The following is a 110,245-nucleotide window of genomic DNA, read 5'->3' on the forward strand; positions in this document are numbered from 1 at the left end:
CGGCCCCGATCAGCGCCCAGGGCCAGCGCGCTGCGCTCGCTGGGGCTGCGCAACAGCCACATCCAGGACGCGGTCGCCGCGGCCGTCGCGGGCGCGCCCGTGGTGGCCCGCCTGGAGGAGCTCGACCTCTCCATGGGCGTGCTCGGCGACCAGGGCGCCGAGGCGCTGCTGGCCGGACAGCCGCTGACGCACCTGCGCCGCCTGGGCCTCTCCCACCACTACATCTCGCCGGAGGTGGCCGAGCGGCTGACCGCCGCGCTGGCGCCGCACGGAGTGGTGGTGGACCTCGACGACGCGCAGACGCCGGAGGACGACGGCGACGGCGAGCTCTACCGGTACGTGGCGGTCGCCGAATGAGCCCGGCCCCGCCCCTGGTCGTCGTGGGCAACCCGGAGGGGCGCCGGGTGCGGCTCTTCCGGGACGCGGCGCTCGCCGCCGGGCTGCCCCGGCCGCGCGTGGTGCCGTGGCTCGACGTGCTGCGGGGCGGGGCCCGGCTGTACGCGGGGGAGCTGGTGCGGCTCGACTCCCCCGGCGAGGAGCCGGAGGTGGACCGGCTGCTGCGGGACGCGCCGGAGCCGACCCGCGTCGAGGGCACGGGCCGGTGGTACGCCCGCTTCACCGCGGCGGTGCGGGGGCTCGCCGTCGAGGCGCGGGCGGCCGGCGCGGTGCTCCTCGGCGACCCGGAGGAGCTCGCGGTCCTCTTCGACAAGCGGCTCGGGCACGCCCGGCTGCGCGCCGCCGGGGTCCCGGTGCCGCCCGCGCCGACCTCCGGGGCGGCGGCCCCGCCGGTCACCGGCTGGGCGGACGTGCGGGCGCTGACGGAGGGCCCGGGGATGCGCCGGGTCTTCGTGAAGCTCGCGCACGGCTCCTCGGCCTCCGGGGTGCTGGCCCTGGAGACCACGGCCGCCGGCCGGGTGCGGGCCACCACCTCGGTGGAGCTGCGCGCGGACGGGCGGCTGCACAACTCGCTGCGGGTCCGCCGCTACACGACCGAGCGGGAGGTCGCGGCCGTCGTGGACGCCCTCGCCCCGGACGGGCTGCACGTGGAGCGCTGGCTGCCGAAGGCCACGCTCGGCGGGCGCGCCGCCGACCTGCGGGTGGTGGTCGTCGACGGCCGGGCCACCCACGCCGTCGTGCGCACCAGCCGCTCCCCCATGACCAACCTGCATCTGGGCGGCGCCCGGGGCGACCTGGGCGCGGCGCGGGCCGCGATCCGGGCGGCGGGGGGCCGTTTCGAGGAGGCGCTGGAGATCTGCGAGCGGGCCGCCGCGGCCTTCCCCGGGACCCGCTGCGTGGGGGTGGACCTGCTGCCCGGGAGCGGCTGGCGCCGGTTCGCGGTGGGCGAGGTGAACGCCTTCGGCGATCTGCTGCCCGGCCTCGGGGGCCTGCCGGGCAGCGGCGCGGAGGGCCTGGACACGTACGGCGCCCAGATCGCCGCGCTCCTGCGCACCTTGGGCCTTTTCGGCACCCCGGGGCCCACCCCTAGCGACACCGCCCCCGCCTCCCCCGCCCTCCCCACAGGAACGAGCACGCCGTGACCCCGCCCCCGCCGGACATGAACGGGATCGTCGGCAGCCACGACCTGCTGCTCGTGACCCTCGACACGCTGCGGTACGACGTGGCGGCCGAGCTCGCCGCCGCGGGCCGGATCCCGAACCTGGCCCGCCATCTGCCCGGCGGCGCCTGGGAGCTCCGGCACGCGCCGGGCAGCTTCACCTACGCCTCCCACCAGGCGATCTTCGCGGGCTTCCTGCCCACCCCGGCGGCGCCGGGCCCGCACCCGAGGCTCTTCGCGGCCTCGTTCGCGGGCAGCGAGACCACCGCCGACGGGACGTACGTCTTCCAGGAGACGCCCGACCTGGTGTCGGCGCTGGCCCACGAGGGCTACCGGACCGTGTGCGTGGGCGGCGTCGGCTTCTTCAACGGGCGCCCGCCGCTCGGCTCGGTGCTGCCCGGGCTGTTCCAGGAGAGCCACTGGGAGCCCTCGTTCGGGGTCGCCTCGCCGACCTCGTTCGCCTCCCAGGTGGAGCGCGCCGAGGAGGTCGTCGCCGCGCTCCCGCGCGAGCGGCGCCTCTTCCTGTTCGTGAACGTGTCGGCCCTGCACCAGCCCAACTGGTTCCACACGCCGGGCGCGACCCGGGAGGCGGGCGACTCCCGGGAGACCCACGCCGCCGCCCTGGAGTACGTGGACCGGCACATCGGGCGCCTGTTCGCGGCGATGAGCAGCCGCCGCGACTGCTTCGCGATCGTCTGCTCGGACCACGGGACCGCGTACGGAGACGACGGGTTCACGGGGCACCGCCTCGGCCATGAGAGCGTATGGAATGTGCCGTATGCACATTTCATCCTGCCTGGCCCGGACAGCATGGAGACCACCGCATGACCCGCACGACCCCGACCGCCACCGCGACGCCGACCCAGGCCCCGGCCCCGGCCCCGGCCCCGGCCCCGGCCCCGGCCCCTAGCGTCGCCCCGACGCCCCGCCCGTACCGCAGCTACGTCTACGCGTACCCACACAAGACCGCGTACCGCCCGCTGCCCGAGCGGCCCCCGCTCGCCGCGCTCTGGGCGGACGAGCCGAAGGACGCGCTCTCCCTCTACGCGCACATACCGTTCTGCGAGGTCCGCTGCGGCTTCTGCAACCTCTTCACCCGGATCGGCGCCCCGGACGAGCTGACCACCCGCTATCTCGACGCGCTGGAGCGGCAGGCGGTGGCGGTGCGCGAGGCGCTGGGGGACGCGGCGCCGGTGCGGTTCGCCACCGCCGCGTTCGGCGGGGGCACGCCGACCTATCTGACCGCCGCCGAGCTGGCGCGGCTGTGCGACATCGCCGAGCTGCGGATGGGGGCGGACCTGCGGGCCGTGCCCCTGTCGGTGGAGACCTCCCCGGGCACGGCGACCGCCGACCGGCTCGCGGTCCTCGCCGAGCGGGGCGCCACCCGCCTGAGCATCGGCGTGCAGAGCTTCGTCGAGCGGGAGGCGCGGGCGGCGGTGCGCCCGCAGCGCCGCTCCGACGTCGAGGCGGCCCTCGGGCGCATCCGGGACACCGGCGTCCCGATCCTCAACATCGACCTGATCTACGGCATCGACGGCCAGACCGAGGAGACCTGGCGCCAGTCCCTCGACGCGGCGCTCGCCTGGCGGCCCGAGGAGCTCTACCTCTACCCGCTGTACGTCCGCCCGCTCACCGGTCTGGGCCGGCTGGGCCCGGGTCAGGACGCGGACCTGGAGTGGGACGCGCAGCGGCTGCGGCTCTACCGGTACGGCCGGGATCATCTGCTGGCGCAGGGCTACGAGCAGGTGTCGATGCGCATGTTCCGGCGCGCGGACGCGCCCGCCCTCGGCCCCGAGGACCACGCCTGCCAGACGGACGGCATGATCGGCCTGGGCTGCGGCGCCCGCTCGTACACCTCGCGGCTGCACTACTCCTTCGACTACGCGGTGGGCACCCGCGAGATCCGCTCGATCATCGACGCGTACACGGAGGCGCCGGACTTCTCGCGCGCCGAGGTGGGCCGCCGCACCGACCCGGACGAGGCCCGCCGCCGCCATCTGCTCCAGTCGCTGCTCCAGGCCCGGGGCATGGAGACCGCCGACTACGCGGCCCGCTTCGGCGGCGCGCCCGAGGCCGACTTCCCGGCCGAGCTGGCCCGCTTCGAGGCCCGGGGCTGGCTGGACGCGGACGCCCCGGCCGGGCTGCTCCGGCTCTCCCCCGAGGGCCTGGCGTACTCGGACGGGCTGGGCCCCGAGCTGTTCTCCCCGGCGGTGCGGGCGGCGATGGCCGCGTACGAGGCGAAGTAGCGGAGCCCGGAATGGATCTGACCCTGCTCTACCGGGGCCCGCTGGCCTCCTGCGACTACGACTGCCCGTACTGCCCCTTCGCCAAGCGCCGGGACAGCCGCGAGGCGCTGACGGCGGACCGGGCGGCGCTGGAGCGCTTCACCGGCTGGGCGGCGGAGCGGACGGAGGACCGGCTGCGGATCCTGTTCACGCCCTGGGGCGAGGGCCTGACGCGGTCGTGGTACCGGCGGGCGCTGGTCGGGCTGTCCCGGCTGCCGCACGTGGAGCGGGTCGCGATCCAGACCAATCTGAGCTGCCGCACGGAGTGGCTGGCCGAGGCCGACCCGGACACGGTGGCCCTGTGGTGCACCTACCACCCGGGCCAGACCCCGTACGAGCGGTTCCTCGGCAAGTGCCGGGCGCTCGCCGAGCGGGGGATCCGGTTCAGCGTCGGGATCGTCGGCCTGCCGGAGCACCTGGGCGCCGCGCGGCGGCTGCGGGCCGAGCTGCCGCCCGAGGTCTATCTGTGGGTGAACGCGGCGGACGGCCACACCTACACCGACGAGGAGGCCGGGGACTGGACGGTCCTCGACCCCCTCTTCCCTTACAGCAGGCGGCCGCACCGGTCGGCCGGGCTGCCCTGCCGCACCGGCGAGTCGGTCGTCTCGGTCGACGGCGACGGGACGGTGCGGCGCTGCCACTTCGTCAAGGCCGAGCTGGGCAACCTGTACGACGGCTCGTACCGGGCCGCGCTGCGCCCCCGCCCCTGCCCGCTCGGCGTCTGCGACTGCCACATCGGCTACGTCCACCTGGAGACGCTGCCGCTGTACGACGTGTTCGCCGGCGGGGTCCTGGAGCGGATCCCGGCCGGCCCGCCCTGGGCGCGGATCCCGGCCGGCCCGCCGGGGGTGCCTACAGGGGCATGAGGTCGGGGCGCTTGGCCTCGACGTGGTCGCCGGAGCTCTCGCCGCGCAGCCTGCGCCCGATCCACGGGACCAGGTACTCCTTGGCCCAGTGGATGTCGTCCTTGCGGACCTCCAGGGTGCCGCGCGGCGGCTGCGGCGGCCACGCCTGGTCCGGGTCGGCCGGCACCGGCAGGCCGAGGACCTGGGCGGCGCGCAGCGCGACCCGGGTGTGCCCCTCCGCCGACAGGTGGAGCCGGTCGTCGTCCCAGGCGCGCCGGTCCTGGACCGACCGCAGCGACCACAGGTCGAGCACCGGGCAGTCGTAGCGGTCCGCGATGGCCCGCACGTGCGCGGTGTAGGTGGCGATCTTCCCGCGCAGGTGCTTGAGGACCGGCACGTCGCGGGTGTCGAAGCCGGTCGTCACCATCACGGTGCCGACGGCGGAGGTCAGGTCCGCGACGGCGCGCTCGAAGCGCTCGGCGACGTCGTCGGGGTCGGTGCCGGGGCGGATGATGTCGTTGCCGCCGGCGCAGAAGGTCACCAGGTCGGGGGCGAGTTCCTTCGCCCTCGGGACCTGCTCCGCGACGATCTGGTCCAGAAGGCGCCCCCGCACCGCCAGGTTGGCGTAGCGGAAGGCGTCGTTCTCCGGCAGCTGGTCCGCGAGCAGGACCGCGAACCGGTCCGCCCAGCCGACGTACGTCCCGTCGGGGCCGGGGTCGCCGACGCCCTCCGTGAAGCTGTCACCGATCGCCGCGTACGACCCGAATGCGTTCTTGTCTGGTGTTCTCGAATCGTCTGCCACGGGAGCACATCTTTCCTTCACCGATGTGACCTACGCGACCGTAAGGAGGGGTTGACGGCGGGTGACATATGCCACCGATAAAGATTCTCCCAAGTCGGAATAGCCCGGAGGCCCGGCACGTGGGTGCCGGGCCTCCGGGTGGAATCCGTGGTGCGGGGCGGGTCAGACGCCGACGCCGTGCCGGCGCAGGACGGCCAGCGGGTCGATGTCGGAGCCGTACTCCGGCCCGGTGCGGATCTCGAAGTGCAGGTGCGGGCCGGTGACGTTGCCGGTCGCGCCGGAGAGGCCGATCTGCTGGCCGCCGCTGACGGTCTGGCCGGCGGAGACGGACAGCGAGGAGAGGTGGCCGTACTGGGAGAAGGTGCCGTCGGCGTGCTGGATGACGACCTGGTTGCCGTAGGCGCCGCCCCAGCCGGCGGAGTAGACGGTGCCGGGGCCGACCGCGCGGACGGTGGTGCCGGTGGAGGCGATGAAGTCGACACCGGTGTGGTAGCCGGAGGACCACATGGAGCCGGAGGCGCGGTACGGGGTGGAGACGCCGCCGCCCGCGATGGGGGTGACCCAGCCGGAGGAGGAGGTCTGGCCCGTCCCGGACGACGAAGAGGAAGACGACGAGGACGAGGACGACGACGAGGCGGCCGACGTGGCGGGGCGCTCGGTGCCGCGCGTGGCGCGGGTGTCCTCGCCGCCGCTCTTCGTGGTGCGCTCGGGGGCCGCCTTCGGCGCGGGCGCCGCCTTGGCGGTGGTCTTCGCGGGGTTCTTGGCGCCGAGGGTGAGCTTCATGCCGGGGAGGATCAGCGAGGGGTCCTCGCCGACGACCTGGCTGTTGTCGCGGTAGAGCTTCTGCCAGCCGCCGGCCAGCCGGTGCTCGGCGGCGATCTTCGACAGGTAGTCGCCGCGGACGACGGTGTACGCCTTCGGCGCGGCCGCGGCGGGCGCGGCGGCCGGGGCCTGGGCGGGGGTCTTGGCGGCGACGGCGACGGCGACGGCCTGCGGGGCCTTCGCGGCCGGGGCGGCCTGCTCGGCGGCGTGGGCGCCGGTCGCTCCGATCAGCGGCAGGGCGACGACGGCGCCGCCGGTGCCGGCGGCGACGAACCCGCGGGTGATCGGATTGGCCTTGGGACGGCGGTGCTTACCCTTCGCGGGCATGGCGGATTCCTCTCCGTCGCCTGCGAGGTGAGCTGTCGGGTTCGGACTGGAGCTGTCCGGCCGCGCTGTCGCGTGGCTTCACCCCGAGCCGTCCTTGAGGGGCCGGCGTACTACCTGGGTCCCCCGCTCCTGCCTGGTACGGGTGATGGGGATTCCGGTCGGCGGCAGGATTGGGCGGTCCGTCCGGATTGAGCGCGACGCTAGACGAGGCGGCGGGGCCCTAACAAGCCGCGCTTTTCAGGAATGTGCGTACGGACAGCTTTTACGGCCGGAATCGCGGTCACCCTCCGTGGATGACGGTCCCTCGATTTCCCTTTCCACAAGGGAATTCGGAAAGGTTGCCCCGCCACGGTCCGTCACGTGTATGACGCTGCTCACGCACCGGAGACCATCTCCCCCGCTATCAGGGCGCGTTATGCCTTAAGTCCTAATTCGGACAGATCGCGCATTCCCGTCAGAGGGGGTGCGGTCCGGGTCTCTCACCTGGATGATTGCCTCAGGAACCGATCTCACGACCAGGAGCTTCCGTGACCCACGCGACGACCGAGCCCGAGCTGACCGGCGTACGTAACTTCCGCGACCTCGGCGGGCTGCCGACGGTGGACGGCCGGAGCGTGCGCGCCGGGCGCCTCTTCCGCAGCGGTCACCTGGCGCACGCCACGGCGGAGGACGCGGAGTTCCTCGCCGCCCTCGGGCTGCACACCGTCTTCGACTTCCGCAACGAGGCCGACCGGCGGATGGAGGGCGCGGACGTCGAGCTGCCGGGCGTGCGGAACGTGAACATACCGCTCAACGACCCGGCCGACGGCAAGGAGTTCTGGAAGCTGGTGCAGACCGGCGACCTGACGCAGCTCGCCGGGATCCTGGGCGACGGCAAGGCGGCGGCCCGGATGTCCGAGTCGTACCAGAAGATGATCGTGGAGCGGACGGCGGAGCACAGCCGGATCCTGCACGACATGGCCGAGGAGAGCGTCCCGGCCCTGATGCACTGTGCCGCCGGCAAGGACCGGGCCGGGCTGTCGATCGCGATCACGCTGCTCGCCCTGGGCGTGGAGCGCGAGGCGATCGAGGCGGACTACGTGAAGTCGAACGAGCCGCACCGCCGCTACAAGGTGCGGCGCGAGTCCGAGGCCGCGGACGCGATGTCCCCGGAGGTGATGGAGCTGCTGAGCCCCCTCTTCGACGCGCGCGTCGAGTACCTGCGGGCCGCCTTCGCGACCATCGAGGAGACCTGGGGCTCGGTGGAGAACTACCTGTCCGAGGGGCTGCGGCTGGCCCCGGAGACCCGGGACCGGCTGCGCGAGCGGCTGCTCGCCGAGGCGTAGCCCCCGCTCGCCCGCCCCTCGCCTACTGCTTGCCGCCCATCGCGAACAGCAGGTAGAGGAAGCCGGCGAAGAGGTGACCGGCGATGAGGTAGGCGAACAGGCGGAGCACCAGCCCCTTGGGGAACTTGCCGTTGCCCCGCTCCTCGCCGGTGTCCGGTACGGAGTGCGCAGGAAGCTCGGACATGTCGGTCCTTTCCACGGTCGGGTACACGCTCGGATACGGGGGGGTCAGCGGCGGTGCGGGGTGCCGTCGCCGAGGCACAGCTCGGCGACGGGACTCTGCATCAGGGTGTGGACGAAGAGCAGCTCGGCCCCGGCGCGGGTGGCGGCGCCGATCCGGTGCGGGACGAGCGAGTCGAAGTGCGCGCTGTCCCCGGGATCGAGGACGTGCACGGCGTCGCCGAGCGCGAGGCGCACCCGGCCCTCCAGGACGTGGATCCACTCCTCGCCGGGGTGGACCCGCACGATGTCGGCCCGGGTGGCGTAGGGCACGTGGACCCGCAGGCACTGGAGGGCGCGCCCGGCGCCGCCGGCCTGGCGGTAGACCCAGCCGTCGGCCTCGACCGGGTCGGAGCGTCCGGCGCGGACGACGGGGTCGTGTCCGGGCGGGGTCTCCCCCAGCAGCTCCGAGACCGTCGTACCGTAGATACGGGACAGGGCGAGCAGCATCGGCAGCGAGGGCTGCCGGTTCCCCGTCTCCAGGCGGGACAGGTGGGCGGGCGAGAGCCCGGCCCGCTGGGCCGCGGCCTCCAGGGTGAGCCCCCGGCGGCGGCGCAGGGCCCGCAGCTGCGGGGCGACGTCCGGCAGGAGGTCGGGGGCGGCGAGGTCCGGGGAGGCTTCCCCGGGGACGTGGTCCATGCGTCCATTGCGCCAGCTTCGTGCCTCTGAGGCAAGTTTCTTGCCCCAGAGGCAAAAACCGTCCGGGCCCTCCCCGGCCCCGTTCCGGTCAGCGCTGGGCGACCGCCTGCTTGACCAGCGTCTTCCCGAAGTCCCACAGCAGCCCGCCGCCGCCGTGGGCGTCGTCCATGACCGCCGTGAAGGCGGTCACGAACCGGTCCACGTCGGCCTCGTCGATCACCAGCGGCGGAATCAGCTTGATCACCTCCAGGTGGTCCCCGGAGACCTGGGTGAGGATCCGGTGGCGCTGGAGCAGCGGGACCACGACCATCTGGGCGAAGAGTCCCTTGCGGGCCGCCTGGAGCATGGTCCAGCGGCTGCGCAGGCCCAGCGAGGAGGGCCGGCCGAACTCGATGCCGATCATCAGCCCGCGGCCCCGGATCTCCTTCAGCAGCTCGTAGCGCGGGACCAGCTCGCGCAGCCGGGAGGCGAGCAGGTCGCCGGTCCGCCGCACGTGGGCGACGGTGCCCTCGCTCTCCATGACCGAGAGGACGGCGAGCCCGGCGGCCATGGCCTGCGCGTTGGAGCCGAAGCTGGCCGAGTGGACCAGCACCCGGTCCATGGACGAGTAGACCTTCTTGAAGATCCAGTCCTTGCCGAGGGTGGCGCCGACCGGCACGTAGCCGCCGGAGAGCGCCTTGGCGACGCAGACCAGGTCCGGCTCGACACCCTCCTCGTGCTGGTAGGCGTAGAAGTCGCCGGTCCGGCCGAGGCCGGTCTGCACCTCGTCGGCGATCAGCAGCGCGCCGTGCCGGTGCAGCAGCTCCTGGGCGGCCCGCAGGAAGCCCGGCGGGGCCTCGTGCACGCCCTTGCCCTGAATCGGCTCCACCACGAAGGCGGCCACGTCGCCCTTGCGGAGCTCGCGCTCCAGGGCGTCGAGGTCGCCGAGCGCGATCGGCGTGTCGGGCAGCAGCGGGGCGAAGCCGTCCCGGAAGCCGTCCTCGCCGTTGACCGAGAGCGAGCCGGTGGTCAGCCCGTGGAAGGCGTGGGCGCAGTAGACGACCCTGGGCCGCCCGGTGGCGAAGCGGGCGAACTTGAGCGCGGTCTCCACCGCCTCGGTGCCGCTGTTGCCGAAGAAGACCCGGTCCAGATGCGGGCTGTGGGCCAGCAGCCGCTCGGCGAGCAGCCCGGGCAGCGGCGGGCAGTCGAAGCGGGTGAGGTCGGCGAGCCCGGCGTCGAGGACGTCGTGCAGCGCCCGGCGGACGACCGGGTGGTGCCGGCCCAGGCCCATGACGCCGAAGCCGGCGAGCATGTCCAGGTGGTCGGCACCGTCCGCGTCCCAGAAGTGCGCCCCCTCGGCCCGCTCGTACACCTTGTCGAAGCCGATGGTGTGGAGCATCCGCGGGAGCTGGTGGTTGAGGTGGCGGGCGTGCAGCTCGTACCGCTCGCCGCCGCGCTCGGCGAGCAGCGCCCGCAGATCGAAGCCGCCCGCACCGCCGGTCCCGCCCGCACCACCGGCCCCACCGGCCCCGCCCGGGCCTGCCGCCTCTGCCGTCACGACCGGCTCACCCGTTCCCGTTGACGGTCTCGCGGACCGCGCGCAGGGACTCCTTGAGCGAGCCCATGGTGGCGAGGACGGCGGTGGGTTCGTAGCCGCAGTGCGCCATGCAGTTGGCGCAGCGGGGGTCCTTTCCGCGCCCGTACGCATCCCAGTCGGTCTCTTCGATGAGCTGCCGGTACGTGGGGACGTAGCCGTCGCTCATCAGATAGCAGGGGCGCTGCCACCCGAAGAGGGAGTAGTTCGGGATCGCCCAGGCCGTGCAGGGGAAATCGGCCTTGCCCTCCAGGAAATCCAGGAAGAGCGGCGAGTGGTTGAGCCGCCAGCGGCGCCGGTTTCCGCCTGCGAACGCCTTCTTGAAGAGCTCCCTGGTCTGCTCGACCCCGAGGAAATGCTCCTGGTCGGGCGCCTTCTCGTAGGCGTACGCGGGCGAGATCATCATTTCGTCGACCTGGAGGTCGTCGTTGAGGAAGTTCAGCACCTCGATGATCGTCTGGGGGGTGTCGGTGTTGAAGAAGGTCGAATTGGTGGTGACCCGGAAGCCGCGCCGCTTGGCCTCCTTGATCGCCGCCACCGCCTCGTCGAACACGCCCTCCTTGGCGACGGACTCGTCGTGCCGCTCGCGCAGCCCGTCGATGTGGACCGCGAAGGCGAAGTACGGGGAGGGGGTGAAGTTCTCCAGCTTCTTCCGCAGCAGCATCGCGTTGGTGCAGAGGAAGACGTACTTGCGCTTGGCCACCAACTGGCGCACGATCTCGTGGATCTGAGGGTGCATCAGCGGTTCGCCGCCGGCGATGGAGACCATCGGCGCCCCGGACTCCAGGACGGCGCCGACCGCCTGGGCGACGGGCATGCGCTGCTTGAGCACCCCGGCCGGGTGCTGGATCTTGCCGCAGCCCTCGCACTTGAGGTTGCAGGCGAACAACGGCTCCAGCTCGACGATCAGCGGGAACTTCTCCCGCTTGCGGAGCTTCTGTTCGAAGAGGTAGGTCCCGACCCGGATGGACTGACGGAGCGGCATGGCCATAACTCGTTCACCTCCTGGGGAGCAGCAAAGAACGGTGCCATTCGAAGAATGCGGGAAGGACGGCACGAAGAACACGGAAAGCCGATATTCCACCGCGTACCGTGCCGATCCGGACCAGTTCATGTTCTGGAGCGTCCACGACCACCCGTACGGCCGCAACCGGGCGGGGACCGGCCGTCACCGCCGTCCGCAGGGTGGCGGCGGACTCCATGTCCACGGCGAGCGCCCCGCAGGCCCGCAGCGCCGCCCGCTCGGGGCCCCGCACCACGTGGTCGGAGCCGGTCAGCGGGCCGGTGTGCACGGTGCGCCCCGGCACCGCGCGGGCGAGCGCCTTCACCAGCAGCTCGGTGCCCACGCAGGGGGTGACCCCGTCGGGCCCGCGCGTCTCGTCGGCGACGATCAGGTCGCCGGGGTGCATCCCGGGCTCAAGCCCCGCGCAGAAGCCGGAGGCGATGACGGCCGCGTCCCGCCACTCCGCCCGCTCCAGCGTCCGGGAGACGGTCCGGCGCGCGTGCGCCGGGCCCATCCCGGTGCGCACCACGGTCACCGGGGCGGGCGCCCCGGCCCGCCCGGCGCCCCGGACGCCGCTGCGCAGCGCGAGCTGCTCGATGCCGAGCGCGCAGGCGATCAGCAGCGGCGGCACCGGCTCCCGGCCCATCAGGCGCTCCCGGGGCCGTACAGCACCGGCTCCCCGTGCACGTAGCGGCCGAGCGCGGTGAGCGGGAAGACCTGCCGGTACAGGTGGTAGTTGATCGAGAAGTCCCAGGGGAAGCCGGTGCCGGTGAAGTACGGCTCGTCCCAGGAGCCGTCCTCCCGCTGGGTGCCGACCAGCCAGGCGACGCCCCGCCGGACGGCCTCCGACTCCCGCTCGCCCGCCGCGAGCAGCGCGATCAGCGCCCAGGCGGTCTGCGAGGCGGTGGAGGTGCCGTGCCCGACCCACTGCCGCTCGGTGTAGGAGCGCAGGTCCTCGCCCCAGCCGCCGTCCTCGTTCTGCACCGACTCCAGCCAGCCCACCGCCCGCCGGATCGCCGGGTGGCCGCCCGGCAGCCCGGCGGCGGTGAGGGCGGGCACCACCGAGCCCGTCCCGTAGACGTAGTTGACGCCCCAGCGGCCGAACCAGGCTCCGCCCGGCTCCTGTTCGGCCAGCAGCCACTCGATGCCGCGGCGGGCGCGCGGGTGCCCGGCCTTCCCCTCGTACGCCATCATCTCCACCACGTGGGCGGTGACGTCGGCCGACGGCGGGTCGATGACCTCGCCGAAGTCGCAGAACGGCAGCCGGTTGGGGAAGGGGCTGGTGTTGTCGGCGTCGAAGGCGCCCCAGGCCCCGTTGCGCGACTGCATGCCGACCGTCCAGCGGCCGGCCCGCGCCACCGCCGCGTCCACCCGCCCGGGGTCGGGGTGCTTGACCCGGCGCAGCGCCAGGATCACCTCGGCGGTGTCGTCGATGTCCGGGTAGTTGTCGTTGTGGAACTCGAACGCCCAGCCGCCGGGCGGCAGTCCGGGCCGCCGCACCGCCCAGTCGCCGGTGCGCACGATCTCCTCGCCGAGCATCCAGTCGGCCGCGCTGACCAGCGCCGGGTGGTCCGGGGCCAGCCCGGCGTCGGCGAGGGCGATGGTGGCGAGGCAGGTGTCCCAGACCGGCGACTGGCAGGCTTCGATCATCCGGGCGCCGTCCTCGCGCCAGACGGCGAAGCGGTCCAGCGACTCCAGGCCCGCCCTCATCACCGGGTGGTCCAGGTCGTAGCCGAGCAGGTGCAGGGCGATCACCGAGTAGACGGCGGGCGGCTGGATGCCGCCCCAGCAGCCGTCGTCCTCCTGGCGTTCCAGGATCCAGCGGGCGGCGGCGGCCATGGCGTTCCGCCGCAGCCACCGCGGCGCGACCTTGCGGTAGTGGTGCAGCCCCATGTCCAGGCGCTGGAAGAAGCCGTCCCAACTGGCCAGCGGGGACAGGGGGCTCGGCGGGCGGGGCCGGTCCGGGTCGGCGTGCAGCTCGTCGAGCGGGAAGGGCGCGGGCCGCACCGGGCGCTTGGCGGAGACCACGGTCAGCGGGACGATCGTCTGCCGGGCCCAGCAGCCGAAGTCGTAGATGTTGAGCGGGAACCAGGAGGGCAGGAAGATCAGTTCGGGCGGCAGCTCGGGCAGGTCGTCCCAGCGCCACCAGCCGAACAGCGCCAGCCAGATCCGGGTGAAGACCCGGGCCTCGGCGATGCCGCCGCGCTCGCGGACCCAGGCGGCGGCGCGCGCCATGTGCGGGGCCTCGGGCAGGTCCCCGGCCAGGCGCAGGGCGACGTACGCCTCGATGGTGACGGAGAGCTCGCCGGGCCCCCCGTAGAAGGTGCTCCAGGTGCCGTCCTCGCGCTGCTCGCCCCGGATGAAGAGGGCCGCGGCGCGGGTGGTCTCCGGGTCGAGGATGCCGAGGAAGCGGCGGAGCAGGAGGTCCTCGGCGTCCATGGAGACGTTGGTCTCCAGGTCGCCCTTCCACCAGCCTTCGGGGTCCTGGCGGCCGAGGAGGTGGCGTACGGAGCGTTCCGCGGCCTCGGCGGCGGAGGCTTCGAGGGCCTCGGCCCCGGCGCGGTCGGCCGGTGCTGTGGTGTCGCTGGCCGCGGCTGCCCGGGGTCCCACGGCCCCGGCGCTTCCGTCGGTCGTCGCTGTCATGGCTTCCCCTTCGTGCAGTCGGTGTACTTCGGCGTACTTCCGCGTTGATCTGCTTCTTCGGGTCTGCCGTCGGCCGGTGCCGGGAGGCACCGGCCGGCGACTGCGCACTCATATCAGGGTGATGGTGATCATCTCTTCCGCACGACGACGAAATCGGCCAGCGCCGTGAGCTGGGCGACGACATGGGCCGGCAGGTCCACCTCGTGCAGGGCCGCGATGGCGACCGCGTGCTGGCGGCGGGCCTCCTGGGCGGTCCACTCGCGGCCGCCGGCCTCCTCGATGAGGGCGGCGCGGGTGGCGAACTCCTCCTCGGAGAAGCTGTCGAAGTCGCTGCTCTTGGCGTCGGCGGCGAGCAGTTCGCCGAGCCGCTCGGAGGCCGGGCCGCCGGCCGCGAGGGCGGCGACGACCGGCAGGGACTTCTTGCGCTGGCGCAGGTCGGACCAGGTCTGCTTGCCGGTGGACTCCGGGTCGCCCCAGATGCCGAGCAGGTCGTCGACGGCCTGGAAGGCGAGGCCGAGGTGGTAGCCGTACTCCTCCAGCTTGTCGGCGGTCCGGTCGTCGGCGCCGCCGAGCACGGCGCCGATGGAGACGGCGCAGGCGAGCAGGGCGCCGGTCTTGTTGCCCTCCATCTCCAGGCACTCCTCGACGGTGACCCGCTCGCGGTGCTCGTAGGAGATGTCCTGGGCCTGCCCGTCGATGAGCTTGCGGGTGGCCGTGGTCAGCCGCCGGGTGGCCCGGCCGGCCTCGACGGTGCCGAGTTCGAGGAGCAGTTCGTTGGCGAGGGCGAAGAGGGCGTCGCCGACCAGGATCGCCTGGGCGGGGCCGTGCACCTTCCACACCGTGTCGCGGTGCCTGCGCTGCTCGTCGCCGTCCATGAGGTCGTCGTGGAGGAGCGAGAAGTTGTGTACGAGCTCCACGGCGACCGCGCCGGGGATGCCGACCTCGGGGGCGGCGCCCGCGGCTTCGGCGGAGATCAGGGCCAGGGCGGGCCGGACGGCCTTGCCGCTGTCGCCGTCGGCGGGGTTGCCGTGGGCGTCGATCCAGCCGAAGTGGTAGGCGGCCACGGTGTCCATGGGCGGCGCGAGGCGGTCGACGGCCGCCCGCATGACGGGCGTGGACAGGGCGCGGCCACGCTCCAGCAGCGCGGCGACGTCCGCGGTGTCGACCGCCGGATTCCCCGGGGGCACAGTCGGCACGGTTTCTCCTCTAGTTCCGGTACTCACACTCATGCCGCCTCCTGCAGCGGATGGTCGTAGCGGCGGCCGAGGGCGGAGAGCGCGGCGCCCGCGGCGCTGAAGCCGCTGCGGACCGCACCCTCCATGGTCGCGGGCCAGCCGGTGGCGGTCCAGGCGCCGGCCAGGTACAGGCCCGGGGCGTGGGTGCGGGCGCCGGGGCGCAGCCGCCCGACGCCGGGAGTCGGGGCGAAGGTCGCCGTCCGCTCCCGGGTGACGAAGAAGTCGCGGATCCCGGCGCCGCGGGCGGCGGGCAGCAGCCGCTCCAGCTCCGGCAGGTAGCGCTCGCGCAGCACGGCGACGGGCTCGTCGATGTCGTCCTGGGCGGCGGACTGGGAGACGGCGAGGTACTGGCCGCCGCCGGTCAGCCCGGAGGATCCGGTGCGGTCGAAGACCCACTGGACCGGGGAGCCGAGCGCGGCGAAGAAGGGCCGACGCAGCACCTTGCGGTCGTAGACGACGTGCAGGTTGAGGATGGGCGCGGTGCCGATGTCGAGCAGCCGGTCGGGGTCGTCCAGGGCCCCGTCGGGCAGCAGTTCGCGGGTCTCGCGCTGGGGTACGGCGAGGACGACGGCGTCGGCCTCCAGGAGCTCCCCGGCGGTGTGGACCCGCCAGCGGCCGTCCTCGGCGCGCTCGATCCGCTCGGCCTTGGCGCGCGTCTCGGTGCGCACCCCGGCGGCGTCGAGGGCCTTGCGGGCGAGGGTGTCGTGGAGTTCGCCGAGCGGGACGTGCGCCCAGCCGATGTCGGCGGCGCCGGGCTCGGAGAGCAGTCCGGTCTTGAAGACCATCGCGGCGAGCCCCATGGAGGCGTGCGGGGCGGTGGCGTTGAGGGTGGCGACGCCGACGAGGTCCCACAGCGCCTCGACGGTGCGCGGGGACTGCCCGTGGCGGCCGAGCCAGGTGGCGAAGTCGATGCCGTCGAGGGCGGGGTCGGCGGGGTCGAGCTTCTTCAGGGCGAGCGCGGCGCGCCCGACGCTCGCGCGCTCGGCGAGCGAGAGGTGCGGGTAGGTGGCGAGGCTGGCGGCGAGGTGCAGGGGCACCGGCAGGTTGGCGCGCCGCAGCCGTCCGAGGCGGGGTCCCGAGGGGTGCCCGACGTCGAGCACGGGGACGTCGAGCCGGGGCTGTACGGGCGCGAGGCGGGCGCCCTCGACCCGGTCGAGGAACCACCGGTAGGCGGTGCAGCAGCGCAGGTAGACGTGCTGCCCGTTGTCGACGGTGAGCTCGCCGCGCCGGAAGGAGAAGGCGAGCCCGCCGAGCCGGGGGCGGCCTTCGAGGAGGGTGACCCGGACGCCGGAGTCGGCGAGCTGGAGGGCGGTGGTGACACCGGCCAGCCCGCCGCCGACCACGACGGCGTGCGGCCGGGAGCCGCCGCCGAGGGCGGTGCCCCCGGCCGTGGCGCGGTGTTCGTCGGCGGTCATGCGGCGGCCTCCCCTGCGGACGTCATGGTCAGGGACGCGGTCCGGGCGGCGCCGGTTGTCCGGACGGCCGGTGCGGCGGGCCTCACGCGGGCCGCCGGACGCCGGTGCGGCGCGAGATGTGCCGGGTGTCGAGTCCGGAGAGGCCGCGCACGGCGACGTACGCCTTCTCCCGGCCGGGCAGCGAGACCCGGCCGCGCAGCACCGCCGAGGGGTCGCGCTCGATGCGGTCGAGCAGCCTGCGGTAGATGCCGGCCATCGCGGCGACGCAGGCGCCGCTGCGCCGGTCCAGCATGGGCAGCAGCCGGTAGCCCTCGGCGAACAGCGCGCGGGCGCGCCGCACTTCGTAGTGGACGAGGCCGTCGAAGTCGGCGCCGGCGGGCGGGGTGTCGGTGCCGAAGCCCTCGGAGCAGCCGAACTTGGCGAGGTCGTCGGCGGGCAGGTAGGTGCGCCCGTTGCCGGCGTCCTCGCGGACGTCCCGGAGGATGTTGGTGAGCTGGAGGGCGAGGCCGAGGGTGTCGGCGTACTCGCCGGCCCGGTCGGCGCCGTACGCGCCGGGCTGGGTGCCGAAGACGCCGAGCGAGAGGCGTCCGATGGCCCCGGCGACGCAGCGGCAGTAGACCTTGAGGTCGTCCCAGGTCTCATAGGTCTCGCCGCGCACGTCCATGAGGACGCCGTCGATGAGCTCGTCGAGCCCGCCGAGCGGGATGGGGAAGCGGCGGGCGGCGTCGGCGAGGGCGACGGCCACCGGGTCGGTGTCGTCGTCCTCGACCTCGCCGGCCCGGACCCGGTCGAGCAGCGCCCGGGTGGCCTCCAGACGGCGGTCCTTCTCCTCGGGCGCGAGCGGCCCGTCGCCGATGTCGTCGACGCGGCGCGAGAAGGCGTAGAGCGCCGACATGGCCTGCCGCTTGTCCAGCGGCAGGAGTCGGATCCCGTACGCGAAGTTGCGGGCCTGCTGCCCGGTCACGGCCTCGCAGTAGCTGTACGCGGCCTGTACCGGTGCGGTCGGCTGCGGCTGTGCCTCCACGGTCCGGCTCACCCCTCTCTCCGCGCCGTGAGCAGGAGGGCGCCCGCCCGGCGCATCAGACTCGGTCTGGCGGCCTTGGGCGGCCCGGGCAGGACGTCGAAGCCGGCGGCGGCGATGGCGTCGAGCGCCGCGTACCCCCCGGCCGTGAAGCCGGCGAGGAGGACCCGCAGCCGTCCCCGGACGCTGCCGACGAGCGGGGCGCCCGCGTCGAGGAGAGCGCGGGCCCGGTCGGCCTCGAAGGCGATGAGGGCGCGGACGGAGGCGCCGGCGGTGGGCCGGGCCAGGTCGTCCTCGGTGACGTGGAAGCGCTTCATGTCCTCGGCGGGCAGGTAGATCCGGTCGCGCGCCAGGTCCTCGGCGACGTCCTGGAGGTGTTCGACGATCTGCAGCGCGGTGCAGATCTCGTCGGAGCGGCGCAGTCGTTCGGGGGTCGCGGTGCCGGTGAGGGCGAGCACGAGCCGGCCGACGGGGTTGGCGGAGAGCTCGCAGTAGGCGAGAAGCTCGTCGTAGGTCTCGTAGCGACGGACCACCTGGTCCTGCCGGTTGGCGGCGACCAGGCCGAGGAACGGCTCGGGGGGCAGGCCGCGGCGTTCGACGGCGGGCACGAGGGCTCGCAGCAGCGGGTGGTGCGGCCCGCCGTCGGCGGGGTCGAACACGCGCAGCAGGTCGGTCTCGAAGGCGTCGAGCATCGCGAGCCGGTCGTCGGCCCGGCCGGGGTCCACGCCGAGGTGCCGGGCGTCGGCGCCGCCGGGGGCGAGGTCGCCGTCGCCGATGTCGTCGACGAGCCGGGCGAAGCCGTAGACGCGCATGAGGTCGTCGCGCCAGTCCCGGGGCAGGAAGAAGGGGGCCACGGGGAAGTTCTCGTCCGCGGCCTTGCCGAGCGTCGTGCGCGAGGCGGTGTCGGGGTGCACCTGCCGGGTTCCCGTCACCGGCCGCTGCCCGACGCGGGGACGGCGACACCCTCGTGGAGCTGGAGATTCTGCGTCATGGCCGTCATATCTCCCGTTCTACACTGCGGATCCAATCCATCCTATTTCGGACACGCCGCCGACCTCTGCCCGTGGCTCACCGCCCGGCGGTCGGGGCGCCGAGGGGGATCACCCCACTTGCCGCGAAACAGACCACCACAGCTTACGTCGTAAGGGACTCCGGACCGCGCGCGGGGGCCGCGCGCCCCGCCACAACACGGCGCGCTCCGCCAACCTTCCCGTACGGGGCGGTAGTTGACGGATTCTTGACCGTCACGGGGCGCGCGTCCCGGAGACCACCATGGCGAGGGTGGACTCGACGACGTCGGCCCGGCGCTGGGCCGGCAGCCGGCGCAGCGGGCCGTCGAGCAGCAGGAGTGACAGTCCGTGCACGGCGGACCACGCGGCGGCCTCGGCGGCCGGGCGGGGGCGCCGGGGCGGCCGGGCGGTCGCCGCGAGGGCGTCGAGGGCGTCGGCGAGCAGGGTGAAGGCCCGCACCTGGGGAGCGTCGCCCCCGGCCTCGGGCCCGTCGTGTCCGGGGCCCGCGACGGAGGCGGTACGGGGGGTGCTGAAGGCCGACCGGTAGAGGCCGGGCTGGTCGACGGCGAAGGCCACGTAGCCGCGGCAGAGGGCGGCGAGCCGGGATTCGGCGGCGAGCCCCGGATCGTCGGCCCCGGGGGCCCGGGCGGCGGTCCGCTCCATGGAGTCGGCGAGGACGCGGCGGGCGTGGTCGCGGACCGCCGCGAGGAGCTCGCCGCGCCCGTCGAAGTGCCGGTAGGCGGCGGTGGGCGAGACGCCGACCCGGCGGGCCGCCTCGCGCAGCACGACCGCCTCGGGGCCTCCTTCGGTGGCGAGGTCGACGGCGGCGCAGATCAGGGCGTTGCGCAGGTCGCCGTGGTGGTAGGTCTTGCCTCCCGAGATCGCTGGCATGTGCCCATCCTGCCCGATGTTGACCGCATGAACATTCCGGGCGGTCCCGCCACGCGCAAAAAGCGTCAGCCGCCGCGTACCGGTCATACCGGTACACGGCGGCCGTGAGGTGCCGTGGAGGGGGTGCCGGCTACTTGCCGGTCTCCTTCTCGTAGGCGGCGATGACCTCGTCGGTCGGGCCGTCCATGAGCAGCTCGCCCTTCTCCAGCCAGAGCACGCGGTCGCAGGTGTCCCTGATCGACTTGTTGCTGTGGCTGACCAGGAAGACCGTGCCGGCCTCCTTGCGCAGCTCACGGATGCGCGCCTCGGAGCGGATCTGGAACTTGCGGTCGCCGGTGGCCAGCGCCTCGTCGATCATGAGGACGTCGTGCTTCTTGGCGGCTGCGATGGCGAAGCGGAGCCGGGCGCCCATGCCGGAGGAGTAGGTCCGCATCGGGAGCGAGATGAAGTCGCCCTTCTCGTTGATCCCCGAGAAGTCGACGATGTCCTGATATCGGCTCTTCACCTCCTCGCGGCTCATGCCCATGGCGAGGCCGCCGAGGATCACGTTGCGCTCCCCGGTCAGGTCGCTCATCAGCGCCGCGTTCACACCGAGCAGCGAGGGCTGGCCATCGGTGTAGACCTTGCCGCTCTCGGTGGGCAGCAGGCCCGCGATGGCCCGCAGCAGCGTGGACTTGCCGGAGCCGTTGGTGCCGATGAGGCCGATGGCCTCGCCCCGGTACGCGGTGAAGGAGACGCCCCGCACCGCGTGCACCTTGCGCACTCCGCGCTCGGCGTCGCCCTTCTTGCGCTTGATGATGCGGCTGAGCGCCGCGGTGGCGCTGCCCTTGCCGCCGCCCCCGCCGTTGACGCGGTAGACGATGTGGACGTCGTCGGCGATGACGGTGGGCACCCGGCCCTCGGTGTCGTGGTCAGCCACGGCCGTACCTCTCCTCGGCCTTCCAGAAGTAGACGAAGCCCCCGATGCCGATCACCAGGGACCAGGCGAGGGTCACGAACCAGACGTGCGGCGGAAGGTTGGATCCACCGTAGCCGTCGATGAGCGCGAACCGGACCAGGTCCATGTGGAGGGCGGCCGGGTTGTACTGGAGCAGGTCGGCCAGCCACGCCGGCTTGGACTCCAGCATCACGGGGATCGAGAACATCACGCCGGACGCGTACATCCAGGTCCGCATGATGAACGGCATGAGCTGCGCCAGGTCCGGGGTCTTCGCGCCCATCCGCGCCACGATCATGGCGAGACCGGCGTTGAAGACGAACTGGAGCACCAGCGCGGGGACCAGCAGCAGCCAGGACGCCGACGGGTAGCTGCCGAAGGCGATCGCGATGACGACCAGCACGACCATCGAGAACAGCAGCTGCTGGAGCTGCTGGAGACAGAAGGAGATCGGCAGCGAGGCCCGCGGGAAGTGCAGCGCCCGCACCAGGCCGAGGTTGCCGGAGATCGCGCGGACGCCGGCCATCACGGAGCTCTGGGTGAAGGTGAACACGAACACGCCCGTCACCAGGAACGGGATGTACACGGACCGGGTCATGCCGCGGTCCGCGTTCAGGATCAGGCCGAAGATCAGGAAGTAGACCATGGCGTTGAGCAGGGGCGTGACCACCTGCCACAGCTGGCCCAGCTTCGCCTGGCTGTACTGCGCGGTGAGCTTCGCCTGGGAGAAGGCCAGGATGAAGTGGCGGCGTCCCCAGAGCTGGCGGACGTAGGCCGCGAGACCCGGCCGGGCGCCGCTGACCGTGAGGCCGTGCTTGGCGGCCAGCGCGGCCGGGCTCAGGCCGTCGTCTGCGGACGGCCGGGCGCTCGTCACGACCCCACCGTCCCGGGATGTGTCACTCACAAGTCGACTTTCGTGTTCAGGATGCGCGGCACGTCGGGTACCACGATGTCAGACCACGGGCGGGCGACCCAGTCGGGTCAGCCGCCACACCGTACGCCACCGCATGGGGTGCCGGGGGCCGCAGGAAGCGGTCCAGCCCTCCCGGAACCCGCCGAGCCAGGCTTTGAGGGCGGGCAGGGAGGGTCGCCGTGCCAGGGTGAGGAGCAGCCAGACGCCGAGATACACCGGCACCAGAGGTGCGGGCAGATTGCGACGTGCCAGCCACACTCGGTTGCGGGCCACGTTGAAGTGGTACGTCGCGTGCCGGGACGGCGGGGTGGTGGGGTGCAGCAGCACCATGTCGGAACGGTAGTCGATCATCCAGTCGGCGTCGAGCGCCCGCCAGGCCAGATCCGTCTCCTCGTGCGCGTAGAAGAACGCGTCCGGGAGACCGCCCACCTCCGCGAAGACCTTGGTCCGCACCGCGTTGGCGCCGCCGAGGAAGGTGGTGACCCGCGAGGAGCGCATCGGGTCCGAGGCGCGCAGCCGCGGCACGTGCCGGCGCTGGGTGAGCCCGGTGTCGGGATCGGCGATCCGGAAGCTGATGATGCCCAGCTTCGGGTCGGCCGTGAACGCCTGCCGGACCAGCTCCGCGGTGTCGGTTTCGGCGAGCAGGCCGTCGTCGTCGAGGAAGAGCAGCGCGTCGACGTCGGTGCCGCCGGGGCCGAACGCCTCGATGCCGACGTTGCGCCCGGCCGGGATGCCGACGTTCTCCGGCAGCGTGACCGTGCGGACGCCCTCGGGTACGTCGGTGATCTCGACGCCCTGGCCGACGACCACGACCTCGACCGGCGGGCCGTCCTGCCGGGCGACCGAGTCGAGCAGGGCGCGCAGGTCGTCCGGCCGGTTGCCCATCGTGATGACGACGGCGCCCAGCCGCATCGGCCCGGTCACGGTCGCGGCCCTCACTTCAGCCTGCTGGAGGCCAGGATCGACACCAGGTGCAGCAGGGTCTGGAGCAGCGCGATGCCGGCCAGGACGGCGACGCCGAGCCGCGAGAAGAACAGGTCGCCGCGGAGCTGGTCGACGACCGCGAGGACCAGGATCAGCAGCGACGCCTCGATGCCGAGGATCAGGCGGTGGAACTTGAGCGCCCCGGCGGCCCGGCGGGCCAGCGCCATGCCGGAGGAGCGCGGCTCGGAGGCCGCCTCCTTGACCGGCGGGAGTCCGCCCTGGTGCCGGGCGACGCCGACCAGGTCGGTCTCGGCCTTGATCAGGATGGCGCCGAGCGCGGCGAGGGTGCCGAGGAAGGCCCACAGCCAGTCGATCCGGCCGCTGCCCCACAGGTCGGCGGCGCGCAGGCCGAAGCCGACCAGGACGGCCGCGTCGCACAGGTAGGCGCCGACCCGGTCCAGGTAGACGCCGGCCAGCGAGTACTGCTTCTTCCAGCGGGCCAGCTCGCCGTCGACGCAGTCGAGCAGCAGGTAGAGCTGGACCATGAGCACGCCGAGCAGCGCCCCGGGGATGCCGGGGATCAGCAGGGCGGGGGCGGCCAGCACGCCGGCCAGGGTCATCAGGTACGTCAGCTGGTTCGGCGTGACGCGGGTGTTCGCCAGCTGGCGGGTGATCCGCAGCGAGATCTCCCGCATGTAGAGGCGGCCGCCCCAGTGTTCGCCGCTCCGCCGGTCCTTGACGCCCGGGGGGTGGACGACCGGGCGGAGCTCAGCTACCGATGGCTTTTGCATAGTCGGCGTACGCGTCCCTGATCTGGTCTGTGGACAGGTCGAGGTGTTCGAGGATGGTGAACCGGCCGGGCCGGGTCTGCGGGGCGAACTCCACGGCGCGGACGAACTCGTCCACGCTGAAGCCCATCTCCTCCGGGAGCACGGGCAGGCCGTGCCGCCGCAGGGTGGCGACCATCTGCGCGGACTCCTCGGCGGCGCCGCGCAGGTGCATCGCGAAGGCCGCGCCGAGGCCGCACTGCTCGCCGTGGCTCGCGGCGCGGGCCGGGTAGAGCAGGTCGAAGGCGTGGCTGATCTCGTGGCAGGCGCCCGAGGAGGGGCGGCTGTCCCCGCTGATCGACATGGCGATGCCGGACATCACCAGGCCCTCGGAGAGGGTGACCAGGAAGTCGTCGTCGCCGACGCCGCCGGGGTGCCGGAGGACCGCCTCGCCGGCGCTGCGGGCCATGGCGGCGGCCAGGCCGTCCACCTTCTCGCCGGTCTCGCGGTGGGAGAGCTCCCAGTCGGCGATGGCGGAGAGGTTGGAGATCGCGTCGCCGATGCCGGAGCGCACGAAGCGGGCCGGGGCGTCCCGGATCACGTCGAGGTCGATGACCAGCGCGATCGGGGTCGGCACGCCGTAGGAGCCCCGGCCGTTGTCGTTGTCCAGGGTCGAGATCGGCGAGCAGATCCCGTCGTGCGAGAGGTTGGTGGCGATCGCGACGAGCGGCAGGCCCACCCGGGCCGCCGCGTACTTCGTCACGTCGATGATCTTGCCGCCACCGAGGGCCACGACCGCGTCGTACCGCTTGCCGCGCATGGCGTCGGCGAGCTTGACGGCCTCGTCGATGGTGCCGCCCGCGACCGGGTACCAGTCGGCGTCCGGGAGCTCGGGGGCGAAGCGGTCACGCAGCTTCAGGCCGGAGCCGCCGCTGATGGCGACGGCGATCCGGCCGTTGCTGGAGATCCGCTGGTCCGCGAGGAGCGCGGACAGGTCGTCCAGCGCTCCGCCGCGGATGTCGACGACGACCGGCGACGGGATGAGCCGGGTCAGTACTGGCACGCGATGTCACGGCCCTTCGCCAGGTCGTCGTGGTTGTCGATCTCCACCCACTTCACGTCGCCGATCGGCGCCACGTCGACGGTGAAGCCGCGGTTCACGAGCTCCTGGTAGCCGTCCTCGTAGTAGAGGTCGGGGTCGCGCTCGAAGGTGGTCTTCAGCGCGTCGGCGAGCTCCTCGGCGGCCTCGGCCTCGATGAGGGTCACGCCGATGTACTCGCCGGTCGCGTCGGCCGGGTCCATCAGCTTCGTGATCTTCCGGACGCCCTGGCCCTCGGCGGTGACGACCTTCATCTCCTCGTCGGCGAGGTTCTTCACCGTGTCGAGGGCGAGGATGATCTTCTGGCCCTGGCCGCGGGCGGCGAGCAGCGTCTTCTCGACCGAGACCGGGTGCACGGTGTCGCCGTTGGCGAGGATGACGCCCTGCTTCAGGACGTCACGGGCGCACCACAGGGAGTAGGCGTTGTTCCACTCCTCGGCCTTGTCGTTGTCGATCAGCGTGATCGAGACGCCGTACTTCGCCTCCAGGGCCTCCTTGCGCGCGTACACGGCCTCCTTGCGGTAGCCGACGACGATCGCGACCTCGGTGAGGCCGACCTCGGCGAAGTTCTTCAGCGTGAGGTCGAGGACGGTCAGCGAACCGTCGCCCTCGCGGTCCACGGGCACGAGGGCCTTCGGAAGGGTGTCGGTGTAGGGGCGCAGACGCCGTCCGGCACCGGCTGCCAGTACGAGGCCAATCATGCTGTCTCTCCTTCGTCGTGTACGGCGGGTGCTCCGGAGGAGACCCAGAAGCGGACGGACTCCACGAGGACCACGAGGCCGACGGCGACCGCGAGTGCGGTGAGCGCCGAGGTGAAGTCGTTGCCGCGGCTCGCCAGCAGGGCGGCGAGCACGGTCACCACGAGCGTGCGTCCCTCGTGGCCGCCGACGGTGCGCACCAGCCACTCGGGCGGCGCGCCGGTGCCGCCGCGGATGCGGTACACCGTGTCGTAGTGATGGTAGGCGACCGCCGCGACCAGCCCGAATGCGGCGGGAAGCGCCTGGGCGGAGTCGGCCTTGGCGGCCAGCACGAGGACGGTGGTGTACTCGGCGGCGCGGAAGAGCGGGGGGACGAGCCAGTCGAGGGGGCCCTTGAGGGGACGGGCGACGGCCGCGCCGGCGAACACGGCGTACAGCACGGCGGCGACGACGGTGCCCCGGTCGCCGAAGGGGCGGCCGAGGACCGCGGCGAGCAGCACGCCGGTGCCGACGAACGCGAGGACGAGCGCGGGCATCGCCGTCAGCCCGGTGCGGCGGGCGAGCCCGGCCGCGATCCGGGCCAGCGGGCCGGAGTCCGCGAGGTCCGCCAGCGCCCGGGCGGCGCTGTCGGAGCGGGGCGCCTTGCGGCTCAGCGAGCGCAGCAGCCGGCCGGCGGTGGTGTAGCAGGCGCCGAAGGCGCAGCCGACGATCAGGGCCCAGAAGACGATCCGGGGGGTGGTGACGGCGGTGAGGACCGCGATCATCGCCCAGCGCTCGCCGATCGGCAGGATGATCATGCGCCGGGCCCAGACCGTCCAGCCGACGCCGTCCAGCTTGCTGGAGAGGGCGAGGCTGGTCTTGGCCGCGGCGCCGGCGCTCTCGGCGTTGGCCTCGTTGAAGGAGAAGTCCACGACGTGCCGGCAGGTCATCAGGACCATCGCGCCGAGCGCGAGCGCCCAGACGTCGTCGCCGTTACGGGCCGCGCCGAGGGCGAGGCCCGCGTAGAAGGCGTACTCCTTGGCACGGTCGAAGGTCGCGTCGAGCCAGGCGCCCATCGTCGAGTACTTCAGCGCGTAGCGGGCGAGCTGCCCGTCGGTGCAGTCCAGGACGAAGGAGACGAGCAGCAGCACCCCGGCCGCGACGTAGCCGCCGCGCTCGCCGGTGGCGGCGCAGCCGGCCGCGATCAGCGCGGTGAGCAGCGAGGCGGTGGTGACCTGGTTGGGGGTCAGGCCGCGGCGCGCGCACCAGCGGGCGATGTAGCGGGAGTAGGGGCTGATGAAGAAGGTGGTGAAGAAGCCGTCGTGGGCCTTCACGGCGTTGCGCAGCCGGACGGCCTCCTCGTCGACGGCCTCGACGGCGGCGCGCGCCTCGTGGCGGGCGCCGGGGTCGGCGGGCACGGCGGCCACGAGGGTGCCGAGCTGCGGCCGGTGCACGGCGACGCCGTCGGCGTCGAGCGCGGCGGCGAGGGTGTCGGGGAGGTTGTCGACGACCGCGCGCGCGGTGCCGCCGGCCGGTTCGGCCGGGGCCGGGACCGGGGCGCCGCTGTCGGCGGCGGTCAGCGCGCGGGCGAGCGCCGGGCGGGCCTCGGGCCGCGCGGTGAGCGCGCCGGGCGCGGCGGCGGCCGGGAAGCGGGGGTCGGTGAGGGCGAGCCGGAGGGCGTGCCGGTGGCCGACGAAGCGGGGGTCCACGAGGGCGACGCGCTGTCCGGCGGGTACGGCGGCCAGCAGGCCGCTCGCCTCGTGCGGACCGGAGGCGACCTCGACGTGGAAGCCGAGGGACCGCAGATCGGCGTCGAGCGACGATCCGGGTACCGGCGGTCCGGTGAGGATGGCGGTCGACAGGACGGACTCACTCCTTGGAGCTGACGGACGGGCCGGCGGGGCCCAGGGCACGGCCTCGGGCGCGGCGGCGCGGCCCGGCACCCGGGCGCGGCACGTCGGCTGAGGCTATCGGATGAACGGAAGCGCGAGTTCACCGAGGTTTCGCGGTGCGGACTCCCCCGGGCCCACCCGCGTCACCGCGGGTGCGCCGCGTCCTGCGGAGATCATCATGGGCGATCCGCCGCCCGGCCCACAAACCGCGTCCGGACGGGGGTCTCCGCGCGTTTCGCGACGCCTGCCGACCGATCCGTATAACCGCAGGTCAGAGCATATGACAACGGTGTTCAGTACCGTGTTGCACATACCCCCCACCCGTAGTTCACTTGCGAAACGGAGCACCTGACCGACGCTGTTGCACGACAGACCAGGAGGGCCTTGTCATGGGGGCTGGACACGACCACGGCCACAGCCACGGGGGACCGGCGCCCACGGGCACCGCGGCCTCGGCCTACAGGAACCGGCTGCGGATCGCGCTCGGCATCACGCTCTCCGTGATGGTGGTCGAGATCATCGGCGGCATCCTGTCGGACTCGCTGGCCCTGATCGCCGACGCGGCCCACATGGCCACGGACGCGCTCGGCCTCGGGATGGCGCTGCTCGCGATCCACTTCGCCAACCGGCCGCCGTCGGTCAACCGCACCTACGGCTTCGCCCGCGCCGAGATCCTGGCCGCGCTCGCCAACTGTCTGCTGCTGCTCGGCGTCGGCGGCTACGTGCTGTACGAGGCGATCCAGCGCTTCATGGAGCCGGCCGCGACCAAGGGCGGGCTGACCATCGTCTTCGCGCTGATCGGCCTGGTCGCCAACATCATCTCGCTGTCGCTGCTGATGCGCGGCCAGAAGGACAGCCTGAACGTCCGGGGCGCCTATCTGGAGGTGCTGGCCGACGCGCTCGGCTCGGTGACGGTGCTGGTCGCGGCGGGCATCATCCTGGCCACCGGCTGGTCCTACGCGGACCCGATCGCCTCGATCGTGATCGGCCTGATGATCGTGCCGCGCACCGTCAAGCTGCTGCGGGAGACGCTCGACGTGCTCCTGGAGGCCGCCCCCAAGGGCGTGGACATGGCGGAGGTGCGGGCGCACATCCTGGCCCTGCCCGGTGTCGAGGACGTGCACGACCTGCACGCCTGGACGATCACCTCGGGGATGCCGGTGCTCTCGGCGCACGTGGTGGTGAGCCAGGACACGCTGGACGCGATCGGCCACGAGAAGATGCTGCACGACCTCCAGGGCTGCCTGGGCTCCCACTTCGACGTGGAGCACTGCACCTTCCAGCTGGAGCCGGCCGGGCACGCCGAGCACGAGGCCAAGCTCTGCCTGTGAGGGGCCCGCGGGGCTGTTAGCCTGGAACGGTACGAACGTGAGTGTGGAAGGAGCTGAGGTTGATGACCGTCGCGATGGAGGCTGCCCGCAGCGGCAGCGCCCGGTCGTCCCTCAGCCTCCGGGTCTCCGGCTGACCTGACCTCACCGTCGGCCGGAACCCACTCACACAAGGGTTTCCCACGTTGTCCGACAACGACATCACCACCACCACCGAGAACTCCGCGACCGCCGAGCACGGCGAGAACGCCGAGCTCACCGCCGCCTTCTTCGCCCTGCACCACGGGCTGGAGCGGCAGGGTCCGGGTTCCGACACCACCACCCGTCGGCTGCTCTCCCTGGCCGGTCCTCTCCCCGAGCGTCCGCGCGTGCTCGACCTGGGCTGCGGCCCCGGCCGCGCCGCGCTGCTGCTCACCGAGGAGGCGGGTGCCGAGGTGACCGCCGTCGACCTGCACGAGCCGTTCCTTGCCGAGCTGCGCGAGACGGCCGCCGCCCGCGGTCTCGACTCCCGTATCCACACCCTGCGCGCCGACATGGGCGCGCTCCAGGAGCTGCCCGACGGCTCCTTCGACCTCGTCTGGGCCGAGAGCTCGGCCTGGGTGCTCGGCTTCGACCGGGCGCTCGCCGAGTGGCGCCGGCTCCTCGCGCCCGGCGGCACCCTGGTGCTGACCGAGTGCGTCTGGACCACCGACGAGCCGGGCGAGGCCGCCCGCGCCTTCTGGGACGGGAGCTACCCGCTCCGCACCGTCACCGCGAACGCGGCGGCGGCCGTCGGGGCCGGCTACCACGTCCTGGCCACCTTCCTCCAGCCGGAGGAGGACTGGGACGCGTACTACGGTCCGCTGGCCGCGCGCGCCGAGGCGGCCGACCTCTCGGTGCCCGGCATGGCCGAGGCGGTGGCCGGGGCACGCGCCGAGATCGCGCTGCGCCGCGAGCACGGCGCGGGGTACGGCTACGCCGGCTTCGTGCTGCGGCCCGCGGACCCGCGCTGGCGGACCCGGCCGGAGACCGCGGCCGACATCCCCCTCGTACGGGAGATCAACGCGGCGGCCTTCGACACCCCCGACGAGGCCGCCCTGGTCGACGCGCTGCGCGAGGACCCGGCGGCGTGGCTGCCGGGCCTGAGCGTGGTGGCCGAGGCGCCGGACGGCACCGTGGCCGCGTACGCGCTGATCACCCGCTGCCATGTGGACGGCGCTCCGGCGGCGGCCCTGGCGCCGGTCTCGGTGGCACCCGCCTACCAGCGCACGGGCGCCGGGCAGGCCGTCACCCGGGCCGTGCTCGACGCGGCGCGGCTGAGCGGGGAGCGGCTCGTGCTGGTGCTGGGCCATCCGGAGTACTACCCGCGGTTCGGGTTCGCACGTGCGTCCGAATACGGAATTCGGCCGACCTTCGAGGTTCCCGACGAGGCCATGATGGCGCTGGATCTGGACGGTTCCGGGGCTCTGACCAGGGGCATGATCACCTATCCGGCGGCTTTCGGCGTCTGACCCATCGGCCACTCCCGCCCCACCGGAGCGCGTCCGGTGGGGTGGGGGCGGTCATGTCAGGCCGTCGAAGTACGGACAAGCCGCTTTTGTACGGCAGACTGAGGGCGCCCCCGCGAGGGCGAGGACCGAAGCGAAGGATGGGTATGCCGACCACATCAGCCACCGTGGACCACAGCGCCTCGAACGGCGTCCAGCCGCCCGCGGCCGACGCGGCGATCATGCTCGAACTGGTCGACGAGGACGGCGTCACGATCGGTACGGCGGAGAAGCTCGCCGCCCACCAGGCCCCCGGGCAGCTGCACCGGGCGTTCTCGGTGTTCCTCTTCGACGAGTCGGGCCGGCTGCTGCTCCAGCAGCGCGCGCTGGGCAAGTACCACTCCCCCGGCGTCTGGTCGAACACCTGCTGCGGGCACCCCTACCCGGGCGAGGCGCCGTTCGCGGCGGCGGCCCGCCGCACCTTCGAGGAGCTCGGCGTCTCGCCCTCGCTGCTCGCGGAGGCGGGCACCGTCCGCTACAACCACCCGGACCCGGCCTCGGGCCTGGTGGAGCAGGAGTTCAACCACCTCTTCGTCGGGCTGGTGCAGTCCGGGCCGACGCCGGATCCGGAGGAGGTCGGCGAGACCGCCTTCGTGACCGCGGCCGAGCTGGCCGAGCGCCACGCGTCCGCGCCGTTCTCCGCCTGGTTCATGACGGTGCTCGACGCGGCGCGTCCGGCGATCAGGGAGCTGACGGGTCCGGCCGGGGGCTGGTGAGTCCCGGGAGGGCGCCCGGGACCCCCTGAGCGGGTCCCGGCGCCCCGCCGGGCACGAGCGGGCCGAGCGGCAGCGCGGCCCAGATGATCTTGCCGCCGCTCGCGGTGTGCTCCACGTCGCAGGCGCCGCCCGACTCCAGGGCGATCTCGCGCACCAGCAGCAGCCCGCGCCCGCCGGTCTGGCCCCAGTCGGCCTCCAGCGCCTTGGGGCGGTAGGGGTGGTTGTCCTCGACGGACACCCGGACCCACTCCGCCCCGATCGCCACCTCCACCGCTATCTCCGGGGAGAGCAGCGCCGCGTGCTTGACCGCGTTGGTGACCAGCTCGGAAACGATGAGGAGCAGCCCCTGGAGGGTGTCCTCGTGGACCGGTACGGCCTGACGGGCCAGCAGATCGCGGACCGCGTGCCGGGCCTGCGGTACGGACACGTCGACCGCGGGAGCGGTGAAGCGCCAGACCCCTTCGCAGGACGGTGGCCGGGCGGGGACGCTCCCGCGGCTCTCCATCATCCGGCTCCCGCCCTCGTGCTCGATTGTCGCCACGGGGTCGAGTCTTGATAATCCGTAGGGGCCCACCGGCCTACTGACCAGAAGTCGACACTTATCGACCAGCTTCTGATCGGGTGAGTATGCCAACGTCAGTTGTTGGACCGCTCTTGACGCGCCACTGACACCTTCGGAGGGCGCGCCGGTGTGACGATACTCCCGCCCGGATAGCATCCGGCGCATGGAGCCCCAGCTGACCGTCACCGTCGCCGAGCAGGTCGCCACCGTCGTCATCGCGAACCCGGCCAAGCGCAACGCCATGACCGCCGCGATGTGGCGGGCCCTGCCGGGGCTGCTCGCCCCGCTCGCCGCCGACCCGGGTGTCCGCGCGCTGGTGCTGACCGGCGCGGGCGACACCTTCTGCGCCGGGGCCGACATCGCCGCGCTCGGCGCGCCGGGCGACGCCCAGCAGGACCTCGCGGTGCGGGCCGAGGAGGCGCTCGCCGCCTTCCCCAAGCCGACCCTGGCCGCGGTCCGCGGCTTCTGCGTGGGCGGCGGCAGCCAGCTCGCCGCCGCCTGCGACCTGCGCTTCGCCGAGGAGGGCGCCCGCTTCGGGGTGACCCCGGCGAAGCTCGGCATCGTCTACCCGGCCTCCTCCACCCGGCGGCTCGCCTCCCTCGTCGGGCCCTCGGCCGCCAAGCACCTGCTCTTCTCCGGCGAGTTCATCGACACCGAGCGGGCGCTGCGGACCGGGCTCGTCGACGAGGTCCACCCGGCGGGCGGACTGGACAAGCGGGTGGCCGAGTTCACCCGAACGCTCGTCTCGCGCTCGCTGCTCACCCAGGCGGCGGCGAAGGAGTTCGCGGACGGCCGGACCGGCCGGGACGCCCACTGGGCGGAGCAGGCGCGCGGCAGCGGCGACACCGCCGAGGGCGTCGCCGCCTTCCTGGAGCGCCGCGCGCCCCGCTTCACGTACGGGCTCTGACCGGCCCCGGGCCTCAGACCTCGCCGCGCCAGCGGGCCACGAGCGCGGCCGGGGCCTTCTCCGGGGAGCCCGCGTCGTACGGCGGCTGCGGGTCGTACTCGGTGAGGAGCTGGATGGACTGGGCGGTCTCGTCGCCGGCGATCCGGCCGAGCAGGTGCAGCGCCATGTCGATGCCGGAGGACACCCCGGCGGCGGTGACGTACTTGCCGTCGAAGACCACCCGCTCGCCGGTGGGCTCGGCGCCGAGCGGCGGCAGGTCGTCGAGGGCGAGCCAGTGGCTGGTGGCCCGGCGGCCTTCGAGCAGCCCGGCCCCGGCGAGCACCAGGGAGCCGGTGCACACCGAGGTGGTCCACGTGCTGGTCTCGTCGGCGGCCCGCAGCCAGGCCAGGATCTCCGGGTCGGTCATGGCCTCCCGGGAGCCGGGCCCGCCCGGCACCAGGACGATGTCGGGGCGCGGCACCTCTGCGAGCGCCTTGTCGGCGACGAGCGCGAGATTGCCCTGGTCGTTCCGGACCGGCCCGGCCTCCTTGGCCACGAAGACGGTCTCGGCTCCGGGCAGGCGTCCGAGCAGTTCGTAGGGTCCGATGGCGTCGAGGGTCGTGAAGCGGTCGTAGAGGACGACGGCGATCTGCATGCGATGTCCTTTCGGGGACGCGGATTCGCTACGGATACGGAGAGGAGTACGGGTACGGGGACGGGTGCCGGTGCCGGTGGCCGTGCGGGTCAGCCGACCGGGGCGTGGAAGCGGCGGCGGTACTCCGCCGGGGCGGTGCCCAGGGCCTTCAGGAACGCGCGGCGCATGGCCTCGGGCGTGCCGTAGCCGGCCGAGCGGGAGACCTCCTCGACGCCGCCGTCGGTGTCCTCCAGGAGCCGCCGGGCGTGTTCGAGGCGGACCCGGTCCACGTACCGCCCGGGGGTCGTGCCGGTCTCGGCCCGGAAGGCGCGGGCGAAGTGACGGGGCGACAGCCGGGCGCGGGCGGCGAGCGCCTCGACCGACAGGTCGGTGTCCGGGTGCTCGCTGATCCAGTGCTGGAGCTCGCGCAGCGGCTCCCGGCGGGCGGTCTGGGCGGCGAGCTGGGCGCTGAACTGGGCCTGGTTGCCGGGCCTGCGCAGGAAGACGACCAGATGGCGGGCGACGGTCAGGGCGGTGTCGCGGCCCAGGTCCTCCTCGACGAGGGCGAGCGCGAGGTCGATGCCCGCCGTCACCCCGGCCGAGGTGGCGATCCGGCCGTCCCGTACGAAGATCGGGTCCGGGTCCACCTCGACGGCGGGGAAGCTGCGGGCGAGCTGCGCGCAGGCCATCCAGTGGGTGGTGACCCGGTGTCCGTCGAGCAGCCCCGCCTCGGCCAGCGGCAGCGCGCCGGTGCAGACGGAGACCAGCCGCTCGGTCCGCCCGCCGTGCGCGCGGAGCCAGTCGACCAGGGCGGGTTCGGTCCGCCGGGTGCCCGCGCCGCCCGGGACGAGCAGGGTGTGCGGGAGCCCGTCGGCGACCGCCCCGGCGAGCGTCGTGTCGGGGAGCAGCCGAAGCCCGCTGTCGGTGCGGACCGGGCGCCCGTCGAGGGAGGCGGTGCGGACGGTGTAGGCGGGCGGGGTGCCCGTGGCGCGGCCCGCCCCGGAGAACACCTCCACCGGGCCGGTGACGTCGAGGCTCTGCACGCCGTCGAAGAGCACGACGAGCACGGATCGCTGCGGCATGGCCCCATCCTTCGCGGGGCCGGGGGCGTCCGCAATGACGGATACCCCACCTTTCCTGCCACGGTCCGCCGTTCCCTCCGTACCGACTGGTAGGTAAGGTGCGCGGCATGACGAACCTGCCGCCCCGCGCGGGCCGACGTTGCGCCCACTCGATGAACCTGCTGCACGCGACGCTGTTCTTCTCCCCCGACCTGGACACCGAGTTCGAGGGACTCGGCATCGAGGACCCGAACGCGATGCGGCTGGCCGCGCGCAGCGCCCCGCTGGGCGCGGTAGGGGCCGGGACCGTCGCCGCGGCCTTCTACAACTACCGCCACGAGCTGCTCGCCCGGCACCTGCCCGCCGTGTGGGAGACCGCCTCCCCCGCCGCCGTGCTCGAAGCCCGGCTGCGGGTCGTCGACACCACCCTGAACCGGCTGCTCGGCGCCGAGGCGCTCGCCTCCCCCGAGCTGGCCGAGGCGGCCGGCCTCGCGCTGCGCGCCGCCGAGGGCTGCGCCCGGCACGCCCGCCCGCTCTACTCCGGCAACGCCGACCTGCCGGTCCCCGAGGCCCCGCACCTGCGCCTGTGGCACGCGGCGACGCTGCTGCGCGAGCACCGCGGCGACGGGCACCTGGCGGCCCTGCTGACGGCCGGGCTCGACCCGGTGGAGGCGCTCGTCAGCCACACCGCGACCGGCCGGGGCATGAGCCCGCGCTGGCTCCTCTCCACCCGCGGCTGGCGGCGCACGGACTGGGAGGCGGCGGTGGAGCGGCTGCGCGGGCGCGGGCTGCTGGACGCCGACGGCGAACTCACCGCCGCCGGGACGGCCCTGCGCGAGGCGCTGGAGGACGAGACGGACCGGCTGGACGCGGCCCCGTACGAGCGGCTGGGCGCGGAGGGGACGGCCCGGCTCGCCGAGCTCGCCAAGGGGCTCCTGGTCACGGCCGTGGGCGCGGGCGCCTTCCCGGCCGACCTGACCGGCAAGGCGTGACGGGCGGCGCGTGACGGGCCCCGGGGTGGGCCTCGGGGCGGGTCGGTTGGCGCGGGCGGGCGGGTGACCGGGCAGAATGCATGGCGCAACCCAGAGGCACGAGAAGGCGGGTCGGACATCGTGACGACGTCCATCGAGGCAAGGATCGCCGACGAGCTCGGCGTACGCGAGCGACAGGTGAAGGCGGCCGTCGAACTGCTGGACGGCGGTTCGACCGTGCCGTTCATCGCGCGCTACCGCAAGGAGGCGACCGAGCTGCTCGACGACACTCAGCTGCGCACGCTGGAGGAGCGGCTGAGGTATCTGCGCGAGCTGGAGGACCGGCGGAGCTCCGTCCTCGACTCCGTACGGGAGCAGGGCAAGCTCACCCCGGAGCTGGAGGCGCGGATCCTGGCCGCCGACACCAAGGCGCGGCTGGAGGACATCTACCTGCCGTACAAGCCGAAGCGGCGGACCAAGGCGCAGATCGCCCGCGAGGCCGGTCTCGCGCCGCTCGCCGAGGGGCTGCTCGGCGACCCGTCGGTGGACCCGCTCGCGGCGGCCGCCGCGTTCGTGGACGCGGACAAGGGCGTCGCCGACCCGGCGGCGGCCCTGGAGGGCGCGCGGGCGATCCTCACCGAGCGCTTCTCCGAGGACGCCGACCTGATCGGCGAGCTGCGCGAGCGGATGTGGGGCCGGGGCCGGCTGGTCGCCAAGGTCCGCGAGGGGAACGAGGAGGCGGGCGCGAAGTTCGCCGACTACTTCGACTTCGCGGAGCCGTTCACCGCGCTGCCCTCGCACCGGATCCTCGCCATGCTGCGCGGCGAGAAGGAGGACGTGCTCAGCCTGGAGCTGGAGCCGGAGCGGCCCGCCGAGGCGCCCACCGGATCCGCCACCTCCTCGTACGAGCCGATCGTCGCCCACCGCTTCGGCGTGGCCGACCGGGGCCGGCCCGGCGACAAGTGGCTGCTGGACACGGTCCGCTGGGCCTGGCGGACCCGCATCCTGGTCCACCTCGGCATCGACCTGCGGCTGCGGCTGCGCACCGCCGCCGAGGACGAGGCGGTCCGGGTCTTCGCGGCGAACCTGCGCGACCTGCTGCTGGCCGCCCCCGCCGGGACCCGTGCGACGCTGGGCCTCGACCCCGGTTTCCGCACCGGCGTGAAGGTGGCCGTCATCGACGGGACCGGCAAGGTCGTCGCCACCGACACGGTCTACCCGCACGTCCCGGCGAACCGCTGGGACGAGTCGCTGGCGAAGCTGGCCCGGCTCGCGAAGGAGCACGCGGTCGAGCTGGTCGCCATCGGCAACGGCACCGCCTCCCGCGAGACGGACCGGCTGGCGGCCGACCTCATCGCGAGGCACCCGGAGCTGTCCCTCACCAAGGTGATGGTGTCGGAGGCGGGCGCCTCGGTGTACTCGGCGTCCGCGTTCGCCTCGCAGGAGCTCCCGGAGCTGGACGTGTCGCTGCGCGGCGCGGTGTCGATCGCACGGCGGCTCCAGGACCCGCTGGCCGAGCTGGTGAAGATCGACCCGAAGTCGATCGGCGTCGGGCAGTACCAGCACGACCTGTCCGAGGTGAAGCTCTCGCGCTCCCTGGACGCGGTCGTCGAGGACTGTGTGAACGGCGTCGGCGTCGACGTCAACACGGCCTCCGCGCCGCTGCTCTCGCGGGTCTCCGGCATCAGCGCGGGCCTCGCCGAGAACATCGTGGCGCACCGCGACACGAACGGCCCGTTCCGCTCCCGGCGCGCGCTGAAGGACGTGGCGCGGCTCGGCCCGAAGGCGTACGAGCAGTGCGCGGGCTTCCTGCGCATCCGGGGCGGCGACGACCCGCTGGACGCCTCCTCGGTGCACCCGGAGGCGTATCCGGTGGTGCGCCGGATGGTGAAGACGACGGGCGGCGAGGTCGGCGCGCTGATCGGCAACACGGGGGTGCTGCGCTCGCTGCGGGCCGACGCGTTCGTGGACGAGACCTTCGGTCTGCCCACGGTGAACGACATCCTGCGGGAGCTGGAGAAGCCGGGCCGCGACCCGCGTCCGGCGTTCCGTACGGCCACGTTCAAGGACGGCGTCGAGAAGATCGGCGACCTCGCGTCGGGCATGGTCCTGGAGGGGGTGGTCACCAACGTGGCCGCCTTCGGCGCCTTCGTCGACGTCGGCGTCCACCAGGACGGTCTGGTGCACGTCTCCGCCATGTCGAAGAACTTCGTCAAGGATCCCCGGGACGTGGTGAAGCCGGGTGACGTGGTGCGGGTGAAGGTCCTCGACGTGGACATCCCGCGCAAGCGGATCTCGCTGACCCTCCGGCTGGACGACGAGGCGACGGCCGAGTCCGCGCCGGGCGGCCCGAAGCGGGAGCGCGGCGGCGACCGGGGCGGCCGGGGTGCCGGTGCCCGGGGCGAGCGCGGCGGCGAACGCGGCGGGCGGCCCCCGCAGCAGCGCCGTGGCCAGCCCCAGGGGGCCGCTGCCCCGGCCCCGGCCAACGGCGCGATGGCGGACGCCCTGCGCAAGGCGGGGCTGCTGGGCGAGGGCGACGGCGGGAAGCGGCGCGGGCGCTGACGTGAACGCGACGGGGCCCGGCCGTGGCGGCCGGGCCCCGTCGGGCGTTTCGCGGGCGTTCGAGGGGCGCTCGCGGGGCGCTCGCGGGCGTTTCGCAGGCGTCCGCCGGCGTTCGCGGGCGGTGACGGCCGCTACGGCAGGAAGCGCAGCGCCCAGTCCGCCCGGTTGGCGACCGTGAGGTCCTCGTCCTCGGTCAGCGGCTGGAGCAGCCGCCGGGCCGCCGCCGGGTCCGCCTGGACGAGGCCGACGATCTCGTCGGCCAGCCCGTCCTGGTCGTCGCCCAGGTCGGCGGCGGAGGCGCGGACCAGGACCGGCAGGCGCTCGGCGCCGCCGACGGCCGCGATGACGCCGCCGAGGAGCTCGCGGCCGTAGGAGTCCCGGTCCTCGACGGCGCGGTCGAGCTCGGCCTCCAGCCGCGGGAGCAGGGCCGGGCCGCCGTCGGCCGCGAGGGCCTCGGCGAGGTCGATGGTCGCGTCGACGTCGGCCTCGGGGTCGTCGAGCATCTCGATCAGGCGCGTCAGGCGCTCGTCGTCGGTCATGGTGCCTCCTGGAATGCGCCGCCCACGGGCACGGGGACGACGGCCGGCGAGTCGAGCTCGGCGGCCACCTCCACGTCCCGGGGACGGCCGTACGCGTACAGTTCACGGCCCGGGTCGCAGCCCCGCAAGGCGGCGGCCGGGTCCTCCGGGGCGTCCCACGGCGTCGCCGCCGCGGTCGCCTCGGGTGTCGGGGTGGGCCGGGCGGGCCGCGCCGGGCCGGGGGCGGCGGGCGGCGCGGCCGGGGCCGGACCCCGGGCCTCCGCCGGTCCCCGGCCGAAGGAGACCCCCTGGGCGGCGGGCGGCCACCCGGAGGAGGCCGGACCGCCCGAGGCGTCCGGGCCCCGGCCGCCCGCGAGGCCCGTCATCAGAGCTCCGTCACCTTGCCGTCGGCGACCTCGACGCGCCGGGTCACGCGGACCGCGTCCAGCATCCGGCGGTCGTGCGTGACGAGCAGCAGGGTGCCCTCGTACGCGTCGAGGGCGGACTCCAGCTGCTCGATCGCGGGCAGGTCCAGGTGGTTGGTCGGCTCGTCGAGGACGAGCAGGTTGACGCCCCGGCCCTGGAGCAGGGCGAGCGCGGCGCGGGTGCGCTCGCCGGGCGACAGGGTGGTGGCGGGCCGCAGCACGTGGTCCGCCTTGAGGCCGAACTTGGCGAGCAGGGTGCGCACCTCGGCCGGCTCGGTGTCGGGGACGGCCGCGCAGAACGCCTCCAGGAGGGTCTCCGTACCATGGAACAGCTTGCGGGCCTGGTCGACCTCGCCGACCACGACGCCGGGCCCGAGGGCCGCGTCGCCGGAGTCGAGCGGCAGCCGGCCGAGCAGCGCGGCGAGCAGGGTGGACTTGCCGGCCCCGTTGGCGCCGGTGATGGCGACCTTGTCGGCCCAGTCGACCTGGAGGGAGACGGGACCGAAGGAGAAGTCGCCGCGCCGCACGGCGGCCTCGCGCAGGGTGGCGACGACCGAGCCGGAGCGCGGGGCCGCCGCGATCTCCATGCGCAGCTCCCACTCCTTGCGGGGCTCGTCGACGACGTCCAGGCGCTCGATCATGCGCTGGGTCTGGCGGGCCTTCGCGGCCTGCTTCTCGCTGGACTCGCCGCGCAGCTTGCGCCCGATCTTGTCGTTGTCGGAGGACTTGCGGCGGGCGTTGCGGACGCCCTTGTCCATCCAGTTGCGCTGCATCTGGGCGCGCCCCTCCAGGGCGGCCTTCTTGTCGGCGTACTCCTCGTAGTCCTCGCGGGCGTGCCGCCGGGCGGTGTCCCGCTCCTCCAGATACGCCTCGTAGCCGCCGCCGTAGAGGGTGATCTGCTGCTGGGCGAGGTCGAGTTCGAGGACCTTGGTGACGGTGCGGGTGAGGAACTCGCGGTCGTGGCTGATGACGACGGTGCCCGCGCGCAGCCCCTGCACGAAGGACTCCAGGCGCTCCAGGCCGTCGAGGTCGAGGTCGTTGGTGGGCTCGTCGAGGAGGAAGACGTCGTAGCGGGAGAGCAGGAGGGACGCGAGGCCGGCGCGGGCGGCCTGGCCGCCGGAGAGGCCGGTCATCGGCTGGTCGAGCCCGACGGTGAGGCCGAGGGAGGCGGCGACCTCCTCGGCCCGCTCGTCGAGGTCGGCGCCGCCGAGGTCGAGCCAGCGCTCCAGGCTGATCGCGTACGCGTCGTCGGCGCCGGGCGTGCCGTCGACGAGGCCCTGGGTGGCCTCGTCCATCGCGGTCTGCGCGGCGGCGACGCCGGTGCGGCGGGCCAGGAAGGCGCGGACGGTCTCGCCCTCGCGCCGCTCGGGCTCCTGCGGGAGGTGCCCGACGGTCGCGGTGGGCGGCGAGAGCCGCAGCTCCCCGTCCTCGGGGGTGTCGAGGCCCGCGAGGAGCCGCAGCAGGGTGGACTTCCCGGCCCCGTTGACCCCGACGAGGCCGATGACGTCCCCGGGGGCGACGACGAGGTCGAGCCCGGAGAAGAGGGAGCGGTCGCCGTGGCCGGCGGCGAGGTTCTTGGCGACGAGAGTGGCAGTCATCAGGTGATGAATCCTAGGTGAGGGCGGGGGTGCGGTGGGCCGGGGCTGGTCTGTACCGTCCCGGTCATGGACGGTGACCGGGGTGGGGACAGCGGGGACAGCGGTGTGATCGTGGTGGGCGGCGGGGTCGTCGGGCTGACGACGGCGGTCCGGCTCGCCGAGCGCGGGGTGCGGGTCCGGGTCTGGTCCCGGGACCCGGTGGCGGCGACGACCTCGGCGGTGGCGGGCGCCCTGTGGTGGCCGTATCGGATCGAACCGGCGGCGGAGGTCGGCGCCTGGTCGCTGGTCTCGCTGCGGCGGTACGCGGAGCTGGCCGGCGATCCGGCGGCGACCGGGGTGCGCCTGGTGCCGGGCGTCCACGCGGGCACGCTCCTGGACGGGCTCGGCGCCTGGGCGAAGGAGGTCCCCGGGCTGCGGCAGCTTCCCCCGGAGGAGGTGCCGGGGCCGTACGCGGTGGGGCTGGCCGCCCGGCTGCCGCTGATCGACATGCCGGTCCACCTGGCGTGGCTGGTGGCGCGGCTGACGGAGCTGGGCGGCTCCTTCGAGCGCCGGACGGTGACCGGTCCGGGCTTCGCGGAGGCCGCCGCCGAGGCCCGGACGGTGGTCGACTGCACCGGGCTCGCCGCCCGCGAGCTGGTCCCGGACCCCCGGCTGCGGCCGGTGCGGGGGCAGCTCGTGCTGGTGGAGGACCCGGGGGTGGGGAGCTGGTTCACGGCCGCCGACGGCGCCTCGGACAAGACGACGTACTTCTTCCCGCAGCCGGGCCGGCTGATCCTGGGCGGCACCGCCGAGGAGGACGACGAGAGCCTGACGCCGGACCCGGCGGTCGCGGCGCGGATCGTCGCGCGCTGCGCCCTGGTCCGCCCCGAGATCGCGGACGCCCGGATCCTGGGCCACCGGGTGGGCCTGCGCCCGGCGCGGACGGGCGGGGTCCGCATCGAGGCGGAGCGCCGCCCGGACGGCGGCCTGCTGGTCCACCACTACGGCCACGGCGGCGCCGGGGTCACGGTCGCCTGGGGGTGCGCGGAACGGGCGGCGGACCTGGTGTGCGGGGGGTGAGGGGGCGGCGGGGCGGCGGTACCGCCGGGGAGCCGCCCGGCCACCGGAGCCGCCAGGCCACCCGGGCCGCGAGGCCACCCGGGCCACTGGGCCACCCGGGCCGCCAGGCCACCGGAGCCCTGGGCCCCAGTGACCCGCGCGCCCCAGTGACCCGCGCGCCCCGGCGACCCGCGCCCCGGGCTCAGCAGGTTTCCAGCGGCTCCCCCGGTGTCAGCGCGTACGTGGCCCTGGGGTCGAGCAGCAGGGCGGCCAGGGCGCGCTGGGGCTGGCGGAGGGGGACGAGGGCGGTGCCGTCCTTTCGTTGCCTGACGACCAGGCCGTGCAGGGCCAGTTCGTCCTTGTACTCCGCGTACCGCTCGGCCGTCAGCCGGTAGCCGCAGGGCGGGTCGTGGAGGATCTCGGCCGGTTCGGCCGGGTCGTTGTCGGCGCCGCCGAGGAGGATCGGGCCTCGGTCGGCGTAGCCGGTGGCGCGGGCCCGGGCGGTGGCCTCGGCGAGGGGGCCGCGGCGGGCCTCCGCGTAGCCGAACAGGCCCTTGAGGGCCGCCTTCTGGGTGGCCACCCGGCGACGGTGGTTCAGCGCCGGGTCGTCCCGTTCGGCCTGGTCGCGGGCGTCCTCGCGGGTCTCCACGAGCAGGCCGACGGCGTGCTTGAGCCCGGCCGTGTTGCGCAGGATGCGCTCCTGGCCGTCGCCCGCGACCTGCTTGATCGGCTCGCCGGTGAGCGGGTCGGTCCAGATGCCGTAGAGGCCGGTGCCGAACCCGGCGCGCGCCCCGGCCGGGCGCACGTACGCCTCGGAGAGGGTGCGGGACTCGGCGTGGACGCGCGGGTCGGTGTTGAGGTTGCGCGGCCACAGGGCCAGCAGGTCCTTGTCGTAGTACGGCGGGGTGGCCCCGTACTCGTGCAGGTCGTAGACGAGTTCGGGCCGCCGGTCGCGCAGCACGGCGGCGAGCGCCCGGGTCTCGGCGGTGCGCAGCGCGAGGTGGTCGCGGTTGATGTCGACGCCGTCGGCGTTGCCCCGGGTGTCGGCCTCGCGGCCGTCGGGGTTGGCGTTGGGGACGACGAGCAGGGTCGTGCGGGCGAGGAACCGCCGGGTCGCGGCGGACTCGTCGTACGCCAGGTCCCGCAGGGTGCTCAGGCAGGTCTCGCGGCCCGCGGGCTCGTCGCCGTGCTGGGAGCAGACGAGGAGCACGGTGGCGGGGCCGGTGCCGAGGGCGGCGAGGCGGATCGGGCGGTGCTGCCGGGTGGTGCCGATCTCGCGGACGGTGAGGCGCGGCGCGGCCCGGTCCAGGGCGGCGAGGAAGGCGGTCTCCTCGGCCTCGGTGGTCCACCGGGCGCCGTCGCTGCTCTCGAAGCCGGTCCGCGGGGGCGCGGGCGGGGCCCCGCCGCCGGCCGCCTCCGTGGGGGTGGCGAGCAGCGGCAGGGCGAGGGCGGCGCCCACCGCGAGGGTGAGCGCGCGCCGGCGGGTACGGACGGTTCGGGTCATCGGGCCTCGCCGGGGATCGGGGCGCCGGTCCGCGCGGGTGCGGCGCGGCCGGCCGGGACGTCACCGGACTGAACGCCCGCGCGGCGGGCCGGGTCACCGGTGGTCGCCCGGTCGAAGGCGCGCGCGCCGCCGACCAGCGGGACCCGGGCCCAGGTGCGGGAGAGGTCGAGGGTGACGGTCGGGCGGGTGGACGGCGGGTCGAGGAGGTCCTTGTCGGTGCCCGCGACGATCAGCGCGAGGCGGTGTCCGGCGGGGACGACGTGGTCGGTGGGGGCGAGCTTCAGGGTGATCTCGTACGCCTTGCCCGGGGTGAGCGGGCGGCCCCGGCCCGGGTCGGCCCAGGTGCCGAGGTCGGCCCAGCCCCGGCTGACGACGGTGTGGCCGACGTCGGCGGTGCGCGCCTCGGTGTCCTTGTAGCAGGCGCTGTCGCCGGGGGTGCTCGCGCCCCAGCAGCTGCGGCCGGTGAGGGTGGTGATGCCCTCGCCGGCTTCGTTGTAGGCGCGGATGGTAGCGGGGCCGAGGTCGACGAGGACGGCGCTGAGGTGGGCGGTCGACGTCGTCGGGGTGGCGGTGACGGTCACCGTGGAGGAGCCGGAGATCCGCAGGTCGCGGCCGAGCGGTCCGGTGCTGAAGCCGGCCTTGGCGGGGGTGGAGCGGTCGATGTCGGCGGCCCAGTCGAGCTCGCTGAGGGCGGGGTCGTCGGTGAAGGTCTCGGTGGTGCCGCGCGGGGCGCGGTCGCGGTCGAGGACGCCGACGCCGGGGGCGGTGCCGGTGGCGGGGCGCAGCACGGTGGCGGCGGTGCCGGGGGCGGGCCAGACGCGGTCGGTGGTCCAGCGGTCGGGGGCGCGCTCGACGTCGGCCATCGGCTCGCGGTCGATGCCGTTGTCGTAGCCGAGGAGGTGGTGGTCGAACCAGCGGTGCAGGGTGCGGACCCAGTCGGCGCGGCGGAAGTCGAAGGGGTCGACGTGGCCGGTCTGGGAGAGCCAGATCTTGCGCTCGACGCCGTTGGCGGCGAGGGCGTCCCACCACTGGCCGAACTGGTTGGCGCGCACGTTGAGGTCCTGCTGGCCGTGCACGACGAAGACGCTGGCCTTGACCTTGCGGGCGTCGGCGACGTAGTCGCGCTCGCTCCAGGCGGGGGTCCAGTCGCCGGTGTACGGGGTGGCCCGAGTGATCCGGTCCTGGACGGCGGCGCAACGTGCCTTGGCGTCGGGGCTGTTGACGTAGTCGGAGAGCCAGCTGGGGTTGGCGTCGTAGAGCGGGGCGCCCTGGGAGTGGAAGTAGTCGTACCAGGAGGAGATCGCGCCGATCGGGACGATGGTGCGCAGGCCCTCGACGCCGGTGGCGGCCACGCCGTTGGCGACGGTGCCGTCCCAGCTCTTGCCGATCATGCCGACGTTGCCGGTGGACCAGCCGGTGGCGCGGGCGCGTTCGGCGCCGGTGCGGCTGGTGTAGCCGCGGGCGCGCCCGTTCAGCCAGTCGACGACGGCCTTGGCGGAGAGCACGTCGGAGCGTCCGCCGACGTCGTCGCAGCCGTCGGAGCGGCTGGTGCCGGCGAGGTCGACGGCGGCGAAGGCGTAGCCGCGGGGGACGAAGTAGTTGTCGTAGTAGAGCGGGAACTGGACGGGCTTGCCGTCCGCGTCGTAGGTCTTGCGCTGGCCTTCGTTGCCCCGGCCGCAGCAGGCGTAGTACGGGCTGGCGTCCATGATGACCGGGATCTTCCGGCCGGCCGCGGCGGGTTCGCGGGGGCGGACGATGTCGACGGCGACCCGGTCGGCGCGTCCGTCGGCGTCGCCGTCGAGTCCGGTGTCGACCCAGACGGACTCGCGGACGGCGTCGGCGTAGGAGAAGACGGGCGCGGACTCCCGGACGCCGCCGGGGCGGGTCGCGGTGTCCGGTCCCGCGAGGGCGGCCGGCTGGGCGAGGGCCGCCGGTCGGGCGAGCGCCGCCGGGTCCGCCGCCCGTTGGGCGCCGGCCGGCTGCGCTCCGGCGGCCGGGGCGAAGGCGGCCAGCAGGGCCGCCGTGGCGGCGACGGCCAGGGTTCCGCACGACAGACGGGCTCCGCGGGTTCTCCGCGCACGTATCGGCATGGGGCGGAACGTACCCCGGGCGCCCGCCCAGCAAAAGAGTGCCGACCGGGACATCCGGTGCGTGGGGTTCGTGTCGGCCGAATGGCGATCATGTGACAGGGGGTGCTCTGGACGTGACGGGGCGTCGGCGGGCTGAATAGTCTCGCTAAGGACCGACGACCACCCGTGCGTCTTACCGTTCTCATCACTTGGGGAGCACCCGTGCACCGCAGAATCATCGTTCCCAGCGCCCTCGCGGCCGGCCTGCTGCTGGCGATCCCGGCATCGGCCGCCGCCGGGGGTCCGGGGGTATCCCCCGGAGAAAGCAGCACCCCCGGCGCCCCGGGCATCGGCGACTCCTACTACCCCGCCAGCGGCAACGGCGGTTACGACGTGTCGCACTACGACCTGCGACTGAAGTACCAGCCCGCGACGGACCTGCTGGAGGGCACGGCGACGCTGATCGCCACCACCAAGCAGAACCTGTCCCGCTTCAACCTCGACCTCGGCCTGAAGGTCAGCGAGGTGCGGGTGAACGGGCGGGTCGCGAAGTTCACCACGGCCGGCGACCACGAGCTGGTGGTGACCCCGGCGGCACCGCTGGAGAAGAACAAGTCGGTCTCGATCGTGGTCCGTTACGCGGGCAAGCCGTCCGAGGTGAAGATAGGCGGCTGGTCGGCCTGGGCCCGTACGCCGGACGGCGGCGTCGCCGCGCAGGAGCCGGATTCGGCCGTCTGGTGGTTCCCGTCCAACGACCACCCGCTGGACAAGGCGACCTTCGACGTGTCGGTGTCGGTGCCGGACGGTCACCAGGCGATCAGCAACGGCGTGCTCCAGTCGCAGTCCTCGAAGCTGGGCTGGACGCGCTTCAACTGGCGCTCGGACAAGCCGCAGGCGACGTATCTGGCCACGCTGGCGGTCGGCAAGTTCGACATCACCACCGACAAGACGGCGAACGGCCTGCCGGTCCTGAACGCGTACAGCAAGGACCTGGGCGCGAACGCCGGGGCGGCCCGCGCCTCTATCGAGCGCACCACCGAGGTCGCGGAGTGGCTGGAGTCGGTCTTCGGCCCGTACCCGTTCAACTCCCTTGGCGGCTACGTGCCGAACGTGACCAGCGGCTTCGCGCTGGAGACGCAGACCCGGCCGTTCTACAGCCCGCGCCAGTTCGCCAACGGGGCGAACGTCTCGGTGGTCGTGCACGAGCTGGCCCACCAGTGGTACGGCGACAGCGTCTCGGTCGCCGACTGGAAGGACATCTGGATCAACGAGGGCTTCGCCCGCTACAGCCAGTGGCTGTGGTCGGAGAAGGAGGGCGAGGGCACGGCCCAGGAGCTCGCCGACTACGTGTACCAGACGCGCGCGGCGGACGACCCGTTCTGGACCGTGAAGCCGGGCGACCCGGGCCCGGACGCGCAGTTCGACATCGCGGTCTACGACCGGGGCGCGCTGGCGCTCCAGGCGCTGCGCAACGAGGTCGGCGACGAGGCGTTCTTCGCGATCCTCAAGGGCTGGCCGCAGCAGTACGCCTACGGCAACGCGAAGGTCTCGGACTTCGTGAAGTACGCGGAGAAGGTCTCGCGCAAGCCGCTGGCGGGCCTCTTCGACACCTGGCTCTACCAGCCGGTGAAGCCCGCCGCCCCGGCGGCGGCCGAGGCGGGCCTGAAGGCTTCCGCGCCGAAATCGGCGGCCCGCGCCGCGAAGGGCGCGGCGAAGACCGCGACGGTGCAGCCGGTGGCGCCGAAGTCCTGGAAGAAGATCGCGGAGACGAACACGATCCACGAGAACGACCGGCACTGAGTCCCGGGCCGCTGAACCCCGGACACCGAGCCGCGGTCCCCGAGCCGCGGTCCCCGGGCCGGACAACCCGGGCCGGGCCCCCGGCCCGGGGACCGCACACGACGCCCGCCGGTCCCGCCCCCCTCTCGCCAAGGGGGGCGGGACCGGCGGGCCCGTCGTACGCGGCGGGCCCGCCGTACGCGGAGAGCGCTTTCCCGGGCGGCCCGCCCGGCGCCGGGCCGAGCGGTTACCCTCGTGGCGTCAGCACCGACCGCCGCGACGCCCCGAGGAGCCGGCCTTGAGCGCAACCCCGCCCGGTGGGCGCCCCACCCTGGAGGAGGTCGCCGCGCGGGCGGGCGTGTCCCGGGCGACGGTCTCGCGCGTGGTGAACGGCGGCGCGGGTGTGCGGGACACCCTGGTGGAGAAGGTCCGCAAGGCCGTCGACGAGCTGGGCTACGTGCCGAACCACGCGGCGCGCACGCTGGTGACCCGGCGCAACGGGGCGGTCGCCGTGATCATCGCCGAGCCGGAGTTCCGGATCTTCTCGGACCCCTTCTTCGAGCGTCAGGTGCGCGGCATCAGCCGTGAACTGACGACTTTCGACGCCCAGTTGGTGCTGCTCTGGGTGGAGGACAGCGGCGACCACGAGCGGATCGCGCGCTATCTGGGCGGCGGGCACGTGGACGGCGCGCTCGCGTTCTCGCTGCACGACGACGACGAACTGCCCGCGATCATCCGGCGCGCCGGGGTCCCCACCGTCTTCGGCGGGCGCCCCGGCTGGACCGGCCCGGACGGGCGGCCCGAGGTGCCGTACGTCGACTGCGACAACCGGGGCGGGGCGCGGGCGGCGGTGCGCCATCTGCGGGCGCTCGGGCGGGAGCGGATCGCCCACATCGCGGGCCCGCGCGACCAGACCTCGGCGCTGGACCGGCTGCACGGCTACCACGACGAACTCCCGGACGCGGTGCCGGAGCTGGTGGCGGACGGCGACTTCACACGCGCGAGCGGCGCGCGGGCGATGGCCGCGCTGCTCGAACGCGGCACCCGCCTCGACGCGGTCTTCGCGGCCAACGACCTGATGGCGGCGGGCGCGCTGGAGGTGCTGCGGGAGCGGGGCGCGCGGGTGCCGGACGACGTGGCGGTGGTCGGCTTCGACGACATGCCGGCGGTGGTCGAGACGACCGCGCCGCCGCTGACGACGGTCCGTCAGGACATCGAGGGCATGGGTCGTTTGATGGTGCGTCAGCTCATGCGGGCGCTGGACGGCGAGCGGGCCGGGGCCCTGATCACCCCGACGGAGCTGGTGCGGCGCGCCTCGGCGTGATGTCGCGCCGGACCTCTTGACGTGAACCCGGCAAAGACGGCACGCTCCTCGGGCAGGTCCTGAGAGCGCTCTCAATGGGCGATCGGCAGCCAGGAGCCAAGGGAGGCCCCTATGCGCACTGTCCGAGCCGCCGCCGCGGCCGTACTCGTCGGGGCGCTGGTCGCCGGATGCTCGTCCGGCGGGGGCGGCGCGGGATCCGGGTCGGCGGGCGGGAAGACCGTCGTCACCATCGATCTGTTCGGCTCCTTCGGCTACCAGGAGGCCGGCCTCTACGCCGCCTACGAGAAGGCCCACCCGGGGATCACGATCAAGCAGACCGACACCGAGGACGAGCAGGACTACTGGAAGGCGCTCCAGACCCGGCTCGCGGGCGGCGGCGGGACGGCCGACGTGCAGGCGGTCGAGGTGGGCCGGATCGCCTCCGTCACCCAACAGCAGGGCGAACGCTTCGAGGACCTGCGCGCGTACGGCGCGGACAAGCTCAAGGACGGCTTCGCGAGCGCCACCTGGGCCGCCGCGAGCGCGCCGGACGGCGCGGTCCTCGGCCTCGGCACCGACATCGGCCCCGAGGCGATGTGCTACCGGAAGGACCTCCTCGCGAAGGCCGGACTGCCCACCGACCGCACCGAGCTGGCCTCCCGCTGGTCCACCTGGGAGGGCTATCTGGAGCTCGGGCGGCAGTACCGGGCGAAGGCGCCCGGCAAGAGCGCCTGGCTCGACAGCGTCGGCAGCCTCTACACCGTCATGGTCGGCCAGGAGAAGGAGCGTTACTACGACGCCTCCGGCAAGCTGATCTACGCGGACAATCCGCCGGTGCGGCGCGCCTGGGACACCGCCGTGCGGGCAGCCGGGGACGGGCTCAGCGCCAAGCTCGACCAGTGGTCCCCGCAGTGGAACCAAGCCTTCGCCGCCGGCTCCTTCGCCACCCTGCCCTGCCCCGCCTGGATGCTCGGCTACATCAAGGGCCAGGCGGGCGAGGCGGGCAAGGGCACCTGGGACATCGCCCGGCTGCCCGGCGGCGCCGGGAACTGGGGCGGCTCCTTCCTCGCCGTACCGCGCGCGGCGAAGCACAAGAAGGAGGCGTACGAGCTGATCAGCTGGCTCACCGCGCCCGCCCAGCAGGCCCGCCTCTTCCGCGAGCGGGGCAACTTCCCCTCGTCCACCGGGGCCATCGCGCAGATCGCGGACGCCACCGACCCGTACTTCTCGGGCGCCCCGATCGGCCGCATCTTCGGCGAGGCGGCGAAGGCGGCCCCGGTGCAGGTGCTCGGGGTCCACGACAAGAACGTCGCCGACCAGATCACCAACGCGCTGAGCGAGGTGGAACGCAAGGGCACCGCCCCGGACGAGGCGTGGTCCCACGCCCGGAAGGGCGTCGAGAACGCGATCGGCTGACCGGGGAGCGGCGGCCTCGCCCGGACCGCCCGCGCGTTGGCCTCACGCGGCCCCGGACCGCCCGCACCCTGGTCCCGGCGCCCCTCCCCGTCCTCGTGTCTCCCCGGCCCCACCCCCTCCGAAGGGCCCCTCCCGTGACCCTCGCCCGGCTGTGGCGCACCGTGTCCCCGTACACCTTCCTCGCGCCGTTCCTCACCCTCTTCGCCGCCTTCGGGCTCTTCCCGCTGCTCTACACCGCCTTCGTCTCCCTCCACCGCGTCGAGCTCCAGTCACCCGGCGCGATGGAGTGGCGCGGGCTCGGCAACTACACGGCCCTGCTCACCGACGAGTTCTTCTGGGGAGCGGTGCGCAACACCGTCGTCATCGGCGTGCTGTCCACGGTCCCGCAGCTCCTGATGGCGCTCGGGCTCGCCCATCTGCTCCACTACCGGCTCCGCGGCCGGACCTTCTTCCGCACCGCGATGCTGCTGCCGTACGCGACCTCCGTCGCCGCCGCGACCCTCGTCTTCGCCCAGCTCTTCGGGCGGGACTTCGGGCTGGTCAACTACCTCCTCTCGCTGGCCGGGGCGGGCCCCGTCGACTGGCAGGACGGCACCTTCGCCTCGCAGGCGGCGGTCTCCTCGATCGTCGTCTGGCGCTGGACCGGCTACAACGCGCTCATCTACCTGGCGGGGATGCAGTCGATCCCCGACGAGCTGTACGAGGCGGCCGAGGTGGACGGGGCCTCGCGGCTGCGCCAGTTCGTCCACGTCACACTGCCGGGACTGCGGCCGACGATCGTCTTCACCGTGGTCGTCTCGACGATCGGCGCGACCCAGCTCTTCGGTGAACCGCTGCTCTACCAGGGCTCCGTGTCGGGCGGGATCTCGCACCAGTACCAGACGCTCGGGCTCTATCTGTACGAGCAGGGCTGGGGCTTCTTCCACCTCGGCCGGGCGGCGGCGGTGGCCTGGCTGATGTTCCTGCTGATCCTGCCGCTCGTCGGGGCGCACGCGCTCCTCGCGCGGCGCCGCTCCCGGCGCGACGCGTCCGCGCGGGCGGCGGCGTGAGCGCCCGGACCGGCCGCCGCGCCGGCCCCGTCGCGTACGCCGTGCTCGTCCTCGCCGTCCTGGTCTCGGCCTTCCCGTTCTACTGGACGCTGGTCGCCGCCACCCGCTCCAACGCCGACCTGGCGAAGGTGCCGCCCAGCCTGCTGCCGGGGCCGAACCTCATCCCCAACATCCGGGCCGTGCTCGACGAGGCCGACATCGGCAGGGCGCTGCTCAACTCGCTGCTGGTGTCCGGCTCGATCACCGTCGGCACGGTGCTGTGCTGCACCCTGGCCGGCTTCGCCTTCGCCAAGCTGCGCTTCCGCGGCCGGGGCGCGCTGCTCGCGCTCACCGTGGGCACGATGATGATCCCGCCGCAGCTCGGCGTGATCCCGCTCTTCATGCTGATCGCCGAGCTGGGCTGGGTGGACCGGCTCCAGTCGGTGATCCTGCCGGGGCTGGTGTCCGCCTTCGGGGTCTTCTTCATGCGCCAGTTCCTGGTACGGGCGCTGCCGGACGAGCTGATCGAGGCGGCCCGGACGGACGGGGCCTCCTCCGCCCGGATCTTCTGGTCGATCGTGGTGCCGGTGGCCCGCCCCGGGATGGCCGTGCTCGGGCTGCTCACCTTCATGAGCTCCTGGAACGACTTCTTCTGGCCGATCGTCGCGCTCTCCTCGCGGGAGCCGACCGTGCAGGTCGCGCTGCGCCAGCTCGGCGGCGGCTACGTCCACGACCAGTCCGTCGTCATGGCGGGCACCCTGCTCGGCACCCTCCCCGTCCTGCTGGTCTTCGGACTGCTCGGCCGGCAGATCGTCGGCGGGATCATGCGGGGCGCCGTCAAGGGCTGAGCCGCACAGGCCGGGCCCGGGGCCGCAGGCGCCCGGGCCCGGTCGGCCGGACTCCGCCGTGCGGGCCGTCCTCCGTGCCCTTTCTCCGATACCGGGAGTTTTCCTCTCATGAACGCTCATTTCCCTGCCGGCTTCCGCTGGGGCTCGGCCACCGCCGCCTACCAGGTCGAGGGGGCCGCGTCCGAGGACGGCCGCACCCCGTCGATCTGGGACACCTTCAGCCGCACCCCGGGCAAGGTGCGCAACGGCGACACCGGCGACACCGCCACCGACCACTACCACCGCACGCGCGAGGACGTCGCCCTGATGCGGGAGCTCGGCCTCACCGACTACCGCTTCTCGCTCTCCTGGTCGCGGGTGCTGCCGGGCGGCCGGGGCCCGGTGTCGCAGAAGGGCCTCGACTTCTACCGGCGGCTGGCCGACGAGCTGCTCGACGCCGGGATCCGGCCGGTCGCCACGCTCTACCACTGGGACCTGCCGCAGGAGCTGGAGGACGCGGGCGGCTGGCCGGAGCGCGCGACGGCGGAGCGCTTCGCGGAGTACGCGGGGCGCGCGGCGGAGGCGCTGGGCGACCGGATCGGCACCTGGACCACGCTCAACGAGCCGTGGTGCGCCGCCTTCCTCGGCTACGGCTCCGGGGAGCACGCCCCGGGCCGGACCGACGACCGGGCCGCGCTGCGCGCCGCGCACCACCTGAACCTGGCGCACGGCCTGGGCGTACGGGCGCTGCGGGCGGCGCTGCCCGCCTCGGCCGAGGTGTCGCTGACGCTGAACCTGCACGCGCTGCGGCCCGCCTCGGACGCGCCGGAGGACCGGGACGCGGTGCGCCGGATCGACGCGGTCGGCAACCGGATCTTCCTGGACCCGGTCTTCCACGGGCGGCTGCCGGCGGACCTGGTGGCCGACACGGCCCCGCTCACCGACTGGTCCTTCGTCCACGACGGCGACCTCGCGGCGATCTCCGCCCCGGTCGACTCGCTGGGGGTGAACTACTACTCCCCCGCCGTCGTCGCCGCGGGCTCCTCGGCCTCGCCGTCCCCGTGGCCGGGGGCCGCCGGGCACGTGCGCTTCGTGCCGCTGCCGGGGCCGCGCACCGCGATGGACTGGCCGGTGGACGCGGACGGGCTGTACGAGCTGCTGGTCCGGTTGCGCGACGAGCTGCCGGGCGTACCGCTGCTGATCACGGAGAACGGGGCCGCGTACGACGACTACGCGGACCCCGAGGGCGCGGTCCACGACCCGGAGCGGGTGGCCTACCTGGCGGCGCATCTGGCGGCGGCGGGGCGGGCGCTGGCCGACGGGGTGGACCTGCGCGGCTACTTCGTGTGGTCGCTGCTGGACAACTTCGAGTGGGCGCACGGGTACGGGCGCCGGTTCGGGATCGTCCACGTGGACTTCCCGACCGGCCGCCGCACGCCGAAGGACAGCTTCCGCTGGTACGGGGAGGTCATCGCCCGGAACGGGCCGCCGTCCCGCTGACCCCGGACCGCGCGGCGCGGCGGGCCTCGTGTGCGAGCGGCAGGTAGCGCAGCCGCTCGGGGAGGACGGGCACCACGGCCCGGACGACCCGGGCGAGCCGGCGCAGCCGCCGCTCCTGGGCCGCGGTCCACTCCAGGCCGATCGCCTCGCGCGCGTCCGGCGGCATGAGGCCGACGGTGAGGAAGGCCCGGACCCGCAGGAACGGGCGCCGCAGCAGCGGCCAGAGCGCCTTCAGGGCGAGGCGTACGGGGAGCGGGCCGCGGTCGGGGGCGGGGACGGGCTGGTCGGTGGCGAGGAGTTCGCGGACGACGACGGTGGCCTCCAGCTCCTCGGCGAGGACCCGGCGGTAGTAGGGCCAGAACTCCTCGATGGTCCCCGGCATGTCCCGGTCGTGGATGCCGAGGATCCGGCCGACGCGCAGCCACTCGGTGTAGAGGGCGCGGTCCTGGGCCTCGGTGAGGGGGCGGGCGAGGTAGCGCAGGCCGTGCCGGTAGACGGGGTAGCCGGTGGCGTGGACCCAGGCGTAGTAGGCGGGGGTCAGCGCGTGGTAGCGGCGGCCGTGGGCGTCGGTGCCCTGGATCTCCTTGTGCAGCGCCCGGAGCCTGCGGCCCTCCTCGGCGGCGGCCTCCCCGCCGTAGATCCACAGCTGGAGCGAGCGCAGGGAGCGCTCACCGCGGCCCCAGGGGTCGGTGCGGAAGACGGAGTGCGCGTCGACGCCGGCGCCGATGGCGGGGTGGGCGACCTGCATGGTGAGCGCGGCGGGCAGCATGAGCAGGGCGCGGACGTCTCCGGCGACGCTCCACAGGACGCCGCCGACGGGCGGCGGGAGGGGGCCGGCGGGGCGGGGCCGTCGCGCGGGGGCGGTGGTGGCCGCCGGTATCGCGGGTCCCGTGGGGGCTGCCGGGCCCGGGTCGGTGCGGTCCGTCACGGGTGGTTCCTCTCGTTCTCGCCGACCCGGACCGCCCGGCCGCGGCGGGACGGGCGGGGCGGGCGCGGTGGGCGCGGCCGGATATGACGCGGGGCCGCGTCCCGGGCGGTGGGCCCGGGACGCGGCCCCGTACGGGCAGGCGCGTGGTGCGTCAGCGCTGGGCGCCGACCGGCTCGCCGACGATGCGGCCGGCCAGGGCGTGGGCCCAGGCGTCGACGTCGGCGGTGAGCTCGCGCTCGGCGGCGGCGCGCTCGGCGGCGATCTTCTCGGAGCCGGCGGCCAGGATCGTCTCGCGCTCGCGCAGACCCTCGGCGCGGGCGGCGGCGATGGCGGCGGCGCCCTCCTCGGTGGCCTGGGAGCGGATGCGGGCGGCGTCGTGGCGGGCCTCGGCGAGCTCGGCCTCGTACTGCTCGCGGATCGCGGTGGCCTCGGCGCGCAGGTCGTCGGCGCGCTCGGTGCCGCCGTCGATGGCGTCCTCGCGCTCGGCGAGGGTGCGGTTGATCTTCGGGAGGATCCCCTTGGCGATGATGAGGAAGGTGACGCCGAAGACCACGAAGCCGATGATGAGCTCGGCCCACACCGGGTTGAGCGGACCGAGGTCCGTGTTGAAGATCTGCGAGTTCTGCGCGAGGGTCATGGGCCCATCTTACCTGGTCGCGAAAGCGACTATTCGGACAAATGGCCGAGAGTTGGCGCGTTCGTGCGGGCCGCGCAAGATTCGCGGCACCCAATGGCTACCGGAAGGTAACTACGGCTGCTTTGATGTGCGGCGCCGGTCCTCCAACCCCCCATCATTTCACGGGAGTTCCCAGTGCCGTTCCGCTCGCACCGCCGCGTCCCGGGCGCAGCCCTGTCCGTCGTGCTCGCCGCCGCCGGTCTCGCCGCGCTCAGCCCGGCCGCCTCGGCCGCCCCCGCCGCCGACCAGGCCGCGACGACGCCGCGCCTGAAGGTGCTGACGTACAACACCTTCCTGATGTCGAAGAACCTCTACCCGAACTGGGGCCAGGACCACCGGGCCGCCGCCATCCCGGCCGCCCCCTTCTTCCAGGGCAACGACGTCGTCGTGCTCCAGGAGGCGTTCGACAACTCCGCCTCCGATGCCCTCAAGGCGAACGCCGCCGCGCGCTACCCGTACCAGACGCCCGTCGTCGGCCGCTCGAAGTCGGGCTGGGACGCCACCGGCGGCGCCTACTCCGCCACCACCCCCGAGGACGGCGGGGTGACGCTGCTCAGCAAGTGGCCGGTGATCCGCAAGGAGCAGTACGTCTACAAGGACGCGTGCGGCGCCGACTGGTGGTCGAACAAGGGCTTCGTCTACGCGGTGCTCGACGTCAACGGCACCAAGGTGCACGTCGTCGGCACCCACGCGCAGTCCACCGACCCGGGCTGCTCGGCGGGCGAGGCGGCGCAGATGCGCAGCCGGCAGTTCAAGAGCATCGACGCCTTCCTCGACGCGAAGAACATCCCGGCGAACGAGCAGGTCATCGTGGCCGGCGACATGAACGTGGACTCGCGTACGCCGGAGTACGCGACGATGCTCGCCGACGCGGACCTGGTCGGCGCGGACGCCCGCACCGGGCACCCGTACTCCTTCGACACGGCCCGGAACTCGATCGCGAACGACCGCTACCCGACCGACCCGCGCGAGGACCTGGACTACGTCCTCTTCCGCGCCGGCAACGCGCGCCCGGCCGGCTGGACGAACGACGTGGTCCTGGAGCAGAGCGCGCCCTGGACCGTCACGAGCTGGGGCAAGAGCTACACGTACAGCAACCTGTCCGACCACTACCCGGTGACGGCATTCGCGACGAACTGACGCTGGTCCCCTCCTAATACAGCGCCCCGAAGACGCTGTACGCCCAGAGGGCCACGACCCCGGCGACGCAGAGCAGCGCGATCCAGGAGCCGAGGCTCGTGTGCCGGCTCCGCCGGGGGCGCGGCGCCTTCGTCCGCCGGGCCGCCTTCCGGGCGGCCCGGTCCGGGCGCGGCCCCCGCGCCTGGCCGGGGTCGGCGGCCGTCTCGGCGAGCAGGCGCCGGCAGACCGCGGCCAGCTCGGACGTCCCGGCCGTCAGGTCGACCACCGCCTCCAGGCGCGCCGGGGCGGTCGTCCCCCCGTCCAGGATCCGCCCGGCCCGCACCAGGGCCTGGTCCCGTCCCCCGGTCGGGGCCAGGCTGATCCAGCGCCCGACGTGCTCGCCGCGGATCACCACGCCGCCGCCGCGCTCCCGGTAGACGGTGTGCTCCTTCCAGAGCACCGCGGCCAACTCGACCGCCTTCTCCCTGAGTCGCGCCTGCATACCCTTCCCCCCTGCCGGCCACCCGCATACGAACAGGCGCCCGACTCTAGTGCCGGCCCCGCGCCGCGCCCCGCCGGGGCCCCTACCCGCCGAAGTCGTAGACCGTGACCGCGATCCCCCGCGCCACCAGACGCCCGGCTATCAGCGGCTCGACCCGCTCCCAGGTCCCGCCCGCGAGCCCGCAGCCGATCCGGGGCATGTGCACGGAGGCGCCCAGCTCCAGCGCCTTGTCGCCGAGCGGGCCGAGGGCCGCGTCGATCGCCTCGTACCGCACGGGCGGCCCGGCGCTCCGGCTCGTGCGGATCCCCCGCTGCCCCACCAGATTCGCCACCCAGAGATACGGCCCGACCTGCACGAACTGCGCCGCGCCGAGCCCGAAGCCGTTGCCCGCGCGCTCGCGGTGCCAGCGCCGGTAGGCCGTCTCCGGCTCCGGCCAGCGGGCCGAGACGGCCCGGACGAAGCCCTTCCCCCAGCCGCCCAGGTCGTTGCAGACGTGCGCGACGATCTTGACGCCCTTGCCGCCCGGCGCGGTGGCGTCCCCCCGTACGTAATCGATCCCCGTCATGCCCTCACCGTACGAGTCGCCACTGACATCGCCCCTCGACGCGTCATGATCGTCCTGCCCGTGGGATCCCCCGCGTCCCCGGCGCCCGAGCGACAGGGAGCTGATCCTCTCGATGACGACCCACACCCCCGGCGCGGCGCAGGCGCGCGCCGTCGACCGGCTGACCGCGTTCGTCGACGCGGCGGTCGCGATCGCGCTCACCCTGCTCGCGCTGGACCTGCCCGTCCCCTCGGGCGACACCACCCGCGCCATGCTCGACTCGGTCGGGGACCACGGCAAGGACTACCTGGCCTTCGTGATCAGCTTCGTGGTGATCTCCGCCCACTGGCGCGCCCACCACGAGGTCTTCCGCTCGGTCCGTGCCCTGGACAGCCGTCTGATCACCCTGACGCTGGCCTGGCTCTTCATGCAGGTCCTCATGCCGTTCGCGACCCGCGTGATCACCACCGACAGCGCCTTCGCGCCCCGCTTCAGCCTGTACGCGCTGGTCCAGGTCCTGGCGTCGGCGGCCTTCGCCCTGACCGTCCGCGAGATCCGGCGCGCCCGCCTGTACGCCCCGGACACCCCGCCCGGCGCCTTCGACGCGACCCTGGTCCGCAGCCTCTGCCTGGCCGCCGTGTTCGCGCTCTCGATCCCGGTGGCCTTCCTGGCCGGCACCGCCGCCTACCTGTGCTGGCTCGCGGCCCCCATCGTCCTCGGCCTCGCCCGCCGGGTCGGGCACGGCCGCTGAGCGGGGCGCCGGAGGGCGCGCACCGTCCGCCGTCGCGGCGACCCGCGCATGGATCACGCCCTTGCCAGATTCGTTGAACACGTTCAACCGCGTCTGGCGAGGTCAGGTGCGATGTGGACCGTCCACATCTTTTACAGAGCTGGTGAGACAGCAATACTGTTGAACCATGGAGCAGCCGAGCGGTGAGGGCCAGGGGGACGGGGCGGGCGGGGACGTCTACACCGTCGACGAGTTGGCCGCGCGGGCCGGGGTGACCGTGCGGACCGTGCGGTTCTACGGGACGCGCGGGCTGTTGCCGCCGCCGGTGATCGGGGCGCGGCGGGTCGGGTGGTACGGGGCCGGGCATCTGTCGCGGCTCGCGTTGATCGAGGAGTTGCGGCGGCAGGGGATGACGCTCGCGGCGATCGAGCGGTATCTGGAGCAGTTGCCCGCCGATCTCAGCGCGCGCGACCTGGCCGTGCACCGGGCGCTGGTCGCCGCCTGGGCGCCCGAGTCCGCCGAGGAGATCACCCGGCGGGAGCTGGAGCGGCGGGCCGGGCGGGTGCTCGGGGAGCGGGACGTCGAGCGGCTGGCCGCCATGGGGGTGCTGGCGGAGGGGTCGGGGCCCGACGTGTTCCGGCTCGACGGGTCGCTGCTGCGGCTCGGGGTGGAGCTGCTGGACGTGCCGATCGGGCACGAGACGATCCTGGCCTCCCGGACCGTGCTGCTGGAGCACGCGCGGGAGGCCGCGCAGGAGCTGGCCCGGCTCTTCCGGGAGCAGGTGTGGAACCCGTACCGGGAGAGCGGGGAGGACCCGGATCACCTGAGCGCGATGAAGTCGCTCTCGGCGGACATGCAGCCGATGGTGATCCAGGCCCTCGTCACCGCGTTTCAGCGGTCGTTGAGCGAGGAGCTCAGGTCGGCGTTCAGGACGCCCGGTCCGTGAAGACCTCGCCCCGTTCGGCCTTCTCGACCAGGAGGGCCGGCGGGGTGAAGCGCTCGCCGTAGGTGGCGGCGAGTTCGCGCGCGCGGGCGACGAATCCGGCGACGCCGCCCTCGTAACCGTTCACGTACTGGAGCACGCCGCCGGTCCACGCCGGGAAGCCGATGCCCAGGATGGAGCCGATGTTGGCGTCGGCGACCGAGGTCAGGACGCCCTCCTCGACGAGGCGGACGGTGTCCAGGGCCTCCGCGAAGAGCATCCGCTCCCGCATGTCCTTGAAGGGGATGGCCACGTCCGGCTTGGTGAAGTGCTCGCGCAGGCCCGGCCAGAGCCTTCCGCGCTTTCCGTCCTCCGCGTAGTCGTAGAAGCCCGCGCCGCCGCTGCGGCCGGTGCGGCCGAACTCGTCGACCATGCGGTCGATGACGAGCTCGCCGGGGTGCGAGACCCAGGTGCCGCCCGCCTCCTCGACGGCCTTCCGGGTCTCGTTGCGGATCTTGCGAGGCAGGGTGAGGGTCAGTTCGTCCATGAGGGAGAGGACCTTCGCCGGGTAGCCCGCCTGGGCCGCCGCCTGCTCCACGGAGGCCGGTTCGGCGCCCTCGCCGAGCATGGCGACGCCCTCGTTGATGAAGTGGCCGATGACGCGGGAGGTGAAGAAGCCGCGCGAGTCGTTGACGACGATCGGGGTCTTGTTGATCTGGCGGACCAGGTCGAAGGCGCGCGCCAGGGCCTCCTCGCCGGTCTCCTCGCCCTTGATGATCTCGACCAGCGGCATCTTGTCGACCGGTGAGAAGAAGTGCAGGCCGATGAAGTCCGCGCGGCGCTCCACGCCCTCGGCGAGGTCGGTGATGGGGAGCGTGGAGGTGTTGGAGCAGAGCAGCGCGTCGGGCGCCACCACGTGCTGGATCTCCTGGAAGACCTTGTGCTTGAGCGCGGTGTCCTCGAAGACCGCCTCGATGACGGCGTCGCAGCCCGCCAGGCCGGCGGTGTCGCCGGTGGGAGTGATGAGGGCGAGGAGGGCGTCGGCCTTCTCCCGCGTGGTGCGGCCCTTGGCCACCGCCTTGGCGCACAGCTTCTCGGAGTACGCCTTGCCCTTGGCGGCGGATTCCGCGGAGACGTCCTTGAGGACCACCTCGATGCCCGCGCGGGCGCAGGAGTACGCGATGCCGGCGCCCATCATGCCGGCGCCGAGGACGGCCACCTTGCGGACCGCGCGCGGGGCGACGCCCTGGGGGCGGTTGGCGCCGGAGTTGACGGCCTGGAGGTCGAAGAAGAACGCCTGGATCATGTTCTTCGCGGTCTGGCCCACGACCAGCTCGGTGAAGTACCGGCTCTCGATGGTCAGCGCGGTCTCGAAGTCGACCTGGGAGCCCTCGACGGCCGCCGCCATGATGTTGCGCGGGGCCGGGTACGGGGCGCCGTTGAGCTGCTTGCGCAGGTTGGCCGGGAAGGCCGGGAGGTTGGCGGCGAAGCGCGGGTTCGACGGGGTGCCGCCGGGGATCTTGTACCCGGGCACGTCCCAGGGCTGGTGCGACTCCGGGTGGGCGTCGATGAAGGCGCGGGCCTTGGCCAGCAGTTCCTCGGGGGTGGCGGCCAGCTCGTGCACCAGGCCGTTGTCGAGCGCGCGCCTCGGGTTGTACTGGGTGCCCTGGAGCAGCACCTTGAGCAGGGCGTCCGTGATGCCCATGAGGCGTACGGTACGGGCGACGCCGCCTCCGCCGGGCAGCAGGCCAAGGGTGACCTCGGGCAGGCCGATCTTGGAGCCGGGGGCGTCGAGGGCGATCCGGTGGTGGGAGGCGAGGGCGATCTCGTAGCCGCCGCCGAGCGCGGCGCCGTTGAGGGCGGCGACGACGGGCTTGCCGAGGGTCTCGATGCGGCGCAGGGCGCGCTTCATCTCCATGCCCGCCTCGAAGATCGCCTGGGCGTCCTCGGGGCCGGCCTTGATCATGTCCTTGAGGTCGCCGCCCGCGAAGAAGGTCTTCTTGGCGGAGGTGTAGACGAAGCCCCGGATCGAGTCCTTCTCGGCCTCCGCGCGGTCGGCGATCGCCGCGATGGAGGCGCGGAACGCCTGGTTCATGGTGTTGGCGGACTGGTTCGGGTCGTCGAGGACGAGGGTGACGACACCGGTCTCGTCCCGCTCCCAGCGGATGGTGGTGCTCTCGCTCATGGCTGCTGCTTCTCCGTAAGGGGGTTCGGACCGGGCGGTCAGACGCGCTCGACGATGGTGGCGATGCCCATGCCGCCGCCGACGCAGAGGGTGGCGAGGCCGTAGCGCTTGTCCTGCCGCTCCAGCTCGTCGACGAGGGTGCCGAGGATGATCGCGCCGGTGGCGCCGAGCGGGTGGCCGAGCGCGATGGCGCCGCCGTTGACGTTGACCTTGTCGAGGGAGACGCCCATGTCCTTGACGAAGCGCAGGACGACGGCGGCGAACGCCTCGTTGATCTCGATCAGGTCGATGTCGTCGATGGTCAGACCGGCCTTGGCGAGCGCCTTGCGGGTGGCGGGGGCGGGTCCGGTGAGCATGATGGTCGGCTCGGAGCCGGAGACGGCGGCGGAGACGATCCGGGCGCGGGGCGTCAGCCCGTAGCGCTCGCCGACCGCCTGGGAGCCGATGGCGACGAGGGAGGCGCCGTCGACGATGCCGGAGGAGTTGCCCGCGTGGTGGACGTGGTCGATCTCCTCGATCCAGTGGTACTTCTGCAGCGCGACCGCGTCGAAGCCGCCGAGTTCGCCGATGTCCGCGAAGGAGGGCTTGAGGCGGGCGAGGGAGTCGGCGGTGGTGCCGGGGCGCGGGAACTCGTCGCGGTCGAGCACGGTGAGCCCGGCCCGGTCCTTGACGGGGACGACGGAGCGGTCGAAGCGCCCGGCCTTGATCGCGGCGGCGGCGCGCTCCTGGGAGAGGGCGGCGTACTCGTCGACGTCGCGGCGGCTGAAGCCCTCGATGGTGGCGATGAGGTCGGCGCCGATGCCCTGCGGGACGAAGTCGGTGGCCAGGTTGGTCATCGGGTCGGCGAACCAGGCGCCGCCGTCGGAGGCCATCGGCACCCGGGACATCGACTCGACGCCGCCGGCCAGGACGAGGTCCTCCCAGCCGGAGCGGATCTTCATCGCGGCCATGTTGACGGCTTCGAGACCGGAGGCGCAGAAGCGGTTCTCCTGGACACCCGCGACGGTGTCGGGGAGTCCGGCGGCGATGGCGGCGATCCGGGCGATGTCGGAGCCCTGGTCGCCGACGGGCCCGACGACGCCGAGGACGATGTCGTCGACGGCGGCCGGGTCGAGGCCGGGGAAGCGGGAGCGGATCTCGTGGATGAGGCCGACGACGAGGTCGATCGGCTTGGTGCCGTGCAGGCTGCCGTTGGCCTTGCCTCGGCCGCGCGGGGTGCGGATAGCGTCGTAGACGTACGCTTCGGTGGTCACGATGTTGCCTTTCGCATGAGGGTCAGGCGAGCAGGGAGCGGCCGATGATCTCCTTCATGATCTCGGTCGTCCCGCCGTAGATGGTCTGGATGCGGCCGTCCGTGAAGGCCCTGGCCACCGGGAATTCGCTCATGTAGCCGTATCCGCCGTGCAGTTGCAGGCAGCGGTCGGCGGTCCGCTTCTGGAGCTCGGTGGCCCACCACTTGGCCATGGAGGCGTGGACGGCGTCGAGCCCGGGGCCGCCGGGGGCCGTGTGCTCCTCGACGCAGCGGTCGACGAAGGTGCGGGTGACGGCGCACTCGGTGGCCATCTCGGCGATCTCGAAGCGGACGTGCTGGAGCTTGGCGAGCGGGCGCCCGAACGCCTCGCGCTCCTTGACGTACGCGGTGGTGAGCTCCAGGAGGTGCTCGGCGCCCGCGATGGCGGCGACGGCGATGGCGAGCCGCTCCTGGGCGAGGTTGGTCATCAGGTGGAGGAAGGCGCCGTCGAGCTCGCCGAGCAGGTTCTCCTTGGGGACGCGGACGTCGGTGAAGAAGAGTTCGGCGGTGTCCTGGGCCTTCTGGCCGATCTTGTCGAGGTTGCGGCCGCGCTCGAAGCCCTCCGCGCCGCGTTCGACGACGAGCAGGGAGAGGCCGTGGGCGCCGCCCTCGGGGGTGGTCTTCGCGACGACGATCACCAGGTCGGCGAGGATGCCGTTGGAGATGAAGGTCTTGGAGCCGTTGAGGATCCAGTGGTCCCCGTGGTCCTCGGCGGTGGTGCGGATGGCCTGGAGGTCGGAGCCCGCGCCGGGCTCGGTCATGGCGATGGCGGTGATCAGCCCGCCGTCGCAGAAGCCGGGCAGCCAGCGGCGCTTCTGCTCCTCGGTGGCGAGCGAGGTGAGGTAGGGGCCGATGATGTCGTTGTGCAGCCCGATGGCGAGGCCGGGGGTGCCGGCCCGGGTGAACTCCTCGGCGAGCACGACGCTGTAGCGGAAGTCGGGCTCGCCGCCGCCCCCGTACTCCTCGTCGACGGCGAGGCCGAGCAGCCCCTGCCGGCCGGCGGCCCGCCAGACCTCGCGGGAGACGACGCCGTCCTTCTCCCAGCGGTCGTAGTGCGGCAGCACCTCCTTGGCGAGGAAGGCGCGGACGGTCTCGCGGAATGCCTCGTGGTCGGCGGTGTAGAGCTGGCGCTTCATGCGGAGGGCTCCTTGGCGGCGGCGTCGTCGGCGTCGGGGGGCGGGGTGGCGCCGGTCAGCGAGGGTACGGCCCAGTCGCGGGCGACCTCGTCGGTGTCGGCGCCGGGCCGGGCGGGGCCCGTGCGGACCGTGCCGGGGGTGGCGGAGAAGCGGGGCGCGGGGGCCGGCTGGACCAGGCCGTCGTGCTCGACGAAGGTGGCGCGGGCAGCGAGGTGCGGGTGGCCCGGGGCCTCGCGCAGCGAGAGCACGGGGGCCACGCAGGCGTCGGTGCCGTCGAAGACGGCGGTCCACTCGGCGCGGGTGCGGGTGCGGAAGCGGGCGGCGACGGCCTCGCGCAGCTCGGGCCAGCGGGCGGGGTCGTTTCGGGCCTCGGCGGCCTCGCCGAGGGCGAGGATCCGGGCGAACTCCTCGTAGAAGCGCTGCTCCAGGGCGCCGACCGCCATGTGGCCGCCGTCGGAGGTCGCGTAGACGCCGTAGAAGGGGCAGCCGCCGTCGAGCAGGTTGACGCCGCGGCGGTCCTGCCAGCCGCCGGCGGCGAGCATCCCGTGGATCATCATCGCGAGGTGGGCGGCGCCGTCGACGATGGCCGCGTCCACGACCTGGCCCTCGCCGTGCTCCTGGGCGTGCCGGAGGGCGGCGAGGACGCCGACGACGAGGTAGAGGGAGCCGCCCGCGTAGTCGCCGAGCAGGTTGGCGGGGACGGTCGGCGGGCCGTCCGGGTCGGGGCCGATCATGCCGAGGGTGCCGGTGACGGCGAGGTAGGAGACGTCGTGGCCCGCGGTGTGGGCGAGCGGGCCGCTCTGGCCCCAGCCGGTCATCCGGCCGTAGACGAGCCGGGGGTTGCGGGCCAGGCAGGCGTCGGGGCCGACGCCGAGGCGCTCGGCGACGCCGGGGCGGTAGCCCTCGATGAGCACGTCGGCGCGGGCCACCAGGTCGAGCACGGTGTCGGGGCCGCCCTCGGCCTTGAGGTCCACGAGGACGGAGCGCTTGTTGCGGTGGGTGAGGTCGTAGGCGGGGTCGATGCCGAGCCCGGGTCCGCCGGGCCGGTCGACGCGGACCACGTCGGCGCCGAGGTCGGCGAGGAGCATGGCCGCGAAGGGGCCGGGGCCGATGCCCGCGAGCTCGACGACGCGGACGCCGGCGAGCGGTCCGGGGCGGGCGTGGCGCGCTGTGCTCATCAAGCCCCCAGAGGCGTGTGACAGTGATGATGTAACACCGGAGATGCTAGGAACGTGTTCCACTCGGCACAAGCCCCCGAGCCGAGCAAGCGCTTGGAAATTGCGCCCGCCGCGACTTCCGCTAGAGTCCGCCGACGACATCCGCGCCGGGGGACGGCGCGGGGCGCGGACCGAGGGGCTGGGCTGGGATGGAGACAGGGGCGGCCGGACGGCCGTACGACGTGGTCCTCTTCGGGGCGACCGGGTTCGTGGGCGGGCTCACCGCGGAGTACCTGGCCGCGCACGCCCCGGCCGGCTGCCGCTGGGCGCTGGCCGGCCGCAGCCGGGCCCGGCTCGCCGCCCTGCGCGACCGGCTCGCGAAGCGGTGGCCGCGCTGCGCCGGCCTGCCGCTGCTCGTCGCGGACTCCGGGGACCCGGACGCGCTGCGCGAACTGGCCGGATCCGCCCGGGTGGTGGCGAGCACCGTCGGCCCCTACGTCTGGTACGGCGAGGGCCTGGTGGCGGCCTGCGCGGAGGCCGGGACCGACTATCTGGACCTGACCGGCGAGACGGAGTTCGTCGACCGGATGTACGTGCGGTACGACGCCCGCGCCCGGGAGACCGGGGCGCGCCTGGTGCACGCCTGCGGCTTCGACTCCGTCCCGCACGACCTGGGCGTCTACTACACGGTGCGGCAGCTCCCGGAGGGCGTGCCGCTGCGGATCGACGGCTTCGTGCGGGCCGGGGCGGTCTTCTCGGGCGGCACCTTCGCCTCGGCGCTGACCGCCTTCGGGCGCGGGCGGCAGATCCTGGCCGCCGCCCGCGAGCGGCGGCTGCACGAGCCCCGGCTGGTGACCCGGCGGGCCCACGCGCCGCTGGGCGCGCCCCGGTTCAGCCGCGAGACCGGCACCTGGGCGCTGCCGCTGCCGACCCTCGACCCCCGGGTGGTGACCCGCTCGGCGGCGGCCCTGGAGCGGTACGGGCCGGACTTCCGCTACCGCCACTACGCCTCGGTGCGGACGCTGCCGGTGGCGCTGGGCGGCTCGGCGGCGCTGGGCGCGGGTGTGCTGGCGGCCCAACTCCCCTTCGTACGGGACTGGCTGATGGGCCGTTACGAGGCGGGGCTGGGCCCGGACGCGGAGCGGCGGGCGCGAAGCTGGTTCTCCGTGCGCTTCGTCGGCGAGGGCGGCGGGCGGCGCGTGTTCACCGAGGTGTCGGGCGGCGACCCGGGCTACGACGAGACCGCGAAGATGCTGGCCGAGGCGGCGCTCTGCCTCGCCCACGACGAGCTGCCGAAGACCTCCGGCCAGGTCACCACGGCGGTCGCGATGGGCGACGCGCTGCTCGCCCGGCTGTCGGCGGCGGGGCTGCGCTTCCGGGTGGCGCACTCGGGCTGACCGGCCCGGCCGCCCACAGGCGTCAGCGCCGCTCGGCTCAGTGCCGGACGGATCAGCGCCGCTCGGCTCAGTGCTGGACGGATCAGCGCCGCTCGGCTCAGTGCCGGACTAGGCAGAACGGGTGGCCGGCCGGGTCCGCGTAGATCCGCCAGCCCCGGTCGCCCCCGCCGTCGCCCGCGCCGTCGCCCGCGCCGTCCCCGTCGAGCCGCCAGGCCCCCAGCGCGAGCACCGCCTCGTGGGCGGCGTCCAGGTCCGTGACCCGTACGTCGAGGTGGAACTGCTGCTCGGGCGAGCCCCAGACCGGCGGCCGGTGGTCGGCCACACCCTGGAAGGCGAGCACGGGCGCGCCGGAGGCGCCGTGCAGCGTCGCCCAGGCGTCGCCGACGGCCCACTGGGGGTCGGGGCGGTTGATCTCGCCGCCGAGCAGGGCCTGATAGAACGCGGCGAGTTCCATCACGTCGGGACAGTCGAGGACCACACACTGCAGGGTGCCGAGCGCACCGGGGCTTGTCATGCCCCTCACTGTGCCGCCCGCTCCGGCGCCCCGCCTATCCGTACGCGTACTCAGGCGCCCCGGGAGTCACCCGGTCCCCGGCCCTCGGGCTCACTCCGCCGCCAGGGCGTGGGCGAGTGCCCGCCGGCACAGGGCGTCCGCGTGCCGGGTGGTCTCGGGCAGCCGGTAGCGCGGGGTGAGGCGGAGGGTGTGGGCGCAGGCGTTCGGCAGCGAGACCCGGTGGCCGACGGAGACGAAGACCGGCTTCACCCCGGCGCGGGTGCGCAGCGCGCGGCCGACCGTCTCGCCCTCGGCGACCAGGTCGGTGGCGGCGCCGCGGTCGGTGCCGGGCTGCTCGTAGGTGAAGGTGAAGGGGTTCTTCGCGACGCCGATCGAGGGCAGTCCGGTGAGCACCCCGAGGTGGCTGGCGAGGCCGAAGCGGCGCGGGTGGGCCAGCCCGTAGCCGTCGCAGACCAGCAGCCCGGGGTCGGCGCCGAGCCGGTCGAGGGCGGCGAGCACCGTGGGCACCTCGCGGAAGGCGAGCAGCCCCGGCACATAGGGGAAGGAGACCCGCCCGACGGCGGTGGCCTCGGCCACCACGTCCAGGGTGCGCCCGTCCAGGACCACGGCCGCCGCGGCGACCAGGTCCCGCTCGTCGTCGTAGGCGACGTCGACGCCGGTGACGTGGCCCGTCCCGGGCTCCGGGCCGTCCTCGGCGGTCACCAGGCGTCCGCGCAGCGCCTCCTGCGCGGCCCGCGCCGCGGCCTCGTCGGCGGGCCAGCCCTCGGGAATCTCGATGATCGTCATGACTGGGCACCCTACGGTCGGGCGGGCGGGGGCGGGCGCGTAGCCTGGCGCCCATGTTCGTACTTGAACTCTCCTACACCGCCCCGGTCGAGCGGGTCGACGCGCTCCTCGACGCCCACGTCGAGTGGCTGGACGCCCAGTACGCCGCCGGGGTGTTCCTCGCCTCCGGGCGCAAGAACCCCCGCGACGGCGGCGTGATCCTGGCCGCCGGGACCGACCGCGCGCGGATCGAGGAGATCGCGGCGGCCGACCCGTTCAGCGTCGGCGGCGTCTGCGCGTACCGGATCACCGAGTTCTACGCGACGAAGACGGTGGCCGGTCTGGCGGAGTTCCGCGAGCAGCTGCCCGCGTAGCTCCCGGCGAGCGCTACCGCGCCAGGCGGGCGATCCGGCCCTGCTCGCCCGAGGCCCAGCAGCCGCCGTCGGCGGCGCAGTCGACGGTGTCGTACGAGCCGGTGTCGACCGTGCGCCAGCTGCGGCCCCCGTCGGTGCTGAGGTCGGTGCCGGTGGGCCCGACGGCCAGCGCGGCGCTCCGGGTGTGCGGGAGCCAGGCGACGCCCGAGCGGTAGGCGGGCGGCGGGGTGGCGGCGGCCGTCCAGCGGCGGCCCCCGTCGCCGGTGACGGCGGCGGCCCGCGGCGAGGGCTGGTCCTTGCGGTAGTCGCCGCCGACGGCGATGCCGTGCGCGCGGTCGCGGAAGGCGAGGCCGAAGACGCCCTTGGCGCCCTCCCCGGCGGGGATCGTGGTGTCCGTGGCGGTCCAGTTCAGGCCGCGGTCCGCGGAGTGCAGCACCCGGCCGGTGGCGCCGCCGCCGGTGGCGAGCCACACGTCCCGGGGCCCGGCGGAGACCAGGCACTGCCCGCTCGCCGCGAATCCGGCCTCGCCGGGCAGCGCGGCGGGCATCCCCTCGCTGGGCAGCACCCGCCAGGACCGGCCGCCGTCGCGGGTGGCCAGCAGGCGGTACTTCCCGTCGACCGGGTCGCTCATGGCGAGGCCGTTGTGCCGGTCGAAGAAGGTCATGCAGTCGTAGAAGGCCCGCGGGTCGGTGTTGCGGAAGGACTCGGTCCAGGTCGCGCCGCCGTCCTCGGTGCGCAGCACCCGGCTCGCCTCGCCCTCGCCGATCGCGAGGACGACGGCCCGGCGGGTGTCGAACGCCTCCACGTCACGGAACTCCAGCTCCCCCGCGCCCGGCGGCGAGACGTCTCGCCAGCTCGCGCCGCCGTCGGTGGTGCGCAGCACCGTGCCCTTGGCGCCCGCCGCCCACGCGACCGAGCGGCTGACCGCCGCCAGGCCCCGGAAGCGTGCGTCGGTGCCGGTACGGGTGAGCTGCCAGCCGCCGGAGCCGTGACCGGGCGCCGCGTGGGCCGGGGCGGCGGGGGCCGCGGGGGCCGCCTGGGCCGGGACCGCCAGGGCGAGGGCGAGGGCCGCCCCCACGAGTCCCAGCGCCGTCGTCCGTCTCTTCTTCCCCATGAGAGTCATGGCGCCGGAAGCTAGCCCACCCCGAAGATCCCGTCCAGGGTGCGTGCTCCGCCGGCCGTTCCTAGGCTGGCCCCATGACCGAACCCACGGCCGAGGAAGCGCCCCGGATCAAGGAGTACGACGGCGCGGGCGTCACCGTCACGTACGAGCCGCGCCGCTGTCTGCACGCCGCCGAGTGCGTCAAGGGCGCGCCCGGTGTCTTCGACCTGTCCCGGCGCCCCTGGATCCATCCCGACGGGGCCGCCCCCGAGGAGGTCGCCGACGTCATCCGGCGCTGCCCGTCGGGGGCGCTGCAGTACCGCGTCACCGGCGGCCCCGCCGAGACCGGCGACGTCCCGACGACGGTGCGGCGGCTGCCGGACGGGCGGCTCCTGGTCCGCGGCGACCTGCTGCTGCCCGAGGCGGGCGGCGGCGCCAGGAGCGAGACCCGGGTGGTGCTGTGCGGCTGCGGCGCCTCGGCGAACCAGCCGTACTGCGACCACTCCGGGCCCTGCGCGGACGGCCCCTGGGAGCCCGCCGAGACGGCCTGACGGACCCGGTACGGGCCGGGGCGCGGCGGGGCGGTGACACAGCTCACGTACCCCCGCAGTGCACGATCCCGGCCCGCGGTTCGTCTCTCCTGGTGTCCGGGGAGACCAGGAGAACGTAGCCGAGCGCACCAGGAGGCTGGCCGTGTCCACCGTCATCGAGCAGGCCGTGCAGGCCCGACTGGTCGCGTCCGTCCCACGGATGGAGACCGTCTCCGCCACGCTGCGCTACGACCGCGAGGACCCGTTCGCGGTGCGCATGGCGTTCCCGCCGCGCGCGACCCTGGAGGGTGTGGAGGTCTCCTGGGCCTTCGCCCGCGAGCTGCTCGCGCAGGGCGTCGAGGGGCCCGCGGGGCTGGGGGACGTGCGGCTGCGCCCGTACGGCTACGACCGGACCGTGGTGGAGTTCCACGCCCCCGAGGGGGTGGCCATGGTGCACGTCCGCACCTCCGAGCTGCGCCGCTTCCTGAAGGCGTCCCAGGTGCTGGTGCCGAGCGGCCGCGAGCGCGAGCACCTCGACTGGGACGGGGACCTCGGGCGGCTGCTGGGGGAACGCCCGTAAATCGTTTGCCGCCCTCCGTGTCCGGCCCGTAGCGTCCTGAGCGATCGTTCGATCGTCTCCGCCACCGCCCGATCGGAGTAGGCCGTTGTACGTCTGAGGTTCCGAGACACCGTGCCGCGCGTGCGCCCCGCCGCCGCGTGTGCCGTCCTCGACCTCGGCGTACGAGCGATGCTCCGCTCCGTGCTTCCCGCCCGCGCCCCGGTGTCTCCCGCGCAGTCCTCTGCCCGCATCCGCCACCGGGAGGCCCTCATGGCGTCACACCCCACCCATCCCACCTTCGTCACCTGCACGTCCCTCTCCTTCTCCTGGCCCGACGGGACCCCGGTCCTGGACGACTTCCGGCTCGCCGTCGGCCCCGGCCGGACCGGTCTGGTCGGGCTGAACGGCTCCGGGAAGTCGACCCTGCTCAAGCTGATCGCCGGGGAGCTCGCCCCGACCGCCGGCACCGTCCGGGTGGCCGGCGAGGTCGGCCACCTGCCGCAGGACCTGGTCCTCGACACCGGGCTGCGGGTGGACCGGGCGCTCGGCATCGACCGTGCCAGGGCCGCGCTGCACGCCATCGAGGCGGGCGACACGGCGGAGGCGCACTTCGCGGCCGTCGGCGACGACTGGGACGTCGAGGAGCGGGCCCGCGCCGTGCTCGACCGGCTCGGTCTCGGCCACGTCGGGCTCGACCGCACGGTCGGCGAGGTCTCCGGCGGCGAGTCGGTGCTGCTGCGGCTGGCCGCGCTGCTGCTCGCCCGGCCGGACGTGCTGCTGCTCGACGAGCCGACGAACAACCTGGACCTGTACGCCCGCCGCAGGCTGTACGAGGCCGTGGACGCCTGGCCCGGGGTGCTCCTCGTGGTCAGCCACGACCGCGAACTCCTGGAGCGGGTGGACCAGATCGCCGACCTGCGCGACGGGGAGGTCCGCTGGTACGGCGGCGCCTGGTCCGACTACCAGGCGGCGCTCGCCGCCGAGCAGGAGACGGCCGAGCGGATGGTGCGGGTCGCCGAGGCCGACGTACAGCGCCAGAAGCGGGAACTGACCGAGGCGCACGGCAAGTTGGCGCGGCGCAGGCGGTACGCGCAGAAGAGCGCCGAGAACAAGGCGGTGCCGAAGGTCGTGGCCAACACCCGCAAGGGCCAGGCCGAGGTGTCGGCGGGCAAGCACCGCCGGCTGCACGCGGAGCGGCTCGCCGAGGCGCGCACCCGGCTCGACGCGGCGGTCGAGGCGGTCCGGGACGACGACGAGATCCGGATCGAGCTGCCGTACACCGCGGTGCCGCCGGGCCGGGAGGTGCTGCTGCTGCGGGGCCTCGAACTGCGGTACGGGGCACGGGTCGCCGGGGAGTTCGAGCTGCGGGGTCCGGAGCGGGTCGCGCTGGTCGGCCGGAACGGGGCCGGGAAGACGACGCTGCTGCGGACGCTCGCGGGCGAGCTCGATCCGGTCGCGGGCGAGGCGGTGGCGCGGGTCCCGCTGCGCTTCCTTCCGCAGCGGCTCGATGTGCTGGACGACGGGCTGAGCGTGGTGGAGAACGTGGCGCGCCTCGCGCCCGGCGCGACGCCGAACGCGATCCGGGCCCGGCTGGCCCGGTTCCTGTTCCGGGGCGCCAAGGCCGACCGGGAGGTGGGCACGCTGTCGGGCGGCGAGCGTTTCCGCGCGACGCTGGCGGCGCTGCTGCTCGCCGAGCCGGCGCCGCAGCTCCTGCTGCTCGACGAGCCGACGAACAACCTGGACATGGCGTCGGTGGGGGGTCTGGCGGCGGCGCTCGACGCGTACGAGGGGGCGCTGGTCGTGGTCAGCCACGACGTGCCGTTCCTGGAGGCGCTGGGGATCACCCGCTGGCTGGAGCTCGACGGGGAGCTGCGGCCGACGACGGCCGAGGCCGTGCGGGAGGGGGTGGCGGAGGTCCTAACGGTGGAGTAACGCCCAGGACTTGGTGCCGCCGCCCGGTGTGAGGACGGGGGCGAGGCCCCAGTCGCCGCCGTGTGCCTCGACCGCCGCGGCCAGCAGCCACATGCTGCGGCTGCGGCGCTCGCGGCACGCGTCGGCCTCGTCCGGCGCGGGATGGGCCGGGTGCTGGTCGTAGAGGACGATCCGCAGCGCGTCGAACCGCCAGCGGACCCGCAGGACCATCTCGCGGTCCGGGGTGAAGCGGTACGCGGCCGAGACGAGTTCGGAGGCGGCGAGGACGGCGGTCTCGCAGAGTTCGCCGAGGCCGTGCCGGTTGACCAGGGGGCGGACGGCCTCGCGGGCCAGTCCGGCGCAGTAGGCGCCCCCGGGCAGGAGCATCGAGTAGCTGAGGTTCTCGGTGGCGGGAGGTATGGGGCCCGCCGCGGTCGCGGACGGGAGGCAACGCAGTGCGCCCTTCATCGGTTTGCTCACATTTCCTGTGCGTGTGGGGGTGCTCACACGTCGAACACGATTGCCCCGTGTGAGACTTGCGCTACCGACCGTAGCGCACAAGCGGAGCACAGTGCTACTACTTGGCGGTAGACACACACAGACGCACCAAACCGGGCCAACTCGCCGCACCCCGGCCCGGAACCGAAGGGGGACGAACGACCGTGCCGCCAAGGAGCACCCCGACCGCGCGCCAGCAGCGCCTCGGACACGAGCTGCGCAAACTGCGCGAGCAGTCGGGCATGTCGGCCCAGCAGGCCGCCGCCCTCCTGGGGGTCGACCGCACCCGCATCCCCCACATCGAGTCGGGGCGCTTCGGCATCAGCACCGAGCGGGTGCGCACCCTCGCCTTCAACTACGGCTGCCCGGACACCCACCTGATCGACCTGCTCGCCGCCATGGCGCAGGAGCGGGACCGCGGCTGGTGGGAGCAGCACCGGGGGCTGCTGCCGCCCGCCCTCATCGACATCGCCGAACTGGAGTTCCACGCCTCGGAGTTGCACACCGCAGTCACCACGCACCTGCCCGGCCTGCTGCAGACCGAGGAGCACGCGCGGGCGGTCTTCGACACGGCCGACCCGCCGCTCCCCGGGCCCGACCTGGAGGCCCGGGTGGACCTGCGGCTGCGCCGCCAGGAGGTGCTCGACCGGGACCGGCCGACGCCGTACGAGGCGGTGGTCCACGAGGCCGCGCTGCGGATGCAGTTCGGCGGCCCGAAGGTCGCGCGGGCGCAGCTGGAGTACATCCTGGAGCGCTCGGAGCGGGACACCGTCGCCGTGCGCGTCATCCCGTTCGCCGCCGGGGGTTTCCCGGGTGCGGGGCAGTCGTTCACTTATGTGTCCGCGCCGGTGCCGCAGCTCGACACCGTGCAGCTCGACTCGTCCCACGGTTCCCTACTTCTCGACACCGACATGCAACTGCGGCGCTACCGCGGCCTGTTGGAGCGGCTCCGCGGACTGGCCCTGCCCCGGTCCGCCTCCCGCGACTTCCTCCGCGCGATCGCCCAGGACCTCTGAAGGACCCCCCACCATGAACCACACCAGCCACGCCGCCGGCTCCCGGGAGATCGCCTGGAACGAGGCGTTCTGCAGCGAGGGCGCCAACTGCTTCCGGTTCGGCCTCGACGACTCGGGCCGCGCCTACATCGGTTCGACCCTGGCCCCCGACGCGTACGTCAGCGACTCGGTCGAGGCGCTGCGGGCGCTCATCTCCGCCGTGAAGGCGGGTGCCGCCGACCATCTGCTCTGAGTAGCCGCGCCGCGGCGGGTGGCGGGCCCGGCCCCCGTGACCTGGGATTCCCTCCCGCTGCCGGCCCCCGGGCATGACGGAACGTGACGGCCCGCCTCCGGGAGGGGCTTGGCCACCCCCTTATGAGGGCTTTAACCTACGGTCTCGTAACCTACGAGTCCGTAGGTAGTTCCGTATGCCCCCTCTCCGTCCCCAGGAGTCCCCGTGACGCTCACTTCTCCCCACCTCGGCAGCTCGACAGGGTGGACCGACGCACGGCTCCTGTTCGCCCTGGAGGAGGTCGTCGAGAAGGAGCTCAACCGGCACCTGAAGGTCACCAAGGACTGGATGCCGCACGACTACGTGCCCTGGTCCGACGCGCGGAACTTCCCGGGCTTCTTCGAGGACGGCGAGGCGTGGGACCGCTCGCAGTCCAAGGTCACCGACATCGGCCGGATCGCCCTCGTGGTCAACCTGCTCACCGAGGACAACCTGCCCAGCTACCACCACGAGATCGCCAGCCTCTTCGGCCGCGACGGCGCCTGGGGCACCTGGGTGCACCGCTGGACCGCCGAGGAGGGCCGGCACGGCATCGTGATGCGGGACTACCTGCTGGCCTCGCGCGCGGTCGACCCGGACGAGCTGGAGCGCTTCCGGATGGCGCACATGAGCGAGGGCTTCGAGTCCGACAACCGCCACTCGATGCTGCACTCGGTGGCGTACGTGGCCTTCCAGGAGCTCGCCACCCGCATCTCGCACCGCAACACCGGCCACCAGTCCGGCGACCCCGTCTGCGACCGGATGCTGGCCCGCATCGCGCTCGACGAGAACCTGCACATGGTCTTCTACCGCAACCTGCTGGGCGCGGCCTTCGAGCTCGCCCCCGACCTCACCATGCAGGCCGTGCGGGACGTCGTGGTCGGCTTCCGGATGCCCGGCCACGGGATGCCCGGCTTCGAGCGGGCCGCCGCGCAGATGGCGATCGGCGAGATCTACAACCTGCGCATCCACCACGACGACGTGCTCCAGCCGGTGCTGCGCTTCCTCAAGGTCCTTCAGATCGACGGGCTCGGCCCGGAGGGGCTGAAGGCGCAGGACGAGCTCGGCCTGTACATGGACGGGCTGGACGGCGAGGCGTCCAAGTTCGACGAGCGGCTGGCGGCGCGCAAGGCGCGGATGGCGGCGCGGGCCGCGGGCTGAGCCCTCCCCCGCACGGCGCCGGGCGCGGTCAGCCCCGGCGCCGCTTCAGGCTGATCCGCTCCTTCTCCGAGAGCCCGCCCCACACGCCGAAGCGCTCGTCGTGCGTCAGCGCGTACTCCAGGCACGCCGCGCGGCCCGGGCACGCCCCGCACAGCTGCTTCGCCTCGCGGGTCGAGGACCCGGGGGCCGGGAAGAAGAACTCCGGTCCGGCCTGGGCGCACAGGGCGTCCTCCTGCCAGGAGAGGTCCGCCCCCACCAGGGTCGTCGGGGCGAAGGGCATCGTGTCGGTCTGCATGGACAGAGACTCGCGCGGCGGCCTAAACGCGCCATCAACGTCCGATCAACGCGGCGCGCCGCCTGAGATCAACGCGGCGCGCCGAGCGCGGGCAGGACCGTTTCGGCGACCCGGTACGCCTCCTCCAGGAGCGGGTTGCCGGACAGGATGAAGGTGTCCACACCCAGCGCCCGGTACTCCCGCAGCCGGGCGACGACCTGTTCCGTGGAGCCGACCAGCGCGGTGCCGGGGCCCGGCCGGAACAGGCTCATGCCGGGCCACAGGTTGGGGTGGGTCTCCAGCTCGCGGGCGCGGGCCGGGACCCGGCCGCCGTGCTGCCGGAACTGGCGCTGCCAGCCCACCCCGTCCTCGCCGGCGCGCTCGCCGAGCTGCCGGGCGTAGGTCGCCTCGCTGGTGACGTCGAGCAGCCGGTCGGCCGCCGCCCACGCCTCCGCCTCCGTGTCCCGGACGATCACGTGGAGCCGCAGCCCGATCCGCAGGGTGCGGCCGTACGCGGCGGCGCGCGCCCGGACGTGGTCCAGCTTCTCCTTCAGCGGGCCGGGCGGCTCGCCCCAGGTCAGGTAGACGTCGACGTGCTCGGCGGCCATCTCGACACCGGCCGCCGAGGAACCGCCGAACCAGAGCGGCACGTGCGGCGTCTGCACCGGCCGCAGGTCGCGCAGCGAGGCGCCCGCGTCCTTCAGCTCGTAGAAACGGCCCTTGTGGTCGAAGACCTCGCCCGCGGTGAGCCGCTTCACGATCGACCAGTACTCGGCGCTCAGCGCGTACCGCTCGTCGTGCTCCACGTGCAGCCCGTACTCCTGGAGCGCCCGGGTCGAGCCGTTGACCACGTTGAACCGCAGCCGCCCGCCGAAGAGGTGGTCGAAGGTGAGCGCCATCTTGGCCAGCAGGGTCGGCGAGATGAGGCCGGGGTGGACGGCGAGCAGCGGCCGGAAGCCGGGGCCGGTGGCCGCGGCCAGCGCGCTGCCGAGCGGCCACACGTCGTGCAGGTCGGTGGCGAGCAGGGCGCCGCTGAAGCCGAGCCGCTCGACGGAGGCGGCCAGGTGCTGGAGGTAGCCGAGGTCGACCGGGCGGCGGCCCGCGGGCTCCCAGGGGTAGGCGCCCTCGCGCGGGATGACGTACCAGAGGACCTCGGGCGGGGCGTCGGGGCCGGTGGGGCCGGCGGTGCTGATGGTGCTCATGCGGGGCGGGCCTCTCGGGGCAGGGCGTCGGCGACGGTGACGGGGCGGGCGGTGAAGCCGGTGCGGTGGAAGATGTCGGCGGCGGTCTGCTGCTCGGCGAGGAACTCCGCGGACACCTCCTCGATCTCCCAGGGCAGGGCGCGCAGCGCGGTCTCCCAGTCCTCGGCGGAGCCGCCCAGCTCGGCGGCGGTGACCTCGGCGGCCTCGCGCGGGTGGGCGGCGGCCCAGGTGTCGGCCCGGCGCAGCGCCCGGGTGAGGGCCTCGACCAGCTCGGGGCGCTGTTCGGCCAGGTCGCGGCGGGTGAAGAAGACGGAGCGGTCGGAGATGACGTCGCCGGTGGGGATCAGCACCCGCAGTCCGCCGGTGCGGCGGGCCGCGGCGAGCCGGTCGCCCTGGGCGACCCAGGCGGTGATCGCGCCGGAGCGCAGCAGCTCCTCGCTGGTGGCGTCGGCGCGGACGGCGGTGATGTCGGTGGCGTACGAGAGGCCCGCGTCGTCCAGGGCCTTGGCCACCAGGTGGGTCTGCCAGGAGCCGACGGCGAGGTGGACGGTGCCGCCCTTCAGGTCGGCGACGGTCCGCACGGGCCCGTCGGCGGCGACGAGGAGGGCGCCGTGGCCGGGGCGGGGCGCGGAGACGGCGGTGTAGACGATGTCGTGGCCCTCGGCCTGGGCGGTGACCGGCGGGGTGGAGCCGGTGCCGCCGAAGTCGATGGTCCCGGCGGCGAGATGGGCGCCGGTGCGGACCCCGTCGGTGTACGGGTGCCAGGCCGCGGTCTCGCCGAGCGCGGCCAGCTCCTCCTCGGCGTAGCCGAGCCGGGAGAGGTGGAGGAGGGTGGGGTTGCTGCTGTGGACGCCGATGGTGACGGTCATGCGGAGAGCTCCGTTTCGAGCGGGGTACGGGCGGGGGCGGGGCCGGAGGCGGGTGCGGGGCCGGGCCCGGGGGCGGGGTCGGGGGCGGGGACGCCGAGGTCCGCGAGGAGGCGGCGGCGCAGGGCGGTGAAGGCGGGGTCGCCGGGGTCGCGGGGCCGGGCGACGGTGACGCGCTCGTCGGTGACGAGCCGCCCCTCGCGCAGCACGGCCACCCGGTCGGCCAGCCGGACGGCCTCGTCGACGTCGTGGGTGACGAGCAGCACGGCGGGCCGGTGGAGCCGGCACAACTCGCCGACCAGGTCCTGCATCCGCAGCCGGGTCAGCGCGTCGAGCGCGGCGAACGGCTCGTCGAGCAGCAGGAGTTCGGGCTCGCGGACCAGGGCGCGGGCGAGCGCGGCGCGCTGCGCCTCGCCGCCGGAGAGGGTGGCGGGCCAGGCGTCCGCGTGGCGTTCCAGGCCGACCTCGGCGAGGGCCCGCAGCCCGGTCTCCCGGGTCCGGGCGCCACGCGGGAGGCCGATGGTGACGTTGGCGAGGACCCGCTTGGAGGGGATGAGCCGGGGTTCCTGGAAGACGATCGTGCGGGCGGCGGGGACGAGCGCCTCTCCCCCGTCGGCGCCGTCGAGGGCGCCGAGGATGCGCAGCAGGGTGGTCTTCCCGCTGCCGCTGGCGCCGAGGAGGGCGACGAACTCGCCCCGTGCGATGGTCAGTTCGAGGCCGTCCAGGACGGGTCGGCCGCCGAAGACGCGGCGCAGGCCCCGGACGCGTACGGCGTCGCTCATCGGGGACCCCCGCCGCCCGGGCCGGCCGTGCGCCAGGGCATCAGCACCCGTTCCAGGCCGCGCACGAGGACGTCGGCGGTGAGGCCGAGCAGCCCGTAGACGAGGATGCAGACGGCGAGGATGTCGGTGCGGGCGTAGCTCTGCGCCTGGGACATCAGATAGCCGATCCCTTCGGTGGCGTTGATCTCCTCGGCGGCGATGAGCGCGATGACGCTGAGGGTCATCGCGAGCCGCAGCCCGGCGAGCAGCGAGGGCAGCGCGCCGGGCAGCACGACCTGCCGGACGATGGCGAGCCGGCCGAGCCCGAAGGCGCGCATCGCCTCGACGAGCCGCTGGTCGGTGGCGCGGACGCCGCCCGCGGTGGAGACGTACATGGGGAAGGTGGTGGCGACCGCGATGAGCAGGATCTTCGCGGTCTCGTTGATCCCGAACCAGACCATGAAGAGCGGGACCAGGGAGAGGAAGGGGATGGTCCGCAGGGTCTGGAGGGAGGAGTCGAGGAGCTCGTCGCCGAGCCGGGTGAAGCCGGTGACCACGCCGAGGGTGAGCCCGGCCACCAGCCCGAGGGCGAGGCCGATGCCGGAGCGGGTGAGAGAGGTCGCGAGCGCGTCGGGCAACTGCCCGTTGCCCCACAGCTCCCCCACCGCGTCCAGCACCTGGGCGGGCGAGGCGAGCACGTCGGGGGTGAGGGCGCCGGTCGCGGAGGCGGTCCACCACAGGGCGAGCAGGGCGACCGGGCCGAGGGCGCGGACGACGAGGGTGTACGTACGGGAGCGGGCGCGGCGCGCGAGGGGTTTCGGCCGGACCAGCGGGGGCGGGGCGGCGGGCGGCGACGCCGGGGCGGCGGTCACGAGAGCTTCTCGACGTCGAGGAGGTGGGCGGCGATGTCGACGGTGGCGGGGGTGACCTTCTGCTCGGCGTAGAAGCGGGCGACCTCCTGGAAGCGCCGGACGTCCTCGGGGCCGATGGGGTCGACGGTGCCGGCCTTGGCGGTGAAGCCGATCTGGACCTCGCGGGCGCGGCCGGTGACGGCGGTGGGGCCCGCGTCGGTGAAGACGTTGAGGTAGGCGGCCGGGTCCCGGCGCTCGTCGGCGCTCTTCGCGTGGAGGTAGGTGTAGAGGGCCTTCACGACCTCGGGGTGGGCGTCGGCGAAGCCCTTGCGGACGGCGTTGAGGCTGTAGTTGTCGGAGCCGATGGCGGCGCCGTCGGCGACGAAGCGGGCCTTGCCGGTGCCGAGTTCGGCGACGGCGTAGGTGGACCAGACGGCCCAGGCGTCGACCTGGCCGGCGTTGAGGACGGCGGCGGTCTGGTCGGGCCGGAGGTAGACCCGCTCGACCCGGTCGGCCGGCACCCCGGCCTTGGCGAGGGCCTTGAGCAGCAGGTACTCGCCGGTGCCGCCCTTGTTGACGGCGACCTTCCGCCCGGCGAGGTCGGCGACCGAGTCGATGCCGGAGCCCTCGCGGACCAGGATGCCCTCGCCGACGGGGTCGGGGTCGGTCGCGGTGAAGAAGACGAAGCCGGGGCTCTGGGAGAGCGAGGTGATGCCGGAGGTGATGGAGCCGGTGGCGATGTCGAGCCGGTCGGCGTTCATGGCCTGCGCGGCCGGGGCGAAGGGCCCGGCGCTGCCGGTCCAGGCGACCTTGGCGTGCACCTTGGCGAGGGCCTTGTCGAGGCTGCCGTCCTTCTTGCCCCGGGCCAGCACGCCGGAGTTGCCGGGGTCCGGGATGCGGACGGTGACGCTCCCCTTCCCGGCCGTGTCGGCGGCGGGGTCACCGGAGCAGGCGGCGAGCGCGGGCAGGGCGACGAGGACCGCGAGGGCGGCGAGGACACGGGGCGGGCGCATGGCGGGGGTCCTTCGGGGCGGGGAGGGACGGGCGGGGGCGGATGGGGTGAGCGGGGCGGGCGGGTTGGGTGGGGTGGACGGGACGGGGGCGGCGGGGCGTCCGGCGGCGGGCCGGAGGGGCGCGGGGGGCACGGGGGTCACGGCCGGGGCGGGGACGGTACGGGTACGGGGGCGGGGTCCGCGTAGTCCGGGGCGGGGTGCCCGTACGCCGGGGCGCCCTCGGGGGCCGGGGCGGCGTCGGCGTCGGGGGCCGTCCGGGCGGCCAGGAGGGCGGCGCGGCGCAGGGGTTCGGGGTCGGCCCAGCCCGTCACGTCCACCGGCTCGGGCAGGAAGCCGTGGCCGTGCAGGGCCTCGGCCTGCCGGGCGAGCAGGCCGAGGCGGGTCGCGGAGAGGCCGGGGTGCAGGGTGCGGTGGGTGCCCTCGCGGTAGGCCCCGGCGACGCCCTCGGGCCCGGCCCCGGTCTCGGCGCCGAGGATGCGGGCCACCTCCCCGGGCCGGTCCGCCGCCCAGTCGGCGGCGCGGAGCAGCACGGCGAGGAAGCGGTCCACCAGCTCCGGGGCGCGGTCCAGGAGGTCCTGGTGGACGGTGAGGGGGCGGGGGGTGCCGTTGTTGACGCGGTGCGCGGGGTCGGGCAGTTCGTCGAGCTCTACGGCGACCTCGGCCCCGGCCCGGCGTGCGGCCTCCACGGCCAGGGCGCCCTTCACGTACACGGCGTCCACCTCGCCCCGCCGCAGGGCGGCGAGTTCGGCGGCCCACTGGCCGCGGTGGCCGGCGGCGTCCACGTCGACGAGGACCGTGTCCGCGAGGCCGAGCCCGGCGGAGGCGAGGGCGCCCTCAAAGCCGCGCAGGGCCATCGCCCGCCAGAAGTCGATGGCGATCGGGTGGCGGGGCAGCGCCAGCCGCCGCCCGCGCAGGTCGGCGGCCGAGCGCACCGGCGAACCGGGGGCGACCAGGACCGCCTGGCGCTCCTCGATCCAGGTCAGCCCGATCAGCCGGGTGCGTTCGCCGCGCGAACGGGCCCACAGGGCGGGCACGTTGCCGCCCTCGCGGAAGAGGCCGGGGAGGGCGTGGGTGTAGTGGGCGGCGCGGTCGGCGCCTGGGTCGGCGTCCTGGAGGGAGCGCACCGCGACGCCGTCGGCGGCGAACGCCTCGGCCAGCCAGCCTCGGTCGGCGGCGATGCCGGTGGCGGTGGGCACGGGGCAGCGGGTGAACCAGAGCGTGTCGGGCACGCGGGCAGCGGTCATGTGGGTCTTCCGTGGGACGGGGAGGGAAAGGGCGAAGGGGAGGCGGGCGTACGCGCGGGGCACGCGGCGGTCCGGGAACGGGCGCCGCCGGACGGGGCGGCGCCGGGCACGTCGGCGCGGTGCGGGAGGCGATGCGGGTGCGATGCGGGCGCGGTGCGACGCGGTGGGGCGAGGAGCGGGTGGGACGGCGGCGGGGCCGTCGGAGCCGTGCCGGACCGGCGGTCCGGAGCCCGCGGGGCCGCCCGGCCGCCCGTGCCGGGATCAGCGACAGGCGGTGGCGGTGACGCGGGCCAGGTCTATGTGACGGCGCCGGGTGAGGGCCGCGGCAGCGGGCGGGACGGCGCGACGGCGTGCGGTCACGGCGGTCATGGCGGTGACGGTGGTCATGGCGGTCCTGCTCCCTTCCCGGCCGGTGCGCCGCGGTGGATCGCGGCGGCGTTGGCCGGAACCTTGCCACGGACGGTCGGCCGCCTTCAACTCCGCTCCCACGATGTGGGATCGCACATGAACGGCATGTTTCCGACCTCGTCCGACCGCTGTTTCGGCTCCCGCCATGTGGGAGCGTGGGAGCCCGCCAGAGCGGTCGGCAGCAGTCGGCGGCGACCGGCGGCGATCGGCGCAGCATTCGGCGAGGGGGAGCGAACCACACATGACCACCGAGGCCGGCCCGGTCCGCGCACCGGCCGGGGCCCAGGCGGTGCGCCGGGCCCTGGACGTCCTGCACTGCTTCCACGACAACGGCCCCGACCTCAGCGCCTCGGACCTGGCACGGCGGCTCGGCCTGTCCACCTCGACCGCGCACCGGCTGGCCCGGACGCTGCTGGGGGCGGGCTTCCTGGAGCAGGACGCCCGCACGGCCCGCTACCGGCTCGGCCCCGCCGTCACGGAGCTCGGCAGGCTCTCGTACCACCAGCGCGGGCTGCACCTGGCGGCGCCGGAGCTGGGCGATCTGGCGGCGCGGACCGGCGCCACCGCCGATCTGGCGCTGCGCAGCGGCGCGTACGCGGTGATCGTGGCGGGCGGTTCGGTGACGCCGAAGGTGGGGCTGCGCCGCCCGCTGCACTCGACGGCGCTCGGGAAGGTGCTGCTCGCCTGGCCCCGAGCGGGCGAGGGCGGGCCGCAGGCGCTCCCGCCGCTGTATGCCTTCACCGAGCGGACCATCGTCGAACCCGGGCTGCTCGCGGGCGAGTTGGCGCGGGTGCGGGAGCAGGGGTACGCGCTCAACGACGGCGAGTCGGCGCTCGGGGTGCGGACCGTCGCGGTGCCGGTGCTGGAACGGGCCGGGCACGCGCGCTTCGCGCTCGCGGTGCGCGGGACGCCGTCGCTGGTCACCGACGCGCGGCTGGAGTGGTTCCTGACGCAGGCGCGGTCGTGCGCCCGCGCGCTGGAGGTGCTGCTGCTGGCACCGGGCGAGCGGCGCCTCCCGGAGGGGTGAGGGGCCCCGGAGGCGCGTCCGGACGCCCGGCTCGGCCCGCCGCGAGAGTGTCCGCACGATCGTGCGGACAGTACGATGGGGGCATGACCGGCACCACCAGGACCGACGGGCGCGTCGAGCGCGGCAACCAGACCCGGCGGCTCGTGCTGGGCCGCACGATGGACATCGCCTCGGTCGAGGGCCTGGAGGGCCTGTCGCTGGGGCGGATCGCGACCGAGCTCAAGCTGAGCAAGAGCGGCGTCTTCGCGCTGTTCGGCTCCAAGGAGGAGCTCCAGCTCGCGACCGTACGGGCCGCCGCCGCCGTCTTCGCCCGCCGGGTGGTCACCCCGCTCGACGGGCTGCAGCCCGGTCCGGGCCGGGTGTGGGCGCTCTGCCGTAACTGGCTCGCCTACTCCGCCGAGCGCGTCTTCGCGGGCGGCTGCTTCTTCTACGCGGTCTCCGCCGAGTTCGACGCCCGCACGGGCCCGGTCCACGACGCGATCGCGCGGGCGCGCGCCGACTGGAACACCTACGTGGAGGAGCAGATCGAGGAGGCCCGGCGGGCCGGCGGGATGCTCACGGACGTGGACGCCCCGCAGCTCGCGTTCGAGATCATCGCCCTGATGGAGTCGGCCAACGCCCAGTCCGTGCTGCTCGCCGACCCCTCGGCGTACGAGCGGGCCGAGCGCGGCATCGCCCGCCGCCTGCGGGCCGAGGCGACGGACGGGGCGCGGGACCAGGTGCCCGCCCCCGGGGCCTGAGGAGCGGCCGGACCCGAGGGGCGACGGACTCAGCGCGAGCCGGCGGCGAGCCGCGGGGCGTCCAGGACTTCGGCGGCCTCGGCGGCCCCCGGACCGACCGGAGCCGGAGCGCCGCCGGGCGCCTTGACCGGCGCCTCGGTCGGCGTCGCGACCGGTGCCGCGACCGGTGCCGCGACGAACTCGACCACCTGGGCGACGATCTGAGGATCGGTCAGGATCCTCGCGTGCCCGAGCCCTTGGGTGACGACGAGCCGGGCCCGGTCGCCGTGCGCGGCCCGGATGGCGTGCGCGTGGGCGAGCGGGACCAGCGTGTCCGCCTCGTCATGGAGGAGCAGCAGGGGCGCGCCCAGGTCCTCCGGGCGCCAGGAGGCGTCGAAGTGCCCCCAGACACCGGGCTCCTCGGGCGCGAGCACCCGCTCCACGTGCCGCCGCATCACGCGGAGCGCGCGCTCGCCGAAGCCGGTCATGCCCCGGAAGGAGGCGGTGAGCAGGGCGAAGGAGCCGACACCCGAGATGCCGACGAGCCGCTTCGTCCGGACCCCGTCGCGCAGCGCGAAGAGGGCGGCGGCGACGCCGAAGGAGTGCGCGACGACGGCCTCGAAGTCGCCGTGCCTGGTGTGCAGGCGCCGGATGATCTCGCGGTATTCGAGGATGTTGCTCGACCGGCCGGCCGCCTCGCCGCTGCCGGGGGTGTCGAATGCGACCGGGCTGTAGCCGCGCGCGAGCAGCGCCTCGACGAGGGCGTGGAGGCGTGAGGCGCGAGAGGTCCAGCCGTGGATCAGCAGGACCGGCCGCTCGCCGTCGCCCCAGGCGTACACGACGGTCTCCTTGCCCGGCCCGACCCCGGCGCCCGAGAGCGGTATGCGCTCCACGCGCGCGGTGGCCATCAGCGGCTCCTCGGCCGGCTTGAGGCGGACCCGCGCGAGGGGGCGGACGAAGAAGTGGAAGACGGCCCGCCCGGTGGGTCCGGGGGCCACGTACGCGGTGGCGTTCAGGGTGGTGCTCGTAGCGCGGACCAGCAGAGCCTTGGCTGACATCCGGATCCCGTCCCCTCGATCGTTCTCGTTCGCACTGCACTCGACCCAAAAATGCTAGCACGATCGTTCGTACAGTTTCAGAACCAAGCGATCGATCTCCCCCCCCTCTCCCCCGTCACTCCTCGCTCTTCTTCGCCCGGCTCGGCTGGACCCGCTTCGGCTCGCCCGGCATCTTCGGGTACTCCGGCGGATAGGGCAGGTCGCCCAGCCCGTGCTCGGCCTCGTCGCGGCGGGCGAGCTCCAGGAGCGGCTCCAGGCTGAACCGCTCGTCGTCCATGTCCGCGTGCACGTCGCCCAGTTCCGCGTACCGCTCGGGCATGGTGCGGATGTCGAAGTCCCGGGGCACGGCGTCGTCGATCTCCTCCCAGCGCAGCGGCGCGGAGACCGGGGCGTGCGGGCGGGGGCGGACGGAGTAGGCGGAGGCGATGGTGCGGTCGCGGGCGGTCTGGTTGTAGTCCACGAAGATCCGCTCGCCGCGCTCCTCCTTCCACCACTTGATCGTGACCCGGTCCGGCATCCGCCGCTCCAGCTCCCGGCCGCAGGCGATGGCGGCCCGCCGGACCTGCGTGAACGTCCACTCCGGCAGGATCGGCACGAAGACGTGCAGCCCCCGCCCGCCCGAGGTCTTCGGCCACCCGCGCAGGCCGTGCTCGTCGAGGACGGCCCGCAGCTCGTGGGCCGCGCGGACGGCGTCGGCGTAGTCGGTGCCGGGCTGCGGGTCGAGGTCGATGCGCAGCTCGTCGGGGTGGTCGGTGTCCTCCCGGCGCACCGGCCAGGGATGGAAGGTGACGGCGCCGAGGTTGGCCGCCCAGAGCACGGCGGCCGGCTCGGTCGGGCACATCTCGTCGGCCGAGCGCCCACTGGGAAAGGTGATGTGGGCCGTCGGGATCCACTCCGGGAGGTACTTGGGGGCGCGCTTCTGGAAGAACGACTCCCCGGTCACCCCGTCGGGGTAGCGCTCCAGGGTGGTGGGGCGGTCGCGCAGGGCGCGGGTGATGCCGTCGCCGACCGCGAGGTAGTAGCGGACCATGTCCAGCTTGGTGTAGCCGGGCTCGGGGAAGTACACCTTGTCCGGATGGGACACCCGTACGGTCCGGTCGCCGACTTCCAGCTCCACCGCGTCCGCCTTGCCTGCCATGGCGGTCAGCCTAGGCGGCACGGACGCAAGCCGCATATCGGCACGTGTCTACGGATATCGCCGCGTATCCACACACATGCCCGCGCATCACCTCCGCGCCCGGCCCATAATCGGCTCCATGGACCTGCCGGTGATGCCGCCCGTGAAGCCGATGCTGGCGAAGGCGGTGAAGAAGATCCCGCCGGGGATGCAGTACGAGGCCAAGTGGGACGGCTTCCGCGCCCTGGTGCACCGGGACGGGCCCGAGCTGTTCATCGGCAGCCGCACCGGCAAGCCGCTGACCCGCTACTTCCCCGAGCTCGTCGAGGCGCTGCCCGCCCTGCTGCCCGAGCGCTGCGTGGTCGACGGGGAGATCGTCGTCGCGCACGGCGGACGGCTCGACTTCGACCGGCTCAGCGAGCGGATCCACCCGGCGGCGTCGCGGGTGCGGATGCTGGCGGAGACGACCCCGGCCCGGTTCATCGCCTTCGACCTGCTGGCCCTCGGCGACGACGCCCTCCTCGACACCCCGCTCGCCGAGCGCCGGGCCCTCCTCGAAGAGGCCCTGGCCGGGGTCGGCGCCCCCGTCCACCTCGCCCCGGCCACCCGGGACCCGGAGCTCGCGGCGCGCTGGTTCGAGCAGTACGAGGGCGCCGGTCTGGACGGCGTGATCGCCAAACCCCTCGATCTGCCCTACCGGCCCGACGCCCGCCTGATGTACAAGATCAAGCACGAGCGGACCGCCGACGTGGTGGTGGCCGGCTACCGCTTCCACAAGAGCGGCCCGGTCGTCGGCTCCCTGCTGCTCGGCCTGTACGACGCCGGGGGCACCCTCCAGCACGTGGGCGTGTGCGCCGCGTTCACCGCGCGGCGCCGCGAGGAGCTGGTGGCGGAGCTGGAGCCACTGCGGATGGACCCGCCGGACGGGCACCCGTGGGCGGCGTGGGCCGAGGAGTCGGCGCACGAGGGGGCCAGGCTGCCGGGCGCGCCGAGCCGCTGGTCCGGCAAGAAGGACCTGTCGTGGGTGGCGCTGCGCCCGGAGCGCGTCTGCGAGGTCGGCTACGACCACATGGAGGGCGACCGCTTCCGGCACACCGCGCAGTTCAAGCGCTGGCGCCCGGACCGCGCCCCGGAGTCCTGCGGCTACGGGCAGCTGGAGGAGCCGGTCTCGTACGATCTGGGCGCGATCCTCGGGTAGTCCGCGGGGCGGTCGCGCTCCGCCCCGGGGTGAGATGCCCCACACCGCGAAGATCGACAACTCCCGCTCCCCGTCGGCGCGTTCGATGGACCGGTGCGCGAGGGGGCGGCCGCACCCGGGCGCACCTGCGAGGACGCGCGGGGGCCCGGCCGGGCGGGCCCCCGGGTCCCGCCGGAGCGGCCCGGGAGTGTGGCCCGGCGGTGACGGACCCGTCGGCGAACCGCCACCCCGATCCGGTACGTATGGAGGGGAGAAGCACGCTCACCCGCCAGACCCCCAAGGACCGACCGTGATCGCCACGCCCTCGCCGCTCGTACCCGTCCCGATCCCCGACCGCGTCGCCGCGCTGATCGGCTCCTGCCTGCCGCTGCACGTGCTCCAGGCCGAGGTGGACGCCGACTGCGCGGCGCGCGAGGTGTACCGCTTCCGGGGACCGCTGTGCGCGGAGGACCGGGCCGACCGCGAGCACGCGCTGGCCGCGCTCGCCCGCGCCAACAAGGTGCTCGCCAAGCACCACCCGCAGCTCCCGGTGCGCCCGGGGCACTGACGGCGCGCGCCACCCCGCCGGACCATCCCGCCGGACCACCCTTCGGCACCGTCCTGTGCCGCCGCACCGGTTCGGACGTACTCCACATGCGGGACACCGGCGTCGGTGTGAGGCTGCGAGGGTGACCACCTCCAGCGAAGCCGCGACCGCGCCCCCGGCCGTCGAGCCGCCCGTGCTCGACCGACGCCGCCGCAACATCGTCTTCGGCACGATCATGCTCGGCGTGCTGCTGGCCGCACTGGACCAGACGATCGTGGGCACCGCGCTGCCGACGATCGTCTCGGACCTCGGCGGCGCGGCGCACATGTCGTGGGTGGTCACCGCGTATCTGCTGGCGGAGACCGTCGCGACCGTGCTGGTCGGCAAGTTCGGCGACCTCTTCGGCCGCAAGGTGATCTTCCAGATCTCCGCGATCGTCTTCATCACGGGCTCGTTCCTGTGCGGTCTCGCCACCAACATGACGCTGCTGATCGTCTGGCGCGGCGTGCAGGGCATCGGCGCCGGCGGTCTGATGGTCACCTCCATGGCCCTGATCGCCGACGTGATCCCGCTGCGCGAGCGCGGCAAGTACCAGGGCGCCATCGGCGCCGTGTTCGGCGTCTCGACCGTCATCGGGCCGCTGCTCGGCGGCCTGTTCACCGACCACCTGAGCTGGCGCTGGGCGTTCTACGTCAACGTGCCGATCGCGATCCTCGTCGTCATCGCCGCCGCCCGCACCATCCCCTCCGTGCGCTCCGTGAGCCGCCCGGTCATCGACTACGCGGGCATCGCGTTCGTCGCCGCCGGGTCCAGCGCCCTGATCCTGGCGACCAGTTGGGGCGGGAACGAGTACGCGTGGAGCTCCGGTGTCATCATCGGGCTGTTCGCAGGCGGGCTGCTGTCGCTGGCCCTGTTCTGCTGGGTGGAGACCCGGGCGGCCGAGCCGATGCTGCCGATGCGGCTCTTCCGCAACCCGGTCTTCACCGTCTGCTCCGTGCTCAGCTTCATCGTCGGCTTCGCGATGCTCGGCGCGATGACCTTCCTGCCGACGTACCTGCAGTACGTGGACGGGGACTCGGCGACGGTCTCCGGCTTCCGCACCCTGCCCATGGTGGTCGGCCTGCTGATCGCCTCCATCTTCAGCGGCAACGTCGTCAGCAAGACCGGGCACTACCGGACCTTCCCGATCGTCGGCTCGCTGGTGATGGGCGTGGGCCTCTATCTGCTGTCGCTGATGGGGCCGGGCACCAGCACCTGGCTGGAGTCGCTGTACATGTTCGTGCTCGGCGTCGGCATCGGCCTGTGCATGCAGGTGCTGACCATCGCCGTGCAGAACACCGTCGACTACGCGGACCTCGGCACGGCCACCTCCGGCGTCACCTTCTTCCGTACGCTCGGCAGCGCCTTCGGCACCGCGGTCTTCGGCACGATCTACGCCAACGCCCTCAAGCCCAACCTCACCGAGGGCACCGCGGAGGCGGCCACCCGGGCGGCGGGCCTCGGCCTCGACCCGGCGGCGGTCGCGAAGGCGTCGCAGAGCCCGGCCGGTGTCCACGCGCTGCCGGACCGGGTGGCGGAGCCGATCGTGCAGGCGTACGCGGACACCCTGCACACCGTCTTCCTGTGGACCGTGCCGGTCGCGGCCCTCGGCTTCGTCGTCGCGCTCTTCCTGAAGCAGGTGGCGCTGCGGGACACCGCCCGCGCCTCGGCGCCCGACATGGGCGAGGGCTTCGCCTCCCCCACCGGCAGCGGCGACTCGGCCAAGCTCCTCGAACTGTCGGTGGGGCGGATCATCCGCAAGACCGACCTCGACACGGCGCGGCGGATCGTGTCCGGCTCCGACACCCGGCTCGACACCGCCGGCGCCTGGGCGGTCATGCAGGTGGAGCTGTTCACCCGGCTGGTCGGGCACGCGAGCCTCGGGCTGATCTCGGCGGGCCGCCGGGTCCCGCCCGAGGTGCTGCTGCCGGTGTTCCAGCGGATGGTCGAGGAGGGCTTCCTCACCCGCGACGGCAATCTCCTCTCGCACACCGCCGCCGGGAAGCGCGAGGCGGAGGTCATCACCCGGGCCTGGGGCGACTGGCTCAGCGACCGGGTCGAGCGGGAGAGCGGCCGGCCCAGCGGCCCGGAGCTGCGGGCCGCGACGGACGCCATCGCGAAGAAGCTGATCGCGGAGGACCTGGCCCAGGGCCTGCCCCGGCACGAACGCGAACCGGCGGGCGCGACGGCGCGCTGACGGACCGGGGCAGGGCCGGGGTCGGCTCCGGTCCGGGCCAGGGCCGGGCCAGGACGGAGCCAAGGCGGGGCCGGGGCCGACCCCGGCCCCGGCCCGGCCCTCAGTCCAGGAAGTCCCCGTCCACGTACACCCACGCCCCCTCGTGCCGCTCGAAGCGGCTGCGCTCGTGGAGTTCGCCGTCCGCGCCGCCCTGGCGGAAGCGGGCCCGGAAGGTGACCGTGCCGTGCTGGTGGAAGGCGGTGCCGTCGCCGGTGGCCTCGATGTCCAGGCCGGTCCAGCGCAGCGCCGGGTCGAAGTCGACCTCGGCGGGCCGGGTCCGCGGCGCCCAGGTGCGCAGCAGGTACGGCTCGTCGCGGGCGACGAAGGCGCTGTAGCGGGAGCGCATCAGCAGCTCGGCGGTGGGCGCGGTGGCGGGTCCGGCGTGGAAACGGCCGCAGCAGGAGCCGTAGGGGGCGTCGAGGCCGCAGGGGCAGGGGGTGTCGGCGGTGAGCGCGGGCACGGCGGGGCGGGCGGTCTTGCCGCGGGCGTTGCGTCGGGACATGCGGTCATTGTCCCCTGCGGCAGGCGGGGGCGGGATCGCGCCATCCGAGGGGCGGGCCCCCGCACGGTGCTTCCGGTGTCCGGGGGCCGCCCCTATGCTCCTGCGCCGGATCACACTGTTACCGGCGGTAAAGGGGTGGGGCATGGAGCGTACGGGCACCTCACGGCGCGGATTCGTGGCGGGCGCGGCCGCCGTCACGGGAGCCGCGGTCGCCTCGACGGTCACCGTCGGCGCCGGACCGGCACAGGCCGCGACGGCCGCGGAGTCCGCCGCGCCGCTCTCCGTCGCCGTGCTGGGCGGCGGGGTCGCGGGGCTGACCGCGGCCCACGAACTGGCCGAGCGCGGCTACCGCGTGACCGTCTACGAGCGCCGGGCGCTCGGCGGCAAGGCGCGCTCCATGGACGTGCCGGACAGCGGGAGAGGCGGGCGCCGCGCGCTCCCCGCCGAGCACGGCTTCCGCTTCATCCCCGGCATCTACCACAACCTCCCCGACACCCTCCGGCGCATCCCCTTCCCCGGCAACGCCCACGGCGTGTGGGACAACCTGGTGGCCCCCGCCGAGATGTCCTTCGCCCGGACCGGCCGCGAGGACCTGCGCATCCCGCTGCCCTGGCCCGGCCACCGCCCGGCCGAGCTCACCCTCGACGAGATCCGCCGGGCGCTGACCGCGCTCCTGGAGACCGCCCGCTCCATCCCGCTGCACGAGGCGGCGTACTTCGTGGACCGCTTCCTCGTCTTCCTCACCAGCTGCCAGGAGCGGCGCGACGACACCTGGGAGCGCACCCCCTGGTGGGAGTTCCTGCGGGCCGAGCGGATGAGCTACGACTACCAGCGCATCCTGGCCGTGGGGCTCACCCGCAACATCGTGGCCACCAAGGCGGAGGAGGCCAGCACCCGCACGGTCGCCACCCTGCTGGAGGCGTTCGCCTTCAACGCGCTGGGGCGGGGCGCCGACGGGCCCCTGGACCGGATCCTGAACCTGCCCACCAACGAGGCGTGGATCGACCCCTGGGTGACCCATCTGAACGGCCTCGGCGTGGAGTTCCGGGTCGGCTGGACCGTGCGGGAGCTGGACTACGACGCCGGGGCCGGGCGGATCGCGGCGGTCCTGGCCGAGGACCCGCAGGGGGTCCGGCGCCGGGTGACCGCGGACCACTACGTGTCCGCGATGCCGGTCGAGCACGCCCGCCGGACCTGGAGCGCCGCGCTCCGGGCCGCCGACCCCCAGCTCGCCCGCTGCGACGCGCTGGAGACGGACTGGATGACCGGCATCCAGTTCTATCTGACGGAGAGCGCCCCGCTGCTCGCCGGGCACGCCAACTGCATCGACTCGCCCTGGTCGCTGACCGCGATCCAGCAGGCCCGGCACTGGCCGGCCCGGGACTTCCCCGCCGACTACGGCGACGGGGCGGTCGTCGACTGCCTCTCCGTGGACATCTCCGAGTGGGACCGGCCGGGCGTCCTGTACGGGAAGACCGCCAAGCAGTGCACCCGCGCGGAGGTCGCGAAGGAGGTGTGGGCCCAGCTGAAGGCATCGTTCAACGACACGGGCCGCACGGTGCTGAAGGACAGCGCGCTGCACTCCTGGTTCCTGGACCCCGGGGTGGACGGCCTCGGCACCCCGAACCCGACCAACGAGGACCAGCTCCTCGTCCACCCCGTGGGCACCTTCCACAACCGGCCGAAGGCGGCCACCCGGGTCCCGAACCTCTACCTGGCGGGCGACTACGTGGCCGTCGACATCGACCTGGCCACCATGGAGGGCGCCAACGCCTCCGCCCGCCAGGCCGTGAACGCGCTGCTCGACCGCACGGGCTCGGCCGCCGCCCGCTGCACGGTGCGGCCGCTGTTCAGCCCGCCGGAGCTGGAGGGCCTCAAGCGGCACGACCGGCTGCGCTACCGCCTGGGCCTGCGCAACGCCCTCGACCTGGGCTGAGCCGCCCGGCCCCGCCGGGCCGGCCGGCGCCGGGCGTCCACGGACTGGTCACGGAAACGGACGGGCGGCGGCGAATCCCGCGGGCCGCGCGGGAGCCCGAGTAGCGTACGCGCATGAAACTGACGATTCTCGGAGGCGGCGGATTCCGGGTGCCGCTGGTGTACGGCGCCCTGCTCGGCGACCACGCCGAGGGCCGGGTCACCCACGTCACCCTGTACGACCTGGACGCGGGGCGGCTCTCGGCGATCGCCCGGGTCCTCGCCGAGCAGGGCGAGGGCGTGCCCGACGCGCCGGTGGTGACCGCGACCACGGAGCTGGACGAGGCGCTGCGCGGCGCGGACTTCGTCTTCTCGGCGATCCGCGTGGGCGGGCTCGCGGGGCGGGCCGCCGACGAGCGGATCGCGCTGGCCGAGGGGGTGCTGGGGCAGGAGACGGTGGGCGCGGGCGGCATCGCGTACGGGCTGCGGACCCTGCCGGTGGTGACGCACATCGCGCGCCGGGTCGCCGAACTCGCCCCGGACGCCTGGGTCATCAACTTCACCAACCCCGCGGGCATGGTCACCGAGGCGATGTCCCGGATCCTCGGCGACCGGGTGATCGGCATCTGCGACTCCCCCGTGGGCCTGGGCCGCCGGGTCGCGCGGGTGCTCGGCGCGCGTCCGGGCGAGGCGTGGATCGACTACGTGGGCCTCAACCACCTGGGGTGGCTGCGCGGGCTGCGGGTCGGCGGGGAGGACCTGCTGCCGCGCCTGTTCGAGGACGAGGGGCTGCTGGGCTCCTTCGAGGAGGGCAAGCTCTTCGGCACCGAGTGGCTGCGCTCGCTGGGCGCGGTGCCCAACGAGTACCTGCACTACTACTACTTCAACCGGGAGGCGGTGCGCGCCTACCGGGAGGCCGAGCGGACCCGGGGCGCCTACCTCCTGGACCAGCAGTCCGGCTTCTACGACGAGATGGGCCGGCCCGACGCGCCCGCCCTGCCCGCCTGGCACCGCACCCTCGCCGAGCGCGAGGCGACCTACATGGCGCACAACCGGGAGGCGGCCGGGGTCGGCGAGCGGGACGAGGAGGACCTGGAGTCGGGCGGCTACGAGAAGGTGGCGCTGGCGCTGATGCGGGCGATCGCGCGCAACGAGCGGGCCACCCTCATCCTCAACGTGCGCAACCGGCACACCCTGTCGGTGCTGGACGCGGACGCGGTGATCGAGGTGCCCTGCTTCGTCGACGCGGCGGGCGCCCACCCGGTGTCGGTGGACCCGCTGCCGTACCACGCGGTGGGCCTGGTGACGGCGGTGAAGGCGGTCGAGCGGGAGGTCCTCGCGGCGGCGGAGAGCGGGTCGCGGGCGACGGCGGTGAAGGCGTTCGCGCTGCACCCGCTGGTCGACTCGGTGACGGTGGCCCGGCGGCTGGTGGAGGGCTACACCGCCGAGCACGCGGGGCTGGCCTATCTGCGCCACTGAGGCGGCACCGAGACGCCACTGACACGGCACCGACGCGTCACGCGGGCGGACGGCCGACGAACATCTTTACGCGGTTCGGGGGCGCGGCCTAGGCTCGCGCCCCATGACTTCACAGCGACGCAGGGGTGTTCGAAGAGGAGTGGCCCGGCTCGCCGCGGGCTGTCTGCTGGCCGCGGGCCTGGTGGGCACCGGGGCCGTGGCCGGCGGCGGCAGTCCGGCCGCCGCGCGGGCCGCGGAGGCGGGCGGCGCGGCGGTGGTTCCGGTGCAGACGACCGGTCCGGCCGACAAGCGGTTCAACCTGGTGGTGATGGGCGACGGGTACACGGCGGCCGAACTGCCCAAGTTCCGGGCGGACCTGGAGCGGCACCTGAGCACGCTGTGGAGCGTCGAGCCGTTCGCCTCCTACCGCTCGTACATCAACGTGTGGGCGGTGGAGGTGCCGTCGAAGGACTCCGGCGTCGACTGCGACCCGGGGCTCGACGCCCCGGCCCGGGACACGGCGCTCGACATGGGCTTCTGGGGCGGCTGCAACCCCGGCAGCGTGCAGCGGCTGCTGACCGTGGACAGCGCGAAGGCGGCCTCTCTCGCCGATCTGGTGCCCGGCACGAGCCGCGCCAACCGGCAGATCGTGGCGCTCGCGAACAGCTCCACCTACGGCGGCGCGGGCGGGTCCTACGCCACCGCGTCCGGCGGCAACGCGCTCTCCGCGCTCATCACCCCGCACGAGATAGGGCACTCGCTGGGCGGGCTCCAGGACGAGTACGACTACTACGCGCGCGGGGTGCCCGGCGGCGCGTACACCGACGGCGAGCCGGCCTCGGCCCACCACACCCTGCTGACCGAGCGGCAGTTGCGGGAGCAGCGCGCCAAGTGGTGGCGCTGGCTGGGCGAGGAGAGCGAGTCCGGCGGGGTCATCGGGCGGTACGAGGGCGGGATGTACAGCACCTCGGGCGTCTGGCGGCCGAGCCGGCACTCGATGATGAAGACCCTCGGCTACGCCTTCGACCAGGTGGAGCGCGAGGTGATGGTGCGGGCGATCTCCGCCAAGGTGGACCTGGTCCAGGGGCACGCCCCGAACGCGGCGCCGGTCGGGGCCGACCGGACGCTGTGGGTGGACACCCTGCACCCGGTCGGCGGCGAGCTGACGGTGGCGTGGCGGCTCGACGGGCGCCCGCTGCGCTCCGGCGGCGCCCGCTCGCTGGACCTGCGCGGGCTTGACCTGGCCCCGGGGCGTACGTACGCGCTGACGGCGACGGTCACCGACCCGACCCCGTTCGTGCGCGACCCGGCGGTGCGCGGCTCGGCCGCCCTGACCCGGACGGTGACGTGGACGGTGGACCCGGCGCTGCGCACGCCGAAGGACGCCACGCGCGCCGCCTTCGCCGGGCACACGGCGACCGGCCCGGCGGTGGGCGCGCGGTCGGTCGTGTACGCGGACACCACGCACCCGGCGCGCGGCATCCCGGCCGTGCGGTGGGCGCTCGACGGGCGGACGGTGCCGAACCCGGGCAACGACCGCGACCTCGACCTGGGCGCGCTGCGGCTGTCCCCGGGCACGCACACGCTGACGGCCCGGATCCCGGGCACGGCCGAGACGCTGAGCTGGACGGTCGACGCGGCACCCGCCGCCGCCCGCTACGAGCTGTCGGCGCCGCTGCGGACAGTGGAGCGGCCGGGGCGGCCCGTCGAGTACGTCTACGACGACGCGTTCACGATGCGGCTGACCGCGAGCGACGACCGGGACGGGGCCGTGGTGAACCAGTTCCGGGTGGACGGGGACGGCTGGTACACGTACTACGGCTGGCCGACGGACGCCTCGGCGCCGTTCCGCTTCTCCCCCTCGGGCACGGTCATCGACGACCTGGTCTACGGCAAGCTGGGCCGCAGCCGGGTGGTGCCCTGGGACGACGCGACGCCGGACTACGGCACCCACACGGTGGAGTACCGGACGGTGGACGCGGCGGGCAACGTGGGCCCGGCACGGAGCTTCCTGGTGACGCTGGTACGGAAGTAGCCCCCGGATACCCCTGACACGGAAGAAGGCCCGCCGGATGCCGGCGGGCCTTCTCCCTTCGTCGTGCGCGGGACGGGTCAGCGCTTGCGGCCGACGGCGGCCCAGCCCGGGATGGGGTCGTCGCCCTGGACCTGGACGGGCTCGCCCAGCTCCGGGTGCCACTCGGCGGTGAGCGAGACACCCGGCTCGACCAGGTCGAGGCCGTCGAAGAAGGCGGCGAGCTCGTCGCGCGAGCGCGGGCGCAGGGTCAGTCCGCGCGCCTTGTACATGGCGGCGGCCTTCGCGGCGCCCTCGGGGTCGAAGTCCCCGGTGACGTGCGAGAGGACGAGGTAGCTGCCCGGGGCGAGCTTCTCGACGATCTTGCCGACCAGCTCGTAGGCCCCGTCCTCGTCCCCCACGAAGTGCAGCAGGGCGAGCATCGACAGGGCGATGGGCTGGTCGAAGTCAAGGACCTTTCCGGCCCTTTCGAGGATCAGTTCGGGGTCGCGGGCGTCCGCCTGGATGTACTCGGTGGCCCCCTCGGGGGTCGAGCGCAGCAGGGCGGCGGCGTGCGCGAGCACGATCGGGTCGTTGTCGCAGTAGACGATCCGGGAGTCCGGCGCGGCCTCCTGCGCGATCTGGTGCAGGTTGGGCTCGGTGGGGATGCCGGTGCCGACGTCCAGGTACTGGCGGACGCCGGCGGCGCTGAGCCAGCGGGTGGCGCGGTGCATGAAGGCCCGGTTGACCCGGGCCATGTCACGGCCCCGGGCGTCGACGGTGAGGAGCTGGCGGGCCATCTCCTCGTCGACGGGGTAGTTGTCCTTGCCGCCCAGGAACCAGTCGTACATGCGCGCCGGATGCGGCTTGCTGGTGTCGATCCTCACGGATGCGGCGGGGTCCTGGGTCATCGGCTCTCTCCTCGGCGGGTCCAACGGTGGTGCTCACTGCAAGAGTTACGCGACGTGCGGGGTGTGGCGGAAGGGGTCAGGTGAGCAGAAAGTCAGCCTGACCTGATTTGGCCCCCTGGATGAAGGCGGCGATCTCCCCGTGGGTGTAGATGAGGGCGGGTCCTTCAGGGTCTGCGGACTGTCGCACGGCGACTCTGCCGTCGGCCAGCTTCATGGCCTCCACGCAGTTGCCCCCGTTCCCGCCGCTCCACGGCTTGTGCCAGCCTTCGGCACCGAGCTCAGCGGCGGGCATACCGTTGTATATGCGATCCATTCACAGCTCCTTGCGGAGGTTCCGCAGAACCTCCTTCGTGCGTTGTGCAGTCGCGGCCTGAGCCGCCATGCGGTCCATGACCTCGAGGTGGGAGGCCACCTCGGGGCGCGCGTCGAGATAGACGGCGCCGGTCAGGTACTCGCTGTAGACCATGTCCGGGAGTTCGGGCATGGCGAAGCGGAAGAGGACGAACGGCCCGTAGGTACCCGGATGGTGGCCTGAGCCGAACTCCGCGATCTGCAGGGTGACGTTCGGCAGCTCGGACGCTTCGAGCAGCCGGTCGAGCTGGGCGCGCATCACTTCGGGCCCGTCACCGACCGGCCGGCGGAAGACCGTCTCGTCCATGATCACCCAGAACTTGGGCGCGTCCTCCCTGGTGAGCAGGGACTGGCGCTCCATGCGGAGGGCTACATGACGGTCGATCTCCTCGGCATCGCTGCCGCCGACCGCCCCGCTGCGCAGAATGGCACGGGCGTAGTCCTCGGTCTGCAGCAGACCGGGGACGAACTGGGGCTCGTAGGCCCGGATGAGGCTCGCGGCCCCCTCCAGGCTGACGTACATGGAGAACCAGCCGGGCAGCACGTCGTGGAACCGCTGCCACCAGCCGGGGAGGTTGGCCTCCTCCGCGAGGGCGACGAAGCCCTCCGCCTCGGAGTCCGTGATGCCGTACGCCTTGAGCAGGAGCTGGACGTACGGGATCTTCAGCGCGACCTCGGCCGTCTCCATGCGCCGGATCGTGGCCGGAGCCACCCGGAGGATCTTGGCGGCCTCTTCCCTCTTCAGGCCGGCACGCTCCCGCAGATCCTGCAGACGCTTGCCGAGTACGACCTGTCCCACCGTGGGGGCGGACCGCGGCTCGCTCACTCTCAAGACCTCCCCGACGCGCTGTTTCGACGAGTGTGCCACGAAGCCCCGCCAGAGAGAACACGGCACTCTGCAATTTTCAGAGTGCCACTTGCCAAGTGTCCGAGTCAGGAGCACAGTATTCCGGTGAACCAGTACGCACTGCCGCCGTGCGCTCCACGGAGGACATGCGTACGGCATCCTGCCCACAGTTGTGAGGATCCGGTCGTGGCTTCTGGTAACGCGTATTCCTCAGGTCTCATGAGCCCTCGCGTCATGCCCCAGCGACCGCACCCCCACTCCGACGTCCGCAGGTTCGCCTTCGAGCTGCCCGCCCGCGCCGAGTCCGTGGCCCGCGCCCGCCGCCTCGCCGAGGAGCGCCTCGTCCTGTGGGGCTGCGACCCGGAGATCCGCGACACCGTCGCCCTCGTCGTCTCCGAGCTGGTCACCAACGCCGTCGTCCACACCGCGAGCGCCCGGGTCGTGTGCGAGCTGCGCGAGGGCGAGGAGCGGCTGCGGATAGCCGTGCGCGACGAGGGCGGTCCCGCCGGACCCTGCATACGCGAGTGCGGCGAGGACGAGCGGGGCCGCGGCCTCATCCTCGTCGACGCGCTCTGCGCGGCCTGGGGCGCCGACCGCACCGGACACGGCACCGCGCAGGTCGTCTGGGCGGAGCTCGCGCACGGCATGGCCGAGCCGTGCTGAGGACCATGGCGACGCTGCTCGTCCCGCGCGCCCGCAAGAGCCCCGAGAACGCCCCCTCCCGCTCCCGCGCCCACGTCGGCGTGACCCGCCTCGCCGTCCCGCCGGACCTCCCGGCCACCCTCGGCTCCGACGCGATCGGCGTCCCCGCCCGCTACGGCTTCCGCATCCTGTCCCGGCTCCCCGCCAAGGGCTGCGTGTACGCGGACGCCGACTGGTGGTGGTGGCTGGTCCCGGCCGGCTCCGACCAGGACCTGACCTGGCCGCTGCCCTCCTGCTACGCCCCCGGCGCCGTGGTCCCCGACCGCCGCCCCCGGCTGATCCACCACCCGGACGGCGACTCCCCGTACACCCCGCCGATCCCGCTCTACCTGCTGATCTGCCAGCTGACCGGGATCGCCCCGGCCTGGAGCGTCCCTCCGCAGGTGCGCAGCACCCTGTGAGCGCTGGGCGACCGCGCCGGGGCACGCCCTAGGCTCGGGGCCATGTTCTCCCCCGAGGGCCCCACCCTCCGCGAGCTGACCGTGCAGGCGCTCTCCTCCGTCGAGCACGGCTACGACCTGCTGGCCGGCCGCTTCGACGCTACCCCGTTCCGCACCTCCGACCGGCTGCTGGGCGCGGTCGCCGAGACCCTGGAGCCGCTCGGCCCCTTCGGCCCCGGCCTGGACGTCTGCTGCGGCACCGGCGCCGGCCTCTCCGTGCTGCGCTCGGTGTGCGCGGGCCCGGTCACCGGCGTGGACTTCAGCGCCGGGATGCTCGCCGAGGCCCGCGCCGCGCACCCGGAGGCGGCCCTGGTCCGGGCCGACGCCCGCGCGCTGCCCTTCACCGCCGCCTTCGACCTCGCGGTCAGCTTCGGCGCCTTCGGCCACTTCCTCCCCGCCGAGCAGGAGACCCTGTTCCGGGAGGTCCACCGTTCCCTGCGGCCCGGCGGCACCTTCGCCTTCCCGCTGCCCGCACCGCCGCCGGTCGGCTCGGCCCCCTACTGGACGCTGTGGGGCTTCGACGCGGCGATGCGGCTGCGCAACGCGGTGTGGCGGCCCCCGTTCGTCATGTACTACCGCACCTTCCGCCTGACGGACGTCCGCCACCGCCTGGCCACCGCGGGCTTCCGCACGGACCTCCTCCCGATCCCGTCCCTCGGCTTCCGCGAGGACGGCGCCCCGCGCTGCCGGCTGGTGATGGCGCGCAAGGGCTGAGCCGCGCGCCTCAGCGGGTGGGGCAGGACCCGGGGCGCTCCTCGTGCGGCGCGATCCGCAGCCGGTCGAGCGGGGCCTTGAGCGCCGCGCCCGCCTTGGTGTCCCACAGCACGACCGTGCCGCCCGCGTCCCCGATCCTGAGGTACGGGCTGCTCACCGAGAGCACGCCGCCGTCCACCGGGACGGCGTCGGCCCGGCCGACGGGCAGGACGCAGACCCACTCGGGTTCGATCCCGTAGTAGCCGGCCGGCGTCCGCCCCTTCGCCGCGGCCGCCACGGCGTCGGCCCCGGCCTGGCCCGCGCGCAGCAGCCCCGCCTCGAGCACGCCCAGCGTCAGCAGCGCCACGCTCACCACCAAGAGCACCACGTTGCCGAACCAGCGGTCCTTCACGTACAGGTGGAAGTGCTTCATGTACCCGAGGAGGCTCGGCACGAAGAGCCACAGGCTCATGCAGGCCGCGAGCTTGAGCATGGCGAGGAGCTGGTGGGCCCGGGGGACGTCGACGTCCTCCAGGTCGAGGCCGAAGGCGTCCAGGTACATGGTGTGGATCCCGAGCCCCAGCCCGGGGACGAAGCCGAAGAACAGCGGCACCAGCAGCGGGATGAGCCACGGCGCCGTGCGCTGCCAGCTCCACTGCCGGACGAGGAGCCGGACGCCGTTGACGACCACCGCGGCGATCAGGCACACCAGCAGGACGGACGAGCCGAAGCCGACGTCCGGCGCGCTGAGCGCCGCCCGGGCCCCCAGGCCCGCCGCGGCCACGGTGAGCAGGCAGCCCGCCACCAGCGATCCGGCCCGTGTCGCGCCCGGGGCCATGGCCCGCCAGCTCGCACCCGCGCCCGCGGCCACGACGCAGAGCACGCCGAGCACCCACCACCAGGAGCCGGCCCCGTGCGACCGGCCGTCCACGAGCCGCGCCCCGGCCCAGAGGCCGACGCAGAGCAGCGCCGCCGTCCTGGTCATCCGGGAGGCGCCCTCCTTGCGGCCGACACGCCCCGGGGCCGGGCGCGTGGTGGTGCCCGACGGCCTGCGTGCCGCCACCCGCCCGCCGCGCGGCGCGGTGCCGGGCAGCGGCCGGGCGGCGAGGTACTGCGCCTCCCCCGGCGTCCGGGCGAGGATCAGCCGGCCCGTGTCCCGGCTCCCGGTGTGCTCCGCGCGCCAGACATCCGTACGCTCCCGCCAGTACCGGCGCCTCGGGACCGCCGCGCCGCGCGGCGGGGCGGCGGGGCGCTCGTAGGCGAACCAGTGCGGCAGATCCGCCGGATCCCGCGCGACGAGCTCGACCGCCTGGACCTGGAGGTCGAGGAGCAGCTCGTCACCGAGGAGCTCGACGCGCTCGCGCGCGCCCCGGGTCGCGTTGCGCCGGCTGCCGGGGAACCTCGCCTCCACGACGTACCAGACCAGCCGGTCCGCGACCGAGGACAGCCGGCCCCGGCGTTCGAACACCGGCCAGCCCCGCTCCTCGAAGGCCCGCTCCAGCAGCTCGCAGTCCGCGGCCGTGCCCCTCAGCTCGACCAGCGCCACCGCTCTCTGGTCGAACCGCTGCCCCCCACGCATGACACCCTCCCCGGGAAACGCAAAAGACCCCAGCTTAGCTGGGGTCCTTCGTCTGGTGTCCGAGGGGGGACTTGAACCCCCACGCCCGATAAAGGGCACTAGCACCTCAAGCTAGCGCGTCTGCCATTCCGCCACCCGGACGGGTGTTTCGCCACCCCGGTGTTCCCCGCGGCGACATGGACAACTCTACCAGGGGTTCGGGGTGGCTTTCACCAGTGTTTTCCGTGGTCAGTGGGGTGCGGACGCCTTGTTGTCCTTGATCCAGTCCTGGTTGTCCTGCCAGCCGTACAGCGTGTGTCCGTCCAGGTACGCGTAGTACAGGCCGCAGCGAGCGGTGGCCTTCGGCTTCACGTCCTTCGGGAGCCAGTCGGGGGTCAGGGCCGGGTCGGGGCGGGACGCGTCGGCGGCGAGGGGGGTGCAGCCGGCGGGGAGCTCGGCCGTCGGGAGGGCGGCCTTCAGGGCGCGGTCGCCGCCGGTGGTCTTCATGGCGTACTCGACGGCGCCGGCCTGGTCCGGGAGCCAGCGCGGGACCGAGGGGCGGTCGGACTTGGCGGCGGCACCGGTCGCGTAGGAGGAGTACTCGTCGTGGCGGCCGTCCCACCAGTCGGCGGCGGCGGGAGCGGCGACGGCTCCGGCGAAGACGAGGGCGCCGAGGGCGGCGGTGGAGGCGAGGGCGATCGCGGTGCGGTTCATGTGTTCCATCGTGGGCGCCGTCCGGGCCCGTTCTCGTACGTCCGGAGGACCGTTCCGGGTACGACTCGGGGCGCACGGGGCGTCGCCGCACCCTAGGGGACGGCGGCGCCTACCCTGCGCCGGGTGGATCCTCATGCGCCGTCCGTCCCGTACCGCAGGCCCCGGATGCTGTCCCCGCTGCGCGAGCACCTGCGGGACACCTTCTGGTTCGCGCCCGTCGCCTCGATGGTGCTGATCACGCTGCTGTGGTGGGGCTGCTCCGCCCTGGACACCGCGATCGTGGAGGCGCTCCAGGACGCCGGGGAGTACGAGGCGGTCGGCGACCTGGTGGGGATCGCCGACGACGCGAAGACGATCGTGACGACGATCAGCTCGGCGATGATGACGTTCATCGGTGTGGTCTTCTCGATCTCGCTGGTCGCCGTGCAGATGGCGAGCGGGCAGTTCAGCCCCCGGATCGTGCGGATCTTCATCCGCAGCCGGATCACCAAGGCCACCTTCTCCGTCTTCCTCGCCACCTTCCTGCTGTCGCTGCTGGTGCTGACCTCGTACGAGAGCGAGACCGACCCGCGGCTGGTGCAGACGGTGCCGCTGGTGCAGTCGATCCTCACGCTGGTGATGGTCGCGCTGAGCCTGCTGCTCTTCGTGGCGTACGTGAACTCCACGCTGCGCCTGATGCGGGTGGGCCACGTGGTGGACCGGATCACCTGGGAGGCGTTCCGGGTGCTGGAGAAGACCCCGGAGCACGCGGCGGGGGCCGGGGGGCTCGGCCCGGCCACCGACGAGCTGGTGCACCGGGGCAAGGCCGGGGTGCTGCGCGACGTGAACGTGGCCCTGCTCGTCGCGGCGGCCCGGCGGCACGGGGTGGTGCTGCGGCTGCTGCCGAGGATCGGCGACTTCGTGGTGCCGGGCACGCCGATCCTGGCCGTGCACGGCGGCACGGTGCCGCGCCGGGTGGCGGGCGCGGTGTCGGTGGGCATCGAGCGGACCTTCCACCAGGACCTGGGCTTCGGGCTGCGGCAGCTCTCCGACATCGCGCTGCGGGCCCTCTCCCCCGCCGTGAACGACCCGACGACGGCGGTGCAGTGCCTGGACCGGATCACGCAGTTCCTGGCCGCCCTCGCGCACCGGCCGCTGGGCGCGGTGGAGTACCGGGACCGGCGGCGCGGCGGCGGGACGGTGCGGTTCGTGCAGGACGGGCCGGACTGGACGGACCTGGTGGACCTGGGTTTCGCCGAGATCCGCGGCTGCGCGGCGGACAGCCCGCAGGTCTCCCGGCGGATGCTCGCCGGGCTCGACGACCTGCTGGCGCGGGTCCCGCCGGAGCGGGCGGCTCCGCTGCTGCGGCACCGCACGCTCCTGGTCCGGCTGGTGGAGCGCACGGTGCCGGAGGCGGCCGACCGGTCCTTCGCGCTGGAGCCGGACCGTCAGGGCATCGGCTGAGCGGTGCGGTGACCGCGGGGGCCCGACGCCCCCCGGCGCCTGCTCCCGGACTCACCTTCCGCCACCACCCCCGGTCCCGGTCCACTCCCGGCCCGGAGTCCGTCAGGTCGGCGGGGCGGCCCGGACCTCGGCGAGCCGGGCGGAGACCACCACGTTGCCGGTGTAGCCGGTGTCCCGCGCGTAGCGTCCGCCGCAGGTGATCAGGCGGAGTTCGGGGCGGCCGGTGGAGCCGTAGACCCGTGCGGCGGGGAAGCCGTCCTTGGGGACGAGCTCGACGCCGTACACGGTGAAGACGGCGGTGCGCCCGTCGGCGCGGACGATCTCGACGCGCCGGTCCCGCGTGAGCGCGCCGAGGTCGTGGAAGACCCCGCGGCCCTCCGGAGTGTCGACGTGTCCGACCAGGACGGCGGTGCCCCGCTCGCCGGGGGTGACGGCGCCGGTGAACCAGCCGGCGAGGGCGGGCCGGTCCGGCGGCGGGGCGTCGATCCAGCCCTCTGTGTCCAGGCCCACGGCCGCGAGCGGCGCGTCGACGCGGACGGACGGCACCCGCACCCGTACGGGCCGGGCGGCGGGCAGCGGTCCCGGGGCCGCCGCCGGGACCGCGGGGACGGCCGCCGCGGCGGTGCCGGGCGCGGCGGCGGCCGGGGGCAGCGGGGGTCCCTCGGCGCGCAGCGCGTCGGTGCCGCCGCGCAGCAGGTGCACGCCGACGAGGAGGACGACGGCGACGACGCCCCAGGCGCCGGGCCGTCCCGGTCCGTTCGAGCCGTGCACCGTGCCGCCTCGCCCTCTCCTGGTGTCCGCTGGTGTCCGTGCCCGCCATGGGCTGGCGCCCCCTCGCCCCGGACCTCGTCACTCCGGGGCGAAGGGGCCGTTTCGGTTGCCCCGGGGGCCGGTTCAGGTCCCGGAGCCGCCGCGCCGGGCCAGCACCACGGCGGCGGCGAGCGCGCCGACGATGAGGACGCCGCCGGTGACCGCCTCGGCGACGCCGATGCCGCCGGAGTCCTCGGCGGCCGCGGCGGTGCCGAAGCCCGCCTTGACGCCCTTGTGGGCGCCGGTCGTGCCGCCGTCGTGGCCGCCCTCGTGGGCCCCGCCGCCGGAGACGGTGAGCGGGGCGGTGCCGCGTTCGCCCTTGCAGTCGAAGGCGATCTCGTACCGGGCGCCCGCCTTGGCGTCGACGTCGACGGTGGCGGTGCCCTCGCGGCCCTCGGTGAGGGTGACCGTGTCGAAGATCCCGGACTCGACGGTCACGGTGGGCACCTGGCAGCCGTCGGCCTTGAGGGTGACGGTGCCGCCGGGGGCGACGGTCTCGGGCGTGACGGAGAAGCCGAAGGAGGTGATGCCGTGCCCCGTGCCGTCCGTGCCGTCCTTGGGGCCGCCGCCGTCCTCCGCCAAGGCCGCGGGCGCGCCGAGAACGAGGACGGCCGTGGCGAGCGGGCCGGCGAGCAGGGCTGCGGCGGCGGCGCGTATCGCACGCATGGCGGTCCTCCAGATCACGCGAGGGGCGGTCGCGGAGGTCTCCGCGGACGGGCCGTCGAAAGACCCTCGCCGCGATCGAAGCTAGGCGCGCGCCCGGTGTCCCGCCACCGGGCTCCGCCGAACGGGGCACCGGGGCGCGCGCCCGCGCCTCAGGGGATCCGGACGACCTGTCCGGCGTAGGAGAGGTTGCCGCCGAAGCCGAAGAGCAGGACGGGGGCGCCGGAGGAGAGTTCGCCGCGTTCGACGAGCTTGGACAGGGCGAGCGGCACGGAGGCGGCGGAGGTGTTGCCGGAGTCGACGACGTCGCGGGCGACGATCGCGTTGACGGCGCCGATCTTCGCGGCGAGCGGCTCGACGATCCGCAGGTTGGCCTGGTGGAGGACCACCCCGGCCAGCTCCTCGGGGGCGACGCCCGAGCGTTCGCACGCCTTGCGGGCGAGGGCGGGGAGCTGCTGGGTGGCCCAGCGGTAGACGGACTGGCCCTCCTGGGCGAAGCGCGGCGGGGTGCCCTCGATGCGGACGGCGTGGCCCATCTCGGGGACCGAGCCCCACAGCACGGGGCCGATGGCGCCGGTGTCGGTCTCGGTGGCCTCGACGATCGCGGCGCCGGCCCCGTCGCCGACGAGGACGCAGGTGGTGCGGTCGGTCCAGTCGGTGACGTCGGTCATCTTGTCGGCGCCGATGACCAGGGCGCGGCGGGCGGCGCCGGCGCGGACGGCGTGGTCGGCGGTGGCGAGCGCGTGGGTGAAGCCGGCGCAGACCACGTTGAGGTCCATGGTGGCGGGCGAGGCCATGCCGAGCCGGGCGGCCACGCGGGCGGCGGTGTTCGGCGAGCGGTCGATGGCGGTGGAGGTGGCGACCAGGACCAGGTCGATGTCGGCGGCGGTCAGGCCGGCGGAGGCGAGCGCCTTGCCTCCGGCGTGCGCGGCGAGTTCGTCGACCGGTTCCTCGGGTCCGGCGATGTGCCGGGTGCGGATGCCGACCCGGCTGGTGATCCAGTCGTCGCTCGTCTCGACGAGAGCGGCCAGGTCGTCGTTGGTGAGCACCTTGGCGGGCTGGTAGTGCCCGAGCGCGGCGATTCGAGTGCCCGTCATGCCCGGGACCCCCTCGGTGGTTCGTTCGTCGGCAGGACCCCCCAGTCTCGTGAGCGACTGATGGGTAACAGGTCACGTAAACCACCAAGATTCACCCGAAGTGCCTGTACGACCGTGACAAGAGGAGAATGGGACGGTCGGGCCCCGGGGGGTCATCGCGCGGACGGAATCGAGTGCAGCCAATGGGACGGGTCACCGAGCGACGGCGGGTCGTGCGCATCCGGGGCGGGGCGGTGAACGAGCGCCCGGACACCCTGGTGGCGGAGGAGCCGCTGGAGATCCGGCTGAACGGGCGGCCGATCGCGATCACCATGCGCACGCCGGGCGACGACTTCGCGCTGGCGGCGGGCTTCCTGGTCAGCGAGGGGGTGCTGGCGGCGGCCGGGGACGTGCGGAACATCGTGTACTGCGCGGGGGCGAAGGACGACGGCTCGAACACGTACAACGTGGTGGACGTGCAGCTCGCGCCGGGTGTGCCGGTCCCGGACATCTCGCTGGAGCGGAACGTCTACACGACCTCGTCGTGCGGGCTGTGCGGCAAGGCGAGCCTGGACGCGGTGCGCACCACGGCCCGCTTCCCGATCGCGGACGCGCCGCCGGTGCGGCTGACACCCACGCTGCTGTCCGTCCTGCCGGAGCGGCTGCGGGCGGCGCAGCGGGTCTTCGACCGGACCGGGGGGCTGCACGCGGCGGCGCTGTTCTCGGAGGACGGCGAACTGCTGGACGTACGGGAGGACGTGGGCCGGCACAACGCGGTGGACAAGCTGGTGGGCCGGGCGCTGCGCGAGGGGCTGCTGCCGCTGTCGCGGGCGGTGCTGCTGGTGTCGGGGCGGGCCTCGTTCGAGCTGGCGCAGAAGGCGGTGATGGCGGGGGTGCCGGTGCTGGCGGCGGTCTCGGCGCCGTCGTCGCTCGCGGTGGACCTGGCGGCGGAGTCGGGGCTGACGCTGGTGGGCTTCCTGCGCGGGCCGGACATGAACGTGTACGCGGGCGAGCACCGGATCGCGCTGGAGCGGGTGCCGTAGGGGGCGCCGTCCGGCATTCCGCCGCGGGTCCGGCCCGCCGGGAGCGGCATCGGCGGGCCGGGGCCGGGCCGCGACTGGAGGGACACGCCCCTGGGCCGGTCCGACGGGTCCGGCCCGCCCGGCCCGGTCCGACGCGAATCGTCAGCCAGGCCCTAGTTCTTCGGCGGGTCGATCATCTGGAGGGCGAGGGTGGCCGGGGGCGGGACGACTCCGGGGCCGCCGGCCGCCGTCCAGGCGAGTATCTCGTCGAGGCAGTCCTGGTCGGCGCTCCAGCCGATCCAGGCGGCCCGGCCGCCGCGGCGGCGGCCCTCGGTGGAGGGCTGGACGACGAGGACGTCGGCCTGGGCGCAGGGGCCGAGGCAGTCGCTGGTGCGGACGAGGAGCCGGCCGCCGGAGGCCGCGGCGGCCTCGCGGAGCCGGGCGAGCTGGCCCGTGTGGTCCATGCCGGGGTTCTTGCGGGGGTCGCCGCAGCAGCAGCCTCGGCAGACGACGAGCGAGCAGGGGCGGGCCCCGTACCGTATCGGCACCCGGGTCATGCCGGGCCGTCCAGGGTGATGGCGGCGGCGGGGGCGACCGTGCCCAGGCGGGGGAAGTCGAGCCGGACGGAGGCGTGGTGCTCGTCGGCGGTGAGGGCGGTCATGGCGTCCTCGGCGAAGACGAGTTCGTAGCCGAGGTCGGCGGCGGCGCGGGCGGTGGACTCGACGCCGAGGTTGGTGGCGATGCCGCCGAAGACGAGGGTGGAGACGCCGTGTCCGCCGAGCACCTCGTGCAGGCCGGTGCCCTGGAAGCCGCCGATGGTGCGCTTGACGACGACGGTGTCGCCGTCGTGGACGAGGGCGGGGACGAGCTCGCTGCCGGGTGGCTGGAACTCGACGCCCGGGCGTTCGACCCGGAGGTGGACCACGGGTGCGCCGGCCGCGCGGAAGGCGTGGGCCAGGCGGTCGGCGGCGGCCAGGACGTCGGTGCCGGAGCGGGGGGCGAGGGGCAGCGCGACGATGCGTTCCATCAGGTCGACGAGGACGAGCGCGCTGCGGCCGGGATCGAGTGCGGGCATGGGAGCACCGTAGCGGCCCCGATGATCACCGCGGGACGGCCGGGGATGTGATCCCGCCAACGGGGGCGGTGTCCGCGGCGGCCCGGCCCCGGGCCCCGGCGGGCTCCTCCGGGTCGCGCGAGCGGCGCTTGGCGATGACGGCGCAGACCATGAGCTGCATCTGGTGGAAGAGCATCAGGGGCAGCACCGCCAGGGACGCCTGGGCGCCGAACAGGACGCTGGCCATGGGGAGTCCGGCGGCCAGGCTCTTCTTGGAGCCGGCGAACTGGATCGCGATCCGGTCCGCCCGGCCGAAGCCGAGGCGCTTCGCCCCGTACCAGCTCAGCGCCAGCATCGCGGCGAGCAGCACGGCCTCCACGGCGACCAGCGCGGCGAGCCGGGCGGGGGTGACGAGCTGCCAGACGCCCTGGGTCATGCCGGCGCTGAACGCCGTGTAGACGACGAGGAGGATCGAGCCCCGGTCGACGTAGCCGAGCACCTTCTTGTGCCGGGTGAGGAAGCCGCCGACCCAGCGGCGCAGCAGCTGCCCGGCGAGGAAGGGCACGAGGAGCTGGAGCACGATCTTGACCAGGGAGTCCGCCGAGAACCCGCCGGCGCCGTTGCCGAGGAGGGCGGCGGCGAGCAGCGGGGTGAGCACGATCCCGGCGAGCGAGGAGAAGGAGCCCGCGCAGATCGCGGCGGGCACGTTGCCGCGCGCGATCGAGGTGAAGGCGATCGAGGACTGGATGGTGGAGGGCACCAGGCAGAGGAAGAGCAGGCCGCCGTAGAGGGAGGGGGTGAGCACGGTCGGGACCAGGCCGCGCGCGGCGAGCCCGAGCAGCGGGAAGAGGACGAAGGTGCAGGCCAGGACGGTGACGTGGAGCCGCCAGTGCTTGAGCCCGTCGAGCGCCTCGCGGGTGGACAGGCGCGCGCCGTAGAGGAAGAAGAGCAGCGCGACGGCCCCCTTCGCGGTGCCGTCCGCCACCGTCGCGGCCGTCCCGGAGGCGGGCAGCAGGGCGGCCAGGCCGACGGTGCCGAGTAGCGCCAGTATGTACGGGTCGACCGGCAGCCAGGACGGCAGCAGGGGTCTGCGGGGGGTGCGGGCGGTGCGGGCCGGGCGGGAGCTCATCCCTCCATCCTGGGGGACGCCCCGCCGATCGGGAATCCCGTACAGCACACTGACTGTCATCACGAAACGTGATGACCGGCGCCGGTCGCGGTACGGTCGGGGCGTGACCGCCACCGTGTACGAGCCGGCCCAGCTGCGCACCTTCCTCGCGGTGGCGCAGACCCTCAGCTTCACGCAGGCGGCGCGGCGGCTCGGGGTGCGCCAGTCGACCGTGAGCCAGCATGTGCGGCGGCTGGAGGAGGCGACCGGGCGGCCCCTGTTCCTGCGGGACACCCACGGCGTGGAGCTGACCGAGGACGGCGAGGCGATGCTCGGCTTCGCGCGGGCGATCCTGGAGGCGCACGAGCGGGCGGCGGCCTTCTTCACCGGGACGCGGCTGCGCGGGCGGCTGCGCTTCGGGGCCTCGGAGGACTTCGTGACGACCCGGTTGCCGGAGATCCTGGAGGGCTTCCGGCGCGAGCACCCGGAGGTCGATCTGGAGCTGACGGTGGAGCTGTCGGGGACGCTCCAGGCGCGGCTGGCGGCCGGGCGGCTGGATCTGATCCTGGCCAAGCGGCGCGGCGACGAGACCGGCGGGGAGCTGGTCTGGCAGGACGTGCTGGTGTGGATCGGCTCGCCTCGGCTGCGGCTGGATCCGGAGCGCCCGGTGCCGCTGATCGTCTTCCCGCCGCCGGGGATCACCCGGGCCCGCGCCCTGGAGGCGCTGCGGGAGCAGGGGCGGCCGTGGCGGATCGCGTGCACCAGCAGCAGCCTGAGCGCGAACGTGGCGGCGGCCCGCGCCGGGCTCGGGGTGATGGCCCACACCCGGGGCCTGGTCCCGCCGGGGCTGACGGAGGTCCCGGCCCGCGCGGGCCTGCCGGAGCTGGGCGCGGTGGACTTCGTGCTGCTGAAGGGGGCCCGGGGCGGTACGGCGCAGGACGCGGCGGACGCGCTGGCGGCGGCGATCCTGGCGGGCGGCGACCGGCTCCACCGGCCCCGCTGAGGCGCGGGACGGGGGTGCGCGCGGGGCCGGGCGGGATGCCGGGCGGGGGTGCGCGGGGCGCCTTGCGAGCGGGGTCGCCGTCGCCCGTCAGAACGGCCGAGACCCCTCTTGCGCGTCCGGTCCCCGGGATGGTCGGTGCGCGCTCCGTACAGATTCCGTGGAGATTCCGGCCGCCCCGGCTTACCGCCGGTCACACAACGGGGCCCCGGCTCCCTCCACTTGCCCGGTTTTCCGGGCCTGACCTGTGGATACGGTCAAGGTCGCGGCTTGGTGAAGGCCCTCCCGCCCGTACGCCCCTTGGGGTACCGTCACCGGCGCCGTACGGATCGCTACACCGAGCGGGCGAGGAGCAGGTCAGTGCGCGAGTTCACCGTGCCGCCCGTCGAAGCGGCGCCTCAGGTCGGCGGTCTGGCGGACGCCGTGTTCGATCACGCCGAGCGGGAGCCGGACCGGGTCGCCCTCGGCCGCAAGGACGCGGAGGGGACGTGGCGGGATGTGACCGCCGCCGGCTTCCGGGACGAGGTGCTGGCCCTGGCGAAGGGGCTGATCGCGCACGGGGTGCGGTTCGGCGACCGGGTCGCGATCATGTCGCGGACCCGGTACGAGTGGACGCTCTTCGACTTCGCGCTGTGGACGCTGGGCGCGCAGCCGGTCCCGGTGTATCCGACCTCCTCCGCCGAGCAGGTCCTGTGGATGCTGCACGACGCCGAGGTGACGGCCTGCGTGGTGGAGCACGAGGACCACGCGATGACCGTCGGCTCGGTGATCGACCGGCTGCCCCGACTGCGGCGCCTGTGGCAGCTCGACGCGGGCCGGGGCGCGGTGGCGGAGCTGGTCGAGGCGGGCGCCGACATCGACGAGGACGTGGTGCACCGGCACCGGCGGGCGGTGACGCCGGACTCGGTGGCGACCGTCATCTACACCTCGGGGACGACCGGCCGCCCCAAGGGCTGTGTGATCACCCACGCCAACTTCATGTTCGAGGCGGACATGCTGACCGGGCGCTGGGAGCCGGTCTTCCGCTCCCGCCCGGGGGACGCCGCCTCGACGCTGCTCTTCCTGCCGCTGGCGCACGTCTTCGGGCGGATGGTGGAGGTGGCGGCGGTGCGGGGCGGGGTGAAGCTGGGCCACCAGCCGGTGATGGGCGCGGCGGAGCTGCTGCCGGACCTGGCCGCGTTCCGGCCGAGCTTCGTGCTGGCGGTGCCGTACGTGTTCGAGAAGGTCTTCCGGGCCGCCCGGCGGCGAGCCGAGACGGAGGGGAGGCGGGGCCCGTTCGACAAGGCGGTGGATGTCGCGGTCCGCTACGCGGAGGCGCTGGAGCACCGGGCCTTCGGCATCGGTCCGGGCCCTTCGGCGGCGCTGCGGGTGCAGCACCAGTTCTTCGAGAAGACCGTGTACGGGAAGGTCCGCGAGGCCCTCGGCGGGCGGATGCGGCACGCGATGTCGGGCGGCTCGGCCATGGACCGGCGGCTGGGGCTGTTCTTCGAGGGCGCGGGTGTCACGGTCTTCGAGGGGTACGGCCTGACGGAGTCGTCGGCGGCGGCGACGGCGAACCCCCCGGAGCGCACCAAGTACGGCACGGTGGGGCAGCCGGTGCCGGGGACGACGGTGCACATCGCGGAGGACGGCGAGGTCTGGCTGCACGGCGGGCAGGTCTTCTCCGGCTATCTCAACGACCCGCGCGCGACGGCCGCGGTCCTCAACGACGGCTGGCTGGCCACCGGCGACCTCGGCGTCCTGGACGAGGACGGCTATCTGACGATCACCGGGCGGAAGAAGGAGATCCTGGTGACCTCGGGCGGCAAGAGCGTCTCCCCCTGCGGCCTGGAGGAGCGGGTGCGCAACCATCCGCTGGTGGCCCAGTGCATCGTCGTCGGCAACGACCGCCCGTACATCGCGGCCCTGGTGACCCTGGACCAGGAGGCGGTGGACCACTGGCTCGCGATGCGGAACCGGGCGCCGCTGCCGGCGGCCGAGCTGGTGCACGACCCGGTCCTGGAGGCGGAGATCCGGCGCGCGGTGGTGACGGCGAACACGGCGGTCTCGCAGGCGGAGTCGATCCGCACCTTCCGCATCCTGGCCCATCCGT

General features: G+C 74.1%; 106 protein-coding genes, 1 tRNA gene, 1 pseudogene and 1 riboswitch (1 of these 109 cut by a window edge). Of the genes and pseudogenes, 45 read left to right on the forward strand and 63 right to left on the reverse strand.

Going from position 1 to position 110,245, the window contains the following annotated elements; translation table 11 throughout:
* The 5 genes and pseudogenes from AB0C99_RS14735 to AB0C99_RS14755 form a co-directional block, all read left to right on the forward strand.
* Positions 1-357: pseudogene (locus AB0C99_RS14735) on the forward strand (leucine-rich repeat domain-containing protein); the annotation flags it as partial.
* Positions 354-1,538: an STM4014 family protein gene (locus tag AB0C99_RS14740; RefSeq protein ID WP_362474633.1), complete on the forward strand. Its 1,185-nt coding sequence runs from the start codon at positions 354-356 to the stop codon at positions 1,536-1,538. The pseudogene AB0C99_RS14735 and the gene AB0C99_RS14740, both read left to right, overlap by 4 nt.
* Positions 1,539-1,555: 17 nt before the next feature.
* Positions 1,556-2,383 (forward strand): STM4013/SEN3800 family hydrolase, encoded by an 828-nt coding sequence (locus AB0C99_RS14745; protein WP_362474986.1) that lies wholly within the window; start codon positions 1,556-1,558, stop codon positions 2,381-2,383.
* The gene (locus AB0C99_RS14750) at positions 2,380-3,801 is read left to right on the forward strand and encodes an STM4012 family radical SAM protein (protein ID WP_362474636.1); all 1,422 of its coding nucleotides are present in this window, start codon (positions 2,380-2,382) and stop codon (positions 3,799-3,801) included. Before AB0C99_RS14745 ends, AB0C99_RS14750 begins: the two co-directional genes overlap by 4 nt.
* A gap of 11 nt (positions 3,802-3,812) precedes the next feature.
* Complete coding sequence (locus tag AB0C99_RS14755) at positions 3,813-4,706, forward strand: STM4011 family radical SAM protein (RefSeq protein ID WP_362474639.1); 894 nt, start codon at positions 3,813-3,815, stop codon at positions 4,704-4,706.
* On the opposite strand, the gene AB0C99_RS14760 is transcribed toward AB0C99_RS14755, so the two are convergent.
* Entirely contained in the window at positions 4,693-5,487 is a 795-nt protein-coding gene (locus AB0C99_RS14760; protein ID WP_362474642.1) for an SGNH/GDSL hydrolase family protein, read from the reverse strand. The genes AB0C99_RS14755 and AB0C99_RS14760 overlap by 14 nt on opposite strands.
* 162 nt (positions 5,488-5,649) lie before the next feature.
* A complete protein-coding gene (locus AB0C99_RS14765; protein WP_362474644.1) occupies positions 5,650-6,636 on the reverse strand; it encodes a LysM peptidoglycan-binding domain-containing M23 family metallopeptidase in 987 nt (328 codons plus the stop codon).
* A gap of 4 nt (positions 6,637-6,640) precedes the next feature.
* A riboswitch (cyclic di-AMP (ydaO/yuaA leader) is annotated at positions 6,641-6,791 on the reverse strand.
* A 372-nt stretch (positions 6,792-7,163) separates the two neighbouring features.
* Here AB0C99_RS14765 and AB0C99_RS14770 point away from each other — a divergent pair.
* A complete protein-coding gene (locus AB0C99_RS14770; RefSeq protein WP_362474647.1) occupies positions 7,164-7,961 on the forward strand; it encodes a tyrosine-protein phosphatase in 798 nt (265 codons plus the stop codon).
* Between the two features lie 22 nt (positions 7,962-7,983).
* Here the strand turns inward: AB0C99_RS14770 and AB0C99_RS14775 are convergent, their stop codons facing one another.
* The 18 genes from AB0C99_RS14775 to AB0C99_RS14860 form a co-directional block, all read right to left on the reverse strand.
* Entirely contained in the window at positions 7,984-8,145 is a 162-nt protein-coding gene (locus tag AB0C99_RS14775; RefSeq protein ID WP_362474650.1) for a DUF6126 family protein, read from the reverse strand.
* Positions 8,146-8,189: 44 nt separating this feature from the next.
* Positions 8,190-8,819, reverse strand: coding sequence for a helix-turn-helix domain-containing protein (locus tag AB0C99_RS14780; RefSeq protein ID WP_362474653.1), 630 nt, complete (start codon positions 8,817-8,819; stop codon positions 8,190-8,192).
* Between the two features lie 88 nt (positions 8,820-8,907).
* A complete protein-coding gene (locus AB0C99_RS14785; protein WP_362474989.1) occupies positions 8,908-10,275 on the reverse strand; it encodes an aspartate aminotransferase family protein in 1,368 nt (455 codons plus the stop codon).
* A gap of 88 nt (positions 10,276-10,363) precedes the next feature.
* Positions 10,364-11,383: an adenosyl-hopene transferase HpnH gene (hpnH, locus tag AB0C99_RS14790; protein ID WP_362474656.1), complete on the reverse strand. Its 1,020-nt coding sequence runs from the start codon at positions 11,381-11,383 to the stop codon at positions 10,364-10,366.
* Between the two features lie 7 nt (positions 11,384-11,390).
* Positions 11,391-12,041, reverse strand: a complete 651-nt coding sequence (locus tag AB0C99_RS14795) for a 1-hydroxy-2-methyl-2-butenyl 4-diphosphate reductase (RefSeq protein ID WP_362474659.1) — start codon at positions 12,039-12,041, stop codon at positions 11,391-11,393.
* Entirely contained in the window at positions 12,041-14,038 is a 1,998-nt protein-coding gene (gene shc, locus AB0C99_RS14800; RefSeq protein ID WP_362474661.1) for a squalene--hopene cyclase, read from the reverse strand. The genes AB0C99_RS14795 and shc overlap by 1 nt, the downstream gene beginning before the upstream one ends.
* 128 nt (positions 14,039-14,166) lie before the next feature.
* Positions 14,167-15,267, reverse strand: coding sequence for a polyprenyl synthetase family protein (locus AB0C99_RS14805; RefSeq protein WP_362474663.1), 1,101 nt, complete (start codon positions 15,265-15,267; stop codon positions 14,167-14,169).
* Complete coding sequence (gene hpnE, locus AB0C99_RS14810) at positions 15,264-16,688, reverse strand: hydroxysqualene dehydroxylase HpnE (RefSeq protein WP_362474666.1); 1,425 nt, start codon at positions 16,686-16,688, stop codon at positions 15,264-15,266. Before hpnE ends, AB0C99_RS14805 begins: the two co-directional genes overlap by 4 nt.
* Positions 16,689-16,770: 82 nt before the next feature.
* Positions 16,771-17,724, reverse strand: a complete 954-nt coding sequence (gene hpnD / locus AB0C99_RS14815; protein WP_362474669.1) for a presqualene diphosphate synthase HpnD — start codon at positions 17,722-17,724, stop codon at positions 16,771-16,773.
* On the reverse strand, positions 17,721-18,641 hold the full coding sequence (hpnC, locus tag AB0C99_RS14820) for a squalene synthase HpnC (RefSeq protein WP_362474672.1): 921 nt from the start codon (positions 18,639-18,641) through the stop codon (positions 17,721-17,723). Before hpnC ends, hpnD begins: the two co-directional genes overlap by 4 nt.
* 312 nt (positions 18,642-18,953) lie before the next feature.
* Positions 18,954-19,610, reverse strand: coding sequence for a TetR/AcrR family transcriptional regulator (locus tag AB0C99_RS14825; RefSeq protein WP_362474675.1), 657 nt, complete (start codon positions 19,608-19,610; stop codon positions 18,954-18,956).
* A gap of 130 nt (positions 19,611-19,740) precedes the next feature.
* Entirely contained in the window at positions 19,741-20,529 is a 789-nt protein-coding gene (locus tag AB0C99_RS14830; protein WP_362474678.1) for an ABC transporter ATP-binding protein, read from the reverse strand.
* Positions 20,522-21,451 (reverse strand): ABC transporter permease, encoded by a 930-nt coding sequence (locus AB0C99_RS14835; protein ID WP_362474681.1) that lies wholly within the window; start codon positions 21,449-21,451, stop codon positions 20,522-20,524. The genes AB0C99_RS14830 and AB0C99_RS14835 overlap by 8 nt, the downstream gene beginning before the upstream one ends.
* Positions 21,452-21,499: 48 nt before the next feature.
* A complete protein-coding gene (locus tag AB0C99_RS14840; RefSeq protein ID WP_362474684.1) occupies positions 21,500-22,384 on the reverse strand; it encodes a glycosyltransferase in 885 nt (294 codons plus the stop codon).
* 11 nt (positions 22,385-22,395) lie between these two features.
* Positions 22,396-23,175, reverse strand: a complete 780-nt coding sequence (locus AB0C99_RS14845; RefSeq protein ID WP_362474687.1) for a CDP-alcohol phosphatidyltransferase family protein — start codon at positions 23,173-23,175, stop codon at positions 22,396-22,398.
* Positions 23,153-24,214: an iron-containing alcohol dehydrogenase family protein gene (locus AB0C99_RS14850; RefSeq protein ID WP_046910924.1), complete on the reverse strand. Its 1,062-nt coding sequence runs from the start codon at positions 24,212-24,214 to the stop codon at positions 23,153-23,155. The genes AB0C99_RS14845 and AB0C99_RS14850 overlap by 23 nt, the downstream gene beginning before the upstream one ends.
* Positions 24,202-24,951 (reverse strand): phosphocholine cytidylyltransferase family protein, encoded by a 750-nt coding sequence (locus tag AB0C99_RS14855; protein ID WP_362474690.1) that lies wholly within the window; start codon positions 24,949-24,951, stop codon positions 24,202-24,204. Before AB0C99_RS14855 ends, AB0C99_RS14850 begins: the two co-directional genes overlap by 13 nt.
* Positions 24,948-26,789, reverse strand: a complete 1,842-nt coding sequence (locus AB0C99_RS14860) for a DUF5941 domain-containing protein (RefSeq protein ID WP_362474992.1) — start codon at positions 26,787-26,789, stop codon at positions 24,948-24,950. The genes AB0C99_RS14855 and AB0C99_RS14860 overlap by 4 nt, the downstream gene beginning before the upstream one ends.
* 419 nt (positions 26,790-27,208) lie before the next feature.
* Here AB0C99_RS14860 and AB0C99_RS14865 point away from each other — a divergent pair, with 419 nt between their 5' ends.
* The 3 genes from AB0C99_RS14865 (at position 27,209) to idi (ending at position 30,389) form a co-directional block, all read left to right on the forward strand.
* Positions 27,209-28,150, forward strand: coding sequence for a cation diffusion facilitator family transporter (locus AB0C99_RS14865; RefSeq protein WP_362474693.1), 942 nt, complete (start codon positions 27,209-27,211; stop codon positions 28,148-28,150).
* A 272-nt stretch (positions 28,151-28,422) separates the two neighbouring features.
* Positions 28,423-29,637 (forward strand): bifunctional class I SAM-dependent methyltransferase/N-acetyltransferase, encoded by a 1,215-nt coding sequence (locus tag AB0C99_RS14870; protein ID WP_362474995.1) that lies wholly within the window; start codon positions 28,423-28,425, stop codon positions 29,635-29,637.
* A 143-nt stretch (positions 29,638-29,780) separates the two neighbouring features.
* Positions 29,781-30,389: an isopentenyl-diphosphate Delta-isomerase gene (gene idi / locus AB0C99_RS14875; RefSeq protein ID WP_362474695.1), complete on the forward strand. Its 609-nt coding sequence runs from the start codon at positions 29,781-29,783 to the stop codon at positions 30,387-30,389.
* Here the strand turns inward: idi and AB0C99_RS14880 are convergent.
* On the reverse strand, positions 30,355-30,894 hold the full coding sequence (locus AB0C99_RS14880; RefSeq protein ID WP_362474998.1) for an ATP-binding protein: 540 nt from the start codon (positions 30,892-30,894) through the stop codon (positions 30,355-30,357). The two genes, idi and AB0C99_RS14880, sit on opposite strands and share 35 nt — an antisense overlap.
* 220 nt (positions 30,895-31,114) lie before the next feature.
* On the opposite strand from AB0C99_RS14880, the gene AB0C99_RS14885 reads away from it, so the two are divergent.
* The gene (locus AB0C99_RS14885; protein ID WP_362474698.1) at positions 31,115-31,858 is read left to right on the forward strand and encodes an enoyl-CoA hydratase-related protein; all 744 of its coding nucleotides are present in this window, start codon (positions 31,115-31,117) and stop codon (positions 31,856-31,858) included.
* Between the two features lie 13 nt (positions 31,859-31,871).
* On the opposite strand, the gene AB0C99_RS14890 is transcribed toward AB0C99_RS14885, so the two are convergent.
* Together AB0C99_RS14890 and AB0C99_RS14895 are read right to left on the reverse strand one after the other, a co-directional pair.
* Positions 31,872-32,492, reverse strand: coding sequence for a DJ-1/PfpI family protein (locus AB0C99_RS14890; RefSeq protein WP_362474701.1), 621 nt, complete (start codon positions 32,490-32,492; stop codon positions 31,872-31,874).
* An 89-nt stretch (positions 32,493-32,581) separates the two neighbouring features.
* Positions 32,582-33,553, reverse strand: a complete 972-nt coding sequence (locus AB0C99_RS14895; RefSeq protein WP_362474704.1) for a GlxA family transcriptional regulator — start codon at positions 33,551-33,553, stop codon at positions 32,582-32,584.
* 107 nt (positions 33,554-33,660) lie between these two features.
* Here AB0C99_RS14895 and AB0C99_RS14900 point away from each other — a divergent pair, with 107 nt between their 5' ends.
* Positions 33,661-34,524, forward strand: coding sequence for a hypothetical protein (locus AB0C99_RS14900; RefSeq protein ID WP_362474707.1), 864 nt, complete (start codon positions 33,661-33,663; stop codon positions 34,522-34,524).
* Between the two features lie 120 nt (positions 34,525-34,644).
* Positions 34,645-37,065, forward strand: a complete 2,421-nt coding sequence (locus tag AB0C99_RS14905; RefSeq protein ID WP_362474710.1) for a Tex family protein — start codon at positions 34,645-34,647, stop codon at positions 37,063-37,065.
* Between the two features lie 131 nt (positions 37,066-37,196).
* On the opposite strand, the gene AB0C99_RS14910 is transcribed toward AB0C99_RS14905, so the two are convergent.
* The 3 genes from AB0C99_RS14910 to AB0C99_RS14920 are packed head-to-tail and all read right to left on the reverse strand — an operon-like array spanning position 37,197 to position 39,606.
* A complete protein-coding gene (locus tag AB0C99_RS14910; RefSeq protein WP_362474713.1) occupies positions 37,197-37,604 on the reverse strand; it encodes a hypothetical protein in 408 nt (135 codons plus the stop codon).
* Entirely contained in the window at positions 37,601-37,969 is a 369-nt protein-coding gene (locus AB0C99_RS14915; protein ID WP_362474716.1) for a hypothetical protein, read from the reverse strand. Before AB0C99_RS14915 ends, AB0C99_RS14910 begins: the two co-directional genes overlap by 4 nt.
* On the reverse strand, positions 37,969-39,606 hold the full coding sequence (locus AB0C99_RS14920) for an ABC-F family ATP-binding cassette domain-containing protein (protein ID WP_362474719.1): 1,638 nt from the start codon (positions 39,604-39,606) through the stop codon (positions 37,969-37,971). The genes AB0C99_RS14915 and AB0C99_RS14920 overlap by 1 nt, the downstream gene beginning before the upstream one ends.
* 66 nt (positions 39,607-39,672) lie before the next feature.
* Here AB0C99_RS14920 and AB0C99_RS14925 point away from each other — a divergent pair, with 66 nt between their 5' ends.
* On the forward strand, positions 39,673-40,665 hold the full coding sequence (locus AB0C99_RS14925) for an FAD-dependent oxidoreductase (protein ID WP_362474722.1): 993 nt from the start codon (positions 39,673-39,675) through the stop codon (positions 40,663-40,665).
* Positions 40,666-40,846: 181 nt separating this feature from the next.
* Here AB0C99_RS14925 and AB0C99_RS14930 read toward each other — a convergent pair whose 3' ends face one another.
* Entirely contained in the window at positions 40,847-42,148 is a 1,302-nt protein-coding gene (locus AB0C99_RS14930) for a M14 family metallocarboxypeptidase (protein ID WP_362474725.1), read from the reverse strand.
* Positions 42,145-44,238 (reverse strand): Xaa-Pro dipeptidyl-peptidase, encoded by a 2,094-nt coding sequence (locus AB0C99_RS14935; protein ID WP_362474727.1) that lies wholly within the window; start codon positions 44,236-44,238, stop codon positions 42,145-42,147. The genes AB0C99_RS14930 and AB0C99_RS14935 overlap by 4 nt, the downstream gene beginning before the upstream one ends.
* 201 nt (positions 44,239-44,439) lie before the next feature.
* On the opposite strand from AB0C99_RS14935, the gene AB0C99_RS14940 reads away from it, so the two are divergent.
* The 6 genes from AB0C99_RS14940 to AB0C99_RS14965 all read left to right on the forward strand — a co-directional run bounded on the left by AB0C99_RS14940 (position 44,440) and on the right by AB0C99_RS14965 (position 52,070).
* A complete protein-coding gene (locus AB0C99_RS14940) occupies positions 44,440-46,017 on the forward strand; it encodes a M1 family metallopeptidase (protein ID WP_362474730.1) in 1,578 nt (525 codons plus the stop codon).
* A 277-nt stretch (positions 46,018-46,294) separates the two neighbouring features.
* Positions 46,295-47,320: a LacI family DNA-binding transcriptional regulator gene (locus AB0C99_RS14945; RefSeq protein WP_362474733.1), complete on the forward strand. Its 1,026-nt coding sequence runs from the start codon at positions 46,295-46,297 to the stop codon at positions 47,318-47,320.
* A gap of 111 nt (positions 47,321-47,431) precedes the next feature.
* Positions 47,432-48,715: an extracellular solute-binding protein gene (locus tag AB0C99_RS14950; RefSeq protein WP_362474736.1), complete on the forward strand. Its 1,284-nt coding sequence runs from the start codon at positions 47,432-47,434 to the stop codon at positions 48,713-48,715.
* Positions 48,716-48,849: 134 nt separating this feature from the next.
* The gene (locus AB0C99_RS14955) at positions 48,850-49,764 is read left to right on the forward strand and encodes a sugar ABC transporter permease (protein ID WP_362474739.1); all 915 of its coding nucleotides are present in this window, start codon (positions 48,850-48,852) and stop codon (positions 49,762-49,764) included.
* On the forward strand, positions 49,761-50,591 hold the full coding sequence (locus AB0C99_RS14960; protein ID WP_362474742.1) for a carbohydrate ABC transporter permease: 831 nt from the start codon (positions 49,761-49,763) through the stop codon (positions 50,589-50,591). Before AB0C99_RS14955 ends, AB0C99_RS14960 begins: the two co-directional genes overlap by 4 nt.
* Positions 50,592-50,699: 108 nt before the next feature.
* On the forward strand, positions 50,700-52,070 hold the full coding sequence (locus tag AB0C99_RS14965; RefSeq protein ID WP_362474745.1) for a GH1 family beta-glucosidase: 1,371 nt from the start codon (positions 50,700-50,702) through the stop codon (positions 52,068-52,070).
* Here the strand turns inward: AB0C99_RS14965 and AB0C99_RS14970 are convergent.
* Positions 52,039-52,950, reverse strand: a complete 912-nt coding sequence (locus AB0C99_RS14970) for an oxygenase MpaB family protein (RefSeq protein WP_362475001.1) — start codon at positions 52,948-52,950, stop codon at positions 52,039-52,041. The two genes, AB0C99_RS14965 and AB0C99_RS14970, sit on opposite strands and share 32 nt — an antisense overlap.
* A gap of 199 nt (positions 52,951-53,149) precedes the next feature.
* Complete coding sequence (locus tag AB0C99_RS14975) at positions 53,150-53,635, reverse strand: hypothetical protein (RefSeq protein WP_362474748.1); 486 nt, start codon at positions 53,633-53,635, stop codon at positions 53,150-53,152.
* Between the two features lie 174 nt (positions 53,636-53,809).
* On the opposite strand from AB0C99_RS14975, the gene sph reads away from it, so the two are divergent.
* Positions 53,810-54,814 (forward strand): sphingomyelin phosphodiesterase, encoded by a 1,005-nt coding sequence (gene sph / locus AB0C99_RS14980; protein WP_362474751.1) that lies wholly within the window; start codon positions 53,810-53,812, stop codon positions 54,812-54,814.
* Positions 54,815-54,827: 13 nt separating this feature from the next.
* Here sph and AB0C99_RS14985 read toward each other — a convergent pair whose 3' ends face one another.
* Complete coding sequence (locus AB0C99_RS14985; protein WP_362474754.1) at positions 54,828-55,295, reverse strand: hypothetical protein; 468 nt, start codon at positions 55,293-55,295, stop codon at positions 54,828-54,830.
* Positions 55,296-55,377: 82 nt separating this feature from the next.
* Positions 55,378-55,860 carry a macro domain-containing protein gene (locus tag AB0C99_RS14990; protein WP_362474757.1) on the reverse strand — a complete coding sequence of 161 codons (483 nt, stop codon included), beginning with the start codon at positions 55,858-55,860 and terminating at the stop codon, positions 55,378-55,380.
* A 112-nt stretch (positions 55,861-55,972) separates the two neighbouring features.
* Between AB0C99_RS14990 and AB0C99_RS14995 the strand changes: the two genes are divergently transcribed.
* Positions 55,973-56,590, forward strand: coding sequence for a TMEM175 family protein (locus tag AB0C99_RS14995; RefSeq protein ID WP_362474760.1), 618 nt, complete (start codon positions 55,973-55,975; stop codon positions 56,588-56,590).
* A gap of 166 nt (positions 56,591-56,756) precedes the next feature.
* A complete protein-coding gene (locus AB0C99_RS15000; protein WP_362474763.1) occupies positions 56,757-57,515 on the forward strand; it encodes a MerR family transcriptional regulator in 759 nt (252 codons plus the stop codon).
* On the opposite strand, the gene AB0C99_RS15005 is transcribed toward AB0C99_RS15000, so the two are convergent.
* Genes AB0C99_RS15005 through AB0C99_RS15020 form a run of 4 tightly spaced genes read right to left on the reverse strand, consistent with a single transcriptional unit; the run spans position 57,496 to position 63,281 of the window.
* Positions 57,496-59,676: a 3-hydroxyacyl-CoA dehydrogenase NAD-binding domain-containing protein gene (locus AB0C99_RS15005; RefSeq protein ID WP_362474765.1), complete on the reverse strand. Its 2,181-nt coding sequence runs from the start codon at positions 59,674-59,676 to the stop codon at positions 57,496-57,498. The genes AB0C99_RS15000 and AB0C99_RS15005 overlap by 20 nt on opposite strands.
* A 38-nt stretch (positions 59,677-59,714) precedes the next feature.
* Complete coding sequence (locus AB0C99_RS15010) at positions 59,715-60,929, reverse strand: acetyl-CoA C-acetyltransferase (protein WP_362474768.1); 1,215 nt, start codon at positions 60,927-60,929, stop codon at positions 59,715-59,717.
* Between the two features lie 22 nt (positions 60,930-60,951).
* Positions 60,952-62,103 carry an acyl-CoA dehydrogenase family protein gene (locus AB0C99_RS15015; protein WP_362474771.1) on the reverse strand — a complete coding sequence of 384 codons (1,152 nt, stop codon included), beginning with the start codon at positions 62,101-62,103 and terminating at the stop codon, positions 60,952-60,954.
* A complete protein-coding gene (locus tag AB0C99_RS15020; protein ID WP_362474774.1) occupies positions 62,100-63,281 on the reverse strand; it encodes a CaiB/BaiF CoA-transferase family protein in 1,182 nt (393 codons plus the stop codon). Before AB0C99_RS15020 ends, AB0C99_RS15015 begins: the two co-directional genes overlap by 4 nt.
* 188 nt (positions 63,282-63,469) lie before the next feature.
* On the opposite strand from AB0C99_RS15020, the gene AB0C99_RS15025 reads away from it, so the two are divergent.
* Complete coding sequence (locus tag AB0C99_RS15025; RefSeq protein WP_362474777.1) at positions 63,470-64,657, forward strand: saccharopine dehydrogenase NADP-binding domain-containing protein; 1,188 nt, start codon at positions 63,470-63,472, stop codon at positions 64,655-64,657.
* Positions 64,658-64,754: 97 nt separating this feature from the next.
* Here AB0C99_RS15025 and AB0C99_RS15030 read toward each other — a convergent pair whose 3' ends face one another.
* Complete coding sequence (locus tag AB0C99_RS15030; protein ID WP_362474779.1) at positions 64,755-65,171, reverse strand: VOC family protein; 417 nt, start codon at positions 65,169-65,171, stop codon at positions 64,755-64,757.
* 90 nt (positions 65,172-65,261) lie between these two features.
* Positions 65,262-65,957 carry an endonuclease V gene (locus AB0C99_RS15035; protein WP_362474782.1) on the reverse strand — a complete coding sequence of 232 codons (696 nt, stop codon included), beginning with the start codon at positions 65,955-65,957 and terminating at the stop codon, positions 65,262-65,264.
* A gap of 53 nt (positions 65,958-66,010) precedes the next feature.
* On the opposite strand from AB0C99_RS15035, the gene AB0C99_RS15040 reads away from it, so the two are divergent.
* A complete protein-coding gene (locus tag AB0C99_RS15040) occupies positions 66,011-66,310 on the forward strand; it encodes a YciI family protein (RefSeq protein WP_362474785.1) in 300 nt (99 codons plus the stop codon).
* Between the two features lie 13 nt (positions 66,311-66,323).
* Here AB0C99_RS15040 and AB0C99_RS15045 read toward each other — a convergent pair whose 3' ends face one another.
* Positions 66,324-67,433, reverse strand: a complete 1,110-nt coding sequence (locus AB0C99_RS15045) for an oxidoreductase (RefSeq protein WP_362474787.1) — start codon at positions 67,431-67,433, stop codon at positions 66,324-66,326.
* A 74-nt stretch (positions 67,434-67,507) separates the two neighbouring features.
* On the opposite strand from AB0C99_RS15045, the gene AB0C99_RS15050 reads away from it, so the two are divergent.
* The 3 genes from AB0C99_RS15050 to AB0C99_RS15060 all read left to right on the forward strand — a co-directional run bounded on the left by AB0C99_RS15050 (position 67,508) and on the right by AB0C99_RS15060 (position 70,433).
* Positions 67,508-67,963 (forward strand): (4Fe-4S)-binding protein, encoded by a 456-nt coding sequence (locus AB0C99_RS15050; RefSeq protein WP_362474790.1) that lies wholly within the window; start codon positions 67,508-67,510, stop codon positions 67,961-67,963.
* A 142-nt stretch (positions 67,964-68,105) separates the two neighbouring features.
* Positions 68,106-68,522 (forward strand): SsgA family sporulation/cell division regulator, encoded by a 417-nt coding sequence (locus AB0C99_RS15055; protein ID WP_362474793.1) that lies wholly within the window; start codon positions 68,106-68,108, stop codon positions 68,520-68,522.
* A gap of 249 nt (positions 68,523-68,771) precedes the next feature.
* Positions 68,772-70,433, forward strand: coding sequence for an ABC-F family ATP-binding cassette domain-containing protein (locus AB0C99_RS15060; RefSeq protein ID WP_362474796.1), 1,662 nt, complete (start codon positions 68,772-68,774; stop codon positions 70,431-70,433).
* Here AB0C99_RS15060 and AB0C99_RS15065 read toward each other — a convergent pair.
* Entirely contained in the window at positions 70,419-70,880 is a 462-nt protein-coding gene (locus AB0C99_RS15065; protein ID WP_362474799.1) for an ATP-binding protein, read from the reverse strand. The two genes, AB0C99_RS15060 and AB0C99_RS15065, sit on opposite strands and share 15 nt — an antisense overlap.
* A gap of 194 nt (positions 70,881-71,074) precedes the next feature.
* On the opposite strand from AB0C99_RS15065, the gene AB0C99_RS15070 reads away from it, so the two are divergent.
* From AB0C99_RS15070 to AB0C99_RS15080, 3 genes are all read left to right on the forward strand, one after another.
* Positions 71,075-71,926: a helix-turn-helix transcriptional regulator gene (locus tag AB0C99_RS15070; RefSeq protein WP_362474802.1), complete on the forward strand. Its 852-nt coding sequence runs from the start codon at positions 71,075-71,077 to the stop codon at positions 71,924-71,926.
* A gap of 13 nt (positions 71,927-71,939) precedes the next feature.
* Positions 71,940-72,158, forward strand: coding sequence for a hypothetical protein (locus tag AB0C99_RS15075; RefSeq protein ID WP_362474804.1), 219 nt, complete (start codon positions 71,940-71,942; stop codon positions 72,156-72,158).
* A gap of 204 nt (positions 72,159-72,362) precedes the next feature.
* A complete protein-coding gene (locus tag AB0C99_RS15080) occupies positions 72,363-73,337 on the forward strand; it encodes an acyl-ACP desaturase (RefSeq protein WP_362474807.1) in 975 nt (324 codons plus the stop codon).
* A gap of 28 nt (positions 73,338-73,365) precedes the next feature.
* Here the strand turns inward: AB0C99_RS15080 and AB0C99_RS15085 are convergent, their stop codons facing one another.
* The 8 genes from AB0C99_RS15085 to AB0C99_RS15120 all read right to left on the reverse strand — a co-directional run bounded on the left by AB0C99_RS15085 (position 73,366) and on the right by AB0C99_RS15120 (position 79,935).
* On the reverse strand, positions 73,366-73,632 hold the full coding sequence (locus AB0C99_RS15085; protein WP_362474810.1) for a WhiB family transcriptional regulator: 267 nt from the start codon (positions 73,630-73,632) through the stop codon (positions 73,366-73,368).
* Between the two features lie 68 nt (positions 73,633-73,700).
* Complete coding sequence (locus AB0C99_RS15090; protein WP_362474813.1) at positions 73,701-74,813, reverse strand: LLM class flavin-dependent oxidoreductase; 1,113 nt, start codon at positions 74,811-74,813, stop codon at positions 73,701-73,703.
* Positions 74,810-75,682, reverse strand: a complete 873-nt coding sequence (locus tag AB0C99_RS15095; RefSeq protein ID WP_362474815.1) for an ABC transporter substrate-binding protein — start codon at positions 75,680-75,682, stop codon at positions 74,810-74,812. Before AB0C99_RS15095 ends, AB0C99_RS15090 begins: the two co-directional genes overlap by 4 nt.
* The gene (locus AB0C99_RS15100) at positions 75,679-76,461 is read right to left on the reverse strand and encodes an ABC transporter ATP-binding protein (RefSeq protein WP_362474818.1); all 783 of its coding nucleotides are present in this window, start codon (positions 76,459-76,461) and stop codon (positions 75,679-75,681) included. The genes AB0C99_RS15095 and AB0C99_RS15100 overlap by 4 nt, the downstream gene beginning before the upstream one ends.
* Entirely contained in the window at positions 76,458-77,312 is an 855-nt protein-coding gene (locus AB0C99_RS15105) for an ABC transporter permease (RefSeq protein ID WP_362474821.1), read from the reverse strand. The genes AB0C99_RS15100 and AB0C99_RS15105 overlap by 4 nt, the downstream gene beginning before the upstream one ends.
* A complete protein-coding gene (locus AB0C99_RS15110; protein ID WP_362474824.1) occupies positions 77,309-78,304 on the reverse strand; it encodes an ABC transporter substrate-binding protein in 996 nt (331 codons plus the stop codon). The genes AB0C99_RS15105 and AB0C99_RS15110 overlap by 4 nt, the downstream gene beginning before the upstream one ends.
* Positions 78,305-78,441: 137 nt before the next feature.
* A complete protein-coding gene (locus AB0C99_RS15115) occupies positions 78,442-79,548 on the reverse strand; it encodes an ABC transporter substrate-binding protein (RefSeq protein ID WP_362474827.1) in 1,107 nt (368 codons plus the stop codon).
* Between the two features lie 261 nt (positions 79,549-79,809).
* Positions 79,810-79,935 carry a hypothetical protein gene (locus AB0C99_RS15120; protein ID WP_362474830.1) on the reverse strand — a complete coding sequence of 42 codons (126 nt, stop codon included), beginning with the start codon at positions 79,933-79,935 and terminating at the stop codon, positions 79,810-79,812.
* A 262-nt stretch (positions 79,936-80,197) separates the two neighbouring features.
* On the opposite strand from AB0C99_RS15120, the gene AB0C99_RS15125 reads away from it, so the two are divergent.
* Together AB0C99_RS15125 and AB0C99_RS15130 are read left to right on the forward strand one after the other, a co-directional pair.
* Positions 80,198-80,983 (forward strand): IclR family transcriptional regulator, encoded by a 786-nt coding sequence (locus AB0C99_RS15125; protein WP_362474833.1) that lies wholly within the window; start codon positions 80,198-80,200, stop codon positions 80,981-80,983.
* Between the two features lie 83 nt (positions 80,984-81,066).
* Positions 81,067-81,723, forward strand: a complete 657-nt coding sequence (locus tag AB0C99_RS15130) for a TetR/AcrR family transcriptional regulator (RefSeq protein ID WP_362474836.1) — start codon at positions 81,067-81,069, stop codon at positions 81,721-81,723.
* 29 nt (positions 81,724-81,752) lie between these two features.
* Here AB0C99_RS15130 and AB0C99_RS15135 read toward each other — a convergent pair whose 3' ends face one another.
* On the reverse strand, positions 81,753-82,760 hold the full coding sequence (locus AB0C99_RS15135) for an alpha/beta hydrolase (protein ID WP_362474838.1): 1,008 nt from the start codon (positions 82,758-82,760) through the stop codon (positions 81,753-81,755).
* A gap of 115 nt (positions 82,761-82,875) precedes the next feature.
* Positions 82,876-83,898 carry a non-homologous end-joining DNA ligase gene (ligD, locus tag AB0C99_RS15140; protein WP_362474841.1) on the reverse strand — a complete coding sequence of 341 codons (1,023 nt, stop codon included), beginning with the start codon at positions 83,896-83,898 and terminating at the stop codon, positions 82,876-82,878.
* Between the two features lie 118 nt (positions 83,899-84,016).
* Here ligD and AB0C99_RS15145 point away from each other — a divergent pair, with 118 nt between their 5' ends.
* From AB0C99_RS15145 to AB0C99_RS15155, 3 genes are all read left to right on the forward strand, one after another.
* On the forward strand, positions 84,017-85,075 hold the full coding sequence (locus AB0C99_RS15145; protein WP_362474844.1) for an ATP-dependent DNA ligase: 1,059 nt from the start codon (positions 84,017-84,019) through the stop codon (positions 85,073-85,075).
* Between the two features lie 292 nt (positions 85,076-85,367).
* Positions 85,368-85,622: a hypothetical protein gene (locus AB0C99_RS15150; RefSeq protein ID WP_362475002.1), complete on the forward strand. Its 255-nt coding sequence runs from the start codon at positions 85,368-85,370 to the stop codon at positions 85,620-85,622.
* A 121-nt stretch (positions 85,623-85,743) separates the two neighbouring features.
* Entirely contained in the window at positions 85,744-87,837 is a 2,094-nt protein-coding gene (locus tag AB0C99_RS15155; protein ID WP_362474847.1) for an MDR family MFS transporter, read from the forward strand.
* A gap of 100 nt (positions 87,838-87,937) precedes the next feature.
* Here the strand turns inward: AB0C99_RS15155 and AB0C99_RS15160 are convergent, their stop codons facing one another.
* On the reverse strand, positions 87,938-88,378 hold the full coding sequence (locus tag AB0C99_RS15160; protein WP_362474850.1) for a YchJ family metal-binding protein: 441 nt from the start codon (positions 88,376-88,378) through the stop codon (positions 87,938-87,940).
* A 142-nt stretch (positions 88,379-88,520) separates the two neighbouring features.
* Between AB0C99_RS15160 and AB0C99_RS15165 the strand changes: the two genes are divergently transcribed.
* The 3 genes from AB0C99_RS15165 (at position 88,521) to AB0C99_RS15175 (ending at position 93,785) form a co-directional block, all read left to right on the forward strand.
* Entirely contained in the window at positions 88,521-90,314 is a 1,794-nt protein-coding gene (locus AB0C99_RS15165; protein WP_362474853.1) for an FAD-dependent oxidoreductase, read from the forward strand.
* A gap of 113 nt (positions 90,315-90,427) precedes the next feature.
* Positions 90,428-91,771: a 6-phospho-beta-glucosidase gene (locus AB0C99_RS15170; protein ID WP_362474856.1), complete on the forward strand. Its 1,344-nt coding sequence runs from the start codon at positions 90,428-90,430 to the stop codon at positions 91,769-91,771.
* A gap of 103 nt (positions 91,772-91,874) precedes the next feature.
* On the forward strand, positions 91,875-93,785 hold the full coding sequence (locus AB0C99_RS15175; protein ID WP_362474858.1) for a M64 family metallopeptidase: 1,911 nt from the start codon (positions 91,875-91,877) through the stop codon (positions 93,783-93,785).
* A gap of 77 nt (positions 93,786-93,862) precedes the next feature.
* Here AB0C99_RS15175 and AB0C99_RS15180 read toward each other — a convergent pair whose 3' ends face one another.
* The 3 genes from AB0C99_RS15180 to AB0C99_RS15190 all read right to left on the reverse strand — a co-directional run bounded on the left by AB0C99_RS15180 (position 93,863) and on the right by AB0C99_RS15190 (position 95,849).
* Positions 93,863-94,672: an SAM-dependent methyltransferase gene (locus AB0C99_RS15180; protein ID WP_362474861.1), complete on the reverse strand. Its 810-nt coding sequence runs from the start codon at positions 94,670-94,672 to the stop codon at positions 93,863-93,865.
* Positions 94,673-94,748: 76 nt separating this feature from the next.
* Positions 94,749-94,985, reverse strand: a complete 237-nt coding sequence (locus tag AB0C99_RS15185) for a DUF397 domain-containing protein (protein ID WP_015037566.1) — start codon at positions 94,983-94,985, stop codon at positions 94,749-94,751.
* Positions 94,986-95,849: a helix-turn-helix transcriptional regulator gene (locus AB0C99_RS15190; RefSeq protein WP_362474864.1), complete on the reverse strand. Its 864-nt coding sequence runs from the start codon at positions 95,847-95,849 to the stop codon at positions 94,986-94,988.
* A gap of 255 nt (positions 95,850-96,104) precedes the next feature.
* Here AB0C99_RS15190 and AB0C99_RS15195 point away from each other — a divergent pair, with 255 nt between their 5' ends.
* The 3 genes from AB0C99_RS15195 to AB0C99_RS15205 are packed head-to-tail and all read left to right on the forward strand — an operon-like array spanning position 96,105 to position 97,726.
* Positions 96,105-96,533 carry an ATP-binding protein gene (locus tag AB0C99_RS15195; RefSeq protein ID WP_362474867.1) on the forward strand — a complete coding sequence of 143 codons (429 nt, stop codon included), beginning with the start codon at positions 96,105-96,107 and terminating at the stop codon, positions 96,531-96,533.
* A 5-nt stretch (positions 96,534-96,538) separates the two neighbouring features.
* A complete protein-coding gene (locus tag AB0C99_RS15200; RefSeq protein WP_362475003.1) occupies positions 96,539-96,973 on the forward strand; it encodes a hypothetical protein in 435 nt (144 codons plus the stop codon).
* 42 nt (positions 96,974-97,015) lie between these two features.
* Complete coding sequence (locus tag AB0C99_RS15205; protein WP_362474870.1) at positions 97,016-97,726, forward strand: class I SAM-dependent methyltransferase; 711 nt, start codon at positions 97,016-97,018, stop codon at positions 97,724-97,726.
* A gap of 10 nt (positions 97,727-97,736) precedes the next feature.
* On the opposite strand, the gene AB0C99_RS15210 is transcribed toward AB0C99_RS15205, so the two are convergent.
* The 3 genes from AB0C99_RS15210 to AB0C99_RS15220 all read right to left on the reverse strand — a co-directional run bounded on the left by AB0C99_RS15210 (position 97,737) and on the right by AB0C99_RS15220 (position 99,977).
* Positions 97,737-99,284, reverse strand: a complete 1,548-nt coding sequence (locus AB0C99_RS15210) for a hypothetical protein (protein ID WP_362474873.1) — start codon at positions 99,282-99,284, stop codon at positions 97,737-97,739.
* Positions 99,285-99,337: 53 nt separating this feature from the next.
* Positions 99,338-99,425, reverse strand: a tRNA-Leu gene (locus AB0C99_RS15215).
* Between the two features lie 87 nt (positions 99,426-99,512).
* Positions 99,513-99,977, reverse strand: coding sequence for a hypothetical protein (locus AB0C99_RS15220; RefSeq protein ID WP_362474876.1), 465 nt, complete (start codon positions 99,975-99,977; stop codon positions 99,513-99,515).
* A gap of 165 nt (positions 99,978-100,142) precedes the next feature.
* Between AB0C99_RS15220 and AB0C99_RS15225 the strand changes: the two genes are divergently transcribed.
* Entirely contained in the window at positions 100,143-101,420 is a 1,278-nt protein-coding gene (locus tag AB0C99_RS15225; RefSeq protein WP_362475005.1) for a DUF2254 domain-containing protein, read from the forward strand.
* Between the two features lie 102 nt (positions 101,421-101,522).
* Here the strand turns inward: AB0C99_RS15225 and AB0C99_RS15230 are convergent, their stop codons facing one another.
* From AB0C99_RS15230 to AB0C99_RS15240, 3 genes are all read right to left on the reverse strand, one after another.
* Positions 101,523-102,191 carry a class F sortase gene (locus AB0C99_RS15230; RefSeq protein WP_362474879.1) on the reverse strand — a complete coding sequence of 223 codons (669 nt, stop codon included), beginning with the start codon at positions 102,189-102,191 and terminating at the stop codon, positions 101,523-101,525.
* Between the two features lie 123 nt (positions 102,192-102,314).
* Positions 102,315-102,896: a hypothetical protein gene (locus AB0C99_RS15235; protein WP_362474881.1), complete on the reverse strand. Its 582-nt coding sequence runs from the start codon at positions 102,894-102,896 to the stop codon at positions 102,315-102,317.
* Between the two features lie 149 nt (positions 102,897-103,045).
* Positions 103,046-103,990 (reverse strand): beta-ketoacyl-ACP synthase III, encoded by a 945-nt coding sequence (locus AB0C99_RS15240; protein ID WP_362474884.1) that lies wholly within the window; start codon positions 103,988-103,990, stop codon positions 103,046-103,048.
* A 182-nt stretch (positions 103,991-104,172) separates the two neighbouring features.
* On the opposite strand from AB0C99_RS15240, the gene fdhD reads away from it, so the two are divergent.
* The gene (gene fdhD, locus AB0C99_RS15245; RefSeq protein ID WP_362474887.1) at positions 104,173-105,012 is read left to right on the forward strand and encodes a formate dehydrogenase accessory sulfurtransferase FdhD; all 840 of its coding nucleotides are present in this window, start codon (positions 104,173-104,175) and stop codon (positions 105,010-105,012) included.
* Between the two features lie 152 nt (positions 105,013-105,164).
* Here fdhD and AB0C99_RS15250 read toward each other — a convergent pair whose 3' ends face one another.
* Genes AB0C99_RS15250 through AB0C99_RS15260 form a run of 3 tightly spaced genes read right to left on the reverse strand, consistent with a single transcriptional unit; the run spans position 105,165 to position 107,174 of the window.
* Positions 105,165-105,548 carry a (2Fe-2S) ferredoxin domain-containing protein gene (locus AB0C99_RS15250; protein ID WP_362474890.1) on the reverse strand — a complete coding sequence of 128 codons (384 nt, stop codon included), beginning with the start codon at positions 105,546-105,548 and terminating at the stop codon, positions 105,165-105,167.
* Entirely contained in the window at positions 105,545-106,066 is a 522-nt protein-coding gene (locus tag AB0C99_RS15255; protein ID WP_362474893.1) for an isochorismatase family protein, read from the reverse strand. Before AB0C99_RS15255 ends, AB0C99_RS15250 begins: the two co-directional genes overlap by 4 nt.
* A 25-nt stretch (positions 106,067-106,091) precedes the next feature.
* Positions 106,092-107,174 carry a bile acid:sodium symporter family protein gene (locus tag AB0C99_RS15260; protein WP_362474896.1) on the reverse strand — a complete coding sequence of 361 codons (1,083 nt, stop codon included), beginning with the start codon at positions 107,172-107,174 and terminating at the stop codon, positions 106,092-106,094.
* A gap of 103 nt (positions 107,175-107,277) precedes the next feature.
* Here AB0C99_RS15260 and AB0C99_RS15265 point away from each other — a divergent pair, with 103 nt between their 5' ends.
* Complete coding sequence (locus tag AB0C99_RS15265; protein WP_362474899.1) at positions 107,278-108,156, forward strand: LysR substrate-binding domain-containing protein; 879 nt, start codon at positions 107,278-107,280, stop codon at positions 108,154-108,156.
* A gap of 357 nt (positions 108,157-108,513) precedes the next feature.
* A protein-coding gene (locus tag AB0C99_RS15270) for an AMP-dependent synthetase/ligase (RefSeq protein ID WP_362474902.1) crosses the window boundary here: on the forward strand, positions 108,514-110,245 show its 5' portion. It continues 98 nt past the right edge of the window; only the first 1,732 of its 1,830 coding nucleotides appear in the window; the start codon lies at positions 108,514-108,516; the stop codon falls past the right edge of the window.

The organism is Streptomyces sp. NPDC048659, assembly GCF_040650575.1.
Taxonomy (GTDB): Bacteria; Actinomycetota; Actinomycetes; order Streptomycetales; family Streptomycetaceae; genus Streptomyces.

What these genes read in the sequence shown, in the direction of transcription:
- AB0C99_RS15165 (WP_362474853.1), top strand. Translation starts at nt 88,521, where the DNA reads ATGGAGCGTACGGGCACCTCACGGCGCGGATTCGTGGCGGGCGCGGCC.
- AB0C99_RS14825 (WP_362474675.1), bottom strand. Translation starts at nt 19,610, where the DNA reads ATGCCAGCGATCTCGGGAGGCAAGACCTACCACCACGGCGACCTGCGC.
- AB0C99_RS14765 (WP_362474644.1), bottom strand. Translation starts at nt 6,636, where the DNA reads ATGCCCGCGAAGGGTAAGCACCGCCGTCCCAAGGCCAATCCGATCACC.
- AB0C99_RS15035 (WP_362474782.1), bottom strand. Translation starts at nt 65,957, where the DNA reads ATGACGATCATCGAGATTCCCGAGGGCTGGCCCGCCGACGAGGCCGCG.
- AB0C99_RS15200 (WP_362475003.1), top strand. Translation starts at nt 96,539, where the DNA reads ATGGCGACGCTGCTCGTCCCGCGCGCCCGCAAGAGCCCCGAGAACGCC.
- hpnE (WP_362474666.1), bottom strand. Translation starts at nt 16,688, where the DNA reads ATGACCGCCGACGAACACCGCGCCACGGCCGGGGGCACCGCCCTCGGC.
- AB0C99_RS15250 (WP_362474890.1), bottom strand. Translation starts at nt 105,548, where the DNA reads ATGACCCGGGTGCCGATACGGTACGGGGCCCGCCCCTGCTCGCTCGTC.
- AB0C99_RS14930 (WP_362474725.1), bottom strand. Translation starts at nt 42,148, where the DNA reads ATGACCCGAACCGTCCGTACCCGCCGGCGCGCGCTCACCCTCGCGGTG.
- AB0C99_RS14845 (WP_362474687.1), bottom strand. Translation starts at nt 23,175, where the DNA reads ATGCAAAAGCCATCGGTAGCTGAGCTCCGCCCGGTCGTCCACCCCCCG.
- AB0C99_RS14885 (WP_362474698.1), top strand. Translation starts at nt 31,115, where the DNA reads ATGGAGCCCCAGCTGACCGTCACCGTCGCCGAGCAGGTCGCCACCGTC.
- AB0C99_RS15065 (WP_362474799.1), bottom strand. Translation starts at nt 70,880, where the DNA reads ATGAAGGGCGCACTGCGTTGCCTCCCGTCCGCGACCGCGGCGGGCCCC.
- AB0C99_RS15130 (WP_362474836.1), top strand. Translation starts at nt 81,067, where the DNA reads ATGACCGGCACCACCAGGACCGACGGGCGCGTCGAGCGCGGCAACCAG.
- AB0C99_RS14890 (WP_362474701.1), bottom strand. Translation starts at nt 32,492, where the DNA reads ATGCAGATCGCCGTCGTCCTCTACGACCGCTTCACGACCCTCGACGCC.
- AB0C99_RS14795 (WP_362474659.1), bottom strand. Translation starts at nt 12,041, where the DNA reads ATGGGCCGGGAGCCGGTGCCGCCGCTGCTGATCGCCTGCGCGCTCGGC.
- AB0C99_RS15090 (WP_362474813.1), bottom strand. Translation starts at nt 74,813, where the DNA reads ATGAGCACCATCAGCACCGCCGGCCCCACCGGCCCCGACGCCCCGCCC.
- ligD (WP_362474841.1), bottom strand. Translation starts at nt 83,898, where the DNA reads ATGGCAGGCAAGGCGGACGCGGTGGAGCTGGAAGTCGGCGACCGGACC.
- AB0C99_RS14995 (WP_362474760.1), top strand. Translation starts at nt 55,973, where the DNA reads ATGACGACCCACACCCCCGGCGCGGCGCAGGCGCGCGCCGTCGACCGG.
- AB0C99_RS15175 (WP_362474858.1), top strand. Translation starts at nt 91,875, where the DNA reads ATGACTTCACAGCGACGCAGGGGTGTTCGAAGAGGAGTGGCCCGGCTC.
- AB0C99_RS15145 (WP_362474844.1), top strand. Translation starts at nt 84,017, where the DNA reads ATGGACCTGCCGGTGATGCCGCCCGTGAAGCCGATGCTGGCGAAGGCG.
- AB0C99_RS14985 (WP_362474754.1), bottom strand. Translation starts at nt 55,295, where the DNA reads ATGCAGGCGCGACTCAGGGAGAAGGCGGTCGAGTTGGCCGCGGTGCTC.
- AB0C99_RS15000 (WP_362474763.1), top strand. Translation starts at nt 56,757, where the DNA reads ATGGAGCAGCCGAGCGGTGAGGGCCAGGGGGACGGGGCGGGCGGGGAC.
- AB0C99_RS14965 (WP_362474745.1), top strand. Translation starts at nt 50,700, where the DNA reads ATGAACGCTCATTTCCCTGCCGGCTTCCGCTGGGGCTCGGCCACCGCC.
- AB0C99_RS15045 (WP_362474787.1), bottom strand. Translation starts at nt 67,433, where the DNA reads ATGACTCTCATGGGGAAGAAGAGACGGACGACGGCGCTGGGACTCGTG.
- AB0C99_RS14780 (WP_362474653.1), bottom strand. Translation starts at nt 8,819, where the DNA reads ATGGACCACGTCCCCGGGGAAGCCTCCCCGGACCTCGCCGCCCCCGAC.
- AB0C99_RS14745 (WP_362474986.1), top strand. Translation starts at nt 1,556, where the DNA reads ATGAACGGGATCGTCGGCAGCCACGACCTGCTGCTCGTGACCCTCGAC.
- AB0C99_RS14900 (WP_362474707.1), top strand. Translation starts at nt 33,661, where the DNA reads ATGACGAACCTGCCGCCCCGCGCGGGCCGACGTTGCGCCCACTCGATG.
- AB0C99_RS15260 (WP_362474896.1), bottom strand. Translation starts at nt 107,174, where the DNA reads ATGAGCTCCCGCCCGGCCCGCACCGCCCGCACCCCCCGCAGACCCCTG.
- AB0C99_RS15205 (WP_362474870.1), top strand. Translation starts at nt 97,016, where the DNA reads ATGTTCTCCCCCGAGGGCCCCACCCTCCGCGAGCTGACCGTGCAGGCG.
- AB0C99_RS15255 (WP_362474893.1), bottom strand. Translation starts at nt 106,066, where the DNA reads ATGCCCGCACTCGATCCCGGCCGCAGCGCGCTCGTCCTCGTCGACCTG.
- AB0C99_RS14755 (WP_362474639.1), top strand. Translation starts at nt 3,813, where the DNA reads ATGGATCTGACCCTGCTCTACCGGGGCCCGCTGGCCTCCTGCGACTAC.
- AB0C99_RS15160 (WP_362474850.1), bottom strand. Translation starts at nt 88,378, where the DNA reads ATGTCCCGACGCAACGCCCGCGGCAAGACCGCCCGCCCCGCCGTGCCC.
- AB0C99_RS15170 (WP_362474856.1), top strand. Translation starts at nt 90,428, where the DNA reads ATGAAACTGACGATTCTCGGAGGCGGCGGATTCCGGGTGCCGCTGGTG.
- AB0C99_RS14925 (WP_362474722.1), top strand. Translation starts at nt 39,673, where the DNA reads ATGGACGGTGACCGGGGTGGGGACAGCGGGGACAGCGGTGTGATCGTG.
- AB0C99_RS15075 (WP_362474804.1), top strand. Translation starts at nt 71,940, where the DNA reads ATGAACCACACCAGCCACGCCGCCGGCTCCCGGGAGATCGCCTGGAAC.
- AB0C99_RS15195 (WP_362474867.1), top strand. Translation starts at nt 96,105, where the DNA reads ATGCCCCAGCGACCGCACCCCCACTCCGACGTCCGCAGGTTCGCCTTC.
- AB0C99_RS15015 (WP_362474771.1), bottom strand. Translation starts at nt 62,103, where the DNA reads ATGAAGCGCCAGCTCTACACCGCCGACCACGAGGCATTCCGCGAGACC.
- AB0C99_RS15110 (WP_362474824.1), bottom strand. Translation starts at nt 78,304, where the DNA reads ATGCGCCCGCCCCGTGTCCTCGCCGCCCTCGCGGTCCTCGTCGCCCTG.
- AB0C99_RS15085 (WP_362474810.1), bottom strand. Translation starts at nt 73,632, where the DNA reads ATGCAGACCGACACGATGCCCTTCGCCCCGACGACCCTGGTGGGGGCG.
- AB0C99_RS15040 (WP_362474785.1), top strand. Translation starts at nt 66,011, where the DNA reads ATGTTCGTACTTGAACTCTCCTACACCGCCCCGGTCGAGCGGGTCGAC.
- AB0C99_RS15210 (WP_362474873.1), bottom strand. Translation starts at nt 99,284, where the DNA reads ATGCGTGGGGGGCAGCGGTTCGACCAGAGAGCGGTGGCGCTGGTCGAG.
- AB0C99_RS15120 (WP_362474830.1), bottom strand. Translation starts at nt 79,935, where the DNA reads ATGACCACCGTCACCGCCATGACCGCCGTGACCGCACGCCGTCGCGCC.
- AB0C99_RS14750 (WP_362474636.1), top strand. Translation starts at nt 2,380, where the DNA reads ATGACCCGCACGACCCCGACCGCCACCGCGACGCCGACCCAGGCCCCG.
- AB0C99_RS14910 (WP_362474713.1), bottom strand. Translation starts at nt 37,604, where the DNA reads ATGACCGACGACGAGCGCCTGACGCGCCTGATCGAGATGCTCGACGAC.
- hpnH (WP_362474656.1), bottom strand. Translation starts at nt 11,383, where the DNA reads ATGGCCATGCCGCTCCGTCAGTCCATCCGGGTCGGGACCTACCTCTTC.
- AB0C99_RS15100 (WP_362474818.1), bottom strand. Translation starts at nt 76,461, where the DNA reads ATGAGCGACGCCGTACGCGTCCGGGGCCTGCGCCGCGTCTTCGGCGGC.
- AB0C99_RS14920 (WP_362474719.1), bottom strand. Translation starts at nt 39,606, where the DNA reads ATGACTGCCACTCTCGTCGCCAAGAACCTCGCCGCCGGCCACGGCGAC.
- fdhD (WP_362474887.1), top strand. Translation starts at nt 104,173, where the DNA reads ATGGGACGGGTCACCGAGCGACGGCGGGTCGTGCGCATCCGGGGCGGG.
- AB0C99_RS14895 (WP_362474704.1), bottom strand. Translation starts at nt 33,553, where the DNA reads ATGCCGCAGCGATCCGTGCTCGTCGTGCTCTTCGACGGCGTGCAGAGC.
- AB0C99_RS14775 (WP_362474650.1), bottom strand. Translation starts at nt 8,145, where the DNA reads ATGTCCGAGCTTCCTGCGCACTCCGTACCGGACACCGGCGAGGAGCGG.
- AB0C99_RS14915 (WP_362474716.1), bottom strand. Translation starts at nt 37,969, where the DNA reads ATGACGGGCCTCGCGGGCGGCCGGGGCCCGGACGCCTCGGGCGGTCCG.
- AB0C99_RS15095 (WP_362474815.1), bottom strand. Translation starts at nt 75,682, where the DNA reads ATGACCGTCACCATCGGCGTCCACAGCAGCAACCCCACCCTCCTCCAC.
- AB0C99_RS15135 (WP_362474838.1), bottom strand. Translation starts at nt 82,760, where the DNA reads ATGTCAGCCAAGGCTCTGCTGGTCCGCGCTACGAGCACCACCCTGAAC.
- AB0C99_RS15060 (WP_362474796.1), top strand. Translation starts at nt 68,772, where the DNA reads ATGGCGTCACACCCCACCCATCCCACCTTCGTCACCTGCACGTCCCTC.
- AB0C99_RS15220 (WP_362474876.1), bottom strand. Translation starts at nt 99,977, where the DNA reads ATGAACCGCACCGCGATCGCCCTCGCCTCCACCGCCGCCCTCGGCGCC.
- AB0C99_RS14855 (WP_362474690.1), bottom strand. Translation starts at nt 24,951, where the DNA reads ATGATTGGCCTCGTACTGGCAGCCGGTGCCGGACGGCGTCTGCGCCCC.
- AB0C99_RS15225 (WP_362475005.1), top strand. Translation starts at nt 100,143, where the DNA reads ATGCTGTCCCCGCTGCGCGAGCACCTGCGGGACACCTTCTGGTTCGCG.
- AB0C99_RS14740 (WP_362474633.1), top strand. Translation starts at nt 354, where the DNA reads ATGAGCCCGGCCCCGCCCCTGGTCGTCGTGGGCAACCCGGAGGGGCGC.
- AB0C99_RS14950 (WP_362474736.1), top strand. Translation starts at nt 47,432, where the DNA reads ATGCGCACTGTCCGAGCCGCCGCCGCGGCCGTACTCGTCGGGGCGCTG.
- AB0C99_RS15240 (WP_362474884.1), bottom strand. Translation starts at nt 103,990, where the DNA reads ATGACGGGCACTCGAATCGCCGCGCTCGGGCACTACCAGCCCGCCAAG.
- AB0C99_RS15235 (WP_362474881.1), bottom strand. Translation starts at nt 102,896, where the DNA reads ATGCGTGCGATACGCGCCGCCGCCGCAGCCCTGCTCGCCGGCCCGCTC.
- AB0C99_RS14975 (WP_362474748.1), bottom strand. Translation starts at nt 53,635, where the DNA reads ATGACCCTCGCGCAGAACTCGCAGATCTTCAACACGGACCTCGGTCCG.
- AB0C99_RS14880 (WP_362474998.1), bottom strand. Translation starts at nt 30,894, where the DNA reads ATGGAGAGCCGCGGGAGCGTCCCCGCCCGGCCACCGTCCTGCGAAGGG.
- AB0C99_RS15025 (WP_362474777.1), top strand. Translation starts at nt 63,470, where the DNA reads ATGGAGACAGGGGCGGCCGGACGGCCGTACGACGTGGTCCTCTTCGGG.
- AB0C99_RS15125 (WP_362474833.1), top strand. Translation starts at nt 80,198, where the DNA reads ATGACCACCGAGGCCGGCCCGGTCCGCGCACCGGCCGGGGCCCAGGCG.
- AB0C99_RS14805 (WP_362474663.1), bottom strand. Translation starts at nt 15,267, where the DNA reads ATGAGTGTGAGTACCGGAACTAGAGGAGAAACCGTGCCGACTGTGCCC.
- AB0C99_RS15030 (WP_362474779.1), bottom strand. Translation starts at nt 65,171, where the DNA reads ATGACAAGCCCCGGTGCGCTCGGCACCCTGCAGTGTGTGGTCCTCGAC.
- AB0C99_RS15050 (WP_362474790.1), top strand. Translation starts at nt 67,508, where the DNA reads ATGACCGAACCCACGGCCGAGGAAGCGCCCCGGATCAAGGAGTACGAC.
- AB0C99_RS14990 (WP_362474757.1), bottom strand. Translation starts at nt 55,860, where the DNA reads ATGACGGGGATCGATTACGTACGGGGGGACGCCACCGCGCCGGGCGGC.
- AB0C99_RS14935 (WP_362474727.1), bottom strand. Translation starts at nt 44,238, where the DNA reads ATGCCGATACGTGCGCGGAGAACCCGCGGAGCCCGTCTGTCGTGCGGA.
- AB0C99_RS15115 (WP_362474827.1), bottom strand. Translation starts at nt 79,548, where the DNA reads ATGACCGCTGCCCGCGTGCCCGACACGCTCTGGTTCACCCGCTGCCCC.
- AB0C99_RS15180 (WP_362474861.1), bottom strand. Translation starts at nt 94,672, where the DNA reads ATGACCCAGGACCCCGCCGCATCCGTGAGGATCGACACCAGCAAGCCG.
- AB0C99_RS15020 (WP_362474774.1), bottom strand. Translation starts at nt 63,281, where the DNA reads ATGAGCACAGCGCGCCACGCCCGCCCCGGACCGCTCGCCGGCGTCCGC.
- idi (WP_362474695.1), top strand. Translation starts at nt 29,781, where the DNA reads ATGCCGACCACATCAGCCACCGTGGACCACAGCGCCTCGAACGGCGTC.
- shc (WP_362474661.1), bottom strand. Translation starts at nt 14,038, where the DNA reads ATGACAGCGACGACCGACGGAAGCGCCGGGGCCGTGGGACCCCGGGCA.
- AB0C99_RS14865 (WP_362474693.1), top strand. Translation starts at nt 27,209, where the DNA reads ATGGGGGCTGGACACGACCACGGCCACAGCCACGGGGGACCGGCGCCC.
- AB0C99_RS15185 (WP_015037566.1), bottom strand. Translation starts at nt 94,985, where the DNA reads ATGGATCGCATATACAACGGTATGCCCGCCGCTGAGCTCGGTGCCGAA.
- AB0C99_RS15005 (WP_362474765.1), bottom strand. Translation starts at nt 59,676, where the DNA reads ATGAGCGAGAGCACCACCATCCGCTGGGAGCGGGACGAGACCGGTGTC.